Raw genomic sequence first — 115,343 nt, forward strand, 5'->3', positions numbered from 1 at the left:
TATCCCATCGTACAACCCTTATATCGCCCCACGAAGTTCACGTTTGGTTGAGGCGACAACTATCCTGACAGAGGGGGTTGGCACGTTTGTGATGAACGTGTTCACGGGTGAACGTCTTGATCACCGCGTAGTTTGTGGCTTTTGAGCGACCGTCGGTCGTTGTGTAGGTGACCCACGGTCATCGTGCGGGTGACCGTGGGTCGGTGGTTGTATGACCGTCGGTGGGGTTTGAGTGTTCGCCGGCCCTGCGGTTGTCAGCATGCCCTCGCGATGATAACACTCGCGCCCCGGGCCGATGCGCCCGAATCCGTGGAAGTCGTGGTATTACAAGGGGATGAGGCCCTTTTGGGCCCCCTGGCGAGACGAGATACGATGCCGACCCAGCCTACCGATGTGGCGCTGCATAAAACAGCGCAAGAGCGCTACCTGAACTACGCGATGAGCGTGATCACCAGCCGCGCGCTCCCCGATGTGCGCGACGGCTTAAAGCCGGTGCAGCGACGTATTCTCTACGCGATGTACGCCAACCTGCGCCTGACCCACGACGCCAAATACCGCAAGAGCGCGGCCATCGTCGGTGAGGTCATGGGGAAGTACCACCCCCACGGCGACCAGTCGATCTATGACGCGATGGTGCGTATGGCGCAGGACTTCTCGCTGCGCTACCCGCTGGTCGATGGTCACGGCAACTTCGGTTCGGTCGACGGCGATAGCGCCGCGGCGATGCGTTATACCGAGGCGCGCATGATGCCGCTGGCCTCGGAGCTGCTCGACGAGATCAAGAAGCAGACGGTGGCCTTTCGCCCCAACTACGACGGCACCGTCCAGGAGCCGGTGGTGCTCCCGGCCCAGGTGCCCAACCTGCTCATCAACGGTGCCACGGGCATTGCCGTAGGCATGGCTACAAACATCCCGCCGCATAACCTGGGGGAGGTGGTCGACGCGCTCATCGCCATGATCGATCGCCCCGAGATCTCCATCGACGAGATGGTCGGGGCCATTGTCAAAGGCCCGGATTTTCCCACCGGCGGGGTGCTCCTCAACGATGAGGAGGAGCTGCGCGAGATCTACCACAACGGCAGCGGCACGCTGATCACCCGCGCCCAGTGGGAGATCGAGCGCGACGGGCAGCGCCGCTACATCGTCGTCACCTCGATCCCGTATTACGTCAACAAGGCGACACTCATCGAGAAGATCGCCGAGCATATCATTCAGGAAAAGCTCCCGCAGGTGGTCGATGTTCGTGACGAGTCCACCAACGATGTGCGGGTGGTCATGGAACTCAAACGCGGCGCCGATGCCGACGTGGCCATGGCGTACCTCTTTAAGCACACCCCGCTCGAGGATCGTTTTCACGTAAACCTGACCTGCCTTGTGCCCTCGGAGAACCCCGATGTGGCACAGCCGGCCCGGGTCGACCTGAAGATGATGCTGCGCTACTTCCTGGACTTCCGCATGGAGGTCGTGACCCGGCGCATCCGCTTTGAGCTTGAACAACTCCTGCGTCGCATTCACATCCTGGAGGGCTTTGAGACGATCTTCGGCGATCTCGATGAGGCCATCCGCCTGATTCGCGCTTCCGAAGGAAAGGCGGACGCCGCCCAGAAGTTGATGGCCCATTTCGGCATCGACGCCGAGCAGACCGAAGCCATTCTCGAGACCAAGCTCTACCGTCTGGCCAAGCTGGAGATCGAGCTTATCCGCGCCGAGCTTGCCGAGAAGCGCGCCCAGGCCGCCAAACTGCAGGGCCTGCTCGACGATGAGGGTAAGCGCTGGAAGGTGGTTCGTGGCGAGCTGGTAGCCATCCGCGGGGCCTACGGCGATGTGCGCCGTACCCTGGTCGACGCGCCTGTCAAAGAGCTTGAATACTCCGAAGAGGCCTACATCATCGCCGAGCAGTGCTGGGTGATGGTCTCGCGTGAGGGTCGTATCAAGCGTCAGAAGTCCTACACCGACCTCTCCACCATTCGCGTCCGCGAGGGTGATCAGATGGGCTGGGTGCTGCCGGGGAGCACCCGCGACACGGTGATCTTCTTCACCAACATGGGCCGCGGTTACACCATGCGCATCGACGATGTGCCGGCGACCTCCGGTTACGGCGATCCGGTACAGGCGAGCTTCGATTTTGATGATGGCGAGCGCGTCGTCGGCGTGGTCACAAGTGATAAGCGCATGCTGCGTACGATGGCTCCCGACCAGCCTTCACTCGTCGGCGACGAGGAGAGCGATGAGGGAGATGTCCAGATGGTGGCGATCAGTCGCAGCGGGCAGTCATTGCGCTTCTCGCTTGAGAGCTACACCGATCCTTCTACCGTCAAAGGTCGACTCTTTATGCGCCTGGACAAGGGCGATGAGGTCGTCAACGTCGAGAACTGCGACGGCTCGGAGCTGGTGGCGTTGGCCAGCCGCGATGGCCGCGGGCTGATGTTCCAGGTTCGCGAGATCTCGCACGTGAAGGGGCCGGCCAAGGGCGTGCGCGCCATCGCCCTGGAGGGCAAAGACGCGGTGCTCGACTTTACGCTCTGCCGCGAGCGCCTGGACGGCCTGGAGGTGGAGACCAACCGCGGCGCCCGTGAGATCATTCGGGCTACCAAGGCTCAGTACGCGCCCACATCGCGCGGCAATAAGGGCAAACTCATCATTCAGCGCGGGCACCTCATTCGCTCGCACCGCCCGCCGGTCGAGATCGTGCTCGGCGATGATGATGACGGTGACGGGGGCGAAGAAGAGTAAGCGCGTCCGCGAGCTCCTCACGCCACTACACGTTGAGAAAATAACCTCGCCGCGGGCCGCGGTGGGGTTATTTTTTTGCCGGACGATGCAGGAGATGGGGATGTGGGGAGATGTCGTAAAACGTGGGAAAGGTACGTGTTTTCAACACGTTAATGTGACCCACGGTCACTTGATTAGGTGACCGTGGGTCACTATAGAGGGGGCGCGCAGGGCCCTTAGTCCGCGCTCCGGAAGCCAGAGGTTGCATCCTCGGCGGTGATCGCCGATAAGGCGCCTGCGGCTGCCCCGGGGCGGCGCATATCCGACGCACGATTGGGAAGCAGGTCGACAGCAACGGTTCATAAGGAGTCTGAGATGATGTTGAGACGCAAAACTTTGGCGATGCTCGCTGCACTCTCACTTGCTGCGGGAGCAGCGGCGTGTGGTGATACCGATGATCCCTCTCCCACTCCCCTGCCCGACGCGGGCGAAGATGTGGGGCCCGATGCTGAGCTCGACACCGATCCCGACCCCGATGTGGAAGAGGACGTCGATGTCGATCCCGATCCCGACACCGACGTGGATCCCGATCCGGTCGCGACCCCGACCGCCGGCGACCTGGTGATCACCGAGCTCATGAAGCAGCCCACCGAGGTTGCTGCCTTTGAAGGCCAGTGGGTGGAGCTGCTCAATACCAGCGACGCCGAGCTTGAGCTTGAGGGCTGCGCGCTCGGAAGCTCCTCGCTTGATGAAGCAGTGGTTATCGGTGAGTCGCTTACCGTGGAGTCGGGCGGCTACCTCACCCTTGCCGCCAGCGCCAACGCTGGCTTCGACGCTGACTTCATCCTCGAAGGCCTCGTGCTCGCTGAGGGCGAGGGCTCGGTCTCGCTGGATTGCGACGGCACGACCATCACCGAGGTCGCCTACGACGCCGGTGAGAGCTACCCCTCGGTGGCCGGTGCCAGCTTGAGCCGTGACCCGGCCTTCAACGGCGCCACCGACGACTCCGGCGACTACTGGTGCGCCGCGACCGCCGCCTACAACGGTGCCGACCTGGGTACCCCCGGCGCGGCCAACCCGAGCTGCGGCGAAGCACCTGACGCCAGCGCCGCCATCGCCGACCTGCTGCTCAACGGTCCGGGCGATGATGGCAAGCTCATCGAAGGCGCCACCGTCACCTACGTGCGTCCGCTGGTGGGCGTCGACGCTGCCGGCTTCTTCGTGCAGAGCCGTCCCGAAGGCCCCGCGCTCTTTGTCGCCGTGGCCGAGGGCGAGACGATGCCCGTTGCGGTCAACGATGTGGTCAGCTTCCTGGCCACCTCGGTCGTCTCCAACGGCGGCGCGACCTGGGTCGATGGGTTTGAATCGCTGACCGTCGATGCCTCCAACGGCAATCGCGACGCGCTGGTCACCGACCTGAGCGCCGCCACCGATCTCGTCAGCTCGCTCAACAGCTACACCCACCGCATCGTCAGCGCCTCGATGACGATCAGCGGCGACCTTCTGACCTTCGCCGGTCCCGGCCATCAGGCCTACCCGGTGGCCACCGAAGGACTCGCCGAGGGCGCTCAGCTCCGCATGGCGACTGAACTTCGCCAGGCCTTCGGCCTTGAGCAGGGCTGCGAAGTTGATCTGAGCATGACCCCGCTGTGGCGCTTTGAAGAGACCCCGCAGTTTATGGTCTACGACGCCACCGAGCTTGACGTGAGCGCCTGCCCCGAACTCACCGTGGTCAGCGCGACTTCCACCAGCGCCACGCAGGTCGAACTCGTACTCACCCGCGCGCTCGGCCCGATCCTGGGCGACGGCTCGCAGTTCACCATCGACGGCCTCACCGTCACCGGTGCCGTCGTCGATGGCCCCAAAGTCATCCTGACCACCGAGGAGCAGACCTCGGCCGCCGAGTACACCGTGGAACTCGACGACAGCCTCACCGACATCTTCGGTGCGACGATCGCCGCCGACGCCAGCGCCACCTTCACCGGTTTTGTGGCTCTGGAGCTTGTGATCAGCGAAGTGATGGCGCGCTTCACGGGCGGAAACGGCGACCCGGGTGAGTACATTGAACTCTATAATCCGGGCACCGAAAATTTCGACCTCGGCGGATGCGTCGTGAGTAAAGTAAAAACTGATGGAAGTGGTGCCGGTGACTTTACTATCGAAGAGGGTGTCAGCGTGCCAGCCGGTAGTTACGCACTCTTCGCTTCAAGTGAAGACGCTGGTGCCGCGCTCAGCGAACATGTAGCTCAAGTACTCAGCGGGTTTATTCTCAACAACAATCCAATGGTCTACTCCGTGTCCTGTGCTGGTGAGGTGCTTGATGAACTCACTACCCCCGGCCCCCAGCTGGGTCGCTCCTTCCAGAAGGACACCGATAGCCTGGTGACCCCGAACCCTGCTGGAAGCTACTCCAGTGACGTGTGGTGCTTTACGCCGGGCGCCGAGGGTGATGAGTACGTCGTTCACATCAATACCAACGGCGAAGCCGAGTTGAAATTCGGCACCCCCGGCACGGCCAACCTCGCCTGCGACTGAGTTTTAATCACCGGCGCGCCCAGACGGGCGCGTAAGTGAGGTTGCAAAAAAGCCCCCGCACAGCTTCGGCTGTACGGGGGCTTTTTCATTCAGCTCTCGCGGCCGTCAAAACACTCGTCGCCGACACGGTGCATCGGGGGTGGATGGAAAACCTCAAAAGGGAGAGTGGCGACTATTGTCTGGACAAAAAAAAGCCCCCAGGGGTTGCCTGGGGGCGATGAGCTTCGCCTGGGGGGGAGAAGCGAAGCTCGAAAAAGTGGCCAGCCCGCCTGGGGGGGGAAGCGGGCTGACCGGGGTGCCGAGCGTGCTCACTTAAAGAAGGAGCTGGATCCTTCCGTGAGGGGGGGATCACGTTGAAGGATCGCGCCCGACACAATCCGGAAGATATCTCCGGTGAGGGGGGCGGTCAAGTCTTTTTTGTAATTTTCCACCAAGACTGGATTAAGATTTCCGCATCGAAGTGACCGTGGGTCACGAGAAGTCGCTATTTTCTGCGGGAATCGAGTCTTTGACTGTGGTATGAGCGCCCTGCAAAAAACCTGCGGAAGACGATCTTTTACAACGCTCGGCACAGGCTTCATCCCTTCACCAGCGTCCTTTTGGTGATCGCATCGGGGAGGGAGCGATCGCCCGGGCGTCGAAAACGCGAGATGATGATGAGCGACATCCCTCTAGATCAGCGTGGCTTTGAGAAGGCGTTGAGTGAGCTCGTACGCAACTACCGCGCTACCACCGCTGGCGAGGCCTCCTACCACTCCGATGACAGCGTGCGCTGCCACCATTGCATGTTTACCACCGGCAGCACCGACTGCTCCTTCTGCACCTACTGTCGCGACTGCACAGACTGCACCTACTGCACCCAGTGCACCGAGTGCGAGCACTGCCACCAGTCGAGCTATTGCGTGCGCTCGAAGCGCTGCGCCAACAGCTCCTACCTGATCTTGAGCGAAGACTGCACCGACTGCGTCTTCTGCTTCGGGTGCGTGGGGCTGGTGAAAAAAGAGTTTCACATCCTCAACCAGAAGTTCTCACGCGACCGCTACTTCAAGCTCGTCAAGGAGCTGAAGGCGGCGCTCAAGATCGCCTGATCGCCATCGCCACTTAAATTGAGGGGGGCGAGTTGACATGCTGCTCAGGTGCACAGTATTTCGTCCTGTAAGAAATGGCGCGTGTGAACCCGGGGGCTACCGCTCCTGCGACCAGTGTGGGAGGCGATGTGAGCGACAGTTTGAAAGTCGGTGTGGTGACGGTAAGCGACCGCGCCAGCCGCGGCGATTATGAAGACATCAGCGGTCCGGCCATTGAGGCCTGGCTCACGCGCGCGTTGACCTCCCCATTTGAAGCGCACACGCGCCTGGTGCCCGATGAGCGCGAGCAGATCGGCCAGGCGATTGTCGAGCTCTGCGATGAGGTCGGCTGCCAGCTGGTGCTGACCACCGGCGGCACCGGGCCGGCTGTGCGCGACGTGACCCCGGAGGCTACCCTGGATGTGGCCGACCGGGAGATGCCCGGCTTTGGCGAGCGCATGCGCCAGATAAGCCTCAAGTATGTGCCCACGGCCATCCTCTCGCGTCAGGTGGGCGCGCTTCGCGGCCGCTCGCTCATCATCAACCTGCCCGGCAGCCCGCGCTCCATCGCCGAGATCCTCGATGAACTCTTTGAGGCCATCCCTTACTGCATCGAGCTGATGGACGGCCCGATCATTGAGACCGATCCGGAGGTTGTCGTGGCGTTTCGACCCAAAAAGAAAAAGGCCACCCCGTGAGCACCCGCGATCGCGACGTCATCCGCAGTCAGCAGGGGCAATCGGAGCTTCGTCAGCTTCTGGCCGACTGGCGCACTGGCCGCGACGTGGGCAAGCATTTTACGGCGATCAAACATCTCCCCGCTCGCCAGGCCCAGTACGCCGCGCTCCCCGAGGGGCTCGACCCTCGGGTGGGACAACTTCTTCGCGCGCGCGGCTTTCAGAGCCTCTACAGCCACCAGGCCCGCGCGGTGGAGGCTGCGCTCGGAGGTCGCCACACGGTGGTGGTCACGCCCACGGCCAGCGGTAAAAGTCTCTGCTACAACCTGCCCGTCATCGACAGCCTCTATAAGGGCCACAGCGCGCTCTACCTCTTTCCGACCAAGGCCTTAAGCCAGGATCAGAGTGCCGAACTCAACCAGCTCCTCAAACTCGCCCCGGGCCGCGATCCGATGTGGGAGGGGCAGGTCTACGATGGCGACACCGACCCCGATGTGCGGCGGCGAGTGCGCCGGAACGGTCGCCTGGTGCTGACCAACCCTGATATGTTGCACGCGGCGATCTTGCCGCATCACGACAAATGGGCGCGCTTTTTTAAGGGCCTCAAATACATCGTGGTCGACGAGCTGCACACCTACCGCGGGGTCTTCGGCAGCCATGTGGCCAACGTGCTCTGGCGACTTCGCCGAATCTGTCGCCATTACGGCACCGATCCGATCTTTCTGGCCACCAGCGCCACCATCGCCAACCCCCGGGAGCTCGCCAAAGAGCTTGTGGGCGGGGAGGTTGAGCTTATCGACGAGAGCGGAGCGCCCCAGGCCGAGCGCTACGTGTGTTTTTTGAACCCGCCGATCGTCGACGCCGACAAGATGCGCCGACAGAGCCCGTTGCGCCTGGCCTCGCGCATTGCGACAAAGACCTTAAAGCGCGACTGCCCCACCATCGTCTTTGCACGCAGCCGCCAATCGGTGGAGGTGATGGTCAACAGACTCAAACGTCGACTGGCCGCCGACCGCGACCGTCCGGGGCTGGCCGACCGCGTGGCGAGTTACCGGGGCGGGTATCTGCCCGGGCTGCGACGCTCCATTGAGAGCGGGCTGCGTGAGGGGCATGTCCGCGGCGTGGTCACCACCAATGCGCTTGAGCTGGGTGTGGATATCGGTAGCCTCGATGTCTGTGTTCTGGCCGGCTACCCGGGCACCATCGCCTCGACCTGGCAGCAGATCGGCCGCGCCGGGCGCAGCGGCGGCGTCTCTGTGGCGATCGTGATCGCCGGCGACAACCCCATCGACCAGTTCATCATTCAGAACCCCGATTACTTCTTCGGGCAGTCGCCGGAGGCGGCCCGGGTCGATCCGCAGAACCTGCTCATCGCCGTCGAGCACCTTAAATGCGCCTGCTACGAGTTGGAGTGGCGCGCCGGCGAAGCCTACGGGGGCTTAAGCCCGGCCGACACCGAGGAGGCGCTCGATTTTATGGCCCGCGCCATGGGCGTGGTGCAGCGAAGCGGAGAGCGCTGGACATGGACCTCGCGCACCTATCCGGCCAACCAGGTCAGCCTGCGCAGCACAGCGTCTGAGAACTTCGTGGTCATCGACACCGGCTCGCGGGAGCGCAACGTGCTGGCCGAGGTCGACTTTGAGAGCGCGCACCTGACGCTTTACCCCAACGCCGTCTACCAGATCTCGGGGGAGCCCTACCGGGTGGTGCGCCTCGACTACGACGAGCGCCGCGCCTACGTCGAGCGCAGCGACGACGGCTACTACACCACCGCCATGCATTATGCGGCCACGCATGTGCTCGACGTGTTTAAAGAGCGCGACGCGCCGCGAACCTCCATCGGCTTTGGAGAGGTTCGGGTCACCCAGCGTTTTGTGGGCTTTAAGAAGATCAAGTTCGGCACTGGCGAGAACATCGGTTATGGCGAGCTCAACCTCCCGGAGCTCGACCTGCACACCATGGCGTACTGGCTGCAGCTCAAAGCCGAGGACTTCAAAGACCGCGTGCCCTCAAGCCTGATGGCCGATCAGTGGGTGCGTCTTGTCGAGGGGGTTGGCGAGGTGCTCAAGACCACGGCCAGCCTCAAGATGATGTGCGACTGGCGCGATCTGGAGCTCTGCATCGGCTCGGTGGCCAACGACCAGTGGTGGTCTCAGGGCTTTGGCGGGCTGACCGTGCGCGACGCCTCGGGAGAGGAGCAGGACTTTGAGGCCGGCCAGATCGCGCCCTCGCTCTACGAGCCCCATATCTACCTCTACGACCGCTACCCGGGCGGGGTGGGGCTTGGCGAGGGGCTCTTTGATGAGCACGAGACCTTTATGAGCATGGCCCGCGATCTCGTGCGCAGCTGCCCCTGTGAGGCGGGCTGCCCCTCCTGTGTGGGACCGCCCGGGGAGAGCGCCGCGCCCATCAAAGACTCGGTGGAGACGATCCTTCAGGTGCTCAGCCAGCGCTGAACACGTCCGGCCCCCCGCATCCTGCGCCTAAAGCACGATTAAAAAAAACGACGCCGGGCATCGCGAACCTTAAAAGGGTCGCGACGCCCGGCGTCGGTGTGTTTCATTGATGTGCGTCTCGGCGTTTTTACTTCTTCTCGCCAGCTTCCGCATCACCGAGGGAGCGGGGCTCGACGACCTTGTCGATCAAGCCGTACTCCAGCGCCTCGTGGGCGCTCATGTAGTAGTCGCGGTCGGTGTCTTTCTGGATGCGCTCCATCGACTGGCCGGTCTGCTCGACGAGGATCTCATTGAGGCGCTCGCGAAGGCGCAGGATCTCACGGGCCTGGATCTCAATGTCGGTGGCCTGGCCGCCGATGCCGCCGCGCATCAGGGGCTGGTGAATCAGGATGCGGGAGTTCGGCAGCGCGTAGCGCATGCCTTTTTCGCCGGCGGTCAGAAGCAGCGCGCCCATCGAGGCGGCCTGCCCCATGCAGATTGTCGAGACGCGCGGGCGGATATAACGCATCGTATCGTAGATGGAGAGCCCGGCGGTGACGCTGCCCCCGGGGGAGTTGATGTAGAGGCTGATGTCCTTGTCGGGATCATCGCTCTCCAGGAAGAGGAGCTGGGCGACGATGGCGTTGGCCACGTCGTCGGTGACCGGGGTGCCCAGAAAGACGATGCGGTCTTTGAGCAGGCGACTGTAGATGTCCCAGCCGCGCTCACCGCGGTGGGTCTGCTCGACGACGTAGGGGATAAAACCCATAGCATTGCTCTCGTAATAAGGTTCATTGAGGGGGCGCCAGGCGGCACCAAAATCAGCCGCTGACAATGTGGTCACCGCGGCACAAAATTGCAACCCGCAGCCCGGCGCAATCATTCGCTCAGCGCGGCATTCAGCGTCGTTTTTTGGATCGTTTGCCCCCGCGCGAGCTGCGTTTTTTCCGCTTCTCGGGCGCCTCGATGAGCTCGACGATGAGGCTTCCGTAGTCGCCCTCGGGGGTGCGCTCCGGGGCGTAACCGCGCACGTAGCGCAGCCCGGGGCCTTCGAGCCACTCGAGCACCGCCGGTTTGAGCACCGGGCCATCTTCGGAGCGCAGGCCGCGGCCGTGGATCACGCGCACATAGCGCGGATCGTCGCTCTTCCACCACTGGTGCAGGTAGAGCTCCAGCTGGCGAAGGGCGTCTTCCAGGGTGTCGCCGCGCAGGTTGATTTGCCCTGTGCGCTGGCCGATGGCGACCTGCTGGTAGCGTTTGATCAGCGCGCGCTGGCTGCGCGTCAAAGGCGGAATGTGGCTCAAACCCTCATCGTCGCGGGGGAGCGAGGGGGTGATGAGCCCGTTATTATGTTCGGGCTCCTCGTCGGGATCGTTGGCCCGGCGCAGCTCGCGGTTTTTGCCGTGCTGCGGACGCACGCGCTCATCGCGCTCCAGCGGTTTGGCGCCGGCGACCGCGCGCATAAAGAGGGCGGCGTCGCGAGCCTCAAAGACATGCTGGCGAGCCTCTTCTTCGGCTTGAGGATCAGGATCTTCGTTTTGCGGCGCTCGCTCTGAGCGCGACGGGGCGGAGCTGGCGAGGGGGTCGGGAGGAAGTTCGGCAGACGCCTGCCCCTGATACTTCCCCTGGAAGATGCGCGAGGGATCGAGCTTTTCGACCGCCATCTCAAAGAGCTCTTCGTCGCTCAGCGGCTCTTGCTCGGGCTCGGGCGGCGCTTCAGGCGCTTTGGAGGCCGACTTCTCCGAAGGCTTCGGTGTGCGGTCTTTCGAGGCCCCCGAGCTCCGGCCGGGCTTTAAGTCCAGATCCAGCTTCTTGAGCTGGTCGGCCAGGGGGCCCAGCCCGGATTTGCCTCGTTTTTTGTTACTCACACCTTTTCCTCGGCGCCACACGCCGCTTTTTAGAGACTTACTTCTCGGCCTTCTTCATCTCTTCGGGCACCGCGACCTCGGCGGGCTCAAAGGGGATGGAGACGCGCACCTTGCCGCTACGTGCGAAATGATCGGCCGGAAACTCAAAGGTCAAGCTGCCCGCCTCATCGGGACGCTCAAAGAGCGCGAAGTCCGTCACCGAAGCGCCGGCGGCGATCTCGGTGTCGCGCTCCAGCTGCCCCTCCGCGGTGGTGTTCGAGGGCAGGCGCACCCGATTGAGGCTCGCCACCGCGCTCTGCAGCCGCGCGCCCTGACGACCCGAGAGGTCGCGGTGGCCCGGCTCAAAGCTCACCGCTTCCTCGCCCTGGTTGGTCAGCTTGTAGTCCACGCGCAGCACCGGCTCGGCGCTGTAGCCCTCTTTATCGTTGTTGTCTTTGAGCTTGATGTAGCTCTGTTCAACCGCCGTCACCTCAAAGCTCACACCCTCGAAGTCGATGCTCTGACCGACCTCATAAACCGTGGGGCCTTCGGGCGTAGAGGGCTCATAGGTGAGCGCGAAGAGCACCGGATTTTTGGCGCGGTGCATCGAGGGCGGAAGGCTCAACACCAGGTCGCGCACCGACGCATCCGGCAGCTCAAAGAGGAAGATGTCGCTTACCGACTCCCCGGGCGCCAGCGTGGTGGTCGTGGTGACCTGACCGGGGAGGCTACCTCGATCGAGGTAAACTCCGCTGATCGGCGCCTTGGAGAACTCCGCCAGCGGCGTCTCCGCCGGCGGCGCCGGGTAGAGCAGGGGCGTGGAGCCCTCGGTCATCTGCTGGCTGGCGTGGCTGGGGCTGTAGACGACGTTATCTTCGCCGGCGTTGGTGATCGTCACCGGGATGGTGAGCACCGGTCGCGGGTACTCAATGGTGCTTCCCTGGTCGTCGAGTTCCAGATAGCGCGCGCTGTACTGCCCGGGCTCAAAGGTGACCCCGCCGACGGTCTGGGCCTGGTTGGCCGGACCAATGGTCACGGCCTCTTCACAGGCGGTCAGGCTGACGATGGCGGCGAGGCTGGCGAGCGTCGGGACAAGACGCGATCCCCGAGGGGTGAACATAATGTATGACCTGCGTTTGGGTGGTTGCGCGTGCGCTGTGTCAGACGCGCTCTGGCGCCAAAACGTGGATGCGCGGAGGGTAACAAAGGCCGTTTCGGGCGGTCAACATGCGACGCAGCGCGTCGCGACCACTCTAACCCATCTTTCGCCGGCTGGCTTTCCGCGCGACGTCAAACTTTGTTATACCTGAAGGTGTTGTGAGCAGACCTGATGTGCGCGTGCGCTCATGGCGAAGGCATCGTGGAAAGTCAGCGCATGGGGCGGGCGCGCGCGATGCAAGCAACCGGCGTGGTCCAGAATACAATCCGGACGCCGCCAGGATGCACCTCAAATCGAGATACGGGCGCTTCGGCGTCGTTATGATTGCCCGGGATAAAAAGCATGATGGCGAGTGGTACAAGAGCAGGGCGCACCGCATCGGTGGTGCTGATGCTGGCGGTGGTGGTCAGCGCCGGATGTGTTCAGGAGTACAACCTGGAGCGGAGCGTCCCCGAGCGCGGCACCCTCGGCGAGGAGCTTCACGCCATCTGGCTCAAAGATACGCGCCGCGGCGCGGTGCAGCCCGAGGAGCGCAGCGCACTTCTGGAGGCGCGCCGCGATGAGTTCGTCGGCGCCGTCGACCGCGCTGTGCCTGCGGGCACTGAGCCCGAGCTCGATAACTTCCTCCAGGCCATCCTTCCGGCCATTGAGCAGGGCTACTTCCCGGCGCTCACCCGGCGGCTGCCCCTGATCATGGAAGATGCCGCCAACGACGAAGAACTCCTCGACTTCATCCTCAACCAACCCGAGGTTGGCCCCACTGACTACCTCTCGCCGCGTCACCAGGGGCGCTTCTTTTACGAGCTCTCCCTTTTTGATCAGAGCACCGCGTTGATGGGCCATATGGGGCGCGTGCTGGCTGAGCAGGACGGCTTCGACGACCAGGGTAACCCCGACATCAGCCAGCCCGCCGCCGGCAGCAACCTTTTGCGCGCGTTGGCCGAGGGCCTGGAGAACGAGCCGCCGGAGATCGCGACCGATCGCGTCTCGGTGATGCTGCGCGACATGCTGCTCAAGGGCGATCCGCGCTACCTCAACGGGGAATCGAGCCGACTTGCCCTGGTCGCGCTTTTTGATGATCGGGGCTTTCCGAAAGTTCGACTTCGCCCCGACGGCAGCATGCCCGCGCCCTTTATCGACAGCGACGACGACGGCCTGGCCGATGTCGACGCTCAGGGCCGCTTTGAGATGACCGAGGGTCCCGCCCTGGCCATCAAACCCTTGAGCGACGATCCTTCCCCGCACCCCCTGATGATGCGCGATCTTTTCGGGCGGCTTCAGTTTGCGCAGAACGACTTTGTCTTTGAATACGTCGACTTAAGCGAGACCTCACTTCCCTTCCTGGTAAACCTCGGCGCCGGGCTCGCCGCCGAAGACGCTGTCTACCATGGCGCGGCCGCAGCCCGCTCGCTGCTGGGACCGGCGGTCGTCGGCCAGGACGCCCGCGGGCCTTATCCCTCCTACTCGCCAGAACATCCGATGGTCGATGTGGTCGATGCCGTCATCAGCGGCCTCTCCATCACCGAGCTACCGGAGGTTATGGAGCTGACTTCGCGCTTTGTGCAGCAGTCGACCGGCGGGCTGGCGCACTTCTCCTTTGCGATCAGCGACGCCATTGAGGCGATCGAAGACGCGCCATCGGCCGACCTGGGCGATAACTCCACGCTGGTCCACGATCTTTTGCCGATCCTGCGCGAGATCGCCGCCGATCCCGAGCTCTGGGAAGACGTCTTCATCGCGCTTCGCGAGCCCATCATGGAGCGCAGCGGTGAGGCGATGCTCACGCTTCTTCGCCATAAAAACATGCAGGCGGTGCCCGCCGAAGACGGCCCCTACAACGCTTGCTTTGAGCAATGCGACGCCGATTTGCAGATCGGCACGGTGGCGCGTTTTGAGTGCATCCGCGCCTGCCCCTCCGATGAGATCTTCCGCGAGCAGATGGACTACTCCCAGCCGGAGTCGCCCGAAAACCGCAGCATGTTCCAGCGCACCTTCCACCTGCTGCGGGACACCGCGGGCACGCCTTACGTCATGAACATCGAGGAGGTTGTGGTGCCCGGGGTCGACGTGATCGACATGCCCCCGATGGTGGAGCTTCCCGGCGCGGCGGAGGCCTTTGTGAAGGCAGTCGCCGGCGATCTTCTGCTCACCGACTATATCAGCGACGAATTTACCAACAGCGACATTGGCGAGCTGCTGGAGATCCTCAATGAGCTTGTGCCGGGAGCGGTGGATGATGACACGGTGGGCAGCATGCTCAGCGTGGCCAGTGAACTTTTCGGCGCGCGCCTCGACCCGCGCCCGACCCCCGCGCAGATCACGCGCCTCTTTAATCAGCCGCGCCTGCGCTTTGAGGACGAGAACAACGGGTATGTGCTCGAAGTCACAAGCCCCACCTGCAAAGATGGCTACGTGATGGCGAACCACCACGCCGACGGCCTCTACGCGGCCGAGGCCAGCGGACTTATCGACGTGCTCTACCCGCTGGCAAAGGCGTTTAGTCGCCACAACCGCGAAGAGCTCCTCACGCGCATCTTCGAGGTGATTCACGACCATTACTCCGGCCGCGTCGATCTTTATTACGACCGCGCCGGCAACCGCAGCCCCATGAAGGGCGCCAACCTCGTGAGCCTGGAGCCGGCGCTCGACGCGATCTTTGAGCGCGGCCACGTCTTCTCGGGGCTTCGCGCGCTGGCGCTCTCCACGGCCAACGTGCGCGATGATGAAGGCGTCAACGTCGATGAGCGCCTGCGCCAGCTGATCTACGCCTGGCTGCGCGCCGACGACGGCTACACGACCCGCGCCGGTGAGACGACCCTGGAGCTGGCCGACGGTCGCACGCTCGATGAGGTTAGCCGCGTTGACATCATCGTCGATCGCCTGGCCGAGATGGTCCGCCGCGCCGAAGACAATGAAGAGGTCAAAGCGCACCTGGCCGACTTCGCCGAGGGCTTCCTCGACGTGGTCTTGCGCGCGCAGCCCGACGGGCAGGGGGGCTATCAGTTCAACAACCCGGGCGTCATCGCGCTCTCCTCACACGTGCTCGACTACACCGCCCAGCGCGCCCGCGAGATGGAAGATCGTGGCGAGTTTGAGGGCTGGCTCACCGACGACGTCCCCGACGCCTTGATGGAGATGTTCACCTCCCGCTGGTTCTTTGCGGCGGTAGAGCTCATCGCCGCCCTGCACGATGACCCCGACGGTCGCGCCACCATCAGCGCCGCGCTCAGCTACCTGGGCGACAACACGCGCCGCGCCGACCAGAGCGCCATGATGGTCTACGCCCTCCTGGTGCAAGCCTTCGACCTCGAAGAGCTCGCCCCGGTCGCACGCTTTGCCATGCAGAGCCTCGACCCGGACCGCCGCTACGATGTGCAGGGCGAACACGCCGGGCTGCCCACCGGCACGCTCCTTGGTGAGTTTATGGCGCGCGCCGGCGAGCTCGACCCCGATGGCGAGGGCGTGCGCATCATGGGGCGCGGTGCGGTCCAGGGCGAGGAGTACCGCGCCAGCTGGGTGGCCATCGGCGACCTGGTGCTGCGCTACTTCAGCGACACCCCCCACGACCAGGGCGAGCTGACGCGCGAGGACATCACAAGCGGTATGGATAACCTCGGCGAGTGGTTGCTGCAGGAGGAGCGGGGTCTGGAGCGGTATTATAAGCTCGTGGATCACCGGCGCAGGTTGTTGGATGGGGAGTGAGGCCCGATCCCCCCACTCCGATACACCTCCCCACAGGTTTGCCACATCGCGCTCCGATCAACCCCGGCGATCGCCTTTAACGACGCCACCTTTGGCACGAGACGACCGTCTGGCGAGCACTTTGGCAGCCCCGGTGTTGACCGTCTGAAGGTGGCCGCGCTAGGTTGCCGGCCGTGAGCCGCCCTTAAAAAACCGCACGCCATCGGACGTCGAATCATGATGCCAGCCGCCGTCTCCGAATCACCCCGCTACATTGTCGTTGAAGGCCCGATCGGGGTTGGGAAGACCACGCTGGTCAACCGGCTGGCCGCTCGCTTCAACGCGCGCACCGTCCTGGAGATCTTCGAGGAGAACCCCTTCCTGGCGAAGTTCTACGAAGATAAGGATCGCTACGCCTTTCAGACCGAGATGTTCTTTCTCTTAAGCCGCTACCGCCAGCAGGAGGAGTTCGCCCAGAGCGATCTCTTCAGCCCGCTCTCGGTCAGCGACTACCTCTTTGTAAAATGCCGGCTCTTCGCCAGCCTTACGCTTAGCGATCATGAGCTCACGCTCTACGATCGCATGTACTCGATCCTCTCCACCCAGGTGCCCAGGCCCGATGTGGTGGTGCACCTGCACGCACCGCTTGATGTGCTGATGGGGCGCATCAACCAGCGCGGGCGCTCCTACGAGAAGAATATGGATCCGGAGTACATCGACCGCCTGCGCCGGCTCTACCACAACTTCTTTGCGCATTATGACGACGCGCCGATGATCCAGATCGACACCTCGGACATCGATTTTTCGCGCGACGATCAGGCCGTCGAAGATTTGATGGCGCAGATCACAGCCTGCCACCGCGACGCCATTCAGCCGGCGGCGGCGCTGAAGTTCTGATCGCGTCATTCACCGCGGTGACAAACACAAAACCAACATGTGGGGGGAGGGTACGTAACGCCCGAACGCGACCGTGGGTCGTTTCGCACGCGTGTTTTCCGACGCCGGAAGGTGACCGTGGGTCGTTTCGCACGCGTGTTTTCCGACGCCCGAACGCGACCGTGGGTCGTTTCGCACGCGTGTTTTCCGACGCCAGAAGGTGACCGTGGGTCGTTTCGCACGCGTGTTTTCCGACGCCGGAAGGTGACCGTGGGTCGTTTCGCAGGGTGACCGTGGGTCGGTTCGCAGGGTGACCGTGGGTCGGTACACAGGGTGACCGTGGGTCGGTTCATACGGGTGTTTCTGTTGGTGGCGTTTGTTGGATTAAGTGGTTGAAATGATTAGAAAAAATAGCGGGCACTGAGGCCGGCGATGTAGCCGAAATGCTCGTAGGTGCCGTTTCCGACCACGAGCGTGATTTCGTCGTTTTCGTCCGACGGGTTGATCTGGCGCACCTCGGAGTCGGTGATGACGCGGGTGGGCATGATCAGGGCCGCGGCGCTCAGATCGAGGCGCAGGCGCGCGTTAAGATCGTAGCCGGCGCCCAGGCTGAGCATGTGTTTGTCCGGGTCGAGCGCAAAGACGCTGTAGGTTGCATCGGGCACCGCGCCTCGCTCAAAGGCGTAGCCGCCGCGGGCGATGAGGCGATCGTTTAAGATCCACTCCCCGCCCAGGTGCACCGAGATGCTGTCGCGAAAGTGCTGGGGCAGCACAAAGGGGGCAACCGGCATGGCGCCGACGCCCGGGACGCCGTCGATCTCGACCTCATTGGGGCTGACCTCGACTTCGGTGAGGGTGGACCAGCGCTGGTAGACCACGGCCAACTCCACGTTGGTGCGGGAGGTGGCGTGGCGGATGCCTAAGCGCGCGTGCAGGGGAAAAGGCACGGCGATCTCGGCCTCATTGCCGGTGGTCGTGGCGTTGTCGTAGGCCGGGTGGGTGGGCATGCGCGTGTCGATGGTGGCGTTGCCATCGCGAAGGCGCGCGGGAAGTTGCAATGAGGCGCCCACCGTCCAGCTTGCGTGCGGCTTCCAGGTGGCCCCGAGGTTGGCCGTTGGCGAGAAGAAGCTCGAGACGGTGGTCTCGGCCAGGATGTCGAGATCTTCGTCTTCCGGATCGCCGAACATCCCCGCATATCCCGACCCGGTGGAGACGACGCGGAAGACCCCCATGAAGTTCTGCAGGCCCACCCCCACCGAGAGGGTGTCGCTGATCTTATAGCCCACGGCCGCGTGCACATAACCCAGCCCCGAGCCCGTGTTGTCGATGAGCACGTAGCGCTGCGCGCCGTCGATGGGGTAGCGGTTGCCGGAGGCGTAGGGGGTGTAGGCGCCTGCCGCCCAGAAAAGGCGCGGGTTTTTGGTAGGGCCGCCCACAAGAATCTGCGGGATGGTCTGCGGCGGCGCCTGGTTCTGCACCGGCTCATAGGTGCGCGTGGAGCCGTCGGGCATCTGGCGGGGGGCGCGGCTAAACGTAACCTGAGTGTCGAGGACGGCCAGATCTAAAAGCAGCGCGCGATCTTCCAGAAGTGTGATGCCGGCCGGGTTGTACCAGAGCGAATCCAGATCGGCTGCGTGCGGCGCCACCGACGCGGCTGCTCGGCCTGTGGAGGCGACCCCGCGCGTGGGCAAAAAGAAGCCTGCGGCATCCGCATTTCGGGGCGCGAGCGCGGCGAGTGTGGTCGCGGCGATGAGGCCTGCGAGCAGAGGGGCCGAGTTCTTTTGGGAAGTTCGCTTGAACATAGAAACCTTCGATCGCATGTTTGCCGCCGCTGCCTTTTAAGTTCGCGGGCAGACTAGCCCGAGCGCGCGGGCGCTTACAAGACGGTGATGGCCGGCGATTGAGTCGTTGTGAATAGATTTTCACTCCCTGAGGTTGAGGCAGCGCCCTTTTCTGATGAGGCTTTTCCAGAGATCCAGGACTTATGGTGGTACGAAGTAGGATGTGGCGCGCAAAAGCGCGTGGTTGTGGCGCGCTGGGCGTGGCCCTGTTGATGAGCGCGTGGGCGCCCTCGCAGGCAATAGCGCAGGAGTCGAAGAGCGGCGAAGAGGGCGGCGTGGACGCCTCGGTCAGCGCGCAGGGATTGAGCCTTGAGGCGGTGCTCAGCGAGCTGGAAGCGCAGAACGAGAGCTGGACCATCACCGAGCTGCAGATCGAGCAGAGCAGGGCGAGTCGACGGGAGGCGCTAGGTTCGCTTCTGCCGCAGCTGAGTTCTTCGGCCAACGTCACCTATCAGGGCGGCGGCGCGATCGAAGTGCAGGGCAGAACGGTGCGAGAAGCGGTGGAGTGGGGCGTCAACGCCAACGCGTCGATGAGCCTTTTTAACGCGCCGCAGTACTTCACCTATCGGCAGGCCGACCGTCAGCTCGACGCCACGCGCGCGCAAAGCGCCTGGCAGCGCACCCTACTGCGCCTGGAAGCCGAAGAGAGTTTTTATACGCTGGCTGCAGCGCAGCGCGATGTGGACATCGCCAGCTCGGCTGTCGACCTTCGGCGGGCCTACCTGGAGCGCTCCGAGGCGCTGGTCGACGCGGGGCTTGCGGTGGCGGTTGACGTCAGCCGCGCGCGCCAGCAAGTGCTCGAGGCGGAGCAAACACTGCTTGAGGCGGAGCAAAACCTGGGCAACGCCGCCGACGCGCTGGCGTATCTGTTGGGCCGCGAGCCCGACGGGGAGCTGCGCGTCAACTTTGATCCGGACGTGATTGAGGGCGGCGAGTCTTCGGCGCAAGGTGCAACCAACTCGGAGGTGAGCCGGGAGCGTCAGGACTTCGTCTCTCGCCGCTACACCATTGAGGCCGCCGAGCTCGCCCGGCGCGCCACCTGGTGGGGGCTTGTGCCTTCGCTGCAGCTGAACGCCGGCGCCCAGCTGGGCCAGCCCACACTCTTTAACCCCAGCGGGTTCAATTGGACGGTGGGCATCGGCGCGAGCTGGTTGCTTTACGATGGCGGCGCGCGCTACGCGCGCCTCGATCGCGCCAGCGCCCAGATCGCCGAGCAAGAACTCGCGCTGCAGCGCGATCTTCGCCAGGCCAACACCGAACTTCGTCGCGCCAGCCGCGACCTGGACACCGCCCGCGCCGCCATCGATGTGGCCAGCGAGCAGGTGGAGGTCGCCCGCGAAACCTACGAATTTACCTCGGCGCGCTTTGAGTCCGGGCTGGCCACCAGCCTGGAGGTCAGCGACGCCTCCCAGCAATTATTGAGCGCGGAGTTGCGGCTGAATCAGGCGCGTTTGCAGGCGCGCCTGGCCGAGGTCCGTTATCGCTACCTTGAAGAACTTCCGGAATGAGGCGCGGCGCGCTTCACTTCAACAATCACCTCCCGATGGCACCCGAGCGCAACCTCGTCATGGCGAGGGGCGGTCGATCAGGAAAGGCGAAGAGATGGGTTTGAGAGTCACAGGATATGTCGCGGCGTTGCTCGCGGTGATGATGGTCGCCGGCGGGTGCAAACCCTCCGATTCGTCGGCCGGACCGAAGGGGCCGAAGATGGCCGGCGGCGGTGAAGTGCGCGCCTCGGTCGAGACGGTCGAGGTCGAGCGCGGCCCCTTTGCGGTGCAGGGCGACTATGCCGGGGAGTTTCAGTCCGACGGCATGGCGGAGCTCTCCTCCGACATCGCCGGGCGGGTCATCGCGATTGAGGCCAACATCGGCGACAAGGTTGAGCAGGGGCAGGTGCTGGCCGAGGTTGACGCCACGCCTACCCAGCAACGCGTACGGGAGCTCAACGCCTCGGTGCTGATGTCGCGCGCAAGCCTCGAAGAGGCGCGCGTGCAGCTCGGAAACCTGCGCAGCGACCTGGCGCGTAAAGAGCCCCTGCTGGAGCGCCAGATGATCACCGAGCGCGAGATCGAAGAGCTGCGCAGCCAGGTCAGCGCTGCGGAGCAGCGTGTGGCGGTCGCCGAGGCCACCATCGCCCAGAATGAGGCGCGCCTGGCGTCGGCGCGCGAGGATCTTCGCAACACCAAAATCCGCGCGCCCTTCGACGGGCTCGTTGGTGAGCGTTATGTCGACCGCGGCACCTATGTGAGCCCCGGCCAGACGATCTTCCGCATTGTGGATGACAGCGACATCTACGTCAGCGTGCGTATCCCCGAGCGCGACGCGCCGCGGGTGCAAACCGAGACGCCGGTGACTCTGCGCGTCGGCGCCCTGGGCAGCGCGCCTTTGCAGGGCAAGATCCACCGCATCGCCCCGGCACTCGACCCGGCCACGCGCAGCCTGCGTGTGGATGTGGTCCTCGACGATGAGAGCGTGCGCATCCGCCCCGGCATGTACGCCCGCGTCAGCATGCAGCTCGGTAGTGTCGATGACGCCATTACCGTGAGCAGCCAGGCGATCCTGCGTCAGCGCGACGGCACGCCGTATGTCTGGAAGGTCGTCGACGGCGCTGCGCAGCGTCAGGAGATCGTGCTCGGGCTCGTTGGCGAGCAGCGCACTCAGGTGGTCGAAGGGCTTGATGACAACGTCAGCGTGGTGCTGCGCGGCCATGAGAAGCTTCAGGACGGCAGCAAAGTGCGCGACATCAACTCCAACGCCGGCGAAGACGCCAGCGCCGAAGGTTAAGACCTCACCTGTGGCGCGCCGCCGGGTGCCCGGGCTCATGCCGTTGAACGCCAGGAAACGAAGATGAACCTCCCAAAGTTTGCAGTCGGTCGTCCCGTGATGACGACCATGGTCTTTCTCGGGCTGATGATCCTGGGTGCGGTCTCCTTTACGCGCCTGCAGGTCGATCTTCTGCCCGAGATCGACTTTCCCTCGATCTCGGTCATGACCACCTACGAGGGGGCCGGACCTGAAGAGATCGAGACGCTGATCACGCGCCCCATCGAAGAGGCGATCGGCACGGTGGAGGGCATCGACAGCATCGAGAGCTTCTCAGCGGAGGGGCGCAGCCGCGTGGCCCTGCGCTTTGTCTGGGGCACTAACCTGGACACCGCGCTCAACGATGTGCGCGCGACCATTGAGCGCGTCAAAGCCGGACTTCCCGAAGACGCCGACGATCCGGTGATCTTTAAGTTTAACCTGGGGAGTTTCCCCATCATGCAGCTCGCGCTCAGCGGGGAGATGACGGAGCCGCAGCTGCGCCAGCTCGCCGAACTGCAGCTCGCTCCGCGCCTGGAGCGGGTCGAGGGGGTGGCTTCGGTTGATGTGCGCGGCGGGCTCAAACGACAGATTCAGGTCGTGCTCAACACCGAACGGCTGCGCGCCTTCGGACTCTCACCGACCTCGGTGGTCGACGCGTTGCGCGCCGAAAACCGCAACCTCCCGGCAGGTAATATTGAGCGATTTGATCAGTCGCTGCTGGTGCGCGTGCTCGGTGAGGCTGGCGAGCCTGAAGACTTGCAGACGCTCATTGTGGGTAGCCGCTCCGATGGCGACGGCGCCAGCGTGCCGATCTACCTGCGCGATGTGGCGCAGGTGCTCGACACCTTTGAGGATCCCTCCAACATTGTGCGCGTGAACAGATCGCCTTCGTTGCGCCTCTCGGTCACCAACCAGTCGGGCACCAACACCGTGGAGGTCGCCGAGCGGGTGCGCGCCGAGATCAAACGCATCAACCGCGACTACGAGGGCCGCGCTGTCTTCACAGTAGCCACTGACACCTCCGAGTACATTGAGGACTCCATCTCCAACGTGCAGGACTCCGTGCTCATCGGCGCGGCGCTGGCGGTGCTTGTGCTCCTCTTCTTCTTACGCAGTATTCGCTCCACGCTGATCATTGCGGTGGGCATCCCGATCTCGATCATCGGGATCTTCACGCTGATGTACTACTTCGACATTACCCTCAACCTCATCAGCTTCGGGGGCGTGGCGCTGGGGGTGGGGCTTCTGGTCGATAACGCGATTGTGATTCTGGAGAACATCTTCCGCCGACTTGAGGAGGGTGACGCGCCGGAGTTCGCGGCGGTCGAAGGATCGCGTGAGGTGGCCACGGCGATTGTGGCCTCGACCATCACCACGCTTGTGGTCTTTGTGCCGGTGGTCTTTTTGACCGGCTTTGCCTCGATCTTCTTCGGGCAGATGGCCTTCGTGGTCAGCTTCGCCCTGATCTGCTCGCTGGCTGTGGCCATGACGCTGATCCCCATGCTCGCCTCGCGTTTTTTGAAGCGCGGCGAGTCGATGGAGGGTGGCGAGAAGGGCACGATCGGGCGCTTTCTGGATGCCCTGGAGCAGACCTACGGCAACCTCGCCGACTGGTGCCTTGGGCACCCGAAGATCACGCTGGCTACGGTGATCGCGATGTTTGCAGGCGTGATGATGCTCTCTCCCTTCGTGGGCACCGAGCTTCTGCCCGAAGACGATATGAGCGAGGTGCGCGTCTCGCTCGATTTGCCGGTGGGCACGCGCATTGAGGTCACCGAGCGGGCGATTCAGAAACTTGAGGCGGTGATCCCGCAAGAGGTCCCCGAGCTTGTGTTGATGCAGACGATCGTGGGTACGCCCGGCTTCTACTCAACCGCCGGTGGTGAGACCGGTCAGATCGAGCTTCAGCTGGTCAAGCCCGATCAGCGCGAGCGCTCCAGCAACGAGATCGCGGCCGATCTGAGTCGCAAACTTAAAGACATGATCCCGGGCGGCGATGTGCGGGTGCGCGCCGGCGGTGGTCTGTGGATCCTGCGCGTGCTGCAGGGGGGCGGGGAGCGCCTGGAAGTTCAGGTGCGCGGCTACGATCTTGAGACGGCTGATAAGCTCGCTGCCGAAGTCGCCGAGATCATGACGTCCGTCGACGGCATTACCGGCGCCAACGTCAGCCGTAAGCCCGGAGGCAAGGAAGTTCGGCTGGTGCCCGATCGCGAAAAGCTCGGCGCGATGGGCGTGCGGCCCTCCGATGTGGCGCGTCAGGTGCAGACCTACATCCAGGGCACGCGTGCCTCGGTGTTGCGTACCGACGGCGATGAGTTCGACGTGATCGTGCGCCTGCCGCGCGAGGAGCGCCTGGGCGTGGAGGCGCTGCTCGATGCGCCGGTGGTGATCCCGGGCGTGGGCACCGCGCTGCTCGGCGACATCGTCAGCGTGGAGGAGGTTGAGGGCCCGCTCACCATTGAGCGTGAAAACCAGGGGCGCGTGGTCGATGTGCGCGCCTTCTTAAGTGGCGAGCGCGATCTGGGCACCATTACCGCCGACCTGCGCGAACGCATCAACGCGATGGAGGTCCCCGATGAGTTCAGCGTGCTGGTCCAGGGCGAGACCGAAGAGCAGGAAGACACCTTCGCCGGTCTGATGGTGGGGATCTTGCTGGCTGTGGTGCTCGTCTACATGGTGATGGCCGCGCAATTTGAGAGCTTCTTGCAGCCCCTCTACATCATGTTCTCGATCCCGCTGGCGGGCATCGGGGTGGTGCTGATGCTGCTGGCCACCGGCACGACCTTTAACCTGCAGTCCTTTATGGGGTGCATCGTGCTGACGGGGATCGTGGTCAACAACGCCATTGTGCTTGTGGACTACGTCAACCTGATGCGGCGCGAGCGGGGCATGGCGGTTGCTGAGGCGGTGGCGTTGAGCGCGCGTCGTCGTCTGCGTCCGATCCTGATGACCACTGCCACCACGGTGCTGGCTCTCATCCCGGTGGCGCTGGGCCTTGGCGAGGGCGGTGATACCCAGGCGCCGCTGGCGCGCGCGGTCATCGGCGGCCTGTTTGTCTCAGCGGCGATCTCGCTTGTGGTGATCCCGGTGATCTACAACCAGGTCGAAGGCTGGCGCGAGCGTCGCGCGCAGCGCCGATAAGCACGCGTTGGACGCGCGCGCTAAATTGAACATGTGGGGGGGCTGTGCTAACCATGAGACTGGAATGTTCAAGTGGAGTCTCAACGTCGCCTGATACTACCGCCGCCACCTCGTGGTGTGCGGCCGCTCAATTGGGGTTGCGTCGCGATGGCGTCGCGGTATCCTTCCTGCCCAACTGTCGAGCGACGACCTGCTTCGAGGAAGCGTGAATGCACAAGCTCCTGATCGAGGATGACGAAGGCGGCAAAACCGTCGTCTCGCTTATCCGGGATGAAATCACCGTGGGGCGGGCCGAAGGCAACACCATCCGCCTGACCGAGCGCAATGTTTCGCGTAATCACGCGCGGATCTTGCGTCAGGACGATAAGATCTTTGTCGAAGATGTCTCCGCACGCTACGGGGTCAAGCGCAACGGCAAAAACATCAAGGGGCGCGAGGAGCTCGCGGTGGGCGATGTGGTGCTCATCGGCGACTACCGCTTGACGCTCCAGGGCGAGAAGAAGGCCAAGCCTCTGCCCAAGCCCAAGGCGCGTGCTCCGGGCAAGGGGCCAGGGGCAAACGAGGTCACCACCGTGACGCGGCTCTCCGATCTGGAGCAGACCGAGCGTGAGGTCACCTCGATGATGCCGGCCCTGCCAGCCAAGCTGGTGGTGATCTCCAGCAACTTCGCCGGCCAGGAGTTCGCGCTGACGCAGAATGAGACGGTGATCGGTCGTGGCGAGGATTGCCACTTCATCATCGACCACCGCTCGATCTCGCAGAAGCACGCCAAGATCGTGCGCGAGAAGAACGCCACCTACAAGATCGTCGATCTCAACAGCAAGAACGGCGTCAAGGTCAGCGGTGAGAGCTACCGTGCGACCCACCTCAAGCGCGGCGACGTGGTGGAGCTGGGGCATGTGAAGTTCCGCTTTGTGGAGCCTGGCGAGAACTACGTGTTTACTCCGCCGGCGCCCGAGGCTGCCGCGCCCGACTTTGCCGCGGCGCAGAGCAGCGGCGGCCCCAACAAGGCTGTGGTCTTCGGGGGCGGCATTCTGGTGGCGGCGCTGCTGGCCATCGGCGCGATCTTTTTGCTGGGCGGCGATAAGGAGAGCCCCGGCGGTGAAGCGGTCGCCGAGGTCGATCCTCAGGTGCAGGCCGCGGCCGCCCAGGAGATCGCCGATCTGGAGGTCGCCGAGGGCGATGATCGCATCGACGCGGCCATCGACAGCGCGAAGGAAGATGTGGACGCCGGCCAACTTCAGCGCGCCATCGGCAAGCTGGAGTCGATTGGCGAGCTGATGGATCCCAACGCCGATCAGCAGCGCCGCATCAACGAGATGCTCAGCAGCGCGCGCAACGAGCTTCCCTTCCAGCGTCTTTACGAAGATGCCCGCGACAGCCTGGAGGCCGGTGAGGCGCTGGAGGCCCTGGAGCATGCCTCGGCCATCCCCTCGCACTCGCTCTTCTACAAGAAGATGGAAGAAGACGGCACGCTGGCCGGCATTCTGAACGCGGTGGTCTCCGAGGCGCGCAGCGAGCTGAACAACGGCAAGAATGACGCCGCGCGTGACCTGGCGGAGAGCGTGCTGCTGGTGCGCTCGACCCATCAGCCGGCCAAAGATCTGCTCACGCGTATCGAGGAGCAGGAGGAGGCCGCGCGCGCCGCGGTCGCCGCCCGCGCCGAAGCTGCTGCAGCCCGCGGTGCCGGCTCGTCGAGCGGAGGCTCGCGCGCTCCCAGCCGCAAAAAAGCCGCCGAACCCACGCTCAGCCCCGAGGAGGCGCGCACCCTCTTCACCAACGCTGCGCGTAAGGTCGCCAGCGGCGATCCCCGGGGCGCCATCACCGACTGCACCCAGGGCGTGCGCGGCGGCAACGCCGACTGCCACCGCATCCTGGGCGTGGCCTACGGCCAGCTCAACGACATCGACGCGGCCTGCCGTCACTACCGCCAGTACATGCGCACCGGCCCCTCCAACCCCGGGGCGGTCGAGGCGCAGATGGAGCGTCTGGGGTGTCCGCCCTGAGCATGGCGTGTTGAACCGCCGGCAATCTTCTCGGCCGCCGCCTGCTTCGGAATGGAGCTCGGGCGGCGGCCGTTTTTTCTTTGAGGGCGCCGTCTCATCACATCGTTTATCAACGCCGTAAAGAGCGCCGCCCACGCGCAGACTTTTTAAAAGGAGAGTGACCTATCGCACGCGAGATCTATGGCGAGACCACCGGCCTGAAATCCAGCCAGAAGCGCGCGCTGGAGAAGTTGTACCGACGAAAAATTGGCACCCTGGATGCGATAAGCCAGGAGTTCGCCACGCAGATGACCTTCATCTCCGAGGAGCTCAACCGGGTGGTCGCCGTGCTGGTGGACCGCTCCGGCAAGGTTGAGCATGTGATGCTCGGCGACAATCAGCGCGTCTACCTGCCGGATCTGGGGCGTCAGCGCGCCGGTCAGAGCCGCTTTCGCGGCGTGCGCCTGATCCGCACTCACCTGGGCGGCAAGGGGCGAGATGTTGAGCTCTCACGCGACGATCTCACCGACCTCTCCAAACTGCAGCTCGACCTTGTGATGAGCATCGGGGTGGGACCGGGCGGCTACCCGGGCCAGGTGGCCTGGGCGCACCTTGTGCCGGAGAACCCCGAGCAGCGCATCTGGGAGACCTACAAGGCCCCCAACCCGGCCGAAGTTGGCGTGAGCTTCACGCACTTCATCATGGAGCTCGAGGGCGAGTTCCAGCGTAAGGCGGCCGACGTCATCACGACCGGGGGGCAGCCCGCGCTGCTGGCCTATGTGGCCACACCCGAGGGACGGCCCGAGGAGGTGGAGGTCGCCGAGATGCTCGAGCTCTGCCGCACCGCCGGCGTCGATGTGGTCGATACGCTCGTGCAGCGTCGCAGCGGCATGCACCCCAAATACGCCCTGGGCAAAGGTAAGATCGAGGAGCTCACGCTTCGGGCGCTGCAGCTCGACGTCGACCTCATCATCTTCGCCCAGGATTTGAGCCCCACCCAGCTGCGCGGCATTACCGATGAGACCGACATCAAGGTCATCGACCGCACCCAGCTCATCCTCGACATCTTCGCGCAGCGCGCCACCTCCAGCGACGGTAAGGTGCAGGTGGAGCTGGCCCAGCTCAAATATAACCTGCCCCGGCTGCATAGCCGCAACACCGGCATGAGCCGCCTCACCGGTGGCATCGGCGGCCGTGGTCCCGGTGAGACGAAGCTGGAGATCAACCGACGTCGCGCCCGCGATCGCATCCGCTCGCTCGAAAAAGACATCGAGAATCTCAGCAAACAACGCGAGGTTCGCCGTGCTCGCCGCACCCGGAACCAGCTGCCCACGGTGAGCATTGTTGGCTACACCAACGCCGGAAAGTCGACGCTGCTCAACGCCCTGACGAACTCCGAGGTGCTCAGCGAAGATAAGCTCTTCGCCACTCTGCAGCCCACTACGCGTAAGCTGCGTTTTCCCGACGAGCGCGAGATCATCTTCACCGACACCGTCGGTTTTATTCACGATCTTCCCGCCGACCTGGTCGCCGCCTTTAAGGCCACGCTCGAAGAGCTCGACGAGGCCGATATTCTGGTGCACCTGGTCGACGTCTCCGACGAGCGTTTCGACGATAAGATGGAGGCGGTCAACCGCATCCTCACCGAGATCGGTCTGGGCGATAAGGAGCAGCTGCTCGTCTTTAATAAGAGCGATCTTCTGGAGCCTGGCGAGGCTGCCTCGGTGGCGCGGGCGTACAACGCCATCGCCGTCTCGGCGCTGGATCGCGCCAGCACCGAGGCGCTCGTTGAGGAGCTGGAGACGCGCCTCTTCCGTCAGGCACGCCAGCGCGAGTCGTCGATGGAGGCGCGCCCCTGAGAGGCGCTGAGCCTTACTCTTTGGTGTCGGGCTTGAGGTAGGCTTTGCCGCCCTTGATGACGACCTGGAAGTCGACGTTGCGCGCGCCGCGGCTGCGCTGGAGCTCTTCGCGCTGGCGGTCCATGGAGCGTTTGACCGCGTCGTAGCTCAACTTATCGGTGGGCTCGTTGCAGCGGCGCTTGGCCTCAATGAGGCGCTCGTAGACCTGGCGCGCGTTATCATCGTCGGAGCTCGCCGGGCGGCGTACCACGCGGTGGCTGCCGGTGGTGCGGGTGCCCCCGGGGGTGGCGGGCGTCGAGGAGCTCTGGCGACGGATCGGCCCCGAAGAGGCGCGCTGAATGGAGCGGCTGGCGAGTTTTTCGCGCATCGCTTTCATCTTGGCGAGCTTGTCGTAGCTCGCGCCGCGCACACCGCTCTCGGCGTCGGACGAGGCGGCGGCAGTACTGGACGCTTCGTCGTCACCGCCGCGCTGCGCGAGTTTGCGGCGCATCGCGGCGAGTTTCTGGCTGCGCGGATCGCTCGGGGGCCGCTCGGCTGCGGGGGACGGGGCGGCTGCCGGCGTCGCTGGCGCTGAGGGCGCGGATGGGGTTGGTGCCGGAGCTGCTGCTGCGGGCTCATCGCCCACAAGCCCGAGTTGGCGCTGGATTTCGGCGAGCTTTTCGCGGCGGATGCGCTCGCGCTCAGCCTCATCGCGCTCGGCGCTGCTGGATGCGGAAGCCGCCGCTGCGGGAGCTGCCGGAGTGGGCTCAGAGGCCTCTACCGCCGAGATGGCGTCGCCAAGGATCGCGTCGAGATCGACCTCATCGAGCCCTTCGATGAAGTCGTTGTCCAGATCGATGTTGTAGGCCCCGTCGTCGTCGCGGGCCTCCCGGGCCTGGCGGCGCTCCTGGCGGCGTTCAGCCTTGTTGCGATCGCGCTTGTAGGTGCCTTCTTCGATCTGGCGAAGCGTGCGATCCCAATAGGTCTTGAAGGTCTGGAAGCGCTGGACTAAGGCTCGCAGACGGAACTTCTGGGCTGTGTTATTGATGAAGGTGTGCTCGAGCTCAAAGCTCAAGCGCACCACCTCCTGGCGCTGATGGCTGGGAGGGCGACGGTCCACGCCGTTAAAATAACGTTCGTAGAGCACGCGCAAACGATCGATCTGACGCTCCAGGTTGTTGAGCATCGCGTCGATTTCTGACTGACTGAGCAGGTCACGTCCCGCCATGGCTGCCGATCCTTGAGCTGTCTGTGGGAGGCCGTCGGGTCTCGGTAGTGTAACACCAGGTGAAGCCTTTGCAATATGACCATCCGGTGAGTTTGAGTTGGGGAGGTCGCGCGATCGTGGCGCTGGCGCTTTTTGCGGCGCTGGGCGCTGGCTGCGATCGCGGGGCTGAGCCGGCGACGCCCTCGCCGAGCGATGAAGGGCCGGGAGAGCGTGTGGTGCGCGAAGACGCCACGCTCAGCGCCAACCTGCCCGAGCGGCCGGCGCGCATTGTGTCGCTGGCCCCCTCCACCACCGAGGTGCTTTATGCTCTGGGCGCTGGCGAGCGTGTGGTGGGTGTGACCCGTTATTGCGACTTCCCCGAGGAGGTGAGCGAGGTGCCGAAGATCGGCGGGATGCTCGATCCGGATCTCGAGGCCATCCTGGCCGCGCGCCCCGATCTTGTGGTGGGCGTGCAGGCCGGCGCCGATCATCAGGTCGCCGATCAGCTCCAGGAAGCCGGGGTGGCCTATGCTTTTGCGCGCGGTGATGATCTGAAATCGGCGCTGCACACCATCGAACTTCTGGGCGCCTGGATCGGCGAGGATGAGGCCGGGCGCGAACTTCGCGCGCAGACCGAGCGCGGGATCGATGAGGTCTCCGAGCGGCTGCGCACGACACAGGGCGCCGCACCTCAACGCGCGCTGCTGGCCTATGATCGCGAGCCGGTGGTCGTGGCCGGGCCGGGCTCCTTTGGCGATGAGTTGCTCGGGTTGGCGGGCCTTGAGAACGCCGCCGGCGACGCCACCACGGCCTACCCCGTGCTCGATATGGAGGCGGTGATTGAGGCTGGGCCGCAGCTCATTGTCGATGTCTCGCTCAACGTGAGCAGCGAGGAGGTGCTGGGCTTCTGGAAAAACTTCGACAGCCTCCCGGCGGTGCGAGAGGGGCGAGTGGTGCATCTTCCCGATGCGGTGATGATGCGCCCGGGGCCGCGCGTGCCGCAGGCGTTGGAGCTTCTGGGGGAGGCCGCGCGTGGTGCGGATTCGGGGCAGGAGGCCCGATGATGCGCGCGGCGCTGACCCCGACGAAGATCGCGCTGTGCGCGGCGATCACGCTTGTGCTCTGGGCGCTCAGTGCGGCGCTGGGGTTGAGCTCGGGGAGCTCCGCGCTGGGTGGATATGATCTGGTAGCGCGCTGGTGGAGCGGCGAGCTCAGCTCCACGGAGCAGGCGATCTTATGGAGCGCGCGCCTGCCCCGGGTGGTCTTCGCAGGCGTGGTGGGTGCGGCGCTGGCCGCCGGCGGTGCGGTCTTTCAGGCCGTTCTCCGAAACCCCCTGGCCGATCCCTACATCCTGGGTGTGTCGGGAGGCGCGGCGCTGGGCGGCACGCTGCTCTTAACGCTCGGCAGCTTCAGCGTCGGCGTGCTCGCCATCGGCACCCCGCTCGCCGCCTTCGGCGGCGCGCTCGCTGCGCTCGCGGCGCTTTTTGCCGTGGCGCGCCAGGCGCCCTCCGGGCGCGGCGCGACCTATGTGCTCCTCTTAACCGGGGTGATCGTCAACGCCTTCGCTGCCTCGCTGATCATGTTTTTGCAGAGCGTCGTCTCCGCACAGAAAGCCCAGGAGATTCTGTTTTATCTGATGGGCTCGCTCAGCGTGGAGGGCACCGCCTGGCCGGTGATGCTGGGCGTAAGCGTGGTGATTGGTCTGTGCCTGGCTGCGCTCTTTGCCTACGCCCGCGACCTCAACGCGATGTCGCTCGGCGAAGAGGAGGCCGCCTACCTGGGCGTGGAGGTGGCAAAAGTGCAGCGCATCTGCCTGCTGCTGGCCAGCCTGGCGGTGGCCGTGGGTGTGGCCTTCTCGGGCATCATCGGCTTTGTGGGGCTGGTCGTGCCGCACGCGATGCGCCTTGTGGTGGGCCCGGATCATCGGGTGCTGCTGCCGACCTCGGCGCTGGCCGGGGCGGCGTTTTTGACGCTGGCCGATGTCAGCGCGCGTAGCCTTTTCGGCGTGCTCGGCACGACGTTGCCAGTAGGCGTTTTGACCTCGATGATCGGCGCGCCGATGTTTCTGTACTTCTTATGGCGAGCGTTGCGTCGCGATGCGGGGTGGGCATGAGCGAGCAAGGACGCGGACTTCCGCCGCTGCTGCGCCTCGACGGTGTGGGCGCACGTGTCGGCGATCGCACGCTCTTTGAGGGCTTGAGTTTCAGCGTTGAGGCGGGTGTTGCCTGGGCGGTCGTGGGGCCCAACGGGGTGGGGAAGACGACGCTGATGCGCGCCATCGCCGGGGTGCGCGCCGCCGATGAGGGGCAGGTGTGGCTGGGTGACCGGGAGCTCTCGGAGTATACGCGTCGCGAGATCGCCCGGGGGGTGGCGGTCGTCCCCCAGAGCTCCTCGCCAGTCTTTGAGTTCAGCGCGCTGGAGTTCGTATTGATGGGACTTCACGCCAGCCGCCCCCGCTTCAGCCTGCCCTCGTCGGCGGATCGGCAGCGCGCGCTTGACGCGCTCGCGCGCCTTGAGGTCGACGCGCTGGCCAATCGCCCCGTCTCTTCGCTCAGCGGTGGGGAGCGCCAGCGGGTGGTGATGGCCCGCGCGCTCGTTGCCGATGCGCCTCTCTGGCTTCTCGATGAGCCCACGGCAAACCTCGACCTTCGTCATCAGCTCAGGCTGCTGGAGGTCATGCGTCAACATGTGGATCAGGGGGGCGCGGCGGTGGCGGTGCTGCACGACTTAAACCTCGTGCACCGCACCTTCGACCGGGTCTTGCTGCTGGCGTCGGGGCGCGCGCTGGGGTGGGGTCCGCCCGATGAGGTGCTCAATGAAGAAGATGTGAGCGAGGCCTTCGGGCTTCCCATGCGCCGCGTCCAGGTGGAAGGGCGCCAGGTGTGGCTGGCCTGAGCGGCCAGCCACACCCTTCGCTTAAATCAAACGATCAAAGCGCGTTACGCAGCGCCTCGGCCTTGTCGGTGCGCTCCCAGGTGAACTGGGGGCGGCCGAAGTGCCCGTAGGCGGCCGTCTCGCTGTAGACCGGCTTGAGCAGGTCCAGGCTCTCAATGATGCCGGCCGGCTTCAGGTCGAAGAACTGCGGGATGAGCGCCTCGATCTTCTCTTCGTCCACTTTGCCGGTGCCGAAGGTGTTGACCATGATGCTCACCGGCTCGGCCACGCCGATGGCGTAGGAGAGCTGTACTTCCAGGCGCTCGGCAAAGCCTGCGGCCACGAGGTTCTTGGCCACGTAGCGCGCCATGTAGGCCGCGGAGCGGTCCACCTTGCTGGGGTCCTTGCCGCTGAACGCGCCGCCACCGTGGCGGCCCATGCCCCCGTAGGTGTCGACGATGATCTTGCGGCCGGTCAGGCCGGCGTCGCCCACCGGGCCACCGATCACGAACTTGCCGGTGGGGTTGATGTGGAACTTCGTCTCCGGGCTGAGAAGTTGCGCCGGGAGCACCTTCTTGATGACCGTCTCCATCACCGCTTCGCGGACCTGCTCGATGGTCATGTCTTCGGTGTGCTGGGTCGAGACCACGACCGCGTCAATCGCGACCGGGCGGCCCTCTTCGTAGCGCACCGAGACCTGGCTCTTGGAGTCCGGGCCGAAGCAGTCCATGCCGCCGAACTTGCGCACGTGCGCCAGGTGCTCGACGAGCTGGTGGGAGTACATGATCGGCATGGGCATGAGCTGGTCGGTCTCATCGCAGGCATACCCGAACATGATGCCCTGGTCGCCGGCGCCCTGCTCACTGACCACGCCGTGCTCGGCGTCGACGCCCTGGGCGATATCCGGGCTCTGCTCATCGAGCGCCACCATCACCGAGCAGCTCTTATGGTCGAAGCCGTAGCGGGCCTCTTTGTAGCCGATGCGCTCGATGGTGTTGCGTGCGATCTTCGTATAGTCGACCGTCGCCCGGGTGGAGATCTCACCGACGAGCAGCACAAGGCCGGTGTTGACCACCGTCTCACAGGCCACGCGGCTCTTGGGGTCCTGCGCCAGGATGGCGTCGAGAACACTGTCGGAGATCTGATCGGCGATTTTGTCGGGGTGTCCCTCGGAGACCGACTCCGAGGTGAAAATGAAGTTCTGGGACATCGTAAAGGTTCTCCGTTTCTTCTCGCAGCGAGGCGGCTTCAAATGGCCGCTGAGTGAAAGACCCACCTCGTGCGTGGAGGTGGGCCGGGGTAAGCGGGTGCAAGAAACACCCGAAAAAAACGTTTATTCGCGTCGGCCCGAATTATCCCTCGACAATCTCGCCGAGGAGCGTGTGGCTGGTGGCATCGGTGATGCGCACGTTCACAAAGTCGCCGGGCATCAGCTCGCGACCTTCGGGTTTGGGGAAGACCGTCATCTTGAAATCATCGCTTCGCCCGCAGAGGTCCGCCGCATCACGACGGCTCTCGCCCTCGACCATCACGCGCACCGTGGTGCCGATGCGATTCTGGAAGATCTCGGCGCTGATAGCCTCCTGACGCTCAATGAGCGAGGCAAGGCGGCGACCTTTGGTCTTCTCATCGAGCGTGTCCGGCAGCTTACGCGAGGCGTAGGTGCCGTCGCGCTCCGAATATTTGAAGAGGTAGGCAAAGTCGAAGCGGATGCGCTCCAGCGCGGCCACCGTCTCTTCGTAATCTTCCTCGGTCTCTCCGGGGAAGCCCACGATGATGTCGGTGGACATAGCGATGTCCGGGATCGCCGCGCGGATATCGTCGACGAGTTTGAAAAACTCCCCGCTGGTGTAGAGGCGCTTCATCTCTTCGAGCGTGCGGTCGGAGCCCGATTGCAGGGGCAGGTGCAGGTAGTTGCAGATCTTATCGTGCTTCGCCATCGTCGCGATGAGCTTGGGCGTAAAGTCGGTGGGGTATGGCGAGGTGAAGCGCACGCGCTCGATGCCCTCGACCTTGACGACCTCTTCGAGCAGGTCGGCAAAATCGGTGTCTTCGTGCTTGTAGGAGTTGACCGTCTGCCCCAGCAGCGTGACTTCTTTGTAGCCGCGGGCGGCCATGTCACGGCACTGCGTCAGAATCTCCTCGGGGGAGACGCCGCGCTCGCGACCGCGCACAAAAGGCACGATGCAGAAGGTGCAGAATTTATCGCAGCCGCGCTGCACGGTGACCCAGCCGCTGATGCCCGGACGACGCTCCGGGGTCAGCCCGGTGTAGGTCTCGGCACGGTCGAGTTTGACGTCGATCACCGGGTCGGCGTCGACCTCCTGACATTGTTCCAGAAGCTCCGGAAGGCGCCGGTAGGCGTCGGGGCCGATGACCAGATCCACATAAGGCGCGCGCTCGGTGATAACCTCGCGCAGACGCTCGGCCATGCACCCCGTCACACCCAGGATCACCTCGGGGCGCTCATTCTTATAGCGCAGAAGATGGGAAAGACGCCCAAAGACGCGCTCCTCGGCCCGCTCCCGCACCGCGCAGGTGTTGATGAGGATCACATCGGCCTCATCGTGGTTGGGCGCCGCGGTGTAGCCCCGGGTGCTCAGCACCCCGCCCATCAGCTCGCTGTCGGCCAGGTTCATCTGGCAGCCGTAGGTCTCAATAAAAACCCGCTTGCCAGGTCGCTGCCCCACGTTGGGCATCGTGTTGACCTCGCCATTATGCGCGTTCGGGTCGGCCTGCGTCGGATTGAGCGTGCTCGTCATATCTACTTCCACATCCCGCGGCGTCTTAATGCGTCGGCGTCTCGCGGTGAAAAGAGGAGCGTTATCAAGGGGTTGGCGGTCTTTTTTGGCGCGCGCACGCGCGCCCCGCGCTTAAGAGGGCGAACCCTAGAAGAAGAGCCCCTGCGCGTCAACCGCGGGGGCGGCGCGCTTGTTTTTTTCAGGGGCGGAAAGGGGCGTGTGCCGAAGGTCGGCAATGGTGGTCACGCTCCTTCACGATGGATATCACTCAGACATCCTTCGCGTCTCCACCCCCTCCAACAGATGCCCCGCCACACACTCGCCCTGGGGCATGCCGTAGTCGATGCCGATCGGGTAGTGGATGCCGCCGTAGAGGCGGGAGATGGCGGCTTCCTGGGCGGCGTGCTGGAAGTCGTCGAAGTGGCGCACTCCCAGACCCTGGGATTGATGGGTGCGGTCGGCGAAGGGAAAGGCGCCGAGCTGTTCGGTGAGCACGCGGGCGGCGGCGGCCGAAGCGTTGGAGTGGCCGGAGGTGTACTCGGGGAAGGGCGGTGTGCTGACGAGCGACGTCCAGTCTTCGTCGATGTGGTCGCGGATGTAGGTGACCGGGCGCAGGAGGTTGGAGCGGTATTTCTCGTCCCAGCAGGAGATGAAGGCGTCGGCCTGCACAAGTCCCAGGAGCGCGACGGTTTCGGCGCTGCGGTCGAGGCGCTCGTGGCGATCCGCCAGAACCTGTGCGGCGATGCGCATCCAGTGGCCCGGGGGAGTGGGGCTGGCGCCGACGTTATCGGCCCAGAAGTTGGCGATATGCTCTTGATCAGGCGTCAGAGTGCGTGAGGCGTTCCACACGGCGAGTGCCTGACGGTAAAGCGCGGAGTGCGGGAGGGTCTCAAAGGCGGGAGGGGGCGGCGGGGCGCAGGCGTTGGCCGCCGGCAGCGCGAAGGGACGAATGCGCCCCCAGCCCGGCAGAAGCGCCTGCATGCCCTCGGCGGTGGGGCGCCAGGCGTGGGGCTCATCGGAGAACTCGTAGGTGACGGCCATCGCGTCGTCGTAGCCGTCGCCGTAGGCCCAGGCGTCGATGACCTCGGCCACAAGCACGCCATAGGCGCGAGAGCGCTCGCGAACGTCGGCGCTGACCCCGGCCTCGGCGCGTTGCTGCATGCCCTCTTCGGCAAAATCTTTAAAGGCGCGGCGGCTCTCGTCGCTGACAAAGAGCAGCGGCATCAAATGCCCCATTGTGGCGTGCGCGACCGTGTAGAAGTCGTAGTCGACGCCGGGCTCCAGCGCCGGCAGCTCGCCCAGGCCTGCGAGCTGGCCGCCGAAGGACTGCTGACGAGGCATACCGCCGAGCAACGCCTCATAGAGGGCGACCCCGGAGTAGGCCAGAATGCGGGAGGTCTGCGGTGGGGTCAGGCCGTCGGCCTGCACCCGATCCAGGGTGAGATCCATCCAGCTCACCACCACATCGCCACGATCCTCGCCAATCGGCGTGGGGTGGCGTGGTGGCGCGTCGAGCGCCTCATCGCACCCTGATGTGAGGATGAGCGTTGCGCTGAGAAACACGGCGATGGCGAAGCTGTGAAGCTGCATGATCTCCCCCCAGAGGTGATGTGCAGAAGCTGGCTGGTGACCCGACTCGATGCGCGGCGCGCGACGAGGGGGTGGCCACAAAATTTCAATCCTTGCCAGAGTAAATCTAAACGCTCCCGCTTCGGCGGGAAGTCCTCGACTGCGCGTTTAGAATTTCGGCACGACGCGGTTGACCGGTCTGAACTTGTGAGCAGGATTGCCCGGGTTCAGCCTAAGTTGGCAAGCCGGGCCGGGGCCTTGTCGTTGACACGCCTCGGGCGGCGCGGCACAACGTGGGGGCGCAATCTGGCGACCCGCAGGCGACTGAAAATATCTGGAGTTTTGGATAACGAGGGGATGATGACCGACTCGATCACCACACTGAGCATTAATACGATCCGCACGCTTTCGATGGACGCGGTGCAGGCCGCCAACAGCGGCCACCCGGGCGCGCCGATGGGGCTTGCGCCGGTGGCGTACGCCATCTGGCAAAAACACTTGCGTCACGATCCGGCCGACCCGACCTGGTTTAACCGCGATCGTTTTGTGCTCTCCAACGGTCACGCCTCCATGCTGCTCTACAGCCTGCTGCACCTGACGGGCTATGAGGCGATGACGCTCGAGCAGATCAAGAACTTCCGCCAGTGGGGAAGCCTCACCCCGGGTCACCCCGAGGCCGAGCTGACCCCGGGCGTGGAGACGACCACCGGGCCCCTGGGCCAGGGTTTTGCCACGGCGGTGGGCATGGCGATGGCCGAGGCGCACCTGCGCGAGCGATTCGCAGGCGTGGTCGACCACTACACCTTCGGCATCTGCTCCGACGGCGACCTGATGGAAGGCGTCTCGCATGAGGCCGCGTCGCTGGCCGGGCACCTGGGCCTGGGCAAGTTGATCTTCCTCTATGATGACAACGAGATCACCATCGACGGGCGCACCGATATCGCGTTCACCGAAGACACCACCGGGCGTTTTGAAGCCTACGGCTGGCAGGTCTTGAACGTGGATGATGGCAACGACGTCGACGCCATCGATCGCGCCATCGAGAAGGCCAAAGCTGAGACGCGGCGCCCCACGCTGATTCGCGTCAAAACGATCATCGGTTTTGGCTCGCCAAATAAAGCCGACACCTCCTCGGTGCACGGCTCCCCGCTGGGCGACGATGAGATCAAGCTGACCAAAGAGGCGCTGGGCTGGCCTTACCCCGATCCTTTTGTGGTGCCCTCGGAGGTTCGCGAGCATATGGCCGGCGAGGCTGCCGCGCGTGCGCGGGAGGCCCGCCAGGCCTGGGAGGAACGCCTCAATGCCCTCAAGGCTGAATCCCCCGAGAAGTTCGATGAACTCACGCGTCGCATCAGCGGAGAGCTCCCGCAGGGCTGGGCCGACGCGCTGCCGCGCTTTGAGGCTTCCGAGAAGGGCATGGCCACCCGTGCTTCCAGCGGCAAGGTGATCGAGAAGATCTTTGAGGTGTTGCCCGAGCTCGTCGGTGGCTCGGCGGATCTGGCCGGCTCCAACAAGACGCTCTTCCCGAAGTTCGGGGAGATGTCGCGCGAGAGCCACGCCGGTCAGAACGTGCACTTTGGCATCCGCGAGCACGCCATGGCTGCGGCCGTCAACGGGATGTGCCTGCATGGCGGCGTGCGCGGCTTTGGCGCGACCTTCCTGGTCTTTGCCGACTACATGCGCCCGGCGCTTCGACTGGCGGCGTTGATGCATATGCCGCAGATCATGGTGTTTACCCATGACTCCATTGGACTTGGCGAAGACGGCCCCACCCACCAGCCCATCGAACATCTGATGTCGCTGCGTGCGATGCCTAACTACCACGTGCTGCGCCCGGCCGATGCGGAAGAGGTGCGCCAGTGCTGGGAGCTGGCGCTGGAGCATAAAACCGGGCCCTCAGGGCTGGTGCTCACGCGGCAGAACGTGCCCACCTTCGACCGCGACGCGCTCCACAGCGTGGGCGATGCGACGAAGGGCGCCTACACCCTTGCGGACAGCAACCCCGGCGAGTTGCCGGAGGCGTTGATTTTGTCGACGGGGAGTGAGGTTGCGATCGCGGTGGAGGCTTTTGAGACCCTCAAAGCGCAGGGCAAGGCGGTGCGTGTGGTGTCGATGCCCTGCTGGGAGGTCTTTGAGCAGCAGAGCGATGACTATAAGGCGTCGGTGCTGCCCGCCGAGGTCACCCGTCGTGTGGCCATTGAGGCCGGCGTTACGCTGGGATGGGGCCGTTATACGGGGACTCAGGGCAAGGTGCTGGGGCTTGATCATTTCGGTGCCTCGGCCCCCTATGAAGAGCTCTATGAGAAGTTCGGGTTGACCGCGGCGCGGGTGGTGGAGGCGGTCAACAGCTTCTGAAGTTCGCGCAGGTGCTCTTCCAAAACAAACCCTGCCGGGTGCCTGCGGGCACCCGGCATCGCCCCCCCGCAAGACCTTAAGGAGGAAGTGATGCCAGCCAACTTCACGCGACGACTCGACCTCTTCAAAGATGCGGGGTTTGCCGACCCGAAGGCGGCCGTCGATCTACTTACCAGCGACGCCGAGGCGTTGGGCATCGGCGGGGTGCAGCCCGGAACACCGCTGGAAGACGCCCTGCGCGGCGCGGATCAGCAGGCCGCCGAGCTGCTCGATGAGCCGGTTGGCAGGCTGCTCGACAACGTCGTGGAGTGGCTCTTTGAGCGCGGCGGAGACCTGGCCACGCTCTTCTGGCTGGCGCGAAAGTTAAGCAGTGATGAGTCTACCCTGCATCTAGGGGCGCTGGCCTTTGGCGTGGCCAGCAGGCTGTGGCAGGCCGGAAAAGAGGCCGAAGCCGCCGCGATGGTGCGATTTCTGGTCGATCTGGACTTCGACTACGGCAAGCTCTACCGGGAGTCGGGCATTGCCTACGGCTTTTTTCAGTCGCGCGAGCCCAACCCCTTCGTCTGGAAACTTCTGGACTTTGTGGAGGAGCGCGCGCGTAACCGCGGTGAGCAGGACACCATCAAGGTTGCCGAGCTGGGCTGCGGCATTGGCAACGACGCGCTGGGCATCGTCTCCAGCCCGCGGGTGAGCTCGTACCTGGGCATCGACATCAGCCCGGTGGCGCTGGAGGAGCACGGCAAGCGGGTGGCGCCGATGCTTGAGGAGCGTCCGGAGCTTGAACATAATTTGCTGGCCGGTGACTTCGTCTCAACGCTGGAGCGCAAAGATCCGCGGGTAGAGGGCGTCAACCTGATCTACTCGTACTCCAGCCTGCATTATTTTAGCTCCGGGGAGCTCTCGCGGATCTTCGCGTTGGCGGCCGAGATATTGCCGGCGCAGAGCGGGCTTTTTTGCTTCGCGATTAAGGGGAAAGACAGCATCTGGGACGGGCAGGGCGTGCCGCTTTACCGCCCCGATGTCTGGGTGAACCTCGACGGGCAGACGCGCTGGTTTCCCTCGCGTCAGGCGCTGGCGAAGATGCTCGACGAGCACGGCTTCGAGATCCTGATGCATGAGTGGCATGAGCACTGGGGCTACAGCGAGTTCGCGCGCCGTGACCGCTTCCACTACGTGGTTGCCACGCCGCGGCGTAAGCAGGGGGCGAGCACGTGAACATCGGGTCGCAGGTCTTCGGCGTTGTGGCGGGGGTGTTGGCGATGGTGCTCGTGATGACGGCCGCACTGCAGCCGGCCCACGCCCAGCCCTGGACGCTGGAGGGGGTCACCCGGAGCGCGCAGGCCGCGGAGGGCCTGGATGTGCTCTCGGAGCGCGGGGCAACGCTGGGGCGCGTGTTGGTCGCCGAGCGGGTGGTTACCGGGCGCTATCTGCTCGAGGTCGAAGTTCGCCACGAGGAGCGTCGGCTGCGTCTGCCGATGATCGTGGCGCGCCCGACCCCCGAGCAGGCGCTGGAGGTGGTGTGGGCACCGGCGCCGGAGTACGTCAACGCACTCTTGACCCTGGCGAGTGGTGACGGGTTACCCCCGGAGGTGGCGCCGCAGACGTGGGTGGAGGAGCGGCGCCTGCCGGCGTTGCCGATCATCGCGACGCGGGCGCGCATCATCACGCCCTACGGGGAAGCGGCCTGGCAGACCCCGGAACTCTCGCGCCATATCATGCGCTGGCTCAATGATGCGCTCACGGAGGCCGGTGGGCCGGCCGGTATCGATCTTCTGCTCGATCGACGTATGGAGTGGGCAAAGGTTGGTGAGCTGATGATGAACGCCGCGGCAGTAGGGCTCTTTCGGGTGCACCTGATCACGCGTGATGAGGCGCAGCTCGGGGCGATCTCCACCAACCTGCCGATCTTCCCGGAAGGCGGACTCCCCGACGCGATGGTGCTCGGTGTGCTCGGCGTTTACCCGCACAACGAGGATGGCATCGGCGTGGGGGTGCGCCTCGATGAGCAGACGATCGAGGCCACCGGCATCGAAGGCTGCCGGGAGGGGCTGACCTTCTGCGCGCGGGATGGCGAGGAGTTTGACGAGGCGCTCGGTACGGTCATTGCCGACGCTGGCGTCGACGCCGCGCGCATCACCCACTGGCTGCTCGCGGGAAGTTCTGAGTTCAACGTCGGGCAGGGCGTGCGGGCTCTGGTGTGGACCTACCAGACGCTTAACATCTCCCCTCAATCGACCTTCATCGGGTACATCGAATGAGCTCTGTTCTGACCCCTTCTCCGCTGCGCGTCGAGCGACATCGGCTCGCCGCGTTCCTGACGGCGATCGCGATGGTGCCGGCGCTGGCGGCGTGCGCGAGCACGCCCACGACCGAGTCGGGAGAGTCGACCGCGGTCGTGGTCGAAGATTCCGGCGCGCACACTCCCGACGACCCGCTCTACGCGGCGCAGCGCTGGCTTGAGGCCCGGCAGGAGGCCGGTGAGGTTCCGGGGCATCATGAAGTGGTGCGCGTGTTTGCTCTCGATGACGACCGCGTTGAGGTCATCATCAGTCCCTTCAATGAGCCCCCCGCAACCGACGCCACACGGCTCGTCCTCGCCAGAGATCAAGAGGGCTGGGAGGTGGTTGAAGAGGGCACGCTGCGCGCGCGTCGGGATTGGCCTCGCTACTGATGATGTTGAAGGTGTGTTCGGCCGCACCTCGCCAGGACCAGCGGGAAGACCAGTCGCCGAGTTTGTGAAGACGTTGAGGAGATTCAATGAGCTTGAAGTCGTCCGCAGAACATCAAAACATGCGCCGATTGGCGATTGTGGGGGCCGGCCCGATCGGCGTGGAGTTCGCGCTGCGCGCGCTCGAAGAGGGGTTTGCCGTCACGCTCTATGAGGCGAAGACGCCTGGAGCGCATGTGCGCACCTGGGCCCATGTGACCTTCTTCTCGCCATGGTCGCTCAACCGCAGCGCGCGTGGCGAAGCCACGCTTCAGGCCGCCGACGTCGAACTCGCACCCGATGATGATTTCCCCACGGGGGAACAGTACATCAACGCGTACCTTGAGCCCCTGGTCGACGCGTTGAAACGTGCCCCCAACTTTCAACTTCTCGAACACACACGCGTGTTGGGTGTCTCGCGGATGCGCGCGCTCAAAGGCGATCTTCTGGCCAACCCGCAACGCGCGCGGCGCCCCTTTTTGCTGCGCGTAGCCGGGCCCGACGGTGAGCGTTTTGACGAGGCCGACGTGCTCATCGACGCATCGGGCGTGCTGGATAACCCCAACCACCTCGGGCCCGGGGGGCTTGCGGCCATTGGCGAAGAGGCGCTCAATGGCGAGGTGATCCGCGCCATCCCCGATGTTGAAGCGCAGCACGACGCGCTGGCCGGAAAACGCGTGCTGGTGGTCGGCCACGGCCATTCGGCGGCCACCACATTGGGCGCGCTCACCGAGCTCCGAGAGCACGCCCCGCAGACGCATATCACCTGGGCCTACCGGGCCGAGGGCGAACCTTTTGCGGAGATCGAGGGCGACACGCTCCCCCAACGCCTTCGGCTGAGCCGCCTGGGTAACGCCATCGCCCGCGGCGAAGTCAGTGGCGTCGATCCCGTCAGCGGCGTCTTCGTCGAGCGCATCACGCGCGCCGACGACGGCCTTCACGTCGAGCTCGCCGACGCGCAGGGCCAGAAGCACGAAATCGAGGTCGATCGCATCATCGCCAACGTCGGCTACCACCCCGACACCTCCCTCACCCGCGAGCTTCAGGTTCACCTCTGTTACGCCAGCGACGGCCCCATGAAACTCGCTGCATCCCTGCTCGCCAGCGCCGGCAACGCCGATTGCCTGGCGCAGAGCTCGGCCGGGCCCGAGGTGCTCAAAAACCCCGAGCCGGACTTCTTCGTGCTGGGCAACAAAAGCTACGGGCGCAATCCCAACTTCTTGCTCAAGATCGGCCTGGAGCAGATCGACGACGTGATGACGCTGCTGACGCAAAAGGAAGGCGATGTTTAAGGCATTCTGCCGCTGGCTCTTCAAACTTCGGGGCTGGCGTTTTGTTGGCGAGGACCTCACCACGCATCGCCGCTGCGTGGTCGTGGCTGCGCCGCACACCTCCAACTGGGATCTGATCTTCACCATCGCCAGCTTTGACCTGATGGGACTTCCGGTGCGCTTTACGATCAAGCGCGAGTGGATGCGTTTTCCCTTTAATCTGGTGCTCGGCCCGGTCGGGGGTCTGGCTATCGACCGTCGTCCGCGCGCCGAGACCGGTGAGCGCCCCAGCATGGTCGAAGCGATGGCCGCGCTCTTTGATGAGCACCCCGGCGAACTTGCGATCGCGGTCACGCCCGAGGGCACGCGCTCCCGGCGTGAGCGGTGGCGAAGCGGGTTTTACCACGTCGCGCGCCAGGCCAACGTCCCCATTTTGTTGGGTTACCTGGACTACGGCAAAAAAGAGGCGGGCATCGGAAAGGTCATCATCCCGGGCGACGACTTCGAGGCCGATATGCGCGAGATCATGGACTTCTACAGCCAGATTGAGGCGCACAGCCCCGAGAAGTTCGCGCTCGACGCGCGCTTCTCCTGACCGGCCCTCCCGGGCCGGGCGCGGGCCGGGGGCGACCTTGACAAGCCTGCTGCCCAGCGGCTTCTATGAGGCCGCCTTCAAGGCCCCTCGCTACAGATTTGATTGTGTTCGTCGCCACGTTGAAGACCTCGCCGCCGCCCTGCGGGCCGGCCGCAGGCCACACACCACCGGAGGACCCGATGAGCAAGCTGATGCCGCCGATCAACTTTCAGAAGTGGATCGAAGAGAACCGCGACGCCCTCAAACCCCCGGTCGGCAACAAGAAGATCTGGGAGGACACCGACTTTATGGCCTTTGTGGTCGGCGGTCCCAACCAGCGCAAGGACTACCACATCGATCCCAGCGAGGAGTTCTTTTACCAGATCGAGGGCGACCTCACGCTTAAGCTGGTGGTCGATGGCGAGTTTAAAGACGTGACGGTGCGCGAGGGCGAGATCTTTTTGCTGCCCTCGATGGTCCCGCACTCCCCGCAGCGCGGAGCCAATACCGTGGGCCTGGTCATCGAGCATAAGCGCCCCGAGGGCGAAAACGACGGGCTGCGCTGGTACTGCGAGAGCTGCGGGGAGGTGCTCCACGAGCAGTTCTTCTACCTGACCGACATCGTCGGCCAGCTCAAGGCGGCGATCGAGGCGTTCTGGGCCAGCGATGAGCTGCGCACCTGCGACAACTGCGGCGCGAAGATGGAGCGTTAAGCGCGCGAACACCCTCGCACGCAGCCGCACGACCACCGACGATTCTTGAGATCAGGGAAGCGATGAAGATCGACATCCACGCGCATATTCTACCCCGAGAGTGGCCCGACCTGCGCGAGCGTTACGGCTACGGCGGGTTTATTCGCCTGGAGCACCAGTGTTCGGGATGCGCGCGGATGATGCGCGATGAGACCTTCTTTCGGGAGGTCGATCCCAACCTCTGGGACCCGGCCACGCGCATCGCCGAGTGCGACGCCCACGGGGTCGACGTGCAGGTGCTCTCGACGGTGCCGGTGATGTTCAGCTACTGGGCCGAGGCCGCCGACGCTCATGATCTCTCGAAGCTGCTCAATGACCATATCGCCTCGGTGGTCGCCGAACATCCGCAGCGTTTTGTGGGGCTGGGAACCCTGCCGATGCAGGACGTTGACCGCTCCATTCAGGAGCTCGAGCGTGCGGTTGGCGAGCTTGGGCTTGCGGGCGTGGAGATCGGCACGCACGTCAATGGCACTAACCTCGACGACCCCCGCTTCGATCCTCTGTGGGAGGCCGCCCAGGAACTTGATGCGGCGATCTTTGTGCATCCCTGGGATATGATGGGCATGGACCAGCTCAAGGACTACTGGCTGCCCTGGCTTGTGAGCATGCCGGCGGAGACCTCGCGCGCGATCTGCTCGCTGATGATGGGCGGGGTGCTGGAGCGCTACCCGAAGTTGCGCTTTGCCTTTGCGCATGGTGGCGGCTCGTTTCCGGCGACCCTGGGTCGCATCGACTGGGGCTTCGAGGTTCGCCCCGATCTTTGCCAGGTGCGCACGAAGACGCGCCCGAGCGATCTTCTCAACCGCATCTACCTCGACACCCTGGTGCACGACCCGGCGATGATGCGCTTTCTCATCGCGCAGCTCGGCGTGGAGCGCCTTGCGCTGGGCACCGACTACCCCTTCCCCCTTGGCGAGCAGGAGCCCGGCAAACTCATTGAGTCGCTGGAGCTGAGCGCCGAAGACCAGGAGCGCATGCTCTCGGGCACCGCCCTGGAGTGGCTGGGCCTGGAACGCGCCCGATTTGAGCGGAGCTAAGGGATGCGCCTCTGGGTTGAACTCGACGGTGCGCGTTACGCCGTGGCTGCGGACCACCCGCTGGAGCTTGCGCAGCCCCTGGACTTCTACGGGGAGCAGCCCCGGGCCTTTGGCCTGGGCCGGGCGCAGGCGCGGGCGGTGGAGGGCGGCGACTTCGTGGGGGATGTGCGCCGCGGTGGGAGCGTCAACTGCGAGTCCATCGAGCTCATCGCCCACGGCCATGGCACCCACACCGAGGGCGTTGGTCATATCAGCGCGGAGCGCGTGCCGGTCGGTGACCTTGCCCCCGACCCGTTGATGCCGGCGGTGCTGCTGCGCGTGGCGACCCGCACGCTGGGAGCTTCGGGCGATAGCTCCGAGGGGAAGAGTTCTCCCGACGACCGGGTCATCTGCACCTCCGAGCTCCGGTCGGCACTTCAGCGCGCCGATGTTTCCCCGGCGTTCTGCCGCGCCATCATCATCGCCACCTCTGGCGAGGGCGCCGCCGCCCCACTCCGAGACTACTCCGGCACAAACCCCGCCTACCTCACCGCCGAGGCTGTGACCTGGCTTCTGGCGCAGGGCTGCGAACATCTGCTCATCGATCTTCCCTCCATCGATCGCGAAGACGACGGCGGCACCACCCCGGTCCACCGCGCCTACTTTGAGCTCAGTGCAGTCGGGGCCGGCCCGACCGATGCCGGCCCCCGCCGCACCATCACCGAGCTCATCGATGTGCCCGAGAGCGCCAGCGAAGGCCCCTACTTCCTCTCGCTTCGCTTCGCACGATTCATGCTCGACGCCTCCCCCTCTCGCCCCATCCTCTACCGGGCCGAACCGATGCCCGAGACGCGCTAACGCATGGCACGCCGCTTCCCCCCAGTGAGACTCCTATGAAGATCACCGACCTCGACTACGCCCGCCAGCTCGACCGCGAAGACCCGCTCGGAGGCTTCCGCCAGCGTTTTCATATCCCCACCGGCAGCGCGGGCGATCCGGTGCTCTACCTCTGTGGCAACTCCCTGGGCCTGCAGCCGAAGGGGGTTGAGAAGGCCCTTGGCGAGGAGCTTGAGAAGTGGGCCAACCTGGGCGTCGACGGGCATTTTGCCGAGCCCAACCCCTGGTACAGCTACCACGAGATCTTCAACGCGCCGATGGCCGCCGTCGTCGGCGCGCGGCCCGAAGAGGTGGTGGTGATGAACTCACTGACCACCAACCTGCATCTTTTGATGGTGTCCTTTTACCGCCCGAGCGCGGAGCGCTTTAAGATCCTCATTGAGGGCGGGGCGTTTCCGTCCGATCTGTATGCGGTGCAGAGTCAGGCGCGCTTCCACGGTTTTGATCCGGCCGAGGCCATCGTTGAGCTTTACCCCCGCGATGGCGAGAAGACCTTGCGCGATGAGGACATCCTGGCCGCCATTGAGCGCGAGGGTGACCGGCTTGCGCTCGTGCTCTTCGGCGGCGTCAACTACTACACTGGGCAGCTCTTTGACATGGGGGCCATCACCGAGGCCGGCCATAAGGCCGGGGCGATGGTGGGTTTTGACCTGGCGCACGCCGCGGGCAACGCGCCCTTGAAGCTGCATGACTGGGGGCCGGACTTTGCGGCCTGGTGTTCGTACAAATACCTCAATTCCGGACCGGGCGGGGTGGCTGGAGTCTTCGTGCACGAGCGCCATCTGGGCCGAAAAGACATCCCCCGTTTTGAGGGCTGGTGGGGCACCGATCCCAACACCCGCTTTGAAATGGGGCCGAGCTTTGCGCCTCAATATGGCGCGGGCGCCTGGCAGCTTAGCAACGCGCCGGTCTTGCCGATGGCCTCGCTGCGCGCCTCGCTGGAGCTCTTCACCGAGGCCGGCATGGAGGCGCTGCGCCAGAAGAGCGAGAAGCTCACCGGCTACCTCTATGAGCTTGTGACGTCCATCGGTGCCGACGCCTTTGAGGTGATCACGCCCTCGGAGCCCGACCGGCGCGGCTGCCAGCTCTCGATCCTGGCCGCCGGCGACGGGGAGCTTTTGCACAAGCGCCTGATGGCCGCCGACGTGATCTGCGATTACCGTCGTCCCAACGTGATTCGCGTGGCGCCCACGCCCCTCTACAACACCTATGAAGATGTGTGGCGTTTCTGGAAGATCCTCGAAGAGAGCGTGAGCTAAATGAGTGAAGTTCAGGCGTACCCCTCCTCCGGTGAGCCTCCCTGCGTGGTGGTCGGTGCCGGTCTTGCCGGCTCCTTGATGGCGATTTACATGGCGCAGCGGGGCCACCGCGTGGAGGTCTTTGAGGCGCGCCCCGACATGCGCGTGCGCCAGGTCGACGGCGGGCGCTCCATCAACCTGGCGCTCTCCACCCGTGGGCTCACCGCGCTGGCCGGAGTAGGGCTGGAGGAGCAGGTCCGCGAGATGTGCATCCCGATGCGCGGGCGCATGATTCACCCGTTGGAGGGCGAGCCTCATCTGCAGCCTTACGGCCGCGCCGACCAGTTCATCAACTCCATCAGCCGCCAGGGGCTCAATGAGCTGTTGATGAGCACCGCCGAAGCCCACGAGCAGGTGCGTTTTCATTTTGAGAAACCCTGCGTCGACGTGGAGCTCGATGAGGGTGTTGCGCACTTCGAAGATCACAAAAGTGGCGAGCGCATTGCGCGTGAGGCATCTTTGCTGATCGGCGCTGATGGGGCGTATTCGGCGGTGCGCCAGCGCCTGCAGCGCTCCGGGCGCTACAACTACGAGCAGGCCTACCTGACCCACGGTTATAAAGAACTCTCCATCCCGGCCGGCCCCGGGGGGGAGTTTCTGATGGAGAAGAACGCGCTGCATATCTGGCCGCGTCACGACTTCATGCTCATCGCGCTCCCCAACCTCGACGCGACCTTCACCGTCACGCTCTTCATGGCCTTTGAAGGGGAGTCGAGCTTTGAGGCGCTGAAGACCCCGGCCGATGTGGATGCGTTTTTTCGTCGCGAGTTTCCGGACGCGCACGCGCTGATGCCCACCCTCACCGACGACTTCTTTGGGAACCCCACCGGCAGCCTTGTGACCATCCGCTGCTCGCCATACCACCATGGCGAGCGGGTGATGATCCTGGGTGATGCCGCGCACGCGGTGGTGCCTTTTTACGGGCAGGGGATGAACGCGGCCTTTGAGGACTGCACGGTGCTCAACGCGCTGCTCGATCGCGAGGGCGACGATTTTGGCCGCGCCATCGCTGCGTTTAGCGAGGAGCGCAAAGCCGACGCGGACGCCATCGGGCACCTGGCCCTCTACAACTATTACGAGATGCGCTCGGCGGTGGCCTCCCCTTATTTTGTGTTTCGCAAAAAGATCGAGCGGGTGCTCCACCGCCTCTTTCCGACCTGGTGGATCCCGCTCTACTCGATGGTCACGTTCAGCACGATGCCCTACGCCGAGGCCCGCGCGCGTGCCGCGCGCCAGGATCGCATGCTGACGATGGGGCTCATCGGCTCGGTGGTGCTCCTGGGGCTGATGATGCTTTTGTTGCTCGTGGCGCTGAGCCGCTGAGGCAGGCGGGGCGCGGCTCAGCGCCTTGTTTCGTATCAGCGCTCCAGAACCATGCTCAGCCCCAGTCCTCCGGCGGCGCACATCGTCAGAAGCCCCAGGTTTTTGTCTCGGCGCTGCAACTCGCCGGCGAGCTGGGTGATGATGCGGGTGCCGGTAGCGCCGAAGGGGTGACCGAGCGCGACCGAGCCGCCGTGGACGTTGAAGGTGTCCATATCGACCTCGCCAATGGCCTCATCGAGGCCCAGCCGCTGGCAGAGGTCTTTGTCTTTCCAGATCTTGATGTTGGCGAGCACCTGCGCGGCGAAGGCCTCGTGCATCTCGACCAGATCCATGTCGTCGAGCGAGACGCCGGCGCGCTCAAAGGCGATAGGCGTGGCCAGGGTGGGGCCGAGCAGGAGATTGTGGCGCTGGATGTCGATGCCCACGTGGGCGTAGGAGCGCACAAAGGCCATGGGGGTAAGACCGAGCTTTTTGGCGCGGCTCTCGCGCATCAAGAGCACAGCCGAGGCCCCGTCCGTCAGCGGTGAGGCGTTTGCGGCGGTCACTGTACCGTGGCGTCGATCGAAGACGGGTTTGAGTCGCGCCATGCGCTCGACGGTGGTGTCGGCGCGCACGTTGTTATCGCGTTCAATGACCTGGTCGAAGTTATCACCGTGCAGCACCTGCATCACTTCGGGGAACTTGCCCGACTCGTAGGCCGCGGCGGCGCGGTGGTGGGTGAGCTCGGCGTATTCATCCTGCTCCTGACGCCCGATCCCATACTGCTTCGCCATCTCCTCCGCCGACTCGCCCATCGACTTGCCCGTGGTGGGCTCTTCGATGGCGGGTTGCTCGGGGAGCAGGTCGCCGGCTTTGATCTGGGAGAGGGCTTTGAGGCGATCCTGGAGGCTGCGGGCCTTGGAGACATCCTGCAGCGCGTGGCTCAGGCCCAGGCTAAAGCGGGCGCGCGCCGAGCTCATTGACTCCACGCCGCCGGCGATCACGACCTCGGAGGTGCCCAGCAAAAGCGAGTTGACACCCTGGACGGCGGCATAGGCGCTCGACGCACAGTACATCTGCACCGTGGACGCCGGGATATGTTTGGGAAGTTGGCTTCGCAGCACAACTTCTCGCCCCACGTTGGGGCCGTCCATCGGCGCGGAAACACAGCCGAAGATCAGCTCGTCGATGAGCTCAGGATCGATGTCGACGCGGTTGAGAAGCTCGTTGGCCACGGCGCGGCCCAGGTCGGCTTCGTTCCAGTGTTTGAAGGCGGTCCAGGCGCGGGCGAAGGGGGTGCGCACGCCGGCGACGATCGCCACGCGATCGCCGCCACCGAGCGTGGCGGAATTGGAGTTTGATTTTGCCATAAGGGGGCTCTTTGATCTGCAGAGTCAGCGTTGTCGGCGTCGCCGAACGAAAAAATCGATGGAGCGGAGCGTCAGTCCTCGTAGAAGCGCTCTCCCTTCTCGGCCATGCGCTCCAAAATGGGGGCGGGACGAAGTCGATCGCCATACTGGCCCGCCAGGGTGTGCATGGTGTCGACGACCCACCCCAGACCAACCTCATCGGCATGCCGGAAGATGCCCCCGCGGAAGGGGGGGAAGCCCAGCCCGAAGATCACGCCGATGTCGCCGTCGCGCGGCGAACGGATGATGCCCTCGTCGAGGGCGTAGGCGCACTCGTTGAGCATCGCCAGCCAGCAGCGCCGGGTGATGGTCTCGGCGTCGAGGTGGCGGCGAGTCGCGCCGCCGGGCAGGGCGTCGTAGACGGAGGTGTCGGGGGCTCTGGAGTCGCCGGAGGCGTAGTCGTAGAAGCCGCGCTTGTTTTTTCGACCTTTGCGCCCCTGCTCGGCCAATACGCGCAGGCCTTCCGGGGCGTCCCAGCGCTCCTTAAAGGCCTCCTGAAGCACTCCGGCGGCTTTGAGCGCCACGTCCATGCCCACCTCATCGACGAGCTTGAGCGGGCCCACAGGGAAGCCGAAGCCGCGCATGGCGCCGTCGATCTCCTCGATCTTGCCGCCTTCCTGCAAGATCCAGCCGGCCTCGTTGATGTAGGCGCCGATGACGCGGCTGGTGAAGAAGCCCGGGCCGTCGTCGACGACGATGCAGGTCTTGCCCAGCTCGCGGCCGTAGGCCAGGGCCGTGGCCAGCGCTTTGGGAGAGGTCTTCTCGGTGCGGATGATCTCCAGCAGCGGCATCTTATGAACGGGGCTGAAAAAGTGCATGCCCAGCACGTTTTCGGGGCGCTTGCTCTTCGTTGCGATCGTCTTGATGGGGATGGTCGAGGTGTTGCTGGCAAAAATCTGGTCAGTGTTCCCCTGCGCCTCAAGCTCAGCCAGGATGGACTGCTTGAGCTCGGTGTTTTCGAAGACCGCCTCAATCACCAGATCGCAGCGCTCAAAACCCTCGTAGGTGAGCGTGGGGGCGACGCGCCCCAGGGCAATGTCGGCCTGAGCTTCGGTGAGCTTCTTTCGCCGCGCGGCCTTCTTGAGCAGGTCATCGATGTAGTTCATGCCCCAGCCCAGGCCCGGGGCGCTGGCGTCTTTGAGGCGCACGTTGGTGCCGTTGTAGGCGGCCACCTGGGCGATGCCCGCCCCCATCAGCCCGGCGCCGATCACGCCCAGGCGGTGGATCGGGCGCGCTTTGACGCGCCCGTCGACCACGCGGTCTTTGTTGACCTCCTGGCGCATGAAAAAGATGTTCATCAGGTTTCTGGCCTCAGGCGTGCGCACAAGCTCGGTGAAGGCCTCGCCCTCGGCGCGCAGGCCGGCCGCAAAGCCCTCGGAGAAGCCGGTCTCAATGACATCGAGGGCTTTGAGAGGCGCGGGGTAGTTGCCGCCGCTCTCCTTGAGGACCTGCTCCCGGGCGCGACTGAAGATAAGCCGTCGGGCCGGGGTGCGCGCGGCCAGCTTGACCGGGTCGTTGAAGGCTTCCTCGAGGTTGTCGCCGAGGCTCGGGCCAGCCCCGGGTTCGTTTGCGAGCTTGCGGACCTTTTCGCGGGCCACATCGAGCAGGATGCCCGGGTGGACCACATCGTCGACCAGCCCGATTTTCAGGGCTTTGCGGGCGTTGATCTGCCGACCGGTGAGGATCAGGTCGAGGGCCTGCGAGAGATCAATGAGGCGGGGCAGCCGCTGGGTGCCCCCGCCACCGGGGATAAGCCCCAGCATCACCTCCGGAAGCCCGAAGACGCTGCGCGGGTTCTCGGTGGTGATGCGCGCATCGCACGCTAACGCCAGCTCCAGCCCTCCGCCCAGGCAGCTGCCGTCGATGGCGGCGACCACCGGGAGGGGGAGGGCCTCCAGCCTGGCCATCAGCGCCTGGCCGCGTTTGACCAGGGCGCGCAGCGCGTCGGGGTCGTGGTAGTAGCCCTGGAGCTCTTCGATATCGAAGCCGGCCACGAAGTTGTCGGTCTTGGCGCTGGTGATGACCACGCCCCTGACCTCCGAGTCGCCTTCGATCGCGTCGAGGAGCGCCTCAAAGTGCTCGATCATCGGGGTGGAGAGCGTGTTGACCGACTGCCCGTCGACGTCGATCTCGACAAGCGCCAGGCCGTCTTCGATGCGATGGCGCACAAGGGTGGTAGAGGAGGAAGCCATAGGCAAAAGTCCTTCCATGCATACTTAAAAGCGTTGGGCGCAGGTCTCGGGCAAAAGAAAAGCCCCGACCGCAGTGATTGCGAGTGGGGCTATCTTTAGACACGGTTGCGGCCGCGGCAAGTCTGCAGGAGGCCAGCCGAAGGCTTAGAGCAGGTGACCACTCTTGATGCGCTTGGTCTCCAGGTAGCCGTAGTTGTGCGGGTTGGGGATGGTTTTGATGGGGCGGCGCTCATCGATGACGATGCCGGCCTCTTCCAGACCGTCGACCTTGGAGGGGTTGTTGGTCATCAGGACGATGCTCTCGACGCCCAGGATCTCGAGCATTTTCGCCGAGATGCTGTAGTCGCGCAGGTCGTCGTCAAAGCCCAGGTGTTCGTTGGCTTCGACCGTATCCATGCCCTGGTCCTGGAGGCTGTAGGCCTTGATCTTGTTGGCCAGCCCGATGCCGCGGCCCTCCTGGCGCATGTAGAGGATGATGCCCGCATCCTGCTCGGCGATCTCCTCGAGGGCGGCGTTGAGCTGGGGGCCGCAGTCGCATTTGAGGCTACCGAAGACGTCCCCGGTTAGGCACTCGCTGTGGATGCGGGTGAGCACGCCGCGCTTGCCGGCCACATCGCCCTGAACCACCGCGACGTGATCCTTGCCGTCGACGTCGTTCTTGAAGGCCACAATGCGGAACTTCCCGTAGCGGGTGGGCAGCTCGGCGGTGGCGAAATGTTCGACGTGCACGTTCAAGGTGTCGTTGGCCGAAGGGTTGGGGGGCTGAACAAAGTTGGCGGCGCTTTTTAACTTGATAGACATCGATTACTCCCATCGCGCGTGATCGTCGCGGCCTCTCCATGAGACCACCCGTAATACACACCGATTGCCGGCGGTGGGCCCGGCGTCCGAGCGCAAGGCCACACTGTTTATCGCGACAATCGACTCCGCTGACTGCCTTGAATGCGGCAGCGTAGCCGGAGGCGTTGAACATCCCGGCGCATGCGGCCGGGCAGAGCGCCGCGCAACCTTAACGTGCGCTTAAACTCTGTCAACTCCGCCCTTGTCAACGGATGGTGAGCGGGCGTTCTTCCCGGTCTGGGGAAAAAGAGCGCAGCTCACCCGGTGTTGAATAGGATTTGAGCACCCTTTTGAACAGGTCAAGCGCCCTGGCCGCCCAAAAAACAACCCCCTGAGGTGTTCAGGGGGTGTTCATGTGGGGCTGTGGCGCTTGCGAAGGGGGAGGCTCGCCCCGCTTAAAGGGCCATCTGATGGGCGGGCTGGGCCTGACGCTGGAAGTTTGAGGCGGCTTGCAGCGTGGCCCGGATCGCCTCAATAGTCACCGGCACCATGTCGTTGCGGTGGCCGTTGAGTGCGGCGAAGTAGGTGTGGCGATCGCAGCCGTGCACGATCGCCGGCGGGAAGCGGTGCTTGATCAGCAGGAAGTTGAGCATCAGACGCCCGACCACCCCGGTGCGCTCATCGAAGGGGAAGACCCGCATAAACTCCCAGTGGGCCAGGGCCGCCTGGCGGATGGGATGCAGCGCGCGCAGCTCCTCCTCATACACGTCCATAAACTTATGGAAGTGGTACGAGATGCTACTCGCCGGGGCCACGGTCAGGTGATAGACGCCCGGAGAGGTGTCGCGTTTGCGGTAGCGCCCGCCGGCCTCGTCGCCGGGCAGGCAGAGCAACTGATGGAGCTCACGCAGCCAGTCGACGCTGAGCTCATCGCCGCGCTCGGCGCTCTCATGCACGAAATCAATCGCGTCGTAGAGCGCGCGCAGGCCGTGCTGCATGACGCTCTCGCAGTGGGTGCGACAGGGCATCCGCTCCAGCGCCCGGGAGATCTCCTCGGACGAGAGCACGACGCCTTCGAGGGCGTGATCGTGATAAAGCCAGCACAGCTTAAGCCGCTCCATAAAAGGAGCGCGCAAGTCGTCGGGCATGGCGTTGTAGATCGACCGTTGATGGTCGACTTCCAGGTAGGTCAGGTTCATGCGTGCCTCCGGTGTTCATCGCGGCGGCGGGTGTTCCCCAACACTCCAGAGCGCTCCCGGGATGAACATCGGTCTGGCCCACGGGGGACCGACCAACCTGAGGCCAAGGCTAGCGAGGTGGGCGTCGGGATGCAAAAGTTTTCCGACGTTTTTTTCGGTGCAGCCGCCGTGAGCGAATATAAGGGAGGGGAGAGGCGTCTCTAGGACGTGGACATGCGCGTTGATGGGATGACGTCCGCGGGTGTGTTAGGTTTACCCCTGACGGGGGCGTTGAGCCCGGTGGTCGAAGGCAGGAAGGTCGCGATGGCAGGTGGCAGAGGACATAGGGGCGCTCGGGTGGGAGCCGCTTCATTCGTGCTGGCGCTTGGCATGGTGCTGCTCTGGGCTGGAGACGATGCGCGCGCGCAGACCGAAGAGGTGGCCGAGGAGCGCAGCGCCTGCGACGTGTATATGGAGAGCTATGCGCGCAGCGTCGCGCGTAAGCTGGATCGGGCGATGTCGACCGGCGACTACGCACTTCAGACGCTGGACGGGCTCGGAGAGGCGTTGCGCATTGAAGGGGCGCTTGTGGGACGCGATGAGCCGCTGGTCTTCGACGTCTATAAGGAGGCGTCGGGGCGAGTGGCGGGACTTGTAGACCGGCGCCGGGAGTGGACGCAGACTTATACGGTGGCGTTGGGGCGAAGCGGTCCGATTATTATGTCGCATACCTGGCAGGCGCGGCGGCTGCGGGAGTCGGGCCAGCCCTGTGATCCTTTTACCTCGGCGGTGGAGTGGCCGGGGGTGACCTCGTCGACGGTGGACGTGGAGCCCTTTAAGTTCTGGGGGCTGCGTGCCAGCTGGCGCATCCCAAGGGCCGACGATGCCGCCAGCGAGCGGGGGCTGGAGGAGGCGCTGATCTATACGGCCCGGCGCTACGAGGGGCTTGAGCCTATGGAGGTTCAGCAGGGCTCGGGGGCGCGCGTGGAGAGCGATGGCGCACGCGACGTTACAAAGGAATGAGTTGACTAAATTTAGGGGGTGATATCTCTTCGGGGAGTGCTCGGGCTGATGAAGAGCACTCCGAAGACGTGTTTCGCGAATGACCATGGAGGTTAGTGTATGAAGAAGTTTACGTTGATCGGTGTGTTGATGTTCGCGCTGGCGCTCTTGTCCACGCCGGCGATGGCGCAGGAAGGCGGCGGTCGCATTCCCGGCGGGTTTGGCATTGGCCTGGGTAACGGTACCGCTGTGTCGGGCATCTCGCTCAAAGCCTTCCAGGGCTCGACGGCGATTCAGGGCGTGATCGGTTCGCGCTGGGGTTACGGCTACAGCCGCTACGATCGCTATGGCGGGTTCGGGGCGAGCGTCGACCTGCTCTTCAACCAGGACGCGCTGGTGCAGGCCGACCCGCTGGTTCTGGCCTGGAGCCTGGGCTTTGGCGGCGCGGTGGCCACGTGGGGCTCCAACCGCTTGAGCGCGTTTGCGCACGGCGTGGCGGGTCTGGAGTTTATCTTCCCCTCGGTGCCGATCGACATTGTGTTGGAGATGCGTCCGGGGATTGAGATCTACAACGGTGCCTACTTCTTCATCACCGGCGGCGCGCACATCCGCTTCTACCTCTAAGGCGCGCTCAGACAACGTTGCGCTCGCCACAGGTGACGCGACGCTGTCAGAGGAAAACAAAAGAGCCCGTCTCGCGAATGCGAGACGGGCTTTTTCGTCATGGCGAATTGTGGTGGCGTGCCCCGGTAAGACTCACCCGCCGTTGAGCCAGCGGGCCAGGCGGCGGCAGGCGCCGTAATAGACGCGGGCGGCCTGCTCCACGACCGCGCGGGTGCCCACATCATCGGGATCGACCAGCTCGGTGGGCCTGTGGCGCACCGGCAGGTGGTCGGCCAGGCGTGGCGAGGGGGTGGGGCGAGGGCGGCGTTTTTCCTTGCGATTTGTCGTCATAGCTGAAAGTTTAGCGCAGGCTGAGAGCCAGAAAAAGGTCGACCTTCAACCTGGAATGTCGGATGGTCGGCCGCAACTTCGACGACCGGGAGCAAGACCTATGGGTTCGACCAACCTAGCCTACGATGTGCTCAAGCGCGAGCAAGACGCGCAGGGGATCTGCACCCTGACAGTCGATCGGCCGGAGTCGATGAACGCGCTCAATGGCGAGCTTGTCGACGCGTTGTGGGAGACCTTTTATGAGCTGCGCCATGACGACTCGGTGCGGGTTGTGATTCTGACTGCCACCGGGCGTGCGTTTTGCGCAGGGGCGGATCTGGCTGAGCGCCGCACGATGAGTGAGGCGCAGGTGCGAAAGCGCATCGATGACTACCACCAGTGTTTCAACGCGGTCGCGGAGCTTCCCAAACCGACCATCTGCGCCATCAACGGTTACGCGTTTGGGGGCGGTCTGGAGCTCGCGCTGGCCTGCGATCTTCGCCTGGTCGATGAGGCGACGAAGATCGGGTTGACGGAACTTCGTCTGGGCATCATCCCCGGCGCCGGCGGCACCCAGCGGCTGACGCGCCTTGTGGGTGCGGCGCGCGCCAAGGAGTTGATCTTCACCGCGCGCCGTCTGACCGGCACCGAGGCCAGAGACTACGGCCTGGTCAACGACGCGGTGCCCGGCGACCGGCTCCTGGAGCGCGCCCGTGAGATCGCCGGCGAGATGTTGCTCTCGGCGCCGATCGCGCTCAAACAGGCCAAGCTGGCCATTGATACCGGCGCGCAGGTCGATCTGCACTCCGGCCTGGCGCTGGAGAGCGCGGCCTACGCGGTGACCTTGCCAACCGAAGATCGGTTGGAAGGTTTGGCCGCGTTTAAGGAGAAGCGCGCCCCGAATTTTAAAGGGAAGTGAGGCCGAGAAGGCCCGCACGCCCCCCGCAATCATGACTTGCTATGGAGAGCGCCTCGTCGAGGCGCCGCACCACATACCAGGGAGTATTTATGAGTGATGTGCCCGAGACCAAGACCCCGAACTTGAGCGAGCTGGATCAGCAGGTGATGGAGCGCCGCGAGACCCTCGAGGAGGGCGGCGCGCCCAAATACCACGAGCGGGCCGCGCAGGTCGGAAAGCTCTTTGTGCGCGAGCGCATCAAACGTCTGCTCGACGCGGGACTTGAGGTTGAGGACGGCGCCTTTGCCAACGTGCTCGCCGGCGATCTTCCGGCCGACGGCGTGGTCACAGGCATCGGGAAGATCGGCGGGCGGCGCGTGGCGCTGATCGCCAACGACTCCACGGTCAAGGCCGGCTCCTGGGGCTGGCGCACCGTCGAGAAGATCATTCGTATGCAGGAGACCGCCGAGAACCTGCGCATCCCCTTGATTTATCTTATCGACTCGGCCGGCGCGCGCATCACCGACCAGCTGGAGATGTTCCCCGGGCGCCGCGGCGCCGGAAAGATCTTCTATAACCAGGTGCGTCTCTCGGGCTTTATCCCGCAGGTCTGCCTGCTCTTCGGACCCTCGGCCGCCGGCGGCGCCTACATCCCGGCCTTCTGCGATGTGGTCGTGATGGTCGATGGCAACGCCTCGATGTACCTGGGCTCGCCGCGTATGGCCGAGATGGTCATTGGCGAGAAGGTGACCCTGGAGGAGATGGGCGGCGCGAAGATGCACTGCTCGGTCTCGGGCTGCGGCGATGTGCTGGCCAAAGACGAAGATGAGGCCATCGCGTTCTGCAAAGACTACCTGGCGTACTTTCCCTCGAACTGCCACGAGCCCGCGCCGCTCAAAGAGGCGGTGGAGCCGCAGGCTCAGAAGAAGACGCTCGATGAGCTGATCCCGGTCAACCAGAACAAGCCCTTCGATATGCGCAAGGTCATCAAGCACCTTGTCGACGATTCGGAGTTTCTGGAGATCAAAAAGAAGTTCGCCCAGGAGCTGCTCACCGGCTTTGCGCGCATCGGCGGGCGCCCGGTGGGGATCATCGCCAGCCAGCCCAAGTGGAAGGGCGGCGTGCTCTTTGTGGACTCGGCCGATAAAGGCGCGCGCTTTATCTCGCTCTGCGACGCGTTCAACATCCCGCTGGTGTTTCTGGCGGATGTGCCCGGCTTTATGATCGGCACGAAGGTGGAGCGCGAGGGCATCATTCGCCACGGCGCGAAGTTGATCTCGGCGATGAGCGCGGCCACGGTGCCCAAGATCTCGGTGGTGGTGCGCAAGGCGTACGGTGCCGGGCTCTACGCGATGTGCGGGCCGGGCTTTGAGCCGGACGCCTGCCTGGCGCTGCCCGAGTCGATGATCGCGGTGATGGGGCCGGAGGCGGCCGTCAACGCCGTCTACGCCCGCAAGATCGAGGCGATGCCCGAAGACGAGCGCCCGGCCTACGTCGCGCAACTTCGTCAGGAGTACAAAGAAGATATCGACATCTACCGCCTGGCCAGTGAGCTTGTGGTCGACGAGATCATCACCAAGCATCAGCTGCGCGATGAGCTCAAGCGCCGCCTGGCGGTCTACCAGACCAAGAAGAAGGACTGGCCCGATAAGAAGCACGGTGTGATTCCGGTGTGATGGCGGGTTCGGTCGGGGGCAAGCCCCCGCTTTAAAGTGACGCAACAGTGCAAGACGAGGGTTCGATGTCGCAGAGCGACCAGGCCAACAGGCCGACGCAGGAAGAGGCAATCGCCGCCATTGATGAGTTGATCGCCGAGGGGCAGCTCCAGGAGGCCGAGCAGGCCATTGAAGAGGCGCTGGAGACCCACGGCAGCGACGACACGTTGCTGGTGTTGCGCGCGGAGCTGGCGCTGGAGGGCGGTGACACCCAGGAGTGTGTGTTTGCCGTTCAGGACGCGCTCAAGCGCGTGGAGAGCGATGAGGCGCGCGCGCAGCTGTTGGCCTTTGAGGGCTATGCCCATTACGAGGCCGACGCCTTTGATGAGGCCCGCGCGGCGTTTAACGCGGCGGTGCGCGCCGATGGCGAGCTGTGGACGGCGGTGGTGGGCCGGGCGATGGTGCACGAGTCGCTGGGCTTTTTCCGCGCGGCGCTGCTGGACATCGCGCGCGCCATCGAGCTCGATGGTGAAGAGGCGCAGCCCTACGCGATCCGCGGCAACATCATGCTCACCAGCGGCAACGCCGCCCAGGCTGAGCCGGACTTCCGCAAAGCCGTGGAGCTTGATCCGAGTGATGAGGAGTCGCGCCTGACGCTGGCGCGCATTCTCTCGCTGGCCAAAAAATCCTCGGAGGCCATTGAGGTGCTCGAGCCCCTGGTCGATGAGGGTGAAGATCCCGATGTGATTGCGCCGGCCGCGCTTCTGCGCAGCCAGCTCTCGCTGACGCTCGGCAGCACGGCGGCGGCCAGCGAAGATGCGCAGCGCGCCATCGAGCTCTGGCCCGACAAGCCCTGGGGCTTCCTGCAGCTTGCGGCCTGCCACCTGACCGCCGCCCGGGGCGAAGACGCCATCGTCGCCCTGAAGACCGCCGAGGACCTCGCCGGCGACATCCGCGACGTGCCGGATATCTATGCGCTGCGGGCCTCGGCCTACGATATGCTCGAGAAGCCGGAGAAGGCCCGCGCGCTGCGCGAGGAGGCCGAGGGCAGCCCGCGTCTTCCGGGCGTGGTCTATGGCGAGGTGCTCAACCCGGTGCGCAACATCCCGATCAACCCCAACAAGCCCATCGATGTGCGGGGGCTGCTCTCCGAGCTTTTCGGTCACCCGAGCAAAGCGCCGGCCGGCTACGAGAAGGCGATCCGTGATGTGGTCGACCGCCTCCCCGAGATCGTGGCGCAGAACCCCGGGGTGGGGCGCATTCAGATTGAACTTCCGCAGGTTGAGGGCATGAGCGGTCCGCCCCGCAGTCTGATTGTGCAGGTCAACCAGCCCCAGCAGGGGCAGGCGCCGAAGTCGGAGGCCTGATGAGCGACGTGTTTGAAGATGTGCTCTTTGAGGGCGACGCGCTCAAGGTGACGCTGCGGGTCGACGCCGATGGTCAGGCCAGCGTGCTGCTGGAGAGCGAGCCTGGTGGGCCGGATCTCTCGGTTGAAGACGAGGTCATCGTGGTCGGCAACGGCCAGGGCTGCCCGCTTGAGGTGGAGAGCCCGCAGCGCGCCGTGGCAAAGCTGGGCTCGGAAGACCAGCTCGCTACGGGCACCTACGCGCTGATGGTGCGGGTGCACGAGTTTTTTGAGGGCTGGGAGTTCGGCGAAGGCTGAGAGCACGGCAGCCCCGACATCCAGACGTTCGTAACGATAAACGCGAGACCTGTCAGCGGCGCACCACCACCGCGACGGTCTCGCGTTTTTCTTCGGCCCAGCGCTCTTTGTACTCCATGTCGGTGCCCAGGTCGTAGTGGGCCACGCCCTCTTCGCAGAGGCGCTCGATCATGGCCATCTGCGCCAGGCTTCCCGGTGAGACGTCGCGGAAGTCGTCGTGGTAGCTCATCTGCAGGCCGCGGAAGGTGTTGTTGAAGACCCCGCCGAAGCAATACGCGATGTCGACCCCGTCGAGGGTCACAAAGAGAAAACGCAGCGCGTCGCGGTGAGCCAGGCGAGGGAGCATATCGCGGTAGAAGACCTTCATCGGGCCGTCGATGATGCCGGTGTCGGCCTCTCCCTTCCAGCTGAGGTGCTCGAGCTCCAGGGCGCGGTCGAGCAGGGCGAATGCCTGGGCGCCGGGCTCGATGCTCTGGTGGTACTCCAGGGTGAGGCCGCGCTCCTCGGCGCGACGTTGGATGCGGCGCAGGTTGGCGCGAAACTTCGAGGTGCGCCGGCGCATAAAGCCCTCAATGCCCTCTTCCAGGCTGGCGACGCGTCGCACCGAGGAGGGGCCGAGCCCCAGCGAGTAGTGGCGGCGAAAGCCCAGAATGAGATGATCGAAGTGCAGGGAGTCGGGAACAATCCCGGAGAGAAAGAGGATGTTCCAGGCGGGCATCTGTCCGCGGGCATGTTCGATGAAGTTGGCGATAAGCCCTTCGACATCGGCGCCGGCAAAGGGGCAGGCCAGCGCCCAGCTGGCTTCCAGCGGGTGGAGGTAAGTGCCCAGGCTATGGTCGCTGCCTACGCCCAGGGCGACAAAGCCGTTGTCGCACTCGCGCGCCCAGAGTTTGTGGGCCGGCAAAAAGGCACGCCAGGCCGGTAGAATCCAGAACGACGACGAGCAGAAGTGGTCAATCTGCGGTGTCGCGGCGATAGCAGCGTCGAACTCATCGGCGCGCTGCTCCAGCTCTTCGGCGGTGATCTCACGCATCTCGACCTCTTGACTTTCAGTGAGCCCCTCTCTAAAGCTAAGCCGGTTGTGCACCGAGCCAAAGCTCACCGATTGCGATCGGTGCAAGTCTCTTCCAACGGACGGGGAAGTTCCATGGATTTGAGCCGGGCGAAGTATATTCTTCCAAATATGTTCACCCTCTCGAGCATCGTCGCCGGGATGTATAGCATTCAGCTCTCGACGACGGCCACCGGGGTCCAGGAGATGACGCTGGCCGCGTGGCTGGTGATGGTCTCGATGGTCTGCGACACCTGCGATGGGCGCGTGGCGCGGCTGACGCGCACCGAGAGCGAGTTCGGGGTGCAGCTCGACAGCCTGGCCGATGCCATCAGCTTCGGGGTGGCGCCGGCGTTTCTGCTCTACAACTGGGGCTTGAGCGAGCTGGGGCTTATCGGGCTCTTGCTGGCGAGCGCGTATACGGCGGGCACGGTGCTGCGCCTGGCGCGTTTTAACGTGATGGCCAATCAGAGCGAAGGTCCGGCGCGCTATTTTCTGGGGCTTCCCTCGCCACTGGCGGCCGGGATGGTGGCGTCGCTGGTGCTGGCGCACGTCTCGTTCAGCGGACAGATCGCCACCGGGGCCTCCGAGAGCGTGGCGGCGGTGGCGCTTTTGCTGGGCGGGTTGATGGTGAGCAACGTGCGCTACCGCACCTTTAAAGATGTGAAGTTCCGGGGGCCGGCGGCGTTGGTGCTCGTGCTCTTGCTGGCGGCGGTCACCGCGCTGGCGGTGGTCTATGAGGCTGGCGTGGCGCTGGTGGCGGTGACGGCGGTCTACATCGTGGTGGGGCTCTGCGGCGGTCTTCTGGACCTGGGGCGCAATGTGCTCGGCGGTGCCGGTGATGAAGACGACGATGTGATGTTGCAGGAGCTTCGCGACAACGAGCGTTAAAAACGCTCGTCAGACGGTGTATTGTTCGGCAAGCGGCGCGTCCCGGTGAGGGGCGCGCCGTTTTTCGTGGGGGTTCAGGTGTGAAGATGGTTGCTCTGCCCCCCTGCACATGCGCTATCGTAGCGGCCAAACCTGCGAGCCGATGACCTGATAGGAAGGCGATGAAGATGATGACGATCGATGGGATGTGGCGCGTCTGCGCGGCGGCGATGGTGGTGGGGATGTGTGCGGTGGGGTGCAGCGACGACCCGGAGCCCGATGGTGATACCGGCGTGCAAGAAGATGCCGGCGGTGATGCGGATGCCGGCGACGCCGGTGATGCTGGCGATCCGGGCAGCTGGGCGTGCACCGGTGAGCCCTGCGTGATCGACGATCCTTACCTGCCGGTGCCGCAGCAGGAAGGTGTGGATCCGCAGGGAGGCCCGGCGCCCGAAGACGTACCCGGAGCGGGGCAGGCCCGGATCTGGCGTGTGGGTGAGGAGGGCACGGGCTTCTCGGGCATCTGGAGCCACTGCCGCCAGGGCGATTATATTCTTGGTAACGCCGAGGTCCGCGTCTGCATCCAGGGGACCAGCACCAACCGCTATGAGACCTTTACCGGCGGTAAGCTCGTCGACGCGCAGCGTGTGGGTCAGACGGGCGAAGATGTGCTCGATATGGTCATGACCATGGTCGAGTTTGGCACCGCCAGCGCCGATGAGGTCGAGGTGGTGCGCGATGGCAGCGACGGCGGTGTGGCGGTGCTGCGCGTGATCGGCAAGGATGTGGAGCTTGCGCACCTGGCCGGCGTGCTCGGTCAGCGTTTTGGCTCGCGAGTGGGGCTGGAGGTGATCACCGAGTATCGCCTCGCGCCCGACACCGCCTATGTGGAGATTGTGACCTTTGCGCGCTCCACCGGCGCGCGTGCGGTCTCGCAGCAGCTCGGGAGTTGGTTGGCCTACGGCGACCGCGCCCGACCCTGGACGCCCGGCCAGGGCTTTGGTGTGGGACGGGGCGCGATGCCCTGGATCGCCGGTGTGGGCGAAGGTCGCAGCTTCGCGCTGGTCTTTGAAGAGAGCGCCTCGCCACTGGGCGTGGCGTCGAGCCAGGACATCGCCTGGGCGGAGATGCGCATGTTCCGCGGGGAAGTTCCGCGCGAGGAGCCCGCGGTACTTCGCCACTTCTTTGTGGTGGGCGATGGCACTCTCGATTCGGTGCGCGCCCAGGCCGCGCAGCTGCGCGGCGAAGAGCCCGACTGGCAGGAGGTTTCCTTAAGCGTGGTCGACGGCTCCGGCGCTCCGGTTGCAGGTGTCGAGATCTACATCACCTCCGGCGAAGAGGCCGTTACCGTGGCTACAACCGACGCCACCGGCCAGGCCACCGCCCTGCTCAATGCCGACGCAAGTTATAACGCCGAGCTGCGCGACTTCGCCGGGCCGCTCACCCTCACGCACACCTTTGAGGTCGATGGCGACGAAGTTCTCTTTGAGGTCAGTGAGGTCGGCGCCATTGAGCTGGAAGTTCGCGACGCGACCACCGATGGGCTGCTCCCCGCCCGGGCGCGATTTGTGGGCGAGGGGGCCGACTTCACGCTCTACGTCGAAGACGGCACGCTGAGCTCGGCGGTGCCGGTCGGCACCTACCAGCTCGTGCTCACGCGCGGCTCGGAGTACGACGCCACCGTGCTCGATGTGGAGATTGTTGCCGGAGAGACGGCTGAGTACAGCGCCACGCTCGTGCACGGCGTCGACACCGATGGCTGGATCAGCGGCGACTTCCACCAGCATATGGAGCCGAGCATTGACAGCGAGGTTCATGTTCGCGATCGCGTGCTCGAGAACGTCACCCAGGGCCTGGAGCTGGTGGTGCCCACCGACCACGAGGTCGTCACGGACTTGAGCGGCGTCATCGATGAGATGGGCCTCGGCGACTACGTCTCGACCTTCCCCGGGCTGGAGATCTCGCCGATCTACTCCCACTTCAACCTCTATCCCTTCCCCTACAACCCGGATCGTCGCGGCCGCGGCTCCATTGAGCTTGCGTATCAGGACGAGACCGACGGGGAGGTCTACTTCCGCAGGATGCCGGAGATTGTGGAGATCGCCCGTCAGCTTGAAAATCCGCCCCTTGTGCAGATGAACCACCCGCGCAACGGCTCCGGGATGTTCAACCACGTGCGCTACGATCCGGAGCTTGGCCCCGATGCGGTGACCCACGACGATTTCGTGGCCGATGTGGACGCGGTGGAGGTTATCAACCGCTTTGACGACGTCTGCCAGGTGCTCGCCGACTGGAGCGGGCTGCTCAACAGCGGGCGGCGGGTGACCGGGCTTGGCAACTCCGACAGCCACAGCGCCAACGGTGAGGCCGGTGTGCCGCGCAACTTCCTGCGAATCGACGCCGCACCGGGAGATATTGAGGCCGATGAAGTGAAGGCGACGATCCTCGCGCAGCGCGTGACGGTGGGCTCGCATGCCTTCATGGAGTTCAGCGACGGGAAGATGCCCGGCGATGAGATTGAGGCGCAGAGCGGTGAGACGGTCAGCTTTGGCGTGCGCGTGCAGACCCCGGACTGGTCGCAGGTGGAGCGCATGTTTGTGATCGTCAACGGTTCGGTGGTGCAGACCATCGAGCGCAGCGCCGAGGCCGGGGCGCGTGTCGACTTCGACGAGACCATCGATCTGAGCTTTGAGGAAGACTCCTGGGTGGTCTTCTGGATCGACGGGCCCTCGCCCACCGGCGTTGTGAACTACGGGGAGCGCACGCTGGGCTTCACCAACCCGGTCTACGTCAAGGTCAGCGGTGAGGACACCTGGCAGGCGCCGGGGCCGCGCGCAATGGACCTGGCGGCGATCAACACCGGCTACTGCGAGGACTGAGCGTTGTTGAACGCCCGCTGAACGATGGTTTGATGGTGTCTCGCTGCGCGAGAGTTGTGGATGTTGCAGAAGGTCAAAGAACAGGTCGACGGTGCGCTCATCGAGACCATCCGCAAGGATGTCTGGGAGCGTATCCGCACGATGGACGCCGGGCAGAACGCCTACGGCTACGATCCTTTCGGGTTTGAGCCAGAGTTCCTCAAGTATGTGGCGCCGCCGGCCATCGCGCTCTACCGGCACTACTTTCGGGTGGAGACGTTTGGGATTGAGAACATCCCGGAGTCGGGCCCGGTGCTGCTGGTGGCCAACCACACCGGGCAGATTCCGCTCGACGGGATGATGATCGCCACCGCCGCGCTCATCGATCGCACGCCACCCCGGATGGTGCGCAGCATGGTGGAGCGCTGGGTGCCCTCTTTGCCCTTTATCTCCAAGATCTTCGCGCGCGCCGGGCAGGTGGTGGGTACGCGTGAGAACGCGCGTATTTTGCTGCGGCGCGGTGGCTGCATCCTGGTGTTTCCGGAGGGGCAGCGAGGCATCAACAAGACCTACGATAAGGCCTACCAGCTCCAGGAGTTCGGGCTGGGCTTTATGCGTCTGGCGCTGGCCACGGGCACGCCGATCGTGCCGGTGAGTGTGGTGGGGGCTGAGGAGCAGATGCCGGCGATTTACGATGTGAAGTCGCTGGCGAAGTTGTTGGGGATGCCGGCTTTTCCCATTACTCCGACCTGGCCCTTGCTCGGACCGCTGGGGGCGTTGCCGCTGCCGGTGAAGTACCGCATCTACTTTGGGGAGCCGATGCGTTTTGAGGGCGACCCGGACGAAGAAGATCGCGTGGTAGGCGGGCATGTCGAGCGTGTGCGTGAGGCCATCTCCCAGATGATCGAGCGAGGGCTTGAGGAGCGACGGGGGGTGTTCTTTTGAAGCAGCGCACCCGACGCCCGCGCAAAGAGCGGGTCCTTATTACTGGCATCGGCGGCAACCTGGGGCGGGCGGTCGCCCGTCGCCTGCATCGCCGCTTTGAGGTGGTGGGCATCGACCGGCGGGCGGTGCGCCACATGCCCAAAGATGTGGATATCGAGCAGGTTGATATTCGGCGTCGGCGCGTCGAAGACGTCTTCCGGCGTCAGCGCCTCGACGCGGTCGTGCACCTCAACATCATGCACGATCCGCGCAGCCGGCAGGACGAGCACCACCAGTTCAACATCGTGGGCACCCAGAAGATCTTCGAGCTCTGCGCGGAACATCGCGTGCCCAAGGTGGTGGTCCTCTCCAGCGCCGATGTGTACGGCCCCGATCCTCGTAACGATCAATTCTTAAAAGAGGATGCCGCGTTGATGGGAGGGCAGAAGTTTGAGGCGATCCGCGATCTGATCGCCCTCGATATGTTCTGCAACACCTTCTTCTGGCGGCACCCCGAGATCGAGACGGTGATCCTGCGCCCGGTTCATATTGTGGGGCGAGTGAATAATGCGCCGAGTCGTTACCTGCGGCTGGAGCGCCCGCCGACGATCATGGGCTTTGACCCGATGGTGCAGCTGATCCACGTGGAGGATGTGGTCAGCGCCATCGAAAAGGCGCTCACCCCGGGCATCCGCGGGGTCTTCAACCTGGCGGGGCCCTCGCCGGTGCCGCTCTCCTTTATTCTGGAGCGGCTGGGACGCGAGCCGCGTCCGATGCCCGAGCCCCTGCTCAAGATGATGTTGAGCACGGCGTGGTCTCTGAAGATCAGCGACTGGCCGGTGCCGGAGCTCGACCATATCAAGTACGTCTGCATGGTCGATGATGGCCTGGCGCGCAATCAGCTGGGGTTTGCGCCTTCGCATGATCTCGAGTCGATCTTGCACGAGCTGCGGCCCGGGCATCGCCCCTGAGCTTGTCAGGTTGGCGGCGTCGTCGCGCGGATTCAAAAAGGGGGACTTTATGTCGGCGACTTCATCGTGACGCGTGTGCGTGACGGGGAGGAAGGTGTCTTACACATGCCTACATTTCTTTACGGGACAGGGGGATTTCGCCTCTCTATAGTCTTTTCGCAAAGATGTTGGTATCGTCGGTCTCAATGACACGACCCGAACGGGGGACGTAGTGACGCGACGACGAGGCGCTCTGGCGCCTTTCGTAAGGCGCTCGACGGTGATGATGACACGCATCGCCTTGTTTTTTGCGCGTGTGGCCTGAGCTTCAGGCAGATAGAGCGCAGAACATGGCGAACGCGGTGCAGTTTCGCAGAATGACGTAGACGGGGGCTGCAATGTGGCGAGGCGAGTAGCGATGAATCTCGAGAAAGACGTTTATACGACGTTTGAGGCGGCCAAGATCTGCAACGCCAACATTACCTCGATCAAGAATTGGATTGAGCAGGGGGAGCTGCGGGCGTTTCGTACCCCCGGGGGTCACTTCCGCATTGAGCGGCAGGTGCTCGATGATTTTCTTTCGCGTCACCGCATGCCTAACCCCTTTGCGCAGCAGCGTCAGCGCCGGGTGCTGGTCGTGCACCCCGACACAGGGCTGGAGGGGCGGGTGCGCGCGAAGTTCGGTGACGAGATCGACTACGACGTCAGCGCTGACGCGGTCGATGCGCTTCTGAAGATCGGGCAGTGGCAGCCCGATGTGGCGCTCCTCGACAGCGAGCTGGAAGGGCTCGACGTGCATGCGCTGTGCAAACGCGTCAGCGAGCATGAGGAACTTCAGGGGATGATGATGGTCGTGATCTGCGGCGACGACGCGGTGGAGGCGATGAACCTGCGCGGCGCCGGAGCGCGCTGGGTGGTCGCACGAAGCGAGGGGGAAGAGGCGGTGATGGAGGCGCTGCGGCGCGCGCTGCTTTAGCTGACCACGGTGGCATGCCTCACAAAAAAGCCCGCGACCTCCAGGGAGGTCGCGGGCTTTTTTAGGTCTGATGGGGCGTGAGAACGCTCAGATGCGGCGGGCCTTGATGGTGATGGCGTCGCCGGCCACGTCGTCGCTGACGATCTCAAAGCCGGCGCGCTCCAGGCGTTTGTGCAGCTCGTCGCGGGAGAACCAGTGGAAGCGGGTGGGGATCTCGGCGACGCGTTTGGCAAAACGGCGCAGCATGCCATCGCCGAGGATAAACGTGCCGATGACGCAGATACCGCCCGGCTCCAGGATGCGCGCGAAGTTGCGCAGCGCCTCATCGATGTCGTTGAGAAGGTGCAGGGTGCCGGCGCAGTGCAGGCGGTTAAAGGAGGCGCGGCTGACCGGGATGCGGGTGGCGTCGCCGCGGATCAGGAAGACCCTGCCATCGAGGTTTTCGCGTCGGATGTTGCGGCGCGCCGTCTCGAGCATCGGCCAGGAGAGGTCCATGCCGACGACCAGGGGAAGATCGCCGCCGGTCTCGCGTGTCTCGGCGAGGCCGATGCGCTGGGCGAAGTAGCGGGTGAAGTTGCCGGTACCGCAGCCCACATCGATGAGACGCGTCTCGGCGCCGAAGTCGAGGTAGTCGGCGGCCAGGCGGTACTCCTCGCGCATGGTGCGCTCGCTGACCACGCCGGTGAGGCGCGGGCGCATGATCTCTTCGTAGAACTGGGCGTAGAATTTGGTCTCCATCAACTTCTGGGTGACAGAGCGATCCGGTGCGTGGGGGGGGGCCAGGTCGGCGACGTCGTCCTGGAGGTTGAACTGACGCTGGCAGGCCTCACAGGTGATCGTGGTGAGGCTAACCTCGAAGGTGTCATGGCCACAGGCCGGGCAGCGCAGCGTGCTGATGAAGCGCTCGCGAAGTGAAGGCACAGCCGTGGCGCCGGTCGTTTTTTTCGGGGCGCCGGCTTCGCCGGCAGCGCCGCTGTCAGTGGGGCTGGCTTTGGGTTTGGCGTTCTCTGCAGTCGACTTCTCGGCGACGCTCTTCGCGGCGACGTCTTTTGTCGGCGCCTTTGCAGGAGCAGCTTCTTTGGCCGGAGCGCTCTTTTTCGGCTCGGCCTTCTTCGACTCAGCCTTTTTGGGCGCTGCTTTTATCGAGTCAGCTTTCTTCGACTCGGCCTTTTTCGGCGCCGACTTTTTGGGAGCGCTCTTTTTCTTCGCGTCTGCGTCGACGTTGGCGCGTGATGGCGAGGGGGCCGCCTCGCGGTCGACCAGGCGCTGGACGCTGCTCATGATCGTGGCGGCTTTTTTGGCGCCGACGCCGCTGAGGTCGGTCAGGCCGCCCTCGCGAGCCAGGGTCAGCAGGGCTCCCAGATCGCGCACGCCGTGATCGTTGTAGAGCTCTTCGGCCAGCGCGGGGCCTACGAAACGCACGCGGGTCAGCTCATTGAGGACGTCTTCTTTTTTCTTGGCCATGGGTCAAAACCTTTGCGTCGATCCAGCTCATCAGCAAGTCAAATAGGGGGATGTCGTCGCGCCGGGCTCAGCCTGCTTCGGGCAGGTCGGGGAGGGACATCGCCCTTAAACGTGGGCATACGGCGCAGAAGCATAACTCCCGGTCGCTATAAGACAAGGTGTTGACGCGTCGCGTCAAGTGCAGGCGGAGGATCGGCGCGCCAAACTCACCGCCGGGTGGGCGAAGCGGGGTTGAGAAGGGGCCGGAGGTGCTCCTCGATCAGGGCGTCGCAGTCTTCCAGCGTCATGGCGCGTACCCAGATGTTTTGCGGATAGATCGCCACCGTGCTCCCCTGGACATGGCACCAGCCCAGGCACTCGGTGCGGGTGATCCAGATGCGTGAGAGCATGTTATGGGCCTCAATCCAGCCGCGCAGTTTCTGGTAGATGGCCTCGGCGTCGCCGCTGGCGCAGCAGGGCAACGAAGAGTTGTGGCGTTGGTTGACGCAGACCAGCAGGTGGGCCAGGCAAAACGAGGTGTCGACAGGTTTCATGATGAACTACGAGGTCGAGGTCGGGCCGCTGCTCAGGCGTCTTGAGCAGTGCGGCGCGCGCGGGCTACGCGGTCGCGTCCGGCCAGGTCGGGGAGAATCGCGATCTCCTCAAAACCGGCGTCTTCGAGCAGCCCGGTGACCGCCGACCCCTGGCGGTATCCGATCTCGAGGAGGAGATAGGCGCCCGGTTTCAGCACATTGAGACTTGCCGGGATCAGGCGCCGCAGGATGTCGAGGCCGTCCTCGCCAGAGAAGAGGGCGCCCTCGGGTTCAAAGTCGCGCACGTCGCGCATGAGCTGCTCGCGCTCCGAGGTGCCGATATAAGGCGGGTTGCTCACGAGCATATCGAGTGAGCGCCACGCCTGGGGAAGCGCGTCGAGCAGATCGCCCTGGAAGAACGACACGCGCTCAGAAAGGTCCAGGGCTTGCGCGTTTTCTTTTGCGAGTTCCAGGGTAGGAGCGGCCAGATCGGTGGCAGCGACGTCCAGATCAGGGCGCTCGCTGGCCAGCGCCAGCGCGATGGCGCCGGTGCCGGTGCCGATGTCGGCCACGCGCAGGCGCTGGTCTTCTTTAACTTCGGGAAGAAGTTTTAGCGCGGCTTCGACCAGGGTCTCGGTGTCGGGGCGAGGGATCAGCGCGCGGGCGTCGGTCTTGAGCGTGATGCTCCAGAAGTCGCGCTCGCCAGTGATGTAGGCCACCGGCTCGCCGGCGGCCCGGCGTTTGATCATGGCGCGGTAGCTGGCCAGCTCGCTCTCAATCAGCGGTCGATCAAACTGGGCGTAGAGCTGAATGCGCGGAAGATCCAGCGCGTGCGAGAGGAGCACCTCGGCGTCGACCCGTGGCGAGTCGATGCCGCGCTCGCCAAGGAAGTCGGTGGTCCAGCGTAAGATCTTGAGGATGGTCCAGGGGGGGCCGAGTTTCTCGGAGGTGCTCATAAGTTGCTGCCGCGCAGAAGGGGAATGAGGCCCGCAGGGGCACGTCGTTTGAGGCCCTCCTGATAGTCGAGATCGGCGCCGCTGAAAAGGCCGAGAGCTTGACGTGATGCGAGCCCGGGCTTAAGGTTCGCGCGGATCGGTGCGCCTGTGCGCGACCGCCGGACGCCTCGCGTTTCCCCCGGTTTTGAGGGGCGGAGCGCGGCGTCTTCCCGAATGATTCAAGTTTCGATCGTCCTACGATCTTTGAAGGAGTACTTATGGCTCGCGTTACCGTTGAAGACTGCCTTGAGCATATTGAAAACCGATTCGCGCTGGTGATGCTTGCCACCCAGCGTGCGCGTGAGCTGCGTCGCAGCAACGACCGCATCTTCCCCTCGTCGAACAAAGAGGCGGTGCACTCGCTGCGCGAGATTGGCGCGGGTTTTGTGCGCTTTGATGAAAAGAGCAAGCGCAAGCTCTCCAAGGCGCTGGGGCACGACGAGCTGGCCGCCGAGCAGGCCGAGAAAGGCTAAATCGGGTTTGCGGCGAGGAGTTGTCAAAGGCTCCTCGCCGCATCTGGTTCAGGCTTTGCCGGTGTCTTTTCCGGGGAGCCCGCCGAGCAGGCGCCAGTCGTCGACGTCGAGGTCGTTGCCGCGCATAAAGCGAAGCAGCAGGCGCTCATGGTCGGGCTGGCGTTGCTGGGAGAGCAGTCGAAAGGCGTCGACCACGCTGTCGAAGCAGCGGGTGAGCTCTTCGAAGATAATGTGGAAGGCGCCGCCGGGTTGTTTGTAGGCCATCAGCTCGCCTAAGCGGCTGTAGGCGACGCGGCCCATGTCGCGGTAGTAGCCCGATTTGACGGGCGTGCGGTCCAGGCGCTCTTCGAAGAAGCCGCAGGAGAAGAGGCTCGCATCACCCAGGCGTCGGTAGGCGTCGATGCGGCGCTCGCCAGCGGCGCTCATGGCCTCGCCAAGGAAGAAGGCGGCGGGTTTATCGAAGCCGATGGTCTGGGCGCTCTCGGCGCTGCTGCGTGCGAAGCCTTCGAGAAGGTGGACCAGGTAGGTCTGGGTCTCGGCGGCGGTGGTGAGCTCCAGCGCGTCGAAGGCCTGAGCGAGCTCGGCGCGGAAGTAATGGAGCAGGTTAGCGACCTGTTGGATGTTCGGCGAATCCGTCATGCAATACCTCCCGGACTCAAAAGTGGTGCCGGGGCAGCGCGTTACAACGCCGCCCGGCGTGGTCGTCGGTCCCCCGGCGGATAGACAAGCATAGCGCGAGGTGGAGGCGGTGGCACGAAAAAGGTCGCAAGGTCGCGTAGTTGCGACTTTTTTGAGTGTGGTGGCGCTGAGCGTTCTGGCGATGGTGGTGGCATCGCCCGTGGCAGCGCAGCCCTCGGAGCCGGCCCGCAGTGTGGCCTGGCAGGTTGAGGGCGATGCCACCGATGAGGTGATTGAGGGGGTGGCTCAGGCGCTGTCGGCGGAGCGTTCGCGTCATCTTCTGACCCCACAGGACGTGGAGGCGCGGGTTCGCGCGCAGGTTCGTCCCTGGCCGAGCTGTGCGCTGGGTGTGGAGCCCTGCGGCTCGGCCACGGCGCTGGCGATGGACGCGCTGGGCGTGGAACTCCTGGTGCGTGTGGAGGTCGTCCGCCAGGCGCGTCAGTTAGAAGTTAACTACGAGATTGTGGACTGGCGAGGCGCCGAGGTCTTAAGCGGCAGCTTAAGCGAGCGCGAGGGGCGGGCTGCGGGCTTTGAGCTTGTGCGCGAGCTCTTTGATGCCTCCGGGGTGGTCTCGGTGGAGAGCGAGCCGGCCGGAGCGCAGGTGTGGCTCGATGGCGAGGTGGTCGGTCAGACGCCCTGGAGCGGCCAGCGGGCGGTGGGGCGATATGAGTATCGTCTGACGCTGGAGGGGTTTGCGCCGGTCGAAGGCAGCGTGGAGGTGGGGAGCGGTCAGGCGGTGCGCCTGAGTGAATCGATGGAGGAGCTCCCGGGGAGGTTGCGGGTTCTGGGCGCGCCGGAGGGGGCCGAGATCTGGATTCAGGACGCCCCGATGGGGCGTGCGGCCGAGCTGCTGGAGCTGCCGGCGGGACGCTATGCGGTGGAGGTGCGCGCGGAGGGTTATGAGCCTCTCACCCAGGTGGTGGAGGTTGATCCGGCGCGGCTGACCGAGACGACGGTGACCATGGTCAATGCGAGCAGCCTGCTGCGTGAGATCGATGTCGCAGCGCTGGTGGCCAATCGCCTGCAGGTGAGCGCCGGGGTGGAGCTGGGTTTCCATAGCAGCGCGCCGCGCCAGACCCGCGGAGATCTCGACGGGTTGGAGTACAGCTTTGAAGGGTGGAGTGAGGCCGGGCAGCTGGCGGCGCGCTCGCGGCGCACGCTGGCCGCCGGAGGGGTGCGCCTGGACGCGATCTGGGAGGGCGAGAGGCTGGGGCTGACGCTGCTCTCGCTCAGCTATGCCGGTGGGGGCGTGAACGAGGAGGCCGAGCTCTGGACGAGGCCGGGCGGGGGGAGCGTGGTGGCGCAGGTGGAGCGCCGGGAGCTTATCTCGCTTCGACCTCTGCAGCTTCGCTACCGGTTCATCTGGCAAAACCTCGTGCCGCATGCTGAAGCTGGCCTGGGGGTGAACTGGGAGCGGCTGCGGGCGCGTCCGGCCGGAAGCGAGGCCTCGGTGATCCTGTCGCAGGCGCGCGCGTTCTGGTCGCTGGGCGCCGGGGTGCGCTACCACTTTGATCCGCGCTGGTCGGTGGGCGTGAACTACCGCACCGAGATTTACCTGGGGCGCGAGCAGGGCGCGCAGCATCTTCTGGGCGTGATGGTCGGGGTGGGCATTCCGCAGATCCCCGGGTTTAGCCCCCAACCTCCGGAGCAGCTATGAGCGTGTGGCGATGGATCTCAACCCGGGGCGTCGTGCTCGCCGGTGCGTGGCTCGTTGCGATGAGCCCGGCGATGGCTCAGGAGTCGGGCAGTGAGGCAGTTGAGGACGCGCCGGCGGTGTCTGGTGTTGATGCGCAAGTGTCTGAAGTAGAAGGGGAATTTGCCGAGAATGGCGATCGGCAGAACGCCTACGACGCGATCCTTGCTCAGGGCACCGAGGCGTACAACGGGGGGGACTATGAGGGGGCGCGCCAGCGTTTTGTGGAGGCCGCGCAGGTGCTTCCGCAGCGGCCCGAGGCCTACCGAAACCTTGCGCGGGCGAACTTCTGGATGGAGCGCTACGCCGAGGCGACCCACCACTACGACCATTATCTGAGGCTTGCCCCCGAGGCGGCCGACGCCGAACAGATTCGCTCGGAGCGGCGCATGGCCGCCAACCAGGCCGGCGGTGAGGGTTATGTGGTGCCGGGCTCGCAGCGTCAGGCGTTGGAGGCGTTGGAGCGGGAGCTCAACCGCGGACAGGCGCTCACCGCATCGGGCGGGGGGGCGTACGGGCTCTACCGCACGGTACTGCGCATGGGCTATGCGGCGCCGGAGCTTGGGAGCGTGCAGGCGCGGCTGGCCCAGCGTCTGCTCGATGAGCATGACGCGCGCCTTCTGGGGGAGGCCTCGGGGCTTGTGCCGACGCTGACGGCGGCGGATTGGGCGGTGCAGCGCGAGCGTTTGCAGCTGGCTTCGGAGCTGAGCGGCGACGCGCTGCTGACCGACATGGTGGAGCGAAGGCTGATGGTGGTGGAGGCAGCCGAAGCGCTGGTGGACGGGCGCTATGAGCGGGCAATAAGGCGTGCGGGTGAGGCTGCAGAGGCCAACCCCGACCTGCGATTTGTGGGCTGGTATCGGGTGGCAGCGCTGGCCGCCGGGGGGCAGCCGGCCGAGGCGCTCACCGCCCTGGACCAGTTTCGCGCGCAGGCCGGCTGGGATGAGGCCACCGACGCGCGCGCCGGTGTGCTGCGTGCTCAGCTCTTGCAGGCGTTGGGGCGTTATGAAGAGGCCGCTCGCGAGCTGGAAGCGGCGCTTCGCTGAAGCTCTCAAAATTCGGATTGACCGCCGGGGGGCTGTGTATACGTTCAGCCCGACGAAATGGACCCAGAAAGGGCCGGCGCCTTCGTGCCGACCCCTTGTGTAGGAGGTCAGACCATGTTTTTCGATCCTGTTTATCTCGTGATTCTCGGGGTGGGTTTTGTGCTGAGCATGGGGGCGCAGGCCTGGGTGAAGTCGGCCTTTGGTAAGTGGAGCAAAGTTCCCACCAGCCGGGGGATGACCGGCCGGCAGATAGCTCAGGCTATTCTGGATGCGCGGGGCATCCGCGATGTGGGCATTGAGCCTGTGCAGGGGGTGCTCTCCGATCATTACGACCCGAGCGCGAAGATGCTGAGGCTGAGCCCGGATATTTATAACGGGCGCTCGGTGGCCGCCGCCGGCATTGCCGCCCACGAGGTGGGTCACGCCATCCAGCATCAGGAGGGCTACGCGATGATGAAGTTGCGCCAGAAGATGGTGCCGGTGGCCAGCATCGGGACCAACCTGGGCTTGTGGATCACCATCGCGGGTATTGTCATTGGCATCAGCGGGCTGGCCACGGTTGGCATCGTGCTCTTTGGCGGGGCGGTCGCCTTTACGCTGGTGACCTTGCCGGTGGAGTTCGACGCTTCGGCGAGGGCCAAACGCGTGCTCGATGAGCAGGGTTTTGTGACCGGTGAAGAGGCGCGCGGGGTGGCCAAAGTGCTCAACGCGGCAGCGGCGACTTATGTGGCTGCGGCGGTGGCGGCGGTGCTGCAGCTTGTATACTGGGCCTGGCGTGCCGGGCTTATTGGCGGGCGGCGCTGATGGCTGTGAATTCTAAAAACGGCCCGGGGCCAGCGGATGCGGTGAGCTTTTTCGCGAGCTGCCTGGGCACGCGTCCTCTCCGTGAATTCTAGCCTCAGCGGAGCATCGTGCTCAGCGTATTGAGGCAAGAGATCCGAAGTTTGGAGAGGCTCCGAACTTCGGATTTTTTGTGGGAGGTTTGGGGGCGAAAAGAAGGGCAGGGGGGAACAATCGGAGCGCGGCGATGGTGGTCTTTGCCCGAGGTTGGTGCTAATACGCCGTGCGCTATCGTTGATGCTGCGTCTGCTGCATCGAGAGCACCGCGTGCAGCGTTGCAAAGCCTCGACGATGCTACAGCATCACCTACGTTTTGCGCCTTGCCCGCGTCACGCTCGATCTCGCATCCAGCGGCATCAACATCTGCTCACGGCGTCGTAGGAGAGCGAGACCAGCAGTCCTATTTCGCAGGAGCAACACGTGTTTTCGATTCACGATATCGGGGTGATGTACGGCGCCCGCACCCTCTTTAAGGGTGCGACGGTGGCCTTTGACGGGGGCTCGCGCTACGGGATTGTCGGCGCCAACGGGGCGGGCAAGTCCACGCTCTTGCGGGTGATCTCCGGCCAGGAAGAGCCCACCTACGGCGATGTGGCCATCCCCAAAGACAAGCGCGTGGGGGTGCTGCGTCAGAACCATTTTGAGTATGACGATGTGCCCATCCTCGATGTGGTGATGATGGGGGTGCCCGAGCTCTGGGCGGCGATGGTGGAGAAGGAGGCGATGCTCGCAAAAGCCGCCGAAGATCCCGAAGCCTTCGACGTGGAGCGTTTTGGCGACCTGGAAGATGTGGTCATGGCTTTTGATGGCTATGCCATGGAGTCGAAGGCCGCCGATATTCTCGAAGGGCTCAACATCCCCACCGAGAAGCATCGCGAGCCCCTCTCGTCGTTGAGCGGTGGCTATAAGTTACGGGTGCTGCTGGCGCAGACGCTGGCAGGCAACCCCGACATCCTGCTTCTCGACGAGCCGACCAACCACCTGGACATCGTCTCGATCGCCTGGCTGGAGCGCTTTTTAAGCGACTACGCCGGGTGTGTGGTCGTGGTCTCGCACGACCATCAGTTCCTCAACACGATCTGCACCCACATCATCGACGTCGATTACGAGCGGGTGCTGGTCTACAAGGGGAACTACGAGCGCTTTGAGAAGGCCAAGGTCGAGGATAGGGACCGTCAGGAGGCCAAGATCGCCAAGCAGCAGGCCTTCATCGCCGAGCAGGAGGCCTTTATTAAGCGCTTTAAGGCCAAGGCCTCAAAAGCGCGTCAGGCTCAGAGCCGCGTCAAGCAGGTCGAAAAGGAAAAGATGGAGGTCGAGGAGCTGCCGCAGAGCTCGCGTATGTACCCGACCTTCAACTTCAAGGCGGCCCGCGATACGGGCAAAGAGGTGCTGCGCGTGGAGGGGCTGACCCGTTCCTTTGAGGAGCGCACGGTGCTCAACGACGTGACTTTTAGCGTGAATCGCGGCGACCGGGTTGCGATTGTGGGGCCCAACGGAATTGGTAAGTCCACGCTCTTAAAGTTGGCGATGGGAGAGCTTGATCCTGATCGCGGTGAGATCGAGTGGGGGCACGCGGTGGAGCCGGGGTATTTTTCGCAGGACCTGGCCGACCTTAAAGGAAGCGCCGAGACCACTCTGCACGACTGGCTCTGGAGTCACTTCCCCGACAAGCCCAACGGCTACATTCGCGGCAAACTCGCCGAAGTTCTTTTTGGCAAAGAAGATATTGAGAAGCGCGTCGGCGCGCTCTCCGGCGGTGAGAAAGCGCGCCTTGCTTTTGCGCGCCTGGGCGTGGCCGAGCCGACGGTCTTGGTGCTCGATGAGCCGACGAACCACCTGGATCTGGAGGGCATCGACTCACTGGCCCGGGGGCTGGAGGCCTACCCCAACACGATCCTCTTTGTGTCTCACGACCGCTGGTTTGTGCAGCGTCTGGCCACGCGGGTGCTCGAGATCACGCCCGAAGGTGTGAACGACTTTAAGGGCGGCTACGCCGAGTTTTTGAGGTGGCGCGAGGGCGCCGATCACCTCGACCGGGCCGAGGTTGCCGGCGCCGGGCGCTAGGGCCGGGCATGGCGGGGTGCGATGCGTGTTATTTTTTCTTTCGCCGCGGGCGCATCAGGCCTTCCTGGGCGGTTGATGCTACGAGCTCGCCCTTCTGGTTAAACATGCGCCCGCGCACAAGCCCCCGGCCGCCGCTGGCCGAGGGGCTCTCCACGTGGTGCAAAAGCCAGTCGTCGAAGCGGAAGGGGCGGTGGAACCACATCGCGTGGTCGAGGCTTGCGACCTGCATGGAGGGCATCAGCCAGGAGACACCGTGGGGGTACATGGCGGTGGCCAGGAAGTTGAAGTCGGAGGCGTAGGCCGCCATCCACTGGTGAATGCCCGGGGTGTCTGGAAGGGTGCCGGCTGACTTGTACCATGCCGCGCTCTGCGGCTCGCGGATGGTGGGCTTGAGGTAGTTCATCGGGCGCACCGGTCGAATCTCGATGGGTGAGTCGGCGGTAAAACGCTCGCGCAGCGGGGAGGGAATCTCATCGGCGATGCGACGGCTGAGCTCCACCTGAGAGAGCAGGCCCTCGGGGCCTTTGACCTCGGGCATCTCGTCCTGGTGATCGTAGCCCGGCTGAGCCTTCTGGAAGGAGGCCGACATGCTGAAGATGGGGCGGCCGTGCTGGATGGCAACGATGCGGCGAGTGGTGAAGCTGCCGCCGTCGCGGATGCGATCGACGTCGTAGATGATGGGCGTGTTGACGTCGCCGAGCAGCAGAAAGTAGCCGTGCAGGGAGTGCACGTAACGATCTTCGGGCACCGTCTGTGTGGCCGCCGAGAGCGCCTGGCCCAGGACCTGTCCGCCAAAGACCTGACCCCAGCCCAGATCCTGGGAGTGACCGCGGAAGAGGTTGACTTCGATGCGCTCTAACGCGAGCAGATCGACGAGCTGTTGAAGGACTTCGGTCATGAGCTTCTCGGGGAGGATGGGGAGCGGGTTTGAAAAAAATAAGAAGGGTTGTGAATAATGAGCGCCCGCTTACGTCTCGCGTGCACACCGAACGTGTGCCGAAGCGCCGGCATCCTTCCATGCTCCTTAAGGTGGTTCAAGTGCGACGCGACGCGTCGATGTGCCCGGGCGTGTCGGACCGGGCGCCGTGAGCGGGAAGGTGGGGGCTGAAGAGTCTGAAACAAGCTGACGAACGGGTTTAACATAAAGCGTGCGCAAGGCCGGGATTGCCGGACTGCACGCGTCGAGATGGAGAAGATGCGATGGCGATAAGAATGTGGATGCGTCAGGGCGTGCTGGCCGCCGCGCTGGCGCTGGGTGCGCTCAGCGGGTGTTCGGACGCCACCGAAGAGGGGGCCGTCGGCCAGGTCTCCCAGGCGGCAAATGCCTGCGTGGTGGAAAGCTGTCAGGCGCCGACGCCGTATTTCAACCAGGAGTTGTGCGCGTGCGCGCCCTGCGAGCTCGATGAGCATTGCCCCGAAGGGGCCACCTGTGACGCTGCGGGCCAATGTGTGGCCACGCTGGAGTGTGAATCGCCGGCTGATTGCGCCCAGGGTGAGGTCTGTGAGGCGGGACGTTGCCGCGAGGGCATCGACACCGATGGTACGCTCTTCGCGGGGGATCCCGAGCCGGAGAACTGCGATCCGAACGACCCCTCAAGCTGTGAGCCTGGCGAAGTGTGCAATCAAGACACGCTCGTCTGTGAGGTGCCTGCCTCAAGCTGCACCAACTCGCCATGCCACCCGGAGTTGACCTGCGGCGCGTTGGGTTTGTGCGAAGGCTGCACCGACGGGATTGATGCGCGTTGCCCCAACGGCAGCTTCTGCTTCAGCGGCATGTGCCTGCAACTTTGAGGAGACGATCATGATGAACAAGCGTTTTTTGATGATGGTGATGGTCTCGTTGATGGCGGCAGCGTGCAGCGATGATTCGGAGAATCGCCGTAACCCTGACGAGTGGGACCTCACCGATGATGTGTCGATCGGCGATGACGCGGGCGATGCGGGCGATGACCTTGATGCCGAAGAACCGGATTCGGATGCTCCCGACGCCGAAGTTCCTGACGCGGATGCTCCCGACGCCGAAGTTCCTGACGCGGATGAGCCGGATGCGGATGCTCCTGACGCGGATGAGCCGGATGCGGATGTTCCTGACGCCGATGAGCCTGACGCGGACGAGCCCGACGCGGATGTTCCTGACGCGGACGAGCCGGATGCGGATGCTCCTGATGCGGACGAGCCCGACGCGGATGTTCCTGATGCGGATGAGCCCGACACGGATGTTCCCGACGCAGACGAGCCGGATGTTGATCCGGCCGCAACCTGTGTGGAGATCTGGTCGGATGGCTCGCTGGTCGGCGAGGACTTCGATTTCGGGGTGCAATCCGAGGCGACGACCGAGACTTTTGAGATTCGCCTGTGCGCCGGTGCCGAACCCACCCGCGTGGACTCGCTGGAGATCGAGGGCGATGCGTATGCGCTCAGTATCGGCAGTACCAGCGGGTGGCCGGCACGCATTGAAGAAGGTCAAACGCTGAGCTTCTCGGTGACCTTCAATCCCTACGAGGCGAACTTAAGTGGCGAGCTTGTGGTCGGCGTGATCGATGCTCCCGGAGAGTTCCGATTCGGGCTCACGGGCGAACTTCAAGAACTATCGCCGGAGTGTCCGGTGGTGACGCCGCAGGCCGCGCCGAGCTTCACGGCGGTGGCGGCGGCCAACCCGGCTCAGGCCACCGGTGGGCTCTTCGATCTGAGCGTGGACGGCCCCTACGCCGAGGCGCGTTTCAGCGTGCAGTGGTTTGTGGTGGAGACGCCGGCCGGTGCCACCACGCCGGTCTTCTACGATCGCAGCGATGAGGCGCCGACCCGCGTGCATCTTGAGGAGCTCGGTGCGTATGTGATCGGGCTGAAATTGCATGACGAGACGCTTGACCTGGGGTGCGCGACCGAGTTGCTGCCGGTGGAAGTTATTGAGAGCCCCTTTGGTGCGAACGATGCGGTGGTCACGCTGACCTGGGAGAATCCCAATATCCCCAACCCCGGGCAGGGCCTGGGTACCGACATGGACATCTACTTCTGTCACCAGGACGGGCAGCTCAACGGGTATGACAGCGCTGGTCCCTGGTGTGTGTTCTGGAACGGAGTTCAGCAGATCTGGCATAATGGTAACGTTGCGCTGGTCATTGATGATGTCTGGGGAGAGACCGGCGAGGTGATCAGCCAGGAGGTTGCGCTGCCGGGCTTTGTGTATCGGGTCGGGGTGCACTATTACGAGGACCGCGGCTACGGCAATTCGACGGCCACGGTGAAGCTCTATCAGCGCGGGATCGAGGCCTATTCACAGAGTCGATCGCTTATCCATGATAACTTCTGGCGGCCTTTCAATTTTGATCCGGCTGTTGGAGTGATACCGGTCGACTCGGTGCAGATCGGCGTGCCCACGCAGCCCTGAACAAAGAGAGGATGCCGGGCGCTGGTCGAACGCGCCCGGCTCGCTTAAGTTGCAAAACCGCGCCCGCAGAAGCGGGCGCGGTTTTTTTGATGAGGTTGCCTGATAGAGCGGCAACGCTGTGGGATGAGGAGAGTGGTGATGAGTGAGCAATTTCTGGCGCATACCGGGGCGCGGGTCCCGGTGATCTGCGGGGCGATGTACCCCTGCTCCAACCCGGAGCTTGTGGGGGCGGTGGTGGCGGCCGGGGCGGTGGCGGTGGTGCAGCCCCTCTCGATTGCGTTTGCCCACAGGCTCGATCTTCGCCAGTCCTTGCGTGAGATTCAGGCCCAAAACCAGGGCGGGGCGGTGGGGTTTAACGCGCTGGTGGAGAAGTCCTCGAAGATCTACGAGGAGCGCATGCGCAAGTGGATCGACATCGCGCTGGAAGAAGGGGTGCGTTTCTTTGTGACGGCGTTGGGCAACCCGGACTGGGTGGTCGAGAAGGTGCATGCGGTCGGCGGGGTGGTCTACCACGATGTGACCGAGCGCAAGTGGGCGCTCAAGGCGCTGGAGGCCGGCGTTGACGGGCTGATCTGCGTCAACGGTCGGGCCGGCGGGCATGCCGGCAGCAAAGACGCCGGCGATCTTTATGAAGAGCTCAGTGATCTGGGCGTGCCGCTGGTGATGGCCGGCGGGGTGGGCGGGCCCGAGGGCTTTGTGCAGGCGCTGGAGCGGGGCTATGAGGCCGTGCAGCTGGGCACCCGTTTTATCGCCACCGAGGAGTGCAGCGCGCACGCCGACTACAAGCAGGCCATCGTCAACGCCGGCAAAGAAGACATCGTGCTGACCCGGCGCATCTCCGGGGTGCCCGTCTCGGTGATTCGCACCCCCTTTGTGGAGCGGGTGGGCACGGAGGTGGGGCCGATCGCGCGGCGACTTTTGCAGAGTCCTCGCTTTAAGCACTGGGTGCGAAGTTATTATGCGGCGCGTTCGGTGTGGTCGCTTGGTCGGGGCGCCACGCGCGACGGGGGCTACAACGACTACTGGCAGGCCGGCAAAAGCGTCGACGCGATCGAGGGCGTGCGCCCGGCGGCCGAGGTTGTGGCGGAGTTTGAGGCGGCGTTTGAGCGCTATCGCAAGGCCGCGGGCTAAGTTGTTTCAGGGTTGATGGGGTGTGTTGAAACGAGAGGGGGGGGAGGACGTCCGCTTTGTGAAATTTAAAATACTCTTAGATTCAGAGGCATTCGCAGCGCGACTCACCTTGCAGTGGTGTGCCTATGAGCTCTCAGACCTACCGCGGACCAGCCTATCAGATTCACACCGAACGGCTGATCGTGCGCTGCCTCAATCCGACGGATGCGCGTCTTTTTCAGGAGACGGTCGACGATAACCTGGAGCATCTTCGCCCCTGGCTCTCCTGGACGCGCCACGAGCCTCGCGACCTCAATGAGAAGATCGAGCGGTTGCGTCAGCTGCGAAGCGCGTTCGATGCGGGCAAAGATTTTGTGTTCGGGCTCTTTACCCCGGATCAGGCGCGGATGCTGGGGGCGAGTGGGCTGCAGACGCGGCCGGGGCCCGGAGCGCGTGAGATCGCCTACTGGGTGCACCGCGACCACTGCCGCCAGGGGCTGGCCACCGAGGTGGCTGCCGCGCTGGTGAAGGTGGCCTTTGAGGTGGAGGGGGTCTCGCGGGTGGAGATTCACTGCGATCCGCGCAACACCCCCAGCGCGCGCATCCCCGAGCGCTTAGGGTTTGAGCATGAAGCCACGTTGCGCGGCCGCAAGCGCGACGCGGCCGGCAACGTGTGTGACGAGATGATCTGGACGCTCTTTAAGGAGCGCTACCCCCGCAGCCTCGCCCGCCAGGCCGAGGTCTGCGCCTTCGACGTGGTGGGCAGGAAGTTGCTCTAGGGGCAGCGCATCAACCTCAGTGCTGGCTGCGGAGGATCTGCGGGCGATCTTCTGCCACCACCCGACCTTCGAGGTGGCGTGTGGCGTCGGGATGTTTTTGCAGATAGCGGCGCACCGCGTCGTGGGCATCCAGGGTGTGGATGCGGGTGTTTCTGGCGTTGGGGATGCGGCAGAGGGTGTCGGGGTGGTCGCCCTCGCGCTCGCAGGCGGTCAGGGTGTAGACCCGCTCATCTTCGAGAAGTTCGCCGCCCACGCGGATCTCCGAGACCCGTTCGCCGGGGGCGGCGTCGGCTCTAAAACGCACGCTCATGTTGGAGGGCCGGGGGATCCATCCCCCGAAGCGATCGGCGGGGTTTTTGGCAAAGACGTTCTCAAGCTCCCTCTCCCAGAAGGCGCGGATCTGAGCGCCGGTGACCTCGCCAGTCTTAAGTTCGGTGACCACCGGGTAGAACTTCCAGAGGTCGCCCTCGACGACGGGGCCGGGGAGCAGGGGGTTGCCAAAACGAAAGCCGTTGGACAGGGCGATCTCGGTGCCGGTGGCGTCGCGCAGGGCGTCGGAGAGGAGGTTGTCGAGCGTGGTCTCAATGACGTTATGCCTGGCGAGGACGCCGGAGGTGTGACCGACGACCCGGGAGAGCTCCTCGCGGGTGGGGGCGGTGGACTCGTCGATGATGGCGAGCACTTCCGGGTCTTCGGGGAAGTCTTCGGCGGTGAGCTCGATGAGCTCCCAGCGCTTGTCGATGAGATTGCCATCTTCAAGTGTGAGGTCGAGGCGCCCGATAAAGGAGCCGAAGGCGCCGGGCTCGACCACCCAGGTGTCGTTTTTGACGATGGGCTCGTAGGTGCGCTCGTGGGTGTCGCTGGAGAGGTGCACGTCGATGCCCTCAAGCTCATCGCTGAGTTGCACGGCCTTGGCCAGACCAATGTGGGAGAGGAGGAGCACGAGGTCGGCCTGATGATCGGTGCGAAGCTCCTCGATGAGGGCGGGGAGCTCTTCGGGGCCCTGGTAGCTCAAGCCCTGGCTGTAGGCCGGGGGCTGGCGCTCGGGCACATCCGGGTCGGTGTAGCCGAGCACGCCGACTTTCACGTCGCCGAACTCACGCACGATGTAGGGCGGAAAGAGGCGCTCGCCAGTGGCCTCATCGCGCAGGTTGGCGGCGAAGAGGGGAAAGTCGAGTTCGGTGGCACGCTGCTTGAGGACCTCGGGGCCGTAGGCCACCTCCCAGTTTCCGGGGATGGCCGCGTCGAAGCCCAGCGCGTTGAGCGCCGGGACCACCGCTGCGCCCTCGGTGAGCGCCGCTTCGCCGGCGCCCTGAAGGGTGTCGCCGCCGTCGAGGACGAGCACCCGGCCGGGGCGCTCGGCTTTGATGGCGTCAATGGCGGCGGCCACACGCGCGAAGCCGCCGGCCATCTCCAGGCGGTCTTCCTGGCCCTCCTGCCAGAAGAGCTCGGGGTGTTCGTAGAGCTGGGCGTGGAGGTCGGCGACAAAGAGCACGGTCAGCTCTTCGGTGGGGTGCGCGGTGGTCGGGGTGGGGGCCGCCTTCGCATTCTGTTGAAGGGTGGAATCCGGGGTGGCAGGGGCGTTGGAGCAGGCCGCGATGAGCGCGCCTGAAGCGATTGCGGTGGCGGAAGTGGTCAGTAAATTCAGATGCTTACGCATGGGTGTTGAGCCTTGGTGCAGATAGGGTGAAGCAGGTTTATGGCCAGAAGGTCGTCTCAGAGCTCGATGCTCAAAAAGCCCTCACGTTGAAGTCTGAAGATCTCGACGAAGGCGTTATCGACGACGGTGACTTCGGGGTGGAGCTGCTCGGCGTTGACGTTGAACTGGTTGAGGGAGAGACCGCAGGCGACCACGCGGCTGCCGCGTTCGGTGAGGCGCTCGATCTGCGTGGCGAGCTCGGGGGCCATGTCTTCTGCGACCAGCGCCTCGACGGAGGGGCCGCAGGCCACCACGTCGGCGCGGGAGGTGGGCGGCTCGTCGCCGTCGAGGAGCGTGTGGGCGGTGTGCAGGGCGACCTGCAGGTGGCGCTCGGTGCGCACGCTGAGCACGGTGCGGGAGGGGGCCTCTTCAGCTGGCGAGGCCGAGGTAGTGCCTGTGTCGGGGGTCGAGGAGGCGGAGGCGGTGGTGGAGCATCCGGCCAGGATGAGAAGCGCGCTGGCGAGCAGGGAGAGCGTGAGTTTTTGGGGGAGTCGCATCGAGATTCTCCAGGGTTTGACATGAGGAATGCGGGCCGACACCCGGTCGGCCGCGGGGGAGAAAGGGGAAAGATTCAGCGCGCTGTCTGCGCGCGTTTTTTGAAGACGTCGAGCGCGAAGGTGTCGGCGCCGTGGGCGATAAAAAAGAGCAGGCCACCGGCCAGGCCGATGTTTTTAAAGAGGGGGCCCATCGAGGCCATGCTGCCCACCTGCACGGTGAGTGTGATGGGGATGATGATCGCCAGCAGGCCCAGCGCGGCAGCCCGGGTATAAAATCCCAGCAGGAGGGCCAGGCCGCCGATCAGGAGCGCGACGCCGCTGAGCACCACCAGAGGTTGGGCCGGCGCGATGGCCGTGGCCAGAAAGCCCATCGGGGAACTCTCCAGGCGTGCGGCGGTGCGCGAGGGATCGATGAGGTGGTTGAGGCCGGCGACGATGAAGATGCCGCTGAGCATCATGCGAAAGAGCGCACGGGAGAGGGGCTCGAGCTTTTGGGCGCGTTGTTGAAACGATGCGATCATGCGTATCCTTGTGTTAAATATTTCGATGATTATTTAAGTGTTTGCCACGCAAAACGAGGGCAAACCCTTCTTGCGCTCGCGAGCGAAGTTCGACCGAGGCCAGAAGTCGCTCAGGCCCGATGTGGCGAGGGGAGTGGACTCAGGAGGGGGAGGTGTTTGAGATCATTACGCGGCGTGATCGGACTCTTCGACGGGGAGGCCTGCGGCGCGCCACTCCAGGATGCCGTCGGTGGCGCGGTGAGCGTCGAAGCCTGCGGCGCGCATCTTCTCGACGCCCTGAATGGCGGCCACGCAGTAGGGGCCGCGGCAGTAGGCGACGATGGTGCGGTCGGTGGGAAGCTCTTTGAGGCGCTGGTCGAGCTCATCGGCGGGGATGGAGCGGGCGCCGGGCACGTGTCCGGCCTCAAACTCGCGCTTGCCGCGCAGGTCCAGCACGATGACCTCTCCGCGCTCGGCGCGCGCCATTAGCTCCGGGGTGTGCAGGAGCGAGAGGTTGTGGGGATCTTCGGCGTAGGTGTGCATCAGATCGCGCACCTCGGGAAGCTCCGAGAGACCCAGGTCGCGAAGCGCCAGCCACACCCTCCGGGTGGCCTCGTTGGCCAGCCCGTAATAGACGTGTTTGCCCTCGCGACGGCCCACCACGAGGCGAGCCTGCTTGAGCACTTTGAGGTGCGTGCTGGTGTTGGCCATGCTCTGGTCGAGGCGACTCGCGAGCTCTTCGACCGAGCGCTCCGACTGCGCCAGGATGTTGAGGATGCGCAGCCGGTGGGGGCTGGCCAGCGCCTGGCCCACACGCGCAAAAGCCTCGTAGAGCGAGTTGGGTAAGTCTTCGATGGTCATGGCGACTCCGATGCTGCGGGGCTTTCAAACGAACGATTTGATGATCGTTTAAATCATCAAGGGGCTAAGCTGTGGGGCGGTGGATTCTATTTCCAAAATCTCGGGTCGAGATGGCCTCGCCAGCGAGCGCTGCGGCGCGCTGGCGAGGCGGTGCATCAGCGCCAGCTGGTAATGGCGCCCAGGTCGTGGACCTCGTCATAACCTCTGGAGAGGAGGTAGCGGCGGGCCATGGAGCTGCGGTTGCCGGAGCGGCAGTAGAGCACCAGCGTGCGGTCTTTCGGAAGCTCATCGGTGCGGGCTTCGAGCTCCTGCAAGGGAAGGTTCAGCGCGCCGGGGATGTGGTGCTCGTTGTACTCCTGGGGGGTGCGCACATCGACCAGAAGGGCGCCTTCGTCGACGAGCTGGCGAGCGGTCTGGGGATCGATAAAGTTCATCTTCTTCCTCACGATCGACAGGGCGATGAGGATGACCAGCGCGATCAGCGCCAGGGTTGTCAGGTTAAATGTCATCGTCGTCGTCCAGGGTTTGGGGGGAGGTTCCTTTTCTCGGAAGATGAGCTTTGCGAGAGGCGTGCCAACCTGAAAATTCGGCGAAACTACGTGGTCGAAGGCCGGTGACGTCTCAAAACGGGGCCGTCTTGATTCAAATTCGTTTCAAATGTTTCCTAAATGTTTAGTTGGTGCAACGCCGCAGGTGGGACGCGCGAGGCGGGCAGAAGGGCTGTCGAAAACGCATCGATACGTTATGTTACGGCTAATCGCCCGGCCGGGCGCCAAGGGACGATTCAAAGACTTGCGAGGGGGGAGCGTTGAAGCGCTCTTCCTTATGATTCCGATGATTGTGGTTGGAGGAAGTGATGGCCGTCATGATTCCCGCGCATCCGCCGAAAGTGCACCTTGAGCGCCACGCTGAGCGCGAACTCTGGGAGCGTTTTCGCGACAAGCTCAGCGATGATTTTCGCGTCTACCACAGCCTGCCTTACCTGCGGCAAAACGGAGCGCAGGGGGAGATCGACTTTCTGGTGGTGCACCGCGAGCTGGGGATGCTGGTGGTGGAGTGCAAAGGCAAGGGGGTCGAGCGGGCCAACGGCCAGTGGTACCGAATGCTCAAGGAGGGTGGCCGCGAGCGCCTGGATAAGAGCCCGGCGGAGCAGGCCCGCGGTCAGGTCGAACATATTGTCAAAGGGCTGGGCGATCCGATGCGTCGGGCGATTGGCAACGACCGCACCAGCCACTTTCCCTTTCTCTACGGGTGGGCGGTGGCGTTTCCTTTCGGACCGGGGCCGAATAAAAAGACGCTGGATTTTCCGCCGGAGGTGTTGTTGCTCTCCCGCGATCTGACCGGCGATCTGGAGGGTGCGCTGGCCAGAATTATGGCCTTTCATGGCGCAAAACTACCGGTGCGGATTCCGCCTTTGAGTCAACCCCATTTTGAGGCGGCGTGTGCGGTGATCAGCCCCGATGTGGAGGTGCCTTTTGAGACGCGGGCGGCCAGCCTGGATCGGGAGCGGGAGTCGCTTGTGGAGCTCTCCGAGCATCAGCAATCGGTGGTGCGGGGGTTGATGGCCAACCCCCGGGTGCGAGTGCAAGGTGGGGCGGGAACTGGAAAGACCTTGCTGGCTCTGCACGCCGCCCGCGAGATGGCGCGGCGCGGAAAGCGGGTGCTCCTGACCTGCTTTAACATCGGGCTTGCCGAGCATCTGGCCGAGTGCATCGAGAAGCGCGGCGAGGGCTTTGAGGGGAGCATTGAGGTCACGCATTTCCATGGGCTCTGCGAGCGGGCCAGCGCGCTGCTCGGAAAGCCTTTCGGGCCGCCCCGGGGGGCAGCGCGCGAGGAGATCGTGGACTTCTGGATGCACCGGAGCGCTGCGATCCTGCTCGACGCCATTGTGGAGGGGCATGAGGAGGTGCGGGGCTGGGATGCCATCATCGTCGATGAGGGGCAGGACTTTGGCGAGGATTGGTGGGCGGTGCTCGACGAGTCGCTGGCCGACCCCAAGCAGGGCCACCGGTGGATCTTTTACGACGAGCGCCAGACGATCTTCGGGCGGCCTTCCTGCGTGCCTGAAGACGGCATGATCTTCGGGCTGAGTGAGAACTTTCGTACCACCCACGCGATCTGCGACGACCTCAATCAGCTCATCGACAGCCCGATGTATCCTCACGCGCTGGCGCCGGTGGGAGAGCCCACCAGCATCTACCCGATGTGGGGGCCATCGAAGACGCAGAAGAAGTTGGGAGAGCTCTTGGAGCAGCTGACCACGCGTGATGGCGTTGCGCTCGATCAGGTCGTGATCTTGAGCCCGCACAGCCCGGAGCGCTCCACGCCGGGAGCGCCCGGGGAGCTGGGCGGGGTGAAGCTCGTCTATGAGATCGCCGAACGCGGCCAGGGCGTGCTCTTTACCACTATTCAGTCCTTTAAGGGGCTGGAGGCCGAAGTCGTGATCCTGGTGGATGTGGACGTCGACAACGACTGGTATTCGCAGGAGCTTCGTTATGTGGCGGCGTCGCGGGCGATGCTGCGCCTTTATGTGTTTGCGAAGTCGAGCTGGCCGAACTGAGCAGCGCACGCGTCAGGCCGGGGTCTGAATATAGGCCGCGTTGAAACGAAAAAAGCCGCGCCCGTGGGGGCGCGGCTTTTTATACATTCAGGAGGATTTAGAGGACGTTTGCGTCCAGCCAGACGTTGATGTCGCCACTCTCCACATCCTGGAAGCGGTAGCTGAAGTTAACTTCCACAAGGTAGAGGCCGGGCTCAACGCTTACGAAGCCGGTGAGCGTCGTGTCGTAGAAACTAAAGTAACCGACGTAAGCGTCGCTCTGGTTGGCCCGGTTGACGTTGACGCTGTTGAAGAGGGGAAGCGCCGGGTCGCCGGTGGTCGAGGTGGTGACGTTGAGTCGGTAGGAGGGCAGGGGGAGCGCCTCATCGACGCGCACCGCAAAGAAGGTGGAGTCGGGGCTGAAATAGGCGTTGCCGTTTCGCTCCAGGGTGATCGCTTCGGCCTGCTCCGGCCCGCTTACATCGGTGAAGTCGAGCACGGGAATCGACCCCATGCTCACGATCGAGGGCTCGGAGAGGAACCAGCCCCTCTCTTCACCGCTCACCGCAAAGGAGAAGGAGTAGGTGCCGGCTTCTTCGAGGAGAAGGCGCAACGAGTAGTCCATCGGGCCATTGTAGACCTCGTCGCCGGCGGCGCTGGTGACCACTACGTCAAGATCGCCGCTGCCCGTGGAGTTCGGGAAGTTCACAACGACAAACTCGTCGGCCTGGGCTTCGTAGGTCATCTCCAGCGTCTCGCCAGGGGCGAGCGCCACGGCTTCGATCAGCAGGACTTGAAGGGTGGCCAGGCTCCCGAAGGAGCCGGAGTTGCCCAGCGTGAAGCCGAAGATGTAGTCCCCCTCAAGGCCGGTGAGCGAGACGTTGGAGTCGTAGCTGTCCTGGATGAAGACGCCGTCGCTGGGGTTGAGGAAGCGGTCGTAGACTTTGAAGATCTGCGCCATCATCTCCGGGTCGATCGACTCACCGTTCAGGTTGAAGAAGAGTTGGCCGAGCCAGTCGAAGTCGGCCGAGAACTCGGTGAAGATGTGGTAGCCCGGGGGCATGAACTGGTCATAGGCAATCTGGCGCATGCGGCCGCCAACCATGTCGCCGAGCTGGCGGACCTGCTGGCGGCGCAGACGCCACATGATGTTCTGGACGTCGTTTTCGGCGTTGGAATTGGTCAGAGTGACAGTGAAGGTGGTGTCGGCGGCGGCGCGCTCAAAGAAGTAGCCGGGGAAGGACTCCGTGATGTCATCCACACCGCGGGTGTCTTCAAGCGAGAAGATGATCTCATCGGCGTCGTCGCGGATCTCCATGGTGAGACCGATGGGGACGGCAGTGGCACCGATACCAAAGAACCCGCCCATGCCGCGGGTGAAGCTGCCGGCGAAGATCTCGCCGGCCTTCACGGTGACTTCGCGGGTGATGGAGTCGCCGGCGGGCACGTCGAAGGGGGTATTGAGGCGAACCTGGGCCTCATCGCTTCCCGGAGTGCGGTGGTACCAGTCGAGGATGATCGTGCCGTCTGCCATGAGCGGGTTGGCCATGGGCAGGTGGGCGCCGGCCGGCGGGAAGACCTCGCGCAGGCTCACGCCGATGGAGCCTTCCATGCCGGCGAGCTGAAGGAGGAACTGGGGGTTGTTTTCCAGGAACTGGCTGTCGAAGTAGGCGATCAGCTCGTAGTTCTCGGGGATATGTTCGAGCTCAAGCTCGATGAACTCGGCGTCGACCGTGGAGTCGACCACGAAGTAGTTCTGGCCGGGCTGGCTTAAGTCGATGGTGTAAGCCTGGTCATCGCTGAGCGCGGTGGGCTGGGCCTGGCCCTGATGCTCGAAGGTGGCTACGTAGCGCCAGTCGCCGCCGCCGTAGGCGTTGGCGCGCTCTTCGTCGCCGCTCAAGGCGCCGGGGATGATCTGGACGGTGTAGGTGCCCTCTTCGGTGAGGAAGAGCTGGCGGGCGTTGACGCCCTGGCCGAGGTTGCCGCTGAAGCGCTCATAGCCGTTGGGTCCGACGACGCGGAAGGCGGCGTCGGGAAGGCCCAGGTCATGGACCGAGACGTGCACCAGGTCGCCGAACTGGCCTTCAAAGGAGATGGAGGGCTTGACGGGGACGGGCACGCCGTCGGCGTCGAGGACCGGCGCACCCAGGGTGCCGGTGACGATCTGACGCTCACCTTCAATGAGCTCCAGGGTCACACCGGACTCCTCGCCGACTTTGCCTTCGGCGTCGAGGGTGACGTCGGCGTCGCGGGCGAGCTGCTCGGCTTCGGGGAAGCAGAGGCCGTCGAGGATAATGTCGCCGGGCTGGCAGCGGGCCTCCGGGGCGCAGCGCTGGGCGTCTTCGCTCCAGAGGGTGCCCTCTTCGCAGACGTCAGCGGTGGGCGCGCAGCGGCCGCTCTCGGCGTCGAGGACGGTGCCGGCGGTGCAGGCTTCTTCGGCCGGCACGCAGCTGCTGTCGTCGGCGCGGGTGGTGCCTTCGCCGCAGGTGGTGGGCTCGGCGACCACGCAGAGACCTTCGTCGTTTTCGACGGTGCCTTCGCCGCAGGCGGTGGGCTCGGCGACCACGCAGCTGCCGTCTTCTTCGACGGTGCCTTCGCCACAGGTGACGGTGACGTCATCGTCGCCGCCGCCGCAGGCGGCCAGGCTCAGCGCCATCGCGCCGCTCAGGGCGATGAGGCTTCGACGGGAGTTTCGAAAGAGGGAGAAGGTCATAGGGGACTCCTGTGGAGGAAAACGCGTGAGGATCGATGTGTTTGAAAATCTCAGGGACGGGGTGCGTGCAGAACTGCTGCCGCGCGTCGGACTCGCCCCTGCGAGGGATATAGGTAACAGGAGGCTGTTAACAGATTGTTACGAATCAGGCAAATCGAAAGCGCACGAATTTTCGCCCGAAAGGGTGAAATGAGGGAGGAAGTGTCCTTGAGGGGAGGCGGAGAAGACGGCAGAGTGAGCGCGTGGTCGGGTTAAGTTCTCGCCGGACAGGGGAGTTGGGATGGGAGATGTGGATGGTGGGTTTGAGGCGCTCTACCGGGAGCACGCGCCGGCGGCGCGAGCGACGTTGATTCGCCTTCTGGGGGATTTTGAGCTGGCCGAGGATGCGCTGCACGAGGCCTGGATTGTGGCGATGCAGAGCTGGGTGGATGATGGCGGGGCGCTGCAGCTGCCGGCAAACCCGCGGGCCTGGCTGATCTCGACGGCGCGTTTTAAGGGCATTGACCGGCTGCGGCGGCGGGTGCGCTACCGCGAGAAGTTGGCGCTGGTGGCGGCCGGGGAGCCCTCGGCCAGTGAGGCGACGCCGGAGCAGGCGCTGGTGGACGCGACCGTCTTTGAGGACGATCGGCTGCGTCTGATCTTTACCTGCTGTCACCCCGCGCTGAGCCGTGAGGCGCAGGTGGCGCTCACCTTAAGAGAGGTCTGCGGGCTGAGTACCGAGGAGATCGCGCGGGCGTTTCTGTTGCGCGCGCCCACGCTGGCGCAGCGTATTGTGCGGGCCAAACGAAAGATCCAGAGCGCGAAGATTCCTTACGCCATCCCCGAGGCGGCCGACATCCCGATGCGGTTGGAGGCGGTGCTCAGCGTGATCTACCTGGTCTTTAATGAGGGGTATGCGGCGAGCTCGGGAGATGCGTTGATTCGTCGAGAACTCTGCCTGGAGGCGATCGGGCTGGGGAGGCTGGTGGTGGATCTTCTGGAGGAGCCCGATGGGGAGGCGTTGGGGTTGCTGGCGTTGATGCTCTTGAGCGAAGCGCGCCGGGCGGCGCGCACCGACGGGGCCGGCGACCTGGTGTTGTTGGAAGATCAGGATCGCGCGTTGTGGGATGAAGTACTCATCGCGGAGGGGCGCGCGCTGGTGGCGCGCGCCTTTGCGACGGGGGAGGTCGGCGTCTATGCGTTGCAGGCGGCGATCGCCGCGGTGCACGCGCGTGCCGAGCGCTTTGAGGCGACCGACTGGGCCGAGATCGTAGCCCTCTACGATCTACTTTTTGAGGCCTCCGACTCGCCAGTGGTGGCGCTCAACCGGGCGGTGGCCCTGGCGATGCGCGACGGGCCCGCGGCGGGTCTGGAGCTTGTGGAGGCGCTTCTGCGCGAGGATGCGCTCAAGAATTATCACCTGGCGCACGCCGCCCGAGCCGATCTTTACCGAAGGTTGGGGCGGAGTGAGGATGCACGCGCGGCCTACCGGCGCGCGCTTGAGCTGACGGAACTTGAGCCCGAGCGCCGTTTTCTGAGCAGGCGTCTTCAGGAACTCGACGGTTAAGGTCGCCGGGGCGCGGTGTTTAATTACCGATGCATCAATGAGGCGTGTCGATCGCGGCCGTGCTTCTTCGACTACAGGATGAGCGTAAGGCAACGCCGGAAGTCGGGCGCGTGTGCGATCCTCGCTGCGCGCTCTTCCAACTCCCCCAACCCACGGAGGTTTTTATGAAGTATGTCTGTCTGGTGTACGGCGAAGAAGAGGCGATGCGCGGCGTCGATGACAATGTCTGCGCGGCCTACGGAAAAGAGCTCCAGGAGCGTGGGGCGTACCTGGGCGGCCAGCCCCTGATGAGTGTGGAGACGGCCACTACGGTGCGTGTGCGGCGCGGGGAGGTCACGGTGACCGATGGGCCTTTTGCCGAGACCAAAGAGCAGCTGGCGGGTTTTTATCTGATCGAGGCGCGGGACTTAAATGAGGCGATCCGCATCGCCTCGGGGATTCCGCCGGCGCAGGTGGGCTCGATTGAGATTCGCCCGGCGCGAGAGCTCAACGTCGACGGCTGAACTTTTTTGAAGGTGGGTGTCGATCGGAGCGAGCCCGCTTCGATCAGAGGGTGAAGCGCGCCGGGGGTGGTCTCCGACGTGCGTTCGACCCCAAACTGAGAGCCGGGAGTAAGCTATGAAAATCGTGACCTATCTAAACTTCGATGGAACCTGCAGAGAGGCGTTTGAGTTTTATGCCGGGGTGCTCGGCGGAAAGCTCACCATGCAGGTCGTCTCGGAGTCGCCTGCGGCCGAACATATGGCGCCTGAGTTTCAGGACTCGGTGATGCACGCCTGCCTGGAGGTGGGCGACCAGACGCTGATGGCCTCCGATACCATGCACATGGGGTATACCAGGCCCCAGGGGTTCTCGGTGTCGCTGCAGTTTGAGACGCCGGAGGAGGCTGAGCGGGTGTTTGAGGCGCTGGCCGAGGGTGGCGAGGTGAGGATGCCCCTGGAGCGCACCTTCTGGGCGCTGCGTTTTGGGACGCTCGAGGATCGTTTTGGCACGCCCTGGATGATCAACTGCAATGAGCGCGAGTGTACCTGAGCCGGGGCGGGGGGGCTTAGCCCTCGTCGCTGCCAGCCTGGGAGCGGAACTTCTCGGCGGCGTCGGGGTGAATGCCGTGGGTGACGGTGAGGCCGAGTTTGCTGCGCAGAAAATGCTCAAAGGTCATCCAGTCGTCGCCGACGCGGATGGATTTGGTCCAGGCGCACAGGGTGATGTAGCGCTCGGGATCCTGCATGTCGTGGAGGTTGGTGATGAAGCGCTCCAGGCTGCCTAAGAGCTCGCGGGTGGTCAGGCGAAGCTCCATCTGCTCCATGACCAGGGCGGCCAGATCGTGGAGGGTTTCGCGATCGCCCTCACCGAATTCGCGGGGCTCAAAACCCATCACGGCCAGCGCGCCCAGGCGGTGGCCCTGGCGGGTGAGCAGGGGGGCGGCGGCGTAGAAACGAAGTCCGAACTCGCCGGCCACCAGCGGGTGGGCCAGGCTTCTGGGGTCTTCGATGGCGTCTTCGATCATGTAGGCGTCGTCGCTGAAGACGACCGAGGCGCAGAGCCCCGGGTCGCGACCGACCTTCTCGACGTCCAGGCCGTGGCGGGCCTTAAACCAGACGCGATCTTCGTCGACCAGCGAGACCAGCGCGATGGGGGCATCAAAGACGCGCGCGGCCAGCTGCACGATGCGATCAAACGCGCCATCGGGAGGGGTGTCCAGGATGGCGAAGCGTCGAAGGGCTGCGAGTCGTTCGTCTTCGAGTTGGGCGGGGGGAGGGGAAGAGGTCATAATACTCCAAAAAAAGTCATCATCTCTGGCGTTGCCAGAGCGGAGCGGCGCTCAGGACCACTCCGTGTTGAATGTAGAAACGTTGACCGAGTCTCTAAAGAATAGAGGATGGGGTGTGGCTTTCCAAAAAGGGAAGGTGTCAGGGTATGTGACACTTCCACTGTGGGGTTTTCCTCGTGTGACCGGGGGCATGGCCCGGTTTCGACGAGATGAATACGGCAGGTTGATGGCTTCAGTACATGAAGAAGAGAGGCATCGGGTGAACGCAGAGGAGCCGCCAGGTGAGGGGGCTGAGACGAAGAGTCCCGGGATGGCGATCTGGGACGACTGGGAGAGGATCGAGCCTCATCGCGCGCAAGATGGCGAGGCGCTCGCGGCGAAAATAGATGCGCTGCCGCCTTCGAGCGGGCTGAGCATCGATCGGGCGCCGGGCGGCGAGGCGCTCTCCCTGGTGTATCGACCGCCTATGATGCGGGTGCTTAAGGCCCGGGTGACGCGTCGCGCCCTGGAGCAGGGGGGATGGTTGATTGTACTGGCGATCGTGGGATTCGGGCTACTGCAGCTCATGCCGGGGACGTCGGTCGAAGGAGATACCGGCCTGATCTTTCTGGCGATGGGGCTGGGGTGTTTTTTGCCGGCGTTGGGAGGCGTGTTCTCGGCGCTGCGCCACATCTTAAAGTGGACCGCGCCGCGTCGACTCGAGATTAAGGACGACTCGTTCTGGTTCAAGGAGGGGCGCACCCGGCTCGGGGGCGTGCGCGCTCAGCGAGATGAGCTGCGCGTGCGAATTGAGCAGAGCGATGCCTGTGCGGTGCTGAGTTATAAAAAGCGGCGAGTTGAGCTCTTGCCGCTCACGCCGGTCGAGCTGAAGGTGCTGCGCTATCACCTCATCGATGGGATGGGCGTGAGGGAGGAGGGAGAGGATGTGTCCTGGTAAGTGACACTCGCCAGGGGAGCGCTCAGGGCTCGAAGTTCCAGATGTTGATCGAGCTGGCGTTGAAGAAACGATCGGAGGAGCCGCAGCGCTGGTGCACGCTCGTGCGGCAGCGGCGATCGTGGTCGTAGGTCGCGCCGCGCGGAGTGTATTTGGCGTTGGGGAACTCCTGGCTCCAGTCGATGACGCCGGCGTACCAGATGTCGCCGGGGCGCCCCAGCCAGCCGTGTTCGTAGAAGCGGGGGTAGAAGGTCGGTTCAACACCAACTCCCGTTTCTGCGTCTCCTGCGTCGGGCTCGGCCCCGGGGTCGGTTTCCGGGATGTGCACGTAGACGTCGGCGGTGAGTTCGGCGCGAATGGCGCGCAGGTTGTCGCGGCTCTCCACAAAAGCCACGCCTACGTGCAGGCGTTCGATCGGCGGGTAGCGCAGGTTAAGTTGATGTTCCAGAGGGGCGGTGCGGTCGATGTCGACATGGATCGGCGCAAAGGCATCTTCGTTGAGCGCAGCGCCCAGACGCGTGAAGAGGCAGCGCTCGGTGTCGCCAAAGCCGGTGGCGTCCTCACGACAGAGGATGATCGCGGCGCGCGCGCCCATGGGGTTGCCGACCAGAGCGGGGTGGTCCCAGCTTAAGCGAAACTCAAGGGAGTCGGGGATGGGGGAGAGCCAGGTGAGCTCGGCAAAGTCCGTGCAGACCAGGCTCTGTCCGTTGTCGGGGTTGTGATCGCCCGGAGTTCCAATGACGTTGAGTGGGTCACAGCCGCCGCAGTGGTTGTGTTGTGAACATTCATCTCGTCCGAAGGGATCTTCGGGAAGTTCGGGCGGGTCGATGGGGCCGGCATCGACCTCAACGTCGGCGTCAGCGCTCGCGTCTACGTCGGCGTCAGCGCTCGCGTCTACGTCGGCGTCAGCAGCGTCCTGGTCGGCGGGGTTTGTATCGCCAGTGTCGAGGTCGCTGTCGGTGGCGTCATCGCCTGTATCCGGCGTCGGATCCTCTTCCACCGGGGTGCAGATGCCGGCGTTGCATGCCTCTCCCGTGAAGCACTCGGTGTCGTCGCTGCAGCTCACGGCCGAGTCGGAGGAGCAGGCGCTCAGAGTCAGCGCGCTGAGTATGGCGAGTCCGAGCGCGATCGGAGCATGGCGAGTGAGAAAGGCGTGTGTCATGGGTGAGCCATCGGAGCGGCGAAGAGGAGGTAAATCGCGATCATCGCGATGGACGATGGTCGCTGGAGAAGACAGCTGAGAGGTGCAGGCTAATCGAAGAGCGCCTCTCTGGCCAAACACTTCGTCTCGTGGGCGTCAACGGGGGCGATGATCGCTCAACCGTTTTTAAGCGGGCCCATCTCGCGCAGCTCGTCGATGTGGGCGTCGACGGCGTGATGTTCGCGCTCGACGAAGTCGCGTACTGCCGCGCGCAGACGTGTGTCGGCGATGTAATGCGCGCTGTAGGTGGGCGAGGGGGTAAAGCCGCGTTCGTACTTGTGGTCGCCGCCGGCGCCGGGCTCAAAGACCTCAATGCCGTGGGCGATAGCCCACTCGATGGGGGCGTAGATGCAGGCCTCAAAATGGGCAAATCGCACCTCGCGCTCGCAGCCCCAGTAGCGGCCAAAAAGATGGGTGATGTCCGCCAGGTTAAAGGTGCCCCCGAAGGGGGCGCCGTCTTGCTCGAGCATCACCAGGTGGAGATTCTCGCGCAGGCTGTGGGCGATCTCGATGAAGAAGCGCTCGTTGAGGTAGCGCTGGCCGTAGACATGGGCGTCGACGGTGTTGGCGTAGTAGCGAAACATGCGCCGCATCACGTCCTCGGTGAGCGCGTCGCCCTGGAGGATGCGGGCGTTGACGCCCTCGCGTGAGAGGTCGCGGCGCTCGCGGCGGATCGAGGCGCGGCGTTTGCTGCGAAAGGCTTTGAGGAAGTCGTCAAAATCTTCAAAGGGGGCGTCGTGGAGCGGGGAGTGATTCTTCCAGTGGTATTGCATGCCGGCGCGGATCGGCAGGTCGAGGTCTTCGAAGAGGGCGCGATCTTCGGGGCGAATGAAGTTGAAATGCAGCGAGGAGAGCCCGGCGTCACCGGCCAGCTGAATGGCGGCCTGGACAAGGGCGCGGGCGATGGCGCCGGCGTCGGGGTGATCGGGGGCGACCAGCACGCGCGCGCCGCTGACCGGGCTAAAGGGCACGGCGGCCACGGCCTTGGGGTAGTAGGGGATGCCCACGCGGTGGGCGGCCTCGGCCCAGCTCCAGTCGAAGACGAACTCCCCGCGGGAGTGGAACTTCAGGTAGAGGGGGACGGCGCCAATGAGCTGATCGTCATCGTCAAAGGCGCAGAGGATCTGGGGGACCCAGCCGCTGGCCTCATCGAGGCAGCCGGAGCGCTCCAGGGTGCTCAAGAAGGCGTGGCTGACAAAGGGGTTGGTGATGCTGGCGATGGCGTCCCACGCCGCGGCGCTCAGGTCGCTGACGCCGGCGCGGACTTCAATGCGGATCGATCTCATAGCTGCCTCAATCTACGTCGACTTCGTGGGGGAGCGCTGGCGGTGGTGCGAACGCAGCCCCTGCACTGTGTGACTTCGTAACGGGGGAGCGTCTGGCAAGGAATGCGATTGTTTGAGGCGGGCGTTCTGTGCGACGATAGAGGGGCAGATGACGAGCCCGACTCAGACCTTTTACGCACGCCCAGGAGCGCTGGATATGCAGGTGGCGCAAGATCAGATCGTCAAAAAAGTCCTCGCTCGGCAGCCCTACCCGATGCTCTTTGCGAGCGTGGTGGGGAGCCATCTTTACGGCTTTCCCTCCTTTGACTCCGATCATGACATCCGCGGGGCGCATATTCTTCCGCTGGAGAATGTGGTCGGCCTCTACAATGAGCGCGAGACGCTGGAGCTGATGGAGTCGGTCGATGGCGAGAAGATCGATTTTGTCTCGCACGATGTTCACAAGTACTTCACGCTTTTGCTCAAGCGAAATACCAACGTGCTCGAGCAGATCTACTCGCCGCTGATTCATCATCGCACCGCGTATTTTGATGAGCTGCGGGAGATCGCCGGGGAGTGTCTGACCAGCAACCACGGGCATGCTTATCGCGGGTTTGCCCAGAAGATCTGGGCAGTGTTTGAGAAGCAGCGAAAGCTCAAGCCACTGCTTTATGTGTTTCGCACGCTTTTGACCGGGCTCAACCTGATGGAGACCGGTGAGGTGGAGGCCAATATCATGCGCCTGAACCACCGCTACCGCCTGCCTTACCTGGGGGATCTGATCGCGTTGAAGCTGCACGGCTCGGAGGAGACTCTGATGGAAGACGCCGATATGAGCTTCTACGAGGGGGAGTTTCGCCGGCTGATGCGACGGCTCGACGACGCGCGTTTTCATAGCGATCTTCCCGAAGAGCCGCGCGGCAAGCCCGAGCTCCACGATCTGCTGGTGCGGATGCGTCTGGAGCACGGGCAGGCCGGCTGATTCGGCCGACGGGGCTTAGCTTTCAACATCTTCGGGGGGCGTCAGGCCACGTAGATGGTCTTGATGTTGGTGAACTCGTGGATGCCCTCGGCGGCGAGTTCGCGGCCGAAGCCGGAGTCTTTGATGCCGCCGAAGGGCAGGCGCGGGTCGCTTTTGACGATCTCGTTGACGGCGACAAAGCCGGCGCGCAGCCGCCCGACGAGGTTGTGGCCGCGGCTGCGGCTGGTCCAGATGCTGGCGCCCAGACCGAAGTCGCTGGTGTTGGCGAGCTCAATGGCCTCGTCGGTGTCGCGTGCGCGCACTACGGCGGCGACCGGACCGAAGGTCTCTTCGGCGAAGGCGGGCATCTCGGGGGTCACATCGATAAGCAGGGTGGGGGCGTAGAAGTAACCCGGGCGGTCGAGAGGTTCGCCGCCGACCAGGCAGCGCGCGCCCTGGCGCAGGCTGCGTTTGACCTGTTTATGAAGCTCATCGCGAAGATCTTTTCGGGCCATGGGGCCCACGTCGGTGTCTTCGTCATGCGGGTCGCCGACCTTGAGCGCTTCGATGGCGCTTTTAAAACGCGCGACGAATTCGTCGTAGATGGCGTCTTCGACGATGAAGCGTTTGGCGGCGATGCAGCTTTGCCCGTTGTTCTGAAAGCGGCCCTGCACGGCTTTATCGACGGTTTTGTCGAGGTCGCAGTCCGCGAGCACCACGAAGGGATCGGAGCCGCCGAGCTCAAGCACGCATTTTTTAAGCGATTCGCCGGCGACCGAGGCCACGGCGCGGCCGGCGCGGGTGGAGCCGGTCAGGGTCAGCGCGGCGACGTCGCTGTGGCGGATGAGCTCTTCGGTTTTGCGGTTGTTGAGAAAAAGATGCTGGAAGGTGCCCGCCGGGAAGCCGGCCGCGTCGAAGAGCTCGACGATGTCGCGGGCGCAGCCCGGGGTGCTCGAGGCGTGTTTGAGCAGGGTGACGTTGCCGGCCATCATCGCCGGTGCGGCGAAGCGGAAGACCTGCCAGAGCGGGAAGTTCCAGGGCATGATCGCCAGCACCACGCCTAAAGGCTCGTAGGTGACGTAGGAGTCGGAGGCCTCGGTCTCAATGTGGCGGGCTTCGAGCAGCGTGCCGGCGTGGTCGGCAAAGTACTCGCAGGCCCAGGCGCATTTCTCGACCTCGGCGCGGGCCTGGGTGATGGGTTTGCCCATCTCATCGGTCATGCGGCGGCTTAAGTGGGTGATGCCGCGGCGCAGCTCGTTGGCCAGCAGGCGGAAGTGGCGTGCGCGCTCGACGATGGGGGTGTGACGCCAGCGCTCAAAGCCCTCGCGCGCGGCGTTGAGGCGTTGGACGACTTCGTCGTTGGTGTGTTCGGGGAACTCGGCGATGAGCTCTTCGGTGGTGGGGTTGATCGCGCGCATGAGCACCTCGGGTAAAAGCATGGGGAATCATCTGGGTTGGCGGGGGCCAATCTAATCGCGGGGGCGCCGGGCACAACCGGGGGGTGGACGTGAGAATAAGCGACGTTGCGAAGTTCAGTGGCGCTCGGGGTGATCGCGAAGATCGCGCAGGGCGTCGGCGGAGAGCTCCTGGAGAAGTTCGGTGGCGGAGAGGCGCGCGCCCTCGGCCACCCAGCCCAGGCTGTGCGCCAGCAGGCCGATGACCGCCGGGGCGTCGAGACCGCGCTCACGCAGCACATCGAGGGCGTCGGAGCCGTCGCGCTTGGAGAGGCGCTCGCCAGCCTCATCGCGCATCAGGGGCACGTGCCAGAAGCGGGGAGACGGCTGGTCAAAGGCCTCAAAGAGCGCGATCTGGCGAGCGGTGGAGTCGAGCAGGTCGTCGCCGCGCACCACGTCGGTGATGCCCATCAGCGCGTCGTCGAGGACGACGGCGAGTTGGTAGGCGAAGATGTCGTCGGCCCGGCGCAGCACGAAGTCGCCGACGTCGCGGGCCAGGTGCTGGCGCTGGGTGCCGCAGATGAGATCGTCAAAAAGCACCTCGCGCTCGCCAGCCACAAAACGCCAGGCGGGGGGGCGATCGGGGCGCTCCTGCTGGCGGATTTCGCGCTCGGAGGCGCTTAAGTGACGGCAGGTGCCCGGGTAGATGATGCCGCCGGGGCCGTGAGGGGCGCTGGCGGCCTCGGCGATGTCTTTGCGCGAGCAGTAGCAGGGGTAGACAAGGCCCCGGGCCTGCAGGCGAAGCAGCGCGGCCTGGTAGAGCCCCACGCGCTCCGACTGGCTATAAGGGGAGGCCGGGCCGCCGAGGTCGGGGCCTTCGTCCCAGTCGAGGCCGAGCCAGCGAAGATCGCTTAAGATCTTCTCGGCGCTGCCCTCGCGCACCCGGGGTTGGTCGAGATCTTCCATGCGCATCACAAAGCGCGCGCCGGCCTGGCGGGCTTGCAGCCAGGCGACGAGCGCGGTGCGCAGGTTGCCGGTGTGCAGATCGCCGGTGGGGCTGGGGGCGTAGCGGCCGGCGGGGCCCTGGCGGCGAAGCTCAGCGGCGCGCTCAAAGAGAAGGTCGAGATCGGGGAGGGTCATGGGTGAGGCAGGGGGCAGAAGGGGCAGGGCAGCGAGGGCGCGTAGTATAAACGCATTCGCCGCGCTGCCCACCTGCACATTCAGCTCGCCCCGGGGCCGGGGTCAGCGTCGGGTGGGGAAAGAGGAGCTGGGCGCGGGGGTGTCGGGAGCGACCCGCGGCGCCGGCGCCTTTCTGACCGGTGGTTCGTCGGCCTCGTGGGAGGCGTCTTCGGCGTCTTTTTCGTCGGCCGGTGTGTCGGAGCGGGCCGGTGTGAGGGCGTCGGCGTCTTCGGCATTTTCAACACTGGTGGCCGACGCCGGCTCGACCGCGGTGTCGGAAGAGCCTTCGGCGGTAGCGTTGGCCGGCGCCTCCTCGCTCTCGCAGTTGGCGCGCACCGGGCAGAACTCCGGGCTCGTGGCGTCGAGGTAGCTCTGCGGGGGCATGCGCACAAAGGTATGTTCGGGGCGCAGGCGAAAGCGTCCGGCGGGGATGTGCTCTTCGGCGGCAGCCATCGCGGCGACGGGATCTTTGAAGGGTCCAAGAAGGCGTGCGGTGGGGGCCTCATAACGCTCGACGGCCACCTCGCGCAGCTCGGCGGCCTGGCCAAAGCGGCCACCGGCGTTCTCGACCTCCACAGTGGTGGTCTCGCCAGTGGTGTGGCGCACGTCGCTCAGGCTCACAAGCAGCACGCCGTAAAAGGGGCCGTTATGCGGCGGGCTTAAATCCTGGCGGGTGTAACTGAGGATCATCGCGCCGTTTAGGTTGTTATCGGGACGAAAGGCGCAGAGCTGCTCGGTGCGCAACACGCGGATGGGGCCGCGCTCCTCCAGCGCGATCTCGACTGTGGCCAGGTCCATATCGTGGCGGCCCACGTAGAGGCGGTCGCCGCGGCGGGCGTCGTGGCTGGCGAAGAGTGCGAAGATGGGGCTGCGGGCGTTGGGCCGCTCCGCGAAGAAGCAGTGGGCAGCGTGGGTATCGCGGCCGCGCAGCGAACGCTGCGCGATGCCCTCGGTGATGACCGGATCGACGGCGACCGTATGCCAGCCCAGGCGCCCCTCGTAGGTAGTCTGGGCGGTGCTGAGCACGTCGGGCTCTCGCCAGGGATGCTCGGGCCGCGGGCCGTGGGCAACCTCGCGGATGGGAGGCGGCATCGTGCCCTTATAACTCATGCGCTGGGCGATGGTGGCCTGCTCGGCGGCCAGGTGCACCAGCAGCTCCGCGCGGCGCAGCGGGGGTTGGATGCACTCCTCGCAGCGCACCTCCTCGGGCTCGGCCGGGGCGCTGGCGCAGCCCTGTGTGGCGAGCAGCGCGCAGCAGAGCGTGGCGATCACGATCGGAGCGTGACGTGGCATCTTCGTCCCCCTCAAAATAGTTTTGAGAGCGCCGCGGGTTCGCATCGCCCCGCGGGCTCTAACGTATTGAACTTAATAAAGAATTTAATCACCGGCTTTCGCGCGAAAAATGCGGGGTGGGGGATTGACCGCGCCCCTGGCGAGCGCAAGATCGCGCCACGCGAAGCAGTCTTGTGTCGCGGGCAATGAACGGTCTGGCCGCAGGGGAGACACGCATGATTTTGATCACGGGACGACGCGCTCCGGAGGTGCCTCAGGTGCTTGTGGAGCAGGGCTTTGAGGTGGAGATTCGCGACGGCGCAGCGCCGGAGCAGGCCGCCTCGGGGCAGGTAGGTGTTGAGGCAAAAGGGGAGGCGGAGGTGGTCGTCATTGAGGGCGATCAGGTCGCGTTGCAGCGCTTTTTGGGGGCGGGGAGCCAGGTTAAGCCGCGCAGTGGTCGCGCGCTGCGCGTGGCCTTTACCTACAACGTCAAACGCGGCATCGCCGGGGATCAGGAGGCCGAGTTCGACTCGCCGCGCACGATCTCGGCGATCGTGGAGGCCTTGCAGGGCTGGGGCTACGAGGTCGTGCCCATCGAGGCTGGCCCCGATCTTCCCGCCCGCCTCGATGAGGTGGCGCCCGACCTTGTGTTCAACATCGCCGAGGGCTGGCACGGGCGCAGCCGCGAGAGCCAGGTGCCGGCGATGCTGGAGTACCGCGGGATTCCCTTTGTGGGCAGCGACTCCGTATCGATCGCGCTGACCCTCGACAAAGTGCTCGCCAAACGCCTTGTGGCCTCGGCCGGGCTGGATACGCCGGCGTTCCAGGTGTTTCGCGCGGCCGATGAGCCGCTTAACCCCGCGCTGACCTTTCCGCTGATCGTCAAGCCGGCCTGTGAAGGGTCGAGCAAAGGCATTGGCGAGGGCGCGGTGGTGCACGATGAGGAGGCGCTGCGCGCGCGGGTGCGTCATTTGCGCGAGCGCTACAATCAGCCCGCGCTCGTCGAGGCCTACATCAGCGGGCGAGAGTTTACGGTGGCGGTGGTCGGGAACGGGGCGGAGCCCTGTGTGCTGCCGGTGCTGGAGGTGGCGTTTAATGAGGCCGCCGGGGCGTTCCCGGTCTACAGCTATGAGATCAAACAGGAGATCGTGGCCGGGGCCCGCTACCTCTGCCCGGCGCCGATTGATCGGGAGTTGGCTGAGCGCCTGGCGCGCCGCGCCCGCGAGGTGTTCAGCGCGCTGGAACTTCGCGATCTGGCGCGGGTGGACTTTCGTCTGGCCGAAGACGGCACGATTCACTTTCTGGAGGTCAATCCGCTCCCCGGGCTTACCCCCGATTACAGCGATGTGTGCCTGATCGCCTCGGCGGCCGGTCTGACCTACCAGACGCTGGTGGGGCACCTGATGCGCGCGGCGCTCACGCGGATGGGCTTTCCCGAAGAGGCAATGCCCGGCGTGGTGCCGCTTTCCACTCTGGCGGCAGGCGTGGGCCTGGGGGAGGCCGTGGGTTGAGCGAGCAGGTTAGCGTCAGACCCCGCGGCCGAAGGCCGCGGGCGCGGGAGGCCGGCGTGCGCATCGGGAGGCTCCCCTGTGGGCCGCTCAACGCCATTACGGACGTGGCCGGGGTCAAGGTGGGGCATCGCACCCTGATGTCTTACGACGGCCAGGTGCGCAGCGGCGTGACCGCGATCTTGCCCAACGACAACCCCTACGAGGAGCGCGTCATCGGCGGGAGCTTTACGCTCAACGGCGCTGGCGAGGTCTCGGGGCTTGTGCAGGTCAACGAGTGGGGGTTGATTGAGACGCCGATCTGCCTCACGAACACCTTGAGCGTGGGCGTGGTGCAAGACGCGGTGGTGCAGTGGATGGTGCGCCGCCACCCCGAGATTGGCCGCCGCGGCGATGTGCCGATTCCCCTTGTTGGCGAGTGCGATGACTCCTGGCTCAACGACATCGCCGGCGGTCACCTGCGCGCCCAGCACGTCTACGAGGCCCTCGACCGCGCGCGCGGCGGCAAAGTGCGCGAGGGCAACGTCGGCGGCGGCACGGGCATGATCACCTGCGACTTTAAAGCCGGCGTGGGCACCTCCTCACGCCGTTTTGGGCCGCCGGAGATGAGTTACACCCTCGGGGTGCTCGTGCAGTCGAATTTCGGGGTGATGAACGATCTGCGCATCGCCGGGGTGCCCGTAGGCCAGGTGCTCGAGCGCGACTACGAGGGCTACGACCGCCGCCGGGTGAACTACGGCAGCATCATCGTGGTCTTTGCCACCGACGCGCCGCTTTTGCCCAAGCAACTCGAGCGCGTCGCCAAACGCTGCGCGCTGGGGCTGGGCCGTGTCGGCAGCATGGCCGCACACGGGTCCGGCGAGATAATTCTGGGGTTCTCGACCACCAACATCGTGCCGCGCCACCCCGTAGGCTGGACCGGCTCGCTTGTGTACCTGCACGACCAGCACACCCGCGACCTCTACGAGGCCGCCATCGAGGCCACCGAAGAGGCCGTGGTCAACAGCCTCTTCGCCGCCGAGTCGATGTCGGGCTTTCTGGGCCGTTATGTACCCTCGCTCCCCCTCGACGACGTCCGCGAGATCATGGCCTCCCGCGGCTGCTAATTTTCTCGATCAGGGAGTTTTCTCAATCAGGGAGAAAGGCTGCGTAGAACGCCGTCAAGATAGGCTTACGGCGTGTCAGGCCCTGGGATGAGAGCAAGACGGCTTCCGATCCCTGAACAAAAAAATTGGAAATTAGCGATCGCTGGCGGCTTCCAGGTTCAGGCCGCCCGGGGAGGCGTAGGAGACGTGGCAGGCGTAGCCGTAGCCCACAACACCGAAAGGCTCGTCGGCGCTCAGGGTGTGGAAGCCGGCGTCGACTTCCAGGGTGGCGACCTCGAAGCGGCCGCGGCTTCCCACGAGCTCCCAGCGGGAGGCGGGGATGGGTTCGCCGTCGATGCGTACCTCCTGGCCGGTGGGCACGATCACATTGAGATAGTCGCGCTCGTAGTTCTGGGGGGTGAGCACGATGTAGTTGTCGCGGAACTGGTCGGTGGGCACGCCCGCCGACATCGCCGGGTCGCCGATGCCGGTGGGGTTGTTGAAGTCGATGCCCTCGTCGCATTCGCGGGGGATGCCCAGCCAGTTGGAGCCGACCATGTACTGCATCAGCGCCACGGGCTTGCTGGCGCCGAGCTCAAAATGCTCGCGGGCCTCAAACTGGCGCCATTCGCCGGCCTGAAGCGTGCGGCCGTGCACGCCGTCAATCGGCGGGTCGGTCTGGATCTGGGTGCCGTCTTCGGAGGCGATGACGCGCCAGATGTCGGGCTCGGGCTGGGAGCCCACCGCACGCGGGCTGAACTTGGAGCCCACATAACGGGTGCCCCAGGCCTCCACCGGAAGCAGCACCGACTCGATATGGTCGCAGCGGTTCACACCCAGCACGACGTTGCCGCATTGGTGGCCGCCAAAGACGGTGATGGGCTGCTCGGCGATGATATGCGTGCCGGTTAAGTCGGGGCAGGGGGAGGTCTGCTCGGGCGGGCCGTCGGGGGAGGCCAGGCAGCCCTCCTGCTGCGCGGCGCTGAGCTCCACGCCTGAGGTCGACAGGTTCAGCGACTGACCCGGAGCCAGGGTAAAGACCCGCTCCTCACCGGCGGGGATCGCCGGCACGCCCGGCCCGCTGATGACCTCGGCCGAGGGGGTCACCCGCACCTCGTTGGGCTGGTTGGTGGAGTTGACGATCGTCAGATAACCGCGGATGCGCGTGGTGCCCCCTCGGAAGTACCAGCTCATGCCAAAGTACTCGCGGCCCACCGAGTTGGTGGGAAGCAGCAGCGTGCCGTCGTTGGAGTAGACATCCACGTTGTTGAGCGGGTTGAACTGGTGGGCCACCACCGGGATGGAGCTCGTAACGCGGATGGCGTGATCGTCAAAAACGCGGGTGCCGCTGTGGTCGTAGCCCACCGGGATCGAGAAGATGCGCGCCTCTCCCGGGGGAATGGTCGTATCAAAAGGCAGGCCCTGGCTGTCGTTGAGCAGCTCGCGGCTGGTGGCGCCCTCAAAGAGGCGCACCCGGGCATCGAGCTCCTCGTTGGGGTTGGTGATGACGATGGCGTGGGGCTGGCTCAAGGCTTCTTCGAAGTTGTCGAGGTCGGCCGACCAGTACTCGCAGCCGATGTAGCTTGAGACCTTGGTGGAGATCTCGCAGAGCTCCTCGCAGGCCCCGTCAAAACACTCGGTGCCGGTGGGGCAGCGCTGGCCGGGGACGTAGGCGCCGGCCTCGTTGCAGACCTCGAGTTGGTCGCGGCCCAGGCAGCGGTTGATGCCCGCCTGGCACTCGGGCTGGCCGCAGCGGCCCTCCTCGCAGGTGGCGCCGCCGGGGCATTCGGCCTCGCGCCACGCGGTGCCGGTGGCGTTGCAGAAGCGCTGCAGGCCCTCGTCGGTGCAGGCGTCAAAGGCGCCCGGCTCGCAGAGCTGGTCGGTGCAGCGGGCCGAGGCCGCGTCGCAGCGAAGCTCCCCCTCGCAGACCGTGGTCTCCCAGCCGGTGGCGTCGGCGCGGCATACTTCCAGGGTCACCGCGTCGTCGCAGCGCGCCTCCCCGGGCACACACACGGTAGCCGTGTCGCCGGCGTCGTCGGTGGTGTCGGCATCGCCCGGCGTGGAGGCGTCGGGGCCCTCGGTGGGGTCGACTGGCGAGGAGCAGCCGGCGGCAAGGAGCGCCGCCAGCATCAGCGGGAAGAGCGTTGAGAGAGGTGAGCGCACGTTAAACCCTGGTGGTGGAAACAAAACACGCGGCCTGCCACCAAACAGCGCAGGCCGCGTGCTTTATGCCGGGGCGGCGCTCACCTGCCTGGTGAGCGCCGCCCGGGGAAGAGACGCCGGGCGTAGGATCAGGCCGGGGTTTTTGCCGAAGATTCGGGCGTGCGCCGCTTGGGCGCGTCGGCCGGCGCTTTTTCAGCCTTTTTCTCGGTGGCGGGTGCCTCGGGCTTTCCCGCTTCCGCGCCGCCACGTTTAAAGCTCTCGGCCGGCGGGTGGTGGTAGGCCGGGTCCATCAGGCATTCGCGCATCGTCGTGACGAGTTTGCCGATGTGGTAGCCGTCGTAGCAGCGGTGATCCAGCGTGAACGACGCGCTCATCACGTCGGCCACCTTCACCTCGCCATCGACCACCGCCGGGGCCTTGTGGACCGCCCCGGGCAAAAGCACCAGCGGGGTGCGCGCGGCGGGCACCAGCGGCGCAAGCCCCAGGCGAATGTTAAAGGGCGCGCAGTTGGTGACCATGCCGCTCCCGAAGGGATCGTCGCGAATGCCCAGCTTGCCAAGGTCAATGGGCACCGCGAAGGTCAGAATATCGACCAGGCGCATCACCGAGGGGAGCAGCAGCGGCGGAATCTTATCGATCATCGACTTGGTCTGCTCGATCTCCTCGTCCTGCCCCTTACGCACGCGGGTGGCGCGGCTGTGCAGGTACTCGGCAATCTCGACAATCGAGAGGCGGTCGGCGTTGCGGATCTTCACCCCGCTCAAATCGGCGTCTTTGCCGTCGCCGCCGGCCACCGCCACCTGGCAGAAAATGTCGATGTTCTCGCGCTGCAACACCCGGTTGCCCACCACGATCACGTTGAGCTCGGGGTAGAGCGCGAACATGATCGCCATCGATTTGACCAGATACGCCGTCATCGTGACTTTCTGGCCAGAATACTCGCTGACTTCCTCCAGGTAGGTGAGGATCTTGTCGGCCGGGTGGGTCTCATGGCCGTAGACGGTCGGGTCGGAGGGGCGGTTCCACATGCCCACCGAGAGCTTTCGCCAGGAGGAGGTGCGGGTGGGTTTTTTCCAGAGTTTGGCCATCGGGGGCTCCCGTTTGCGGCGCCGAGCGGGTCGGCGGCGTTGGTAGTAGACGACTCAGCAGCGCCGCGAATGTAGCGGTCGCGCTCGCCAGCATCAAGGGAACCGGCGTGTACACAGGGTGATGCCTGGCGAGTGGTGACGAAGGGGCGCTGAAGGTCTCTGGGCGGTGTTCGTCGACGCGACGAAGCGCTGCGATTACCTATAAGGGGGTATTCTGTGAAGTGACGAAGGGGTGCTTAAGGGCTTTGGAAGGGCTTCGTCGAGGTGACGAGCGGCTAAAATTACCCATAAGGGGGTATTCGTCGCGTCGACGAAGGGGGTTTTGAGGGCTTCGGAAGGTGTTCGTCGCGTTGACGAAGGGGGGCTTACTACGCTGTGAGCAGAAGTTGACGCTGGTGGATGCGAGATTGAGTGTGACGCGGGCAAGGCGCAAAACGCAGGCGATGCTTTAGCATCGTCGAGGCTTTGCAACGCAGCCCGCGGTGCTCTCAATGCAGCAGACACAGCGTCAATGATAGCTCACGGCGTAATGGGCTTCGGAGGGCTTTTGTCGATTTACGTCGGGGTTGGCGCCGGCCGGGGGGCCGGGAAGGTTGAAGCCCGCCATGCCCGGCAGGTAGTCTGACGGGACTCGATCTTTTTGGGAAAAATCGAAACATTCGCGGGAAGTTGCGGGCGCGACGAGGCGATGATGCGAAGCGGTGAACTGGGTGCGTGGATGCTGGCGGGGCTGCTCGTGCTGGGAGCCGGCTGGGGATGTGGCGAGGAGACGCCCGGAGTGGAGGCGCCACCACGGGTGGTGCGAGCGTTGTGGAACCCGGCCTCCGGAGAGCTCCCGACGCCCACCGATCTTTTGCGCGACGACGATCTCGGGCGGCTCAATCTGCCGGTGGGCGATGGCCTCTCGGACGCGGAGCGGGAGTTTCGCACCTACCTCAACACGCTCGACGCGTATCCCTTGAGCAGCGCGATGCGATTTCCCCTCTCGGGGCCCGTGCAGGAGAGCTCGCTCCTCGGGGCGGTGGTGATGGTCGAAGAACCGGGGATGCGCACGGTGCAGGTGCGCCCGCGTTATGACGCGGAGCTTGCGGCCGTGGTGGTGGAGCTCGCCGAGGGCGAAGCGCTTCTGCCGGGGCGGCGCTACACGCTGGGGCTTCGGGGCTACGCCGGGGGCGTGAAGGGGGCGGCCGGGGAGCAGGTCGTGGCGGATGCGGCCTTTTATCTTTTGCGCAGCGAGGAGCGGCTCACCGAACACCCCGACGCGCTGCCCGGGGCGACGCGCGCCGAGCGCGAGGCGCTGGCCGAGGAGCTTACGGCGCTTCAGGAAGACTACATTCCGGCGATGGAGGTGCTGGCGTCGCGCGGCATTCCCCGTGAGGAGATCGCGGCGATGACGCAGTTTACGACGACCAGCCTTCCGGCCATCGCCTTTGATAGCGCGCTCGGCCGGGTTCCCCTGCCCAACGCGCTGCTCACCGATGAGACGGGGCGAGTGGCCTTGCCGGTGGACCCGAGCGATACAAGCGAGCGGGCCGAGATTAAACGCGGGCTCACGGGCTACGACGGGTTTGCGATCTCCGGGGCGATGCGGGTTGAGAGCACGGCCAGTTTTGGCGAGGGGGTGGGGCAGGGCGACGAGCTGCGGCTCTTTCGGCTTCGGGAGAGCGGACGTTGGGAGGAGGTCGTCGATCTGGAGCGGGGGCGTTTTGACGACGCCTCGACCCTCTGGGTGCGCCCGCGTCTGACGTTGGAGCCTCAGACGACTTACGCCTACGTGGTCGCGGGTAACGTGCCGGCGACCGACGGTCGCGCGCACAGGGCGCAGCCCCTGGGGGCGATGCTGATGCTGGAGGCGCCGCTGGTGGAGGGCGGTCGCTCGGAGCTCGGGGTGCTCACCGACTCGGAGGCTGCGCGCCTGGAGCCTGTGCGCGCCGAGGTCGACAGCCTTCTGCGCCAGCTCGAAGCCGAGGAGGGCCTCGATCGCACCACACTCGCCAGTTCCGTTCCCTTCAAAACGGCTTCGTCGGCCAGCACGCTGCTGGCCCGGCGTCAAAAGCTCTATGACGACGGCGTGCGCACTTCCGTCATCAACCTGGAGGTCACCGAGCCCTCCGGGGGTACGCGTCTTTTGCTCAACAGCGTCGACGCGGTGGTGCGCGGGCAGATGTTTGTGGCCGACCACCTCGACCCGGCCACGCGCGCCTTTTACCCGGACGGGCGCTATGAGGAGCGGGCGGTGGATTTTGTGATGACCTTGCCCAAAGACGTCTCGGTGGCCGAGCCCCTGCCGGTGGTGCTCTTCGGGCATGGGCTGATGACCAGCCGCGAGCTCCTTTATTTGATCGCCGAGCCCCTGGCCGCCGCCGGCTACGCGGCCTTCGCGCTGGATCTGCCCTACCACGGGGAGCGCGCGGTGTGCCTCACCGACCAGAACTGCGAGGGGAACGCCACCTGCGACGCGCTCGGCCAGTGCCTCTATCCCGACGGCAGCCGCGGGCGCATCAACCGGGTGGAGGTGCCCTGGCTCTTGAGCCTGGGCAACCAGTTCGACGAGCTTTTGTCCTATCCGAGCACGAGCGGCACGGTGTTCATCGATATGGAGAGTCTTTTTGGCACCCGCGACCATTTTGCCCAGGCGGTGCTCGACTTACAGCAGGCCGTGCGCGTCTTGCAGAGCGACGATATGGAGCAGGCGATTGTGGACACCACCGGGCTCTGGGTGGGCGATGAGATCGTGTATCTGGGCATGAGCTTAGGGGGCATTTTGGGGTCATCGCTCTCGGCGGTGGAGCCTGAGATCGACGACTTTGTGCTCAACGTGCCCGCGGCCGATCTGGTGCGCATCATTGAGTACTCGACGTCTTTTGAGACGGCGTTTGCGCACGCGTTGCACGCCCGGGGCATCGAGCAAGGGAGCGACGCGTATGTTGAGTTTGTGCAGGCGTTGCGCTGGATTCTCGACCCGGTCGACCCCTTAAACCTCGTGCAGCACACTCTCTTGCAGCCCCTGCCCGGGCATCCCACGCGGCGAGTGTTGATTCAGATGGCCTCTGGCGACCGGGTGGTGCCGAATGAGGGCACCCGGGCGCTCTCGGAGCGCATGGGGGTGGCGATCACCGAGTATGAGCCCGGGCTGACCGACCACGGTTTTTTGTTCAATCCCAACCCGCTGGCCTACGGCTCGCGCACGGCGCGCGAAGACATGGTCGAATTTTTCAATCAGAGGTGAGTGTGAATCGCTGGTGGCGTGGAGATGACAACAGGATGGGAGCGGGGATGAGGGCAGCGGGTAAGATGCGAGCTGGCAAGAAGGCGCTGAGCGTGGCGGCGTTGGGGCTGATGTGCCTGTGGGGCGCGCCGGCGCTGGCCGGCGGCTATGCGCAGGGCACCCAGGGTGCGGCCTCAGCCGGGGTGGCCGGCGCGATGACGGCCCGGCCCGATACGCCGGAGGCGGGCTATTATAATCCGGCCGGGCTGGCGTTGCGTCCCGGGTGGGGCGCGATGGTGGGCACCGGAGCGATCTTCCCCACCCTCTTTCACGTGGATCCGGAGAGTGGGGAGCGCACCCGCGCCGAGAACGACCTGGCGTTTGTGCCGCATCTGCACGCGAGCTGGCGGCCCGGGGAGCGGGTGGGGCTGGGTTTGAGCGTGGGCGTGCCTTACGGGAGCAGCCTGCGTTGGCCCGAGAACTGGGAGGGGCGTTTTGAGGCGCAGGCGGTGAGTCTGCGGGCCTTTGAGGCGGCGCCTTCTCTGGCGCTCCGGCCCACGCGCTGGCTGGCGTTTGGCGCCGGGCCGCGGGTACTGCTGGGGAGCATCGGGCTGGAGCGTCAGATCGACGTGGCCCGCAGCGGTGAGGAGGCCCGTGTGGACCTCGCGGCCAACGCCTGGGGCCTGGGAGCACAGGTGGGCGTGTGGGTGGCGCCCACGCGTCGCTTAAGTTTCGGCCTGAGCTGGCGCTCCACCGTGCGCCTGAATTTTTCGGGCGTCGCCGATTTTAGCGATGTGCCGCCGGAGCTCTCCGAGCAGGCCCGCGACACCCCCTTCACCACCACGATCGTGCTCCCGGACCGCATCGTGCTCGGCGGCGCCTGGGAGTTGGGGGCCGACGCCATCGTTAGCCTCGACGTGGAGTACAACCGCTGGAGCGCCAACCAGCGTTTTGAGGTCGACTTCGAAGACGACCAGGTCGACGACATCGATGAGGCCCGCGGCTGGCGCGACACCTTTGGCATGCGCGTCGGCGTCGAATACGCCTCTCCTTACGGCGGCCTGGTGATGCGCTCGGGCTTTGCTATCGACCCATCGCCAACGCCCGCAGAAGCGCTCACCCCCGCCCAGCCCGACACCGACCGCTACATCGCCTCCCTCGGCGTCGCCTACGATGTCGACGACCACCTTCAGGTCAACCTCGCCTACAACTACGTGATCCTGAGCCAGAACGCCGCCGGCGCCGACGCCTACCCGGGCATTTACGATGGGTTTGCGCATGTGCTGGTGTTGAGTTTGCTGGCGAAGTAGTCGGGGCGACGTGACGAGGGCGATGCGTCGACGCCAGGGCAATCGCAAAATCCCACATGGTTTTTTTATGAAGAACCCACCCAATCCGTAGGGAGGGGTCTTGTGCCCCTCCGGAACTCCCAGGGCGGGGACCCACAAGGGGTCCCCCTACGGTGGCGGGTGGTGGGGACCCACTTTGCGATTGCCCTGGCGTCGACGCGGGGACGGCTTGACAGAACACCTCCCCGGGGGGACTGTTGCGCAACATAACGCAACAGCACCCCAGGGAGGACGTCCATGACACAGGTCGATAACACCCCCGAGCGCGGCTACTCCGAGCGCTTCGACGAAGCTCTGAGCTGCGCGAGCCGCTGGCACCGCGCGCAGACCCGCAAGGGCAAAAAGACCCCCTACATCAACCACCTGATGGCCGTGGCCGCGCTCGTCGGCAGCAACGGCGGCAGCGAAGACCAGGTCATCGGCGCGCTTTTGCACGACGCCATCGAAGACTGCGTCGGTGAGATCCCCGACATCGCCGCGCAGATTTTAGAGCGCTTCGGCCCCGAGGTGCTCTTTATCGTGGAGGGCTGCACCGACGCCTACGAAGACCCCAAGCCCCCGTGGCAGCCCCGCAAAGAAGCCTACCTCGCCCACCTTCGCGAGCTCCCCGACGACTCGCCAATCCTGCTCGTGTCCCTGGCCGATAAGGTGCATAACGCCGCGTCGATCGTGCGTGACTTGCAGGCGGTGGGCGACGCGCTCTGGGAGCGTTTTTCGGCCAGCAAAGAGCAGTCGATCTGGTACTACCGCAGCCTGGCGGAGATCTTTGAGGCGAAGGCGCCGGGGTATTTGAGCGGGGAGCTTAAGAGGTTGGTGGGGGAGATGGCGCGAAGCTGAATCTTCCAAACCCAGTCTTCCCCCCGAGCGCCTCGCCATCCACTTGCCCCCCACCTCCCAGCTTTGGTAGTTAACCTCCCGGTTAATGCCACGCACGCTTCGCCGACCCAGAGTCGGCACGACGCTTTGAGCTGATGGTGATGCCGCCGACCAACGCGGCGTCAACGCCAGCTTTCGGCGTCGAACGCACCTCCCCACAGGACCTGTGGCCCGGGAGGGGAGCGATCGTC

90 protein-coding genes are annotated in these 115,343 nt (G+C 64.7%); 57 read left to right on the forward strand and 33 right to left on the reverse strand.

What is annotated here, in order from left to right:
* Positions 1 to 372: 372 nt before the first annotated feature.
* From FRC98_RS14010 to FRC98_RS14035, 5 genes are all read left to right on the forward strand, one after another.
* Positions 373 to 2,733, forward strand: a complete 2,361-nt coding sequence (locus tag FRC98_RS14010) for a DNA gyrase/topoisomerase IV subunit A (protein WP_146982066.1) — start codon at positions 373 to 375, stop codon at positions 2,731 to 2,733.
* A 354-nt stretch (positions 2,734 to 3,087) separates the two neighbouring features.
* Positions 3,088 to 5,247, forward strand: a complete 2,160-nt coding sequence (locus FRC98_RS14015) for a lamin tail domain-containing protein (RefSeq protein WP_146982067.1) — start codon at positions 3,088 to 3,090, stop codon at positions 5,245 to 5,247.
* Positions 5,248 to 5,903: 656 nt separating this feature from the next.
* Positions 5,904 to 6,335 (forward strand): hypothetical protein, encoded by a 432-nt coding sequence (locus FRC98_RS21595; RefSeq protein WP_230467617.1) that lies wholly within the window; start codon positions 5,904 to 5,906, stop codon positions 6,333 to 6,335.
* A 128-nt stretch (positions 6,336 to 6,463) separates the two neighbouring features.
* Complete coding sequence (gene mog / locus FRC98_RS14030) at positions 6,464 to 7,012, forward strand: molybdopterin adenylyltransferase (RefSeq protein WP_230467618.1); 549 nt, start codon at positions 6,464 to 6,466, stop codon at positions 7,010 to 7,012.
* Positions 7,009 to 9,447 (forward strand): DEAD/DEAH box helicase, encoded by a 2,439-nt coding sequence (locus tag FRC98_RS14035; protein WP_146982071.1) that lies wholly within the window; start codon positions 7,009 to 7,011, stop codon positions 9,445 to 9,447. Before mog ends, FRC98_RS14035 begins: the two co-directional genes overlap by 4 nt.
* A 127-nt stretch (positions 9,448 to 9,574) precedes the next feature.
* Here the strand turns inward: FRC98_RS14035 and clpP are convergent, their stop codons facing one another.
* The 3 genes from clpP to FRC98_RS14050 form a co-directional block, all read right to left on the reverse strand.
* Entirely contained in the window at positions 9,575 to 10,195 is a 621-nt protein-coding gene (gene clpP / locus FRC98_RS14040; RefSeq protein ID WP_146982072.1) for an ATP-dependent Clp endopeptidase proteolytic subunit ClpP, read from the reverse strand.
* Positions 10,196 to 10,325: 130 nt separating this feature from the next.
* Complete coding sequence (locus FRC98_RS14045; protein ID WP_146982073.1) at positions 10,326 to 11,294, reverse strand: Smr/MutS family protein; 969 nt, start codon at positions 11,292 to 11,294, stop codon at positions 10,326 to 10,328.
* A gap of 37 nt (positions 11,295 to 11,331) precedes the next feature.
* Positions 11,332 to 12,393, reverse strand: a complete 1,062-nt coding sequence (locus FRC98_RS14050; RefSeq protein ID WP_146982074.1) for a DUF4352 domain-containing protein — start codon at positions 12,391 to 12,393, stop codon at positions 11,332 to 11,334.
* Between the two features lie 381 nt (positions 12,394 to 12,774).
* Here FRC98_RS14050 and FRC98_RS14055 point away from each other — a divergent pair, with 381 nt between their 5' ends.
* A complete protein-coding gene (locus FRC98_RS14055; RefSeq protein ID WP_146982075.1) occupies positions 12,775 to 16,134 on the forward strand; it encodes a hypothetical protein in 3,360 nt (1,119 codons plus the stop codon).
* A 216-nt stretch (positions 16,135 to 16,350) separates the two neighbouring features.
* A complete protein-coding gene (locus tag FRC98_RS14060) occupies positions 16,351 to 17,010 on the forward strand; it encodes a deoxynucleoside kinase (RefSeq protein ID WP_230467619.1) in 660 nt (219 codons plus the stop codon).
* A 380-nt stretch (positions 17,011 to 17,390) separates the two neighbouring features.
* Here the strand turns inward: FRC98_RS14060 and FRC98_RS14065 are convergent, their stop codons facing one another.
* Complete coding sequence (locus tag FRC98_RS14065; RefSeq protein ID WP_230467620.1) at positions 17,391 to 18,791, reverse strand: OmpP1/FadL family transporter; 1,401 nt, start codon at positions 18,789 to 18,791, stop codon at positions 17,391 to 17,393.
* Positions 18,792 to 18,991: 200 nt separating this feature from the next.
* Here FRC98_RS14065 and FRC98_RS14070 point away from each other — a divergent pair, with 200 nt between their 5' ends.
* The 5 genes from FRC98_RS14070 to hflX all read left to right on the forward strand — a co-directional run bounded on the left by FRC98_RS14070 (position 18,992) and on the right by hflX (position 28,620).
* Positions 18,992 to 20,338: a TolC family protein gene (locus FRC98_RS14070; RefSeq protein WP_230467621.1), complete on the forward strand. Its 1,347-nt coding sequence runs from the start codon at positions 18,992 to 18,994 to the stop codon at positions 20,336 to 20,338.
* 94 nt (positions 20,339 to 20,432) lie between these two features.
* A complete protein-coding gene (locus FRC98_RS14075) occupies positions 20,433 to 21,614 on the forward strand; it encodes an efflux RND transporter periplasmic adaptor subunit (protein ID WP_146982078.1) in 1,182 nt (393 codons plus the stop codon).
* A gap of 63 nt (positions 21,615 to 21,677) precedes the next feature.
* Complete coding sequence (locus FRC98_RS14080; protein WP_146982079.1) at positions 21,678 to 24,776, forward strand: efflux RND transporter permease subunit; 3,099 nt, start codon at positions 21,678 to 21,680, stop codon at positions 24,774 to 24,776.
* 209 nt (positions 24,777 to 24,985) lie between these two features.
* Entirely contained in the window at positions 24,986 to 26,782 is a 1,797-nt protein-coding gene (locus FRC98_RS14085; RefSeq protein WP_146982080.1) for an FHA domain-containing protein, read from the forward strand.
* A 230-nt stretch (positions 26,783 to 27,012) separates the two neighbouring features.
* Complete coding sequence (gene hflX / locus FRC98_RS14090; RefSeq protein WP_230467622.1) at positions 27,013 to 28,620, forward strand: GTPase HflX; 1,608 nt, start codon at positions 27,013 to 27,015, stop codon at positions 28,618 to 28,620.
* A gap of 13 nt (positions 28,621 to 28,633) precedes the next feature.
* Here hflX and FRC98_RS14095 read toward each other — a convergent pair whose 3' ends face one another.
* The gene (locus tag FRC98_RS14095; protein ID WP_146982082.1) at positions 28,634 to 29,827 is read right to left on the reverse strand and encodes an MXAN_5187 C-terminal domain-containing protein; all 1,194 of its coding nucleotides are present in this window, start codon (positions 29,825 to 29,827) and stop codon (positions 28,634 to 28,636) included.
* Positions 29,828 to 29,895: 68 nt separating this feature from the next.
* On the opposite strand from FRC98_RS14095, the gene FRC98_RS14100 reads away from it, so the two are divergent.
* Genes FRC98_RS14100 through FRC98_RS14110 form a run of 3 tightly spaced genes read left to right on the forward strand, consistent with a single transcriptional unit; the run spans position 29,896 to position 32,701 of the window.
* Positions 29,896 to 30,870 carry an ABC transporter substrate-binding protein gene (locus FRC98_RS14100; protein ID WP_230467623.1) on the forward strand — a complete coding sequence of 325 codons (975 nt, stop codon included), beginning with the start codon at positions 29,896 to 29,898 and terminating at the stop codon, positions 30,868 to 30,870.
* Entirely contained in the window at positions 30,867 to 31,919 is a 1,053-nt protein-coding gene (locus FRC98_RS14105; RefSeq protein ID WP_146982084.1) for a FecCD family ABC transporter permease, read from the forward strand. Before FRC98_RS14100 ends, FRC98_RS14105 begins: the two co-directional genes overlap by 4 nt.
* A complete protein-coding gene (locus FRC98_RS14110) occupies positions 31,916 to 32,701 on the forward strand; it encodes an ABC transporter ATP-binding protein (protein ID WP_230467624.1) in 786 nt (261 codons plus the stop codon). The genes FRC98_RS14105 and FRC98_RS14110 overlap by 4 nt, the downstream gene beginning before the upstream one ends.
* Positions 32,702 to 32,735: 34 nt before the next feature.
* Here FRC98_RS14110 and metK read toward each other — a convergent pair whose 3' ends face one another.
* The 3 genes from metK to FRC98_RS14125 all read right to left on the reverse strand — a co-directional run bounded on the left by metK (position 32,736) and on the right by FRC98_RS14125 (position 37,011).
* Positions 32,736 to 33,890 (reverse strand): methionine adenosyltransferase, encoded by a 1,155-nt coding sequence (metK, locus tag FRC98_RS14115; protein ID WP_146982086.1) that lies wholly within the window; start codon positions 33,888 to 33,890, stop codon positions 32,736 to 32,738.
* 142 nt (positions 33,891 to 34,032) lie between these two features.
* A complete protein-coding gene (gene miaB, locus FRC98_RS14120) occupies positions 34,033 to 35,442 on the reverse strand; it encodes a tRNA (N6-isopentenyl adenosine(37)-C2)-methylthiotransferase MiaB (protein ID WP_230467625.1) in 1,410 nt (469 codons plus the stop codon).
* Between the two features lie 243 nt (positions 35,443 to 35,685).
* A complete protein-coding gene (locus FRC98_RS14125) occupies positions 35,686 to 37,011 on the reverse strand; it encodes a vanadium-dependent haloperoxidase (protein ID WP_146982087.1) in 1,326 nt (441 codons plus the stop codon).
* Between the two features lie 339 nt (positions 37,012 to 37,350).
* On the opposite strand from FRC98_RS14125, the gene tkt reads away from it, so the two are divergent.
* From tkt to FRC98_RS14180, 11 genes are all read left to right on the forward strand, one after another.
* Positions 37,351 to 39,345, forward strand: a complete 1,995-nt coding sequence (gene tkt, locus FRC98_RS14130; RefSeq protein ID WP_146982088.1) for a transketolase — start codon at positions 37,351 to 37,353, stop codon at positions 39,343 to 39,345.
* 90 nt (positions 39,346 to 39,435) lie between these two features.
* Entirely contained in the window at positions 39,436 to 40,560 is a 1,125-nt protein-coding gene (locus tag FRC98_RS14135; RefSeq protein WP_146982089.1) for a class I SAM-dependent methyltransferase, read from the forward strand.
* Positions 40,557 to 41,603, forward strand: coding sequence for a hypothetical protein (locus tag FRC98_RS14140; RefSeq protein ID WP_146982090.1), 1,047 nt, complete (start codon positions 40,557 to 40,559; stop codon positions 41,601 to 41,603). Before FRC98_RS14135 ends, FRC98_RS14140 begins: the two co-directional genes overlap by 4 nt.
* On the forward strand, positions 41,600 to 42,016 hold the full coding sequence (locus FRC98_RS14145; protein WP_146982091.1) for a hypothetical protein: 417 nt from the start codon (positions 41,600 to 41,602) through the stop codon (positions 42,014 to 42,016). Before FRC98_RS14140 ends, FRC98_RS14145 begins: the two co-directional genes overlap by 4 nt.
* Positions 42,017 to 42,102: 86 nt before the next feature.
* Positions 42,103 to 43,344: an FAD-dependent oxidoreductase gene (locus FRC98_RS14150; protein ID WP_146982092.1), complete on the forward strand. Its 1,242-nt coding sequence runs from the start codon at positions 42,103 to 42,105 to the stop codon at positions 43,342 to 43,344.
* The gene (locus FRC98_RS14155) at positions 43,337 to 43,918 is read left to right on the forward strand and encodes a 1-acyl-sn-glycerol-3-phosphate acyltransferase (protein ID WP_146982093.1); all 582 of its coding nucleotides are present in this window, start codon (positions 43,337 to 43,339) and stop codon (positions 43,916 to 43,918) included. Before FRC98_RS14150 ends, FRC98_RS14155 begins: the two co-directional genes overlap by 8 nt.
* A 179-nt stretch (positions 43,919 to 44,097) precedes the next feature.
* Positions 44,098 to 44,610: a 3-hydroxyanthranilate 3,4-dioxygenase gene (locus tag FRC98_RS14160; RefSeq protein WP_146982094.1), complete on the forward strand. Its 513-nt coding sequence runs from the start codon at positions 44,098 to 44,100 to the stop codon at positions 44,608 to 44,610.
* Positions 44,611 to 44,672: 62 nt separating this feature from the next.
* A complete protein-coding gene (locus tag FRC98_RS14165; RefSeq protein ID WP_146982095.1) occupies positions 44,673 to 45,686 on the forward strand; it encodes an amidohydrolase family protein in 1,014 nt (337 codons plus the stop codon).
* Positions 45,687 to 45,689: 3 nt separating this feature from the next.
* Positions 45,690 to 46,523 carry a cyclase family protein gene (locus FRC98_RS14170; protein ID WP_146982096.1) on the forward strand — a complete coding sequence of 278 codons (834 nt, stop codon included), beginning with the start codon at positions 45,690 to 45,692 and terminating at the stop codon, positions 46,521 to 46,523.
* 35 nt (positions 46,524 to 46,558) lie between these two features.
* Positions 46,559 to 47,821 carry a kynureninase gene (gene kynU / locus FRC98_RS14175; RefSeq protein ID WP_146982097.1) on the forward strand — a complete coding sequence of 421 codons (1,263 nt, stop codon included), beginning with the start codon at positions 46,559 to 46,561 and terminating at the stop codon, positions 47,819 to 47,821.
* A complete protein-coding gene (locus tag FRC98_RS14180; RefSeq protein WP_230467626.1) occupies positions 47,822 to 49,183 on the forward strand; it encodes an FAD-dependent oxidoreductase in 1,362 nt (453 codons plus the stop codon).
* Between the two features lie 35 nt (positions 49,184 to 49,218).
* Here FRC98_RS14180 and FRC98_RS14185 read toward each other — a convergent pair whose 3' ends face one another.
* The 4 genes from FRC98_RS14185 to FRC98_RS14200 form a co-directional block, all read right to left on the reverse strand.
* Positions 49,219 to 50,532, reverse strand: coding sequence for an acetyl-CoA C-acyltransferase (locus tag FRC98_RS14185; RefSeq protein ID WP_146982098.1), 1,314 nt, complete (start codon positions 50,530 to 50,532; stop codon positions 49,219 to 49,221).
* 71 nt (positions 50,533 to 50,603) lie between these two features.
* Positions 50,604 to 52,763, reverse strand: a complete 2,160-nt coding sequence (locus FRC98_RS14190) for a 3-hydroxyacyl-CoA dehydrogenase NAD-binding domain-containing protein (RefSeq protein ID WP_146982099.1) — start codon at positions 52,761 to 52,763, stop codon at positions 50,604 to 50,606.
* 144 nt (positions 52,764 to 52,907) lie between these two features.
* Positions 52,908 to 53,564: a GTP cyclohydrolase II gene (ribA, locus tag FRC98_RS14195; protein ID WP_146982100.1), complete on the reverse strand. Its 657-nt coding sequence runs from the start codon at positions 53,562 to 53,564 to the stop codon at positions 52,908 to 52,910.
* Between the two features lie 434 nt (positions 53,565 to 53,998).
* On the reverse strand, positions 53,999 to 54,742 hold the full coding sequence (locus FRC98_RS14200) for a Fic family protein (RefSeq protein ID WP_146982101.1): 744 nt from the start codon (positions 54,740 to 54,742) through the stop codon (positions 53,999 to 54,001).
* A gap of 336 nt (positions 54,743 to 55,078) precedes the next feature.
* Between FRC98_RS14200 and FRC98_RS14205 the strand changes: the two genes are divergently transcribed.
* A complete protein-coding gene (locus FRC98_RS14205) occupies positions 55,079 to 55,744 on the forward strand; it encodes a hypothetical protein (protein WP_146982102.1) in 666 nt (221 codons plus the stop codon).
* A gap of 99 nt (positions 55,745 to 55,843) precedes the next feature.
* Entirely contained in the window at positions 55,844 to 56,347 is a 504-nt protein-coding gene (locus FRC98_RS14210) for a hypothetical protein (RefSeq protein ID WP_146982103.1), read from the forward strand.
* 132 nt (positions 56,348 to 56,479) lie between these two features.
* Here the strand turns inward: FRC98_RS14210 and FRC98_RS14215 are convergent, their stop codons facing one another.
* The gene (locus FRC98_RS14215) at positions 56,480 to 56,677 is read right to left on the reverse strand and encodes a hypothetical protein (protein ID WP_146982104.1); all 198 of its coding nucleotides are present in this window, start codon (positions 56,675 to 56,677) and stop codon (positions 56,480 to 56,482) included.
* A gap of 100 nt (positions 56,678 to 56,777) precedes the next feature.
* Here FRC98_RS14215 and FRC98_RS14220 point away from each other — a divergent pair, with 100 nt between their 5' ends.
* The 4 genes from FRC98_RS14220 (at position 56,778) to FRC98_RS14235 (ending at position 60,872) form a co-directional block, all read left to right on the forward strand.
* Positions 56,778 to 57,575: an enoyl-CoA hydratase-related protein gene (locus FRC98_RS14220; RefSeq protein WP_146982105.1), complete on the forward strand. Its 798-nt coding sequence runs from the start codon at positions 56,778 to 56,780 to the stop codon at positions 57,573 to 57,575.
* A gap of 146 nt (positions 57,576 to 57,721) precedes the next feature.
* A complete protein-coding gene (locus FRC98_RS14225; protein ID WP_370469239.1) occupies positions 57,722 to 59,230 on the forward strand; it encodes an acyl-CoA carboxylase subunit beta in 1,509 nt (502 codons plus the stop codon).
* A gap of 65 nt (positions 59,231 to 59,295) precedes the next feature.
* Entirely contained in the window at positions 59,296 to 60,576 is a 1,281-nt protein-coding gene (locus FRC98_RS14230; protein ID WP_146982107.1) for a tetratricopeptide repeat protein, read from the forward strand.
* Positions 60,576 to 60,872: a hypothetical protein gene (locus tag FRC98_RS14235; protein WP_146982108.1), complete on the forward strand. Its 297-nt coding sequence runs from the start codon at positions 60,576 to 60,578 to the stop codon at positions 60,870 to 60,872. Before FRC98_RS14230 ends, FRC98_RS14235 begins: the two co-directional genes overlap by 1 nt.
* A 52-nt stretch (positions 60,873 to 60,924) precedes the next feature.
* Here FRC98_RS14235 and FRC98_RS14240 read toward each other — a convergent pair whose 3' ends face one another.
* Positions 60,925 to 61,905 (reverse strand): GNAT family N-acetyltransferase, encoded by a 981-nt coding sequence (locus FRC98_RS14240; protein WP_146982109.1) that lies wholly within the window; start codon positions 61,903 to 61,905, stop codon positions 60,925 to 60,927.
* Between the two features lie 114 nt (positions 61,906 to 62,019).
* Between FRC98_RS14240 and pssA the strand changes: the two genes are divergently transcribed.
* From pssA to FRC98_RS14265, 5 genes are all read left to right on the forward strand, one after another.
* A complete protein-coding gene (gene pssA, locus FRC98_RS14245) occupies positions 62,020 to 62,814 on the forward strand; it encodes a CDP-diacylglycerol--serine O-phosphatidyltransferase (protein ID WP_146982110.1) in 795 nt (264 codons plus the stop codon).
* A gap of 167 nt (positions 62,815 to 62,981) precedes the next feature.
* Complete coding sequence (locus tag FRC98_RS14250) at positions 62,982 to 65,672, forward strand: CehA/McbA family metallohydrolase (protein WP_146982111.1); 2,691 nt, start codon at positions 62,982 to 62,984, stop codon at positions 65,670 to 65,672.
* Between the two features lie 60 nt (positions 65,673 to 65,732).
* Complete coding sequence (locus tag FRC98_RS14255; protein WP_146982112.1) at positions 65,733 to 66,596, forward strand: lysophospholipid acyltransferase family protein; 864 nt, start codon at positions 65,733 to 65,735, stop codon at positions 66,594 to 66,596.
* Entirely contained in the window at positions 66,593 to 67,546 is a 954-nt protein-coding gene (locus FRC98_RS14260; protein WP_146982113.1) for an SDR family oxidoreductase, read from the forward strand. Before FRC98_RS14255 ends, FRC98_RS14260 begins: the two co-directional genes overlap by 4 nt.
* Positions 67,547 to 67,943: 397 nt before the next feature.
* Complete coding sequence (locus FRC98_RS14265) at positions 67,944 to 68,501, forward strand: helix-turn-helix domain-containing protein (RefSeq protein ID WP_146982114.1); 558 nt, start codon at positions 67,944 to 67,946, stop codon at positions 68,499 to 68,501.
* 87 nt (positions 68,502 to 68,588) lie between these two features.
* On the opposite strand, the gene FRC98_RS14270 is transcribed toward FRC98_RS14265, so the two are convergent.
* The 3 genes from FRC98_RS14270 to prmC form a co-directional block, all read right to left on the reverse strand.
* Entirely contained in the window at positions 68,589 to 69,965 is a 1,377-nt protein-coding gene (locus FRC98_RS14270) for a methyltransferase domain-containing protein (protein WP_146982115.1), read from the reverse strand.
* Positions 69,966 to 70,171: 206 nt separating this feature from the next.
* On the reverse strand, positions 70,172 to 70,498 hold the full coding sequence (locus tag FRC98_RS14275; RefSeq protein WP_146982116.1) for a (2Fe-2S) ferredoxin domain-containing protein: 327 nt from the start codon (positions 70,496 to 70,498) through the stop codon (positions 70,172 to 70,174).
* 32 nt (positions 70,499 to 70,530) lie between these two features.
* Complete coding sequence (gene prmC / locus FRC98_RS14280; RefSeq protein ID WP_146982117.1) at positions 70,531 to 71,433, reverse strand: peptide chain release factor N(5)-glutamine methyltransferase; 903 nt, start codon at positions 71,431 to 71,433, stop codon at positions 70,531 to 70,533.
* Positions 71,434 to 71,690: 257 nt separating this feature from the next.
* On the opposite strand from prmC, the gene rpoZ reads away from it, so the two are divergent.
* Positions 71,691 to 71,945, forward strand: coding sequence for a DNA-directed RNA polymerase subunit omega (gene rpoZ, locus FRC98_RS14285; protein ID WP_115605144.1), 255 nt, complete (start codon positions 71,691 to 71,693; stop codon positions 71,943 to 71,945).
* Positions 71,946 to 71,993: 48 nt separating this feature from the next.
* Here rpoZ and FRC98_RS14290 read toward each other — a convergent pair whose 3' ends face one another.
* A complete protein-coding gene (locus FRC98_RS14290; RefSeq protein ID WP_146982118.1) occupies positions 71,994 to 72,584 on the reverse strand; it encodes a hypothetical protein in 591 nt (196 codons plus the stop codon).
* 109 nt (positions 72,585 to 72,693) lie between these two features.
* Between FRC98_RS14290 and FRC98_RS14295 the strand changes: the two genes are divergently transcribed.
* From FRC98_RS14295 to abc-f, 4 genes are all read left to right on the forward strand, one after another.
* A complete protein-coding gene (locus FRC98_RS14295; protein WP_146982119.1) occupies positions 72,694 to 74,280 on the forward strand; it encodes a PEGA domain-containing protein in 1,587 nt (528 codons plus the stop codon).
* A complete protein-coding gene (locus FRC98_RS14300) occupies positions 74,277 to 75,362 on the forward strand; it encodes a tetratricopeptide repeat protein (protein ID WP_146982120.1) in 1,086 nt (361 codons plus the stop codon). The genes FRC98_RS14295 and FRC98_RS14300 overlap by 4 nt, the downstream gene beginning before the upstream one ends.
* Before the next feature lie 114 nt (positions 75,363 to 75,476).
* Entirely contained in the window at positions 75,477 to 76,166 is a 690-nt protein-coding gene (locus FRC98_RS14305; protein WP_146982121.1) for a zinc metallopeptidase, read from the forward strand.
* 456 nt (positions 76,167 to 76,622) lie between these two features.
* Positions 76,623 to 78,266, forward strand: a complete 1,644-nt coding sequence (gene abc-f / locus FRC98_RS14310) for a ribosomal protection-like ABC-F family protein (protein ID WP_146982122.1) — start codon at positions 76,623 to 76,625, stop codon at positions 78,264 to 78,266.
* 28 nt (positions 78,267 to 78,294) lie between these two features.
* On the opposite strand, the gene tesB is transcribed toward abc-f, so the two are convergent.
* Positions 78,295 to 79,164, reverse strand: a complete 870-nt coding sequence (tesB, locus tag FRC98_RS14315; protein WP_146982123.1) for an acyl-CoA thioesterase II — start codon at positions 79,162 to 79,164, stop codon at positions 78,295 to 78,297.
* Between the two features lie 302 nt (positions 79,165 to 79,466).
* On the opposite strand from tesB, the gene FRC98_RS14320 reads away from it, so the two are divergent.
* The 4 genes from FRC98_RS14320 to FRC98_RS14335 all read left to right on the forward strand — a co-directional run bounded on the left by FRC98_RS14320 (position 79,467) and on the right by FRC98_RS14335 (position 83,543).
* Positions 79,467 to 80,057: a hypothetical protein gene (locus FRC98_RS14320; RefSeq protein WP_146982124.1), complete on the forward strand. Its 591-nt coding sequence runs from the start codon at positions 79,467 to 79,469 to the stop codon at positions 80,055 to 80,057.
* A 10-nt stretch (positions 80,058 to 80,067) separates the two neighbouring features.
* On the forward strand, positions 80,068 to 81,654 hold the full coding sequence (locus tag FRC98_RS14325) for a hypothetical protein (protein ID WP_146982125.1): 1,587 nt from the start codon (positions 80,068 to 80,070) through the stop codon (positions 81,652 to 81,654).
* 138 nt (positions 81,655 to 81,792) lie between these two features.
* The gene (locus FRC98_RS14330; RefSeq protein ID WP_230467627.1) at positions 81,793 to 82,785 is read left to right on the forward strand and encodes an NAD(P)H-dependent flavin oxidoreductase; all 993 of its coding nucleotides are present in this window, start codon (positions 81,793 to 81,795) and stop codon (positions 82,783 to 82,785) included.
* Between the two features lie 125 nt (positions 82,786 to 82,910).
* The gene (locus FRC98_RS14335) at positions 82,911 to 83,543 is read left to right on the forward strand and encodes a GNAT family N-acetyltransferase (RefSeq protein ID WP_146982127.1); all 633 of its coding nucleotides are present in this window, start codon (positions 82,911 to 82,913) and stop codon (positions 83,541 to 83,543) included.
* 16 nt (positions 83,544 to 83,559) lie between these two features.
* On the opposite strand, the gene FRC98_RS14340 is transcribed toward FRC98_RS14335, so the two are convergent.
* The 5 genes from FRC98_RS14340 to FRC98_RS14360 all read right to left on the reverse strand — a co-directional run bounded on the left by FRC98_RS14340 (position 83,560) and on the right by FRC98_RS14360 (position 87,609).
* The gene (locus FRC98_RS14340) at positions 83,560 to 85,203 is read right to left on the reverse strand and encodes a bifunctional metallophosphatase/5'-nucleotidase (RefSeq protein WP_146982128.1); all 1,644 of its coding nucleotides are present in this window, start codon (positions 85,201 to 85,203) and stop codon (positions 83,560 to 83,562) included.
* Between the two features lie 56 nt (positions 85,204 to 85,259).
* Positions 85,260 to 85,739: a DsrE family protein gene (locus FRC98_RS14345; protein WP_146982129.1), complete on the reverse strand. Its 480-nt coding sequence runs from the start codon at positions 85,737 to 85,739 to the stop codon at positions 85,260 to 85,262.
* A 74-nt stretch (positions 85,740 to 85,813) separates the two neighbouring features.
* Entirely contained in the window at positions 85,814 to 86,260 is a 447-nt protein-coding gene (locus FRC98_RS14350; RefSeq protein WP_230467628.1) for a DoxX family protein, read from the reverse strand.
* 165 nt (positions 86,261 to 86,425) lie between these two features.
* Positions 86,426 to 87,100, reverse strand: a complete 675-nt coding sequence (locus FRC98_RS14355) for an ArsR/SmtB family transcription factor (RefSeq protein WP_146982130.1) — start codon at positions 87,098 to 87,100, stop codon at positions 86,426 to 86,428.
* Positions 87,101 to 87,255: 155 nt separating this feature from the next.
* On the reverse strand, positions 87,256 to 87,609 hold the full coding sequence (locus tag FRC98_RS14360; RefSeq protein WP_230467629.1) for a rhodanese-like domain-containing protein: 354 nt from the start codon (positions 87,607 to 87,609) through the stop codon (positions 87,256 to 87,258).
* A gap of 347 nt (positions 87,610 to 87,956) precedes the next feature.
* Between FRC98_RS14360 and FRC98_RS14365 the strand changes: the two genes are divergently transcribed.
* Positions 87,957 to 89,660 carry a nuclease-related domain-containing DEAD/DEAH box helicase gene (locus FRC98_RS14365; protein ID WP_146982131.1) on the forward strand — a complete coding sequence of 568 codons (1,704 nt, stop codon included), beginning with the start codon at positions 87,957 to 87,959 and terminating at the stop codon, positions 89,658 to 89,660.
* Positions 89,661 to 89,757: 97 nt separating this feature from the next.
* Here the strand turns inward: FRC98_RS14365 and FRC98_RS14370 are convergent, their stop codons facing one another.
* A complete protein-coding gene (locus tag FRC98_RS14370) occupies positions 89,758 to 92,352 on the reverse strand; it encodes a tumor necrosis factor receptor family protein (RefSeq protein ID WP_146982132.1) in 2,595 nt (864 codons plus the stop codon).
* 280 nt (positions 92,353 to 92,632) lie between these two features.
* On the opposite strand from FRC98_RS14370, the gene FRC98_RS14375 reads away from it, so the two are divergent.
* From FRC98_RS14375 to FRC98_RS14385, 3 genes are all read left to right on the forward strand, one after another.
* Positions 92,633 to 93,898 (forward strand): RNA polymerase sigma factor, encoded by a 1,266-nt coding sequence (locus FRC98_RS14375; RefSeq protein ID WP_146982133.1) that lies wholly within the window; start codon positions 92,633 to 92,635, stop codon positions 93,896 to 93,898.
* 164 nt (positions 93,899 to 94,062) lie between these two features.
* Positions 94,063 to 94,401 carry a YciI family protein gene (locus FRC98_RS14380; RefSeq protein WP_146982134.1) on the forward strand — a complete coding sequence of 113 codons (339 nt, stop codon included), beginning with the start codon at positions 94,063 to 94,065 and terminating at the stop codon, positions 94,399 to 94,401.
* Between the two features lie 115 nt (positions 94,402 to 94,516).
* The gene (locus FRC98_RS14385; protein ID WP_146982135.1) at positions 94,517 to 94,930 is read left to right on the forward strand and encodes a VOC family protein; all 414 of its coding nucleotides are present in this window, start codon (positions 94,517 to 94,519) and stop codon (positions 94,928 to 94,930) included.
* 16 nt (positions 94,931 to 94,946) lie between these two features.
* On the opposite strand, the gene FRC98_RS14390 is transcribed toward FRC98_RS14385, so the two are convergent.
* On the reverse strand, positions 94,947 to 95,669 hold the full coding sequence (locus FRC98_RS14390) for a GAF domain-containing protein (protein WP_146982136.1): 723 nt from the start codon (positions 95,667 to 95,669) through the stop codon (positions 94,947 to 94,949).
* Between the two features lie 310 nt (positions 95,670 to 95,979).
* Between FRC98_RS14390 and FRC98_RS14395 the strand changes: the two genes are divergently transcribed.
* On the forward strand, positions 95,980 to 96,606 hold the full coding sequence (locus FRC98_RS14395) for a hypothetical protein (RefSeq protein WP_146982137.1): 627 nt from the start codon (positions 95,980 to 95,982) through the stop codon (positions 96,604 to 96,606).
* Between the two features lie 22 nt (positions 96,607 to 96,628).
* On the opposite strand, the gene FRC98_RS21600 is transcribed toward FRC98_RS14395, so the two are convergent.
* Positions 96,629 to 97,765: a hypothetical protein gene (locus tag FRC98_RS21600; RefSeq protein WP_230467630.1), complete on the reverse strand. Its 1,137-nt coding sequence runs from the start codon at positions 97,763 to 97,765 to the stop codon at positions 96,629 to 96,631.
* Positions 97,766 to 97,920: 155 nt separating this feature from the next.
* The gene (locus FRC98_RS14410) at positions 97,921 to 99,090 is read right to left on the reverse strand and encodes a GNAT family N-acetyltransferase (RefSeq protein ID WP_146982140.1); all 1,170 of its coding nucleotides are present in this window, start codon (positions 99,088 to 99,090) and stop codon (positions 97,921 to 97,923) included.
* Positions 99,091 to 99,238: 148 nt separating this feature from the next.
* Between FRC98_RS14410 and FRC98_RS14415 the strand changes: the two genes are divergently transcribed.
* A complete protein-coding gene (locus tag FRC98_RS14415) occupies positions 99,239 to 100,051 on the forward strand; it encodes a nucleotidyltransferase domain-containing protein (RefSeq protein WP_230467631.1) in 813 nt (270 codons plus the stop codon).
* A gap of 41 nt (positions 100,052 to 100,092) precedes the next feature.
* On the opposite strand, the gene FRC98_RS14420 is transcribed toward FRC98_RS14415, so the two are convergent.
* The 3 genes from FRC98_RS14420 to FRC98_RS14430 all read right to left on the reverse strand — a co-directional run bounded on the left by FRC98_RS14420 (position 100,093) and on the right by FRC98_RS14430 (position 103,896).
* Complete coding sequence (locus FRC98_RS14420; RefSeq protein ID WP_230467632.1) at positions 100,093 to 101,469, reverse strand: NAD-dependent succinate-semialdehyde dehydrogenase; 1,377 nt, start codon at positions 101,467 to 101,469, stop codon at positions 100,093 to 100,095.
* Positions 101,470 to 101,562: 93 nt separating this feature from the next.
* Positions 101,563 to 102,564, reverse strand: coding sequence for a tRNA glutamyl-Q(34) synthetase GluQRS (gene gluQRS / locus FRC98_RS14425; protein WP_146982141.1), 1,002 nt, complete (start codon positions 102,562 to 102,564; stop codon positions 101,563 to 101,565).
* Positions 102,565 to 102,666: 102 nt separating this feature from the next.
* A complete protein-coding gene (locus tag FRC98_RS14430) occupies positions 102,667 to 103,896 on the reverse strand; it encodes a hypothetical protein (RefSeq protein WP_146982142.1) in 1,230 nt (409 codons plus the stop codon).
* Between the two features lie 215 nt (positions 103,897 to 104,111).
* Here FRC98_RS14430 and FRC98_RS14435 point away from each other — a divergent pair, with 215 nt between their 5' ends.
* Both FRC98_RS14435 and FRC98_RS14440 read left to right on the forward strand, forming a co-directional pair.
* Entirely contained in the window at positions 104,112 to 105,386 is a 1,275-nt protein-coding gene (locus FRC98_RS14435) for a D-alanine--D-alanine ligase family protein (RefSeq protein ID WP_230467633.1), read from the forward strand.
* A 56-nt stretch (positions 105,387 to 105,442) separates the two neighbouring features.
* Positions 105,443 to 106,489, forward strand: coding sequence for a DmpA family aminopeptidase (locus FRC98_RS14440; RefSeq protein WP_230467634.1), 1,047 nt, complete (start codon positions 105,443 to 105,445; stop codon positions 106,487 to 106,489).
* 132 nt (positions 106,490 to 106,621) lie between these two features.
* Here the strand turns inward: FRC98_RS14440 and FRC98_RS14445 are convergent, their stop codons facing one another.
* Complete coding sequence (locus tag FRC98_RS14445) at positions 106,622 to 108,631, reverse strand: IgGFc-binding protein (RefSeq protein ID WP_146982145.1); 2,010 nt, start codon at positions 108,629 to 108,631, stop codon at positions 106,622 to 106,624.
* Positions 108,632 to 108,759: 128 nt separating this feature from the next.
* Positions 108,760 to 109,719 carry a 2-oxo acid dehydrogenase subunit E2 gene (locus FRC98_RS14450; protein WP_146982146.1) on the reverse strand — a complete coding sequence of 320 codons (960 nt, stop codon included), beginning with the start codon at positions 109,717 to 109,719 and terminating at the stop codon, positions 108,760 to 108,762.
* Between the two features lie 691 nt (positions 109,720 to 110,410).
* Between FRC98_RS14450 and FRC98_RS14455 the strand changes: the two genes are divergently transcribed.
* The 3 genes from FRC98_RS14455 to FRC98_RS14465 all read left to right on the forward strand — a co-directional run bounded on the left by FRC98_RS14455 (position 110,411) and on the right by FRC98_RS14465 (position 115,113).
* The gene (locus FRC98_RS14455) at positions 110,411 to 112,948 is read left to right on the forward strand and encodes an alpha/beta hydrolase family protein (protein ID WP_146982147.1); all 2,538 of its coding nucleotides are present in this window, start codon (positions 110,411 to 110,413) and stop codon (positions 112,946 to 112,948) included.
* Between the two features lie 65 nt (positions 112,949 to 113,013).
* Positions 113,014 to 114,237, forward strand: a complete 1,224-nt coding sequence (locus FRC98_RS14460) for an OmpP1/FadL family transporter (protein ID WP_230467635.1) — start codon at positions 113,014 to 113,016, stop codon at positions 114,235 to 114,237.
* Positions 114,238 to 114,513: 276 nt separating this feature from the next.
* Entirely contained in the window at positions 114,514 to 115,113 is a 600-nt protein-coding gene (locus FRC98_RS14465) for an HD domain-containing protein (protein WP_146982149.1), read from the forward strand.
* The last annotated feature ends 230 nt before the right edge of the window (positions 115,114 to 115,343 follow it).

Source organism: Lujinxingia vulgaris (genome assembly GCF_007997015.1).
In the GTDB taxonomy this organism is placed as follows: domain Bacteria; phylum Myxococcota_A; class Bradymonadia; order Bradymonadales; family Bradymonadaceae; genus Lujinxingia; species Lujinxingia vulgaris.

Bases quoted from the DNA above. Each gene is read 5' to 3' on its own strand.
- FRC98_RS14010 (WP_146982066.1), top strand. From the start codon at position 373: ATGCCGACCCAGCCTACCGATGTGGCGCTGCATAAAACAGCGCAAGAG.
- FRC98_RS14015 (WP_146982067.1), top strand. From the start codon at position 3,088: ATGATGTTGAGACGCAAAACTTTGGCGATGCTCGCTGCACTCTCACTT.
- FRC98_RS21595 (WP_230467617.1), top strand. From the start codon at position 5,904: ATGAGCGACATCCCTCTAGATCAGCGTGGCTTTGAGAAGGCGTTGAGT.
- clpP (WP_146982072.1), bottom strand. From the start codon at position 10,195: ATGGGTTTTATCCCCTACGTCGTCGAGCAGACCCACCGCGGTGAGCGC.
- FRC98_RS14050 (WP_146982074.1), bottom strand. From the start codon at position 12,393: ATGTTCACCCCTCGGGGATCGCGTCTTGTCCCGACGCTCGCCAGCCTC.
- FRC98_RS14055 (WP_146982075.1), top strand. From the start codon at position 12,775: ATGATGGCGAGTGGTACAAGAGCAGGGCGCACCGCATCGGTGGTGCTG.
- FRC98_RS14060 (WP_230467619.1), top strand. From the start codon at position 16,351: ATGATGCCAGCCGCCGTCTCCGAATCACCCCGCTACATTGTCGTTGAA.
- FRC98_RS14065 (WP_230467620.1), bottom strand. From the start codon at position 18,791: ATGTTCAAGCGAACTTCCCAAAAGAACTCGGCCCCTCTGCTCGCAGGC.
- FRC98_RS14070 (WP_230467621.1), top strand. From the start codon at position 18,992: ATGTGGCGCGCAAAAGCGCGTGGTTGTGGCGCGCTGGGCGTGGCCCTG.
- FRC98_RS14075 (WP_146982078.1), top strand. From the start codon at position 20,433: ATGGGTTTGAGAGTCACAGGATATGTCGCGGCGTTGCTCGCGGTGATG.
- FRC98_RS14080 (WP_146982079.1), top strand. From the start codon at position 21,678: ATGAACCTCCCAAAGTTTGCAGTCGGTCGTCCCGTGATGACGACCATG.
- FRC98_RS14085 (WP_146982080.1), top strand. From the start codon at position 24,986: ATGCACAAGCTCCTGATCGAGGATGACGAAGGCGGCAAAACCGTCGTC.
- FRC98_RS14095 (WP_146982082.1), bottom strand. From the start codon at position 29,827: ATGGCGGGACGTGACCTGCTCAGTCAGTCAGAAATCGACGCGATGCTC.
- FRC98_RS14105 (WP_146982084.1), top strand. From the start codon at position 30,867: ATGATGCGCGCGGCGCTGACCCCGACGAAGATCGCGCTGTGCGCGGCG.
- FRC98_RS14110 (WP_230467624.1), top strand. From the start codon at position 31,916: ATGAGCGAGCAAGGACGCGGACTTCCGCCGCTGCTGCGCCTCGACGGT.
- metK (WP_146982086.1), bottom strand. From the start codon at position 33,890: ATGTCCCAGAACTTCATTTTCACCTCGGAGTCGGTCTCCGAGGGACAC.
- miaB (WP_230467625.1), bottom strand. From the start codon at position 35,442: ATGACGAGCACGCTCAATCCGACGCAGGCCGACCCGAACGCGCATAAT.
- FRC98_RS14125 (WP_146982087.1), bottom strand. From the start codon at position 37,011: ATGCAGCTTCACAGCTTCGCCATCGCCGTGTTTCTCAGCGCAACGCTC.
- tkt (WP_146982088.1), top strand. From the start codon at position 37,351: ATGACCGACTCGATCACCACACTGAGCATTAATACGATCCGCACGCTT.
- FRC98_RS14135 (WP_146982089.1), top strand. From the start codon at position 39,436: ATGCCAGCCAACTTCACGCGACGACTCGACCTCTTCAAAGATGCGGGG.
- FRC98_RS14145 (WP_146982091.1), top strand. From the start codon at position 41,600: ATGAGCTCTGTTCTGACCCCTTCTCCGCTGCGCGTCGAGCGACATCGG.
- FRC98_RS14150 (WP_146982092.1), top strand. From the start codon at position 42,103: ATGAGCTTGAAGTCGTCCGCAGAACATCAAAACATGCGCCGATTGGCG.
- FRC98_RS14155 (WP_146982093.1), top strand. From the start codon at position 43,337: ATGTTTAAGGCATTCTGCCGCTGGCTCTTCAAACTTCGGGGCTGGCGT.
- FRC98_RS14160 (WP_146982094.1), top strand. From the start codon at position 44,098: ATGAGCAAGCTGATGCCGCCGATCAACTTTCAGAAGTGGATCGAAGAG.
- FRC98_RS14165 (WP_146982095.1), top strand. From the start codon at position 44,673: ATGAAGATCGACATCCACGCGCATATTCTACCCCGAGAGTGGCCCGAC.
- FRC98_RS14170 (WP_146982096.1), top strand. From the start codon at position 45,690: ATGCGCCTCTGGGTTGAACTCGACGGTGCGCGTTACGCCGTGGCTGCG.
- kynU (WP_146982097.1), top strand. From the start codon at position 46,559: ATGAAGATCACCGACCTCGACTACGCCCGCCAGCTCGACCGCGAAGAC.
- FRC98_RS14180 (WP_230467626.1), top strand. From the start codon at position 47,822: ATGAGTGAAGTTCAGGCGTACCCCTCCTCCGGTGAGCCTCCCTGCGTG.
- FRC98_RS14185 (WP_146982098.1), bottom strand. From the start codon at position 50,532: ATGGCAAAATCAAACTCCAATTCCGCCACGCTCGGTGGCGGCGATCGC.
- FRC98_RS14190 (WP_146982099.1), bottom strand. From the start codon at position 52,763: ATGGCTTCCTCCTCTACCACCCTTGTGCGCCATCGCATCGAAGACGGC.
- ribA (WP_146982100.1), bottom strand. From the start codon at position 53,564: ATGTCTATCAAGTTAAAAAGCGCCGCCAACTTTGTTCAGCCCCCCAAC.
- FRC98_RS14200 (WP_146982101.1), bottom strand. From the start codon at position 54,742: ATGAACCTGACCTACCTGGAAGTCGACCATCAACGGTCGATCTACAAC.
- FRC98_RS14210 (WP_146982103.1), top strand. From the start codon at position 55,844: ATGAAGAAGTTTACGTTGATCGGTGTGTTGATGTTCGCGCTGGCGCTC.
- FRC98_RS14215 (WP_146982104.1), bottom strand. From the start codon at position 56,677: ATGACGACAAATCGCAAGGAAAAACGCCGCCCTCGCCCCACCCCCTCG.
- FRC98_RS14220 (WP_146982105.1), top strand. From the start codon at position 56,778: ATGGGTTCGACCAACCTAGCCTACGATGTGCTCAAGCGCGAGCAAGAC.
- FRC98_RS14225 (WP_370469239.1), top strand. From the start codon at position 57,722: ATGGAGCGCCGCGAGACCCTCGAGGAGGGCGGCGCGCCCAAATACCAC.
- FRC98_RS14230 (WP_146982107.1), top strand. From the start codon at position 59,296: ATGTCGCAGAGCGACCAGGCCAACAGGCCGACGCAGGAAGAGGCAATC.
- FRC98_RS14235 (WP_146982108.1), top strand. From the start codon at position 60,576: ATGAGCGACGTGTTTGAAGATGTGCTCTTTGAGGGCGACGCGCTCAAG.
- FRC98_RS14240 (WP_146982109.1), bottom strand. From the start codon at position 61,905: ATGCGTGAGATCACCGCCGAAGAGCTGGAGCAGCGCGCCGATGAGTTC.
- pssA (WP_146982110.1), top strand. From the start codon at position 62,020: ATGGATTTGAGCCGGGCGAAGTATATTCTTCCAAATATGTTCACCCTC.
- FRC98_RS14250 (WP_146982111.1), top strand. From the start codon at position 62,982: ATGATGACGATCGATGGGATGTGGCGCGTCTGCGCGGCGGCGATGGTG.
- FRC98_RS14255 (WP_146982112.1), top strand. From the start codon at position 65,733: ATGTTGCAGAAGGTCAAAGAACAGGTCGACGGTGCGCTCATCGAGACC.
- FRC98_RS14265 (WP_146982114.1), top strand. From the start codon at position 67,944: ATGAATCTCGAGAAAGACGTTTATACGACGTTTGAGGCGGCCAAGATC.
- FRC98_RS14270 (WP_146982115.1), bottom strand. From the start codon at position 69,965: ATGGCCAAGAAAAAAGAAGACGTCCTCAATGAGCTGACCCGCGTGCGT.
- FRC98_RS14275 (WP_146982116.1), bottom strand. From the start codon at position 70,498: ATGAAACCTGTCGACACCTCGTTTTGCCTGGCCCACCTGCTGGTCTGC.
- prmC (WP_146982117.1), bottom strand. From the start codon at position 71,433: ATGAGCACCTCCGAGAAACTCGGCCCCCCCTGGACCATCCTCAAGATC.
- rpoZ (WP_115605144.1), top strand. From the start codon at position 71,691: ATGGCTCGCGTTACCGTTGAAGACTGCCTTGAGCATATTGAAAACCGA.
- FRC98_RS14290 (WP_146982118.1), bottom strand. From the start codon at position 72,584: ATGACGGATTCGCCGAACATCCAACAGGTCGCTAACCTGCTCCATTAC.
- FRC98_RS14300 (WP_146982120.1), top strand. From the start codon at position 74,277: ATGAGCGTGTGGCGATGGATCTCAACCCGGGGCGTCGTGCTCGCCGGT.
- FRC98_RS14305 (WP_146982121.1), top strand. From the start codon at position 75,477: ATGTTTTTCGATCCTGTTTATCTCGTGATTCTCGGGGTGGGTTTTGTG.
- tesB (WP_146982123.1), bottom strand. From the start codon at position 79,164: ATGACCGAAGTCCTTCAACAGCTCGTCGATCTGCTCGCGTTAGAGCGC.
- FRC98_RS14320 (WP_146982124.1), top strand. From the start codon at position 79,467: ATGGCGATAAGAATGTGGATGCGTCAGGGCGTGCTGGCCGCCGCGCTG.
- FRC98_RS14325 (WP_146982125.1), top strand. From the start codon at position 80,068: ATGATGAACAAGCGTTTTTTGATGATGGTGATGGTCTCGTTGATGGCG.
- FRC98_RS14330 (WP_230467627.1), top strand. From the start codon at position 81,793: ATGAGTGAGCAATTTCTGGCGCATACCGGGGCGCGGGTCCCGGTGATC.
- FRC98_RS14335 (WP_146982127.1), top strand. From the start codon at position 82,911: ATGAGCTCTCAGACCTACCGCGGACCAGCCTATCAGATTCACACCGAA.
- FRC98_RS14340 (WP_146982128.1), bottom strand. From the start codon at position 85,203: ATGCGTAAGCATCTGAATTTACTGACCACTTCCGCCACCGCAATCGCT.
- FRC98_RS14345 (WP_146982129.1), bottom strand. From the start codon at position 85,739: ATGCGACTCCCCCAAAAACTCACGCTCTCCCTGCTCGCCAGCGCGCTT.
- FRC98_RS14350 (WP_230467628.1), bottom strand. From the start codon at position 86,260: ATGATCGCATCGTTTCAACAACGCGCCCAAAAGCTCGAGCCCCTCTCC.
- FRC98_RS14355 (WP_146982130.1), bottom strand. From the start codon at position 87,100: ATGACCATCGAAGACTTACCCAACTCGCTCTACGAGGCTTTTGCGCGT.
- FRC98_RS14360 (WP_230467629.1), bottom strand. From the start codon at position 87,609: ATGACATTTAACCTGACAACCCTGGCGCTGATCGCGCTGGTCATCCTC.
- FRC98_RS14365 (WP_146982131.1), top strand. From the start codon at position 87,957: ATGGCCGTCATGATTCCCGCGCATCCGCCGAAAGTGCACCTTGAGCGC.
- FRC98_RS14370 (WP_146982132.1), bottom strand. From the start codon at position 92,352: ATGACCTTCTCCCTCTTTCGAAACTCCCGTCGAAGCCTCATCGCCCTG.
- FRC98_RS14375 (WP_146982133.1), top strand. From the start codon at position 92,633: ATGGGAGATGTGGATGGTGGGTTTGAGGCGCTCTACCGGGAGCACGCG.
- FRC98_RS14380 (WP_146982134.1), top strand. From the start codon at position 94,063: ATGAAGTATGTCTGTCTGGTGTACGGCGAAGAAGAGGCGATGCGCGGC.
- FRC98_RS14385 (WP_146982135.1), top strand. From the start codon at position 94,517: ATGAAAATCGTGACCTATCTAAACTTCGATGGAACCTGCAGAGAGGCG.
- FRC98_RS14390 (WP_146982136.1), bottom strand. From the start codon at position 95,669: ATGACCTCTTCCCCTCCCCCCGCCCAACTCGAAGACGAACGACTCGCA.
- FRC98_RS14395 (WP_146982137.1), top strand. From the start codon at position 95,980: ATGGCGATCTGGGACGACTGGGAGAGGATCGAGCCTCATCGCGCGCAA.
- FRC98_RS21600 (WP_230467630.1), bottom strand. From the start codon at position 97,765: ATGACACACGCCTTTCTCACTCGCCATGCTCCGATCGCGCTCGGACTC.
- FRC98_RS14410 (WP_146982140.1), bottom strand. From the start codon at position 99,090: ATGAGATCGATCCGCATTGAAGTCCGCGCCGGCGTCAGCGACCTGAGC.
- FRC98_RS14415 (WP_230467631.1), top strand. From the start codon at position 99,239: ATGACGAGCCCGACTCAGACCTTTTACGCACGCCCAGGAGCGCTGGAT.
- FRC98_RS14420 (WP_230467632.1), bottom strand. From the start codon at position 101,469: ATGCTTTTACCCGAGGTGCTCATGCGCGCGATCAACCCCACCACCGAA.
- gluQRS (WP_146982141.1), bottom strand. From the start codon at position 102,564: ATGACCCTCCCCGATCTCGACCTTCTCTTTGAGCGCGCCGCTGAGCTT.
- FRC98_RS14430 (WP_146982142.1), bottom strand. From the start codon at position 103,896: ATGCCACGTCACGCTCCGATCGTGATCGCCACGCTCTGCTGCGCGCTG.
- FRC98_RS14435 (WP_230467633.1), top strand. From the start codon at position 104,112: ATGATTTTGATCACGGGACGACGCGCTCCGGAGGTGCCTCAGGTGCTT.
- FRC98_RS14450 (WP_146982146.1), bottom strand. From the start codon at position 109,719: ATGGCCAAACTCTGGAAAAAACCCACCCGCACCTCCTCCTGGCGAAAG.
- FRC98_RS14455 (WP_146982147.1), top strand. From the start codon at position 110,411: ATGCGAAGCGGTGAACTGGGTGCGTGGATGCTGGCGGGGCTGCTCGTG.
- FRC98_RS14460 (WP_230467635.1), top strand. From the start codon at position 113,014: ATGCGAGCTGGCAAGAAGGCGCTGAGCGTGGCGGCGTTGGGGCTGATG.
- FRC98_RS14465 (WP_146982149.1), top strand. From the start codon at position 114,514: ATGACACAGGTCGATAACACCCCCGAGCGCGGCTACTCCGAGCGCTTC.